General features: G+C 66.1%; 103 protein-coding genes and 1 pseudogene (1 of these 104 only partly in view). 47 read left to right on the forward strand and 57 right to left on the reverse strand.

The annotated features are described in order from the left end of the window. Both NMG10_RS06390 and NMG10_RS06395 read right to left on the reverse strand, forming a co-directional pair. Nucleotides 1-134, reverse strand: a pseudogene (locus NMG10_RS06390) (DUF3077 domain-containing protein); the annotation flags it as partial. Nucleotides 135-176: 42 nt separating this feature from the next. Beyond that, nucleotides 177-998 carry a shikimate 5-dehydrogenase gene (locus NMG10_RS06395; RefSeq protein ID WP_254464004.1) on the reverse strand — a complete coding sequence of 274 codons (822 nt, stop codon included), beginning with the start codon at nt 996-998 and terminating at the stop codon, nt 177-179. A 164-nt stretch (nt 999-1162) separates the two neighbouring features. Between NMG10_RS06395 and NMG10_RS06400 the strand changes: the two genes are divergently transcribed. Both NMG10_RS06400 and NMG10_RS06405 read left to right on the forward strand, forming a co-directional pair. Then, on the forward strand, nt 1163-1507 hold the full coding sequence (locus tag NMG10_RS06400) for a hypothetical protein (protein ID WP_186735574.1): 345 nt from the start codon (nt 1163-1165) through the stop codon (nt 1505-1507). 102 nt (nt 1508-1609) lie between these two features. Next, nucleotides 1610-1792 carry a hypothetical protein gene (locus NMG10_RS06405; RefSeq protein ID WP_203646739.1) on the forward strand — a complete coding sequence of 61 codons (183 nt, stop codon included), beginning with the start codon at nt 1610-1612 and terminating at the stop codon, nt 1790-1792. Nucleotides 1793-1860: 68 nt separating this feature from the next. Here the strand turns inward: NMG10_RS06405 and NMG10_RS06410 are convergent, their stop codons facing one another. The 11 genes from NMG10_RS06410 to NMG10_RS06460 all read right to left on the reverse strand — a co-directional run bounded on the left by NMG10_RS06410 (nt 1861) and on the right by NMG10_RS06460 (nt 13391). Continuing rightward, complete coding sequence (locus NMG10_RS06410) at nt 1861-2919, reverse strand: metal-dependent hydrolase (RefSeq protein ID WP_203646740.1); 1059 nt, start codon at nt 2917-2919, stop codon at nt 1861-1863. A gap of 75 nt (nt 2920-2994) precedes the next feature. Beyond that, complete coding sequence (locus NMG10_RS06415; RefSeq protein ID WP_254464005.1) at nt 2995-4245, reverse strand: OprD family porin; 1251 nt, start codon at nt 4243-4245, stop codon at nt 2995-2997. Nucleotides 4246-4436: 191 nt separating this feature from the next. Then, nucleotides 4437-5351 carry a catechol 1,2-dioxygenase gene (gene catA, locus NMG10_RS06420; RefSeq protein WP_254464006.1) on the reverse strand — a complete coding sequence of 305 codons (915 nt, stop codon included), beginning with the start codon at nt 5349-5351 and terminating at the stop codon, nt 4437-4439. A gap of 35 nt (nt 5352-5386) precedes the next feature. After that, a complete protein-coding gene (gene catC, locus NMG10_RS06425) occupies nt 5387-5677 on the reverse strand; it encodes a muconolactone Delta-isomerase (RefSeq protein ID WP_203646744.1) in 291 nt (96 codons plus the stop codon). 144 nt (nt 5678-5821) lie between these two features. Continuing rightward, nucleotides 5822-6943 (reverse strand): muconate cycloisomerase family protein, encoded by a 1122-nt coding sequence (locus NMG10_RS06430; protein WP_254464007.1) that lies wholly within the window; start codon nt 6941-6943, stop codon nt 5822-5824. Between the two features lie 29 nt (nt 6944-6972). Further along, nucleotides 6973-8307 (reverse strand): MFS transporter, encoded by a 1335-nt coding sequence (locus NMG10_RS06435; protein ID WP_254464008.1) that lies wholly within the window; start codon nt 8305-8307, stop codon nt 6973-6975. Between the two features lie 55 nt (nt 8308-8362). Beyond that, entirely contained in the window at nt 8363-9124 is a 762-nt protein-coding gene (locus tag NMG10_RS06440) for a 1,6-dihydroxycyclohexa-2,4-diene-1-carboxylate dehydrogenase (RefSeq protein ID WP_254464009.1), read from the reverse strand. Nucleotides 9125-9326: 202 nt separating this feature from the next. Continuing rightward, on the reverse strand, nt 9327-10337 hold the full coding sequence (gene benC, locus NMG10_RS06445; RefSeq protein WP_254464010.1) for a benzoate 1,2-dioxygenase electron transfer component BenC: 1011 nt from the start codon (nt 10335-10337) through the stop codon (nt 9327-9329). Nucleotides 10338-10403: 66 nt separating this feature from the next. After that, entirely contained in the window at nt 10404-10889 is a 486-nt protein-coding gene (benB, locus tag NMG10_RS06450) for a benzoate 1,2-dioxygenase small subunit (RefSeq protein WP_186714351.1), read from the reverse strand. After that, nucleotides 10886-12244, reverse strand: coding sequence for a benzoate 1,2-dioxygenase large subunit (gene benA, locus NMG10_RS06455; protein ID WP_203646751.1), 1359 nt, complete (start codon nt 12242-12244; stop codon nt 10886-10888). Before benA ends, benB begins: the two co-directional genes overlap by 4 nt. A gap of 127 nt (nt 12245-12371) precedes the next feature. Continuing rightward, complete coding sequence (locus NMG10_RS06460) at nt 12372-13391, reverse strand: LacI family DNA-binding transcriptional regulator (protein ID WP_203646752.1); 1020 nt, start codon at nt 13389-13391, stop codon at nt 12372-12374. 349 nt (nt 13392-13740) lie between these two features. Between NMG10_RS06460 and NMG10_RS06465 the strand changes: the two genes are divergently transcribed. The 3 genes from NMG10_RS06465 to NMG10_RS06475 all read left to right on the forward strand — a co-directional run bounded on the left by NMG10_RS06465 (nt 13741) and on the right by NMG10_RS06475 (nt 16152). Continuing rightward, entirely contained in the window at nt 13741-14280 is a 540-nt protein-coding gene (locus tag NMG10_RS06465) for a gluconokinase (protein ID WP_232855150.1), read from the forward strand. Between the two features lie 114 nt (nt 14281-14394). Continuing rightward, entirely contained in the window at nt 14395-15747 is a 1353-nt protein-coding gene (locus NMG10_RS06470) for a GntP family permease (protein ID WP_203646753.1), read from the forward strand. A 105-nt stretch (nt 15748-15852) separates the two neighbouring features. Further along, complete coding sequence (locus NMG10_RS06475) at nt 15853-16152, forward strand: hypothetical protein (protein ID WP_203646754.1); 300 nt, start codon at nt 15853-15855, stop codon at nt 16150-16152. A 156-nt stretch (nt 16153-16308) separates the two neighbouring features. Here the strand turns inward: NMG10_RS06475 and NMG10_RS06480 are convergent, their stop codons facing one another. From NMG10_RS06480 to NMG10_RS06495, 4 genes are all read right to left on the reverse strand, one after another. Further along, nucleotides 16309-17736 carry a sigma-54 dependent transcriptional regulator gene (locus tag NMG10_RS06480; RefSeq protein WP_254464011.1) on the reverse strand — a complete coding sequence of 476 codons (1428 nt, stop codon included), beginning with the start codon at nt 17734-17736 and terminating at the stop codon, nt 16309-16311. After that, entirely contained in the window at nt 17705-19198 is a 1494-nt protein-coding gene (locus NMG10_RS06485) for a sensor histidine kinase (RefSeq protein ID WP_203646756.1), read from the reverse strand. Before NMG10_RS06485 ends, NMG10_RS06480 begins: the two co-directional genes overlap by 32 nt. Before the next feature lie 290 nt (nt 19199-19488). Further along, complete coding sequence (locus tag NMG10_RS06490; RefSeq protein ID WP_254464012.1) at nt 19489-20934, reverse strand: ATP-binding protein; 1446 nt, start codon at nt 20932-20934, stop codon at nt 19489-19491. Nucleotides 20935-21361: 427 nt separating this feature from the next. Next, nucleotides 21362-21961 carry a lytic transglycosylase domain-containing protein gene (locus NMG10_RS06495; RefSeq protein ID WP_203646759.1) on the reverse strand — a complete coding sequence of 200 codons (600 nt, stop codon included), beginning with the start codon at nt 21959-21961 and terminating at the stop codon, nt 21362-21364. 185 nt (nt 21962-22146) lie between these two features. On the opposite strand from NMG10_RS06495, the gene gspG reads away from it, so the two are divergent. The 3 genes from gspG (at nt 22147) to NMG10_RS06510 (ending at nt 24985) form a co-directional block, all read left to right on the forward strand. Beyond that, nucleotides 22147-22572, forward strand: a complete 426-nt coding sequence (gene gspG / locus NMG10_RS06500) for a type II secretion system major pseudopilin GspG (protein ID WP_203646760.1) — start codon at nt 22147-22149, stop codon at nt 22570-22572. Between the two features lie 11 nt (nt 22573-22583). Next, nucleotides 22584-23762 (forward strand): type II secretion system F family protein, encoded by a 1179-nt coding sequence (locus NMG10_RS06505; protein WP_254464013.1) that lies wholly within the window; start codon nt 22584-22586, stop codon nt 23760-23762. 65 nt (nt 23763-23827) lie between these two features. Beyond that, a complete protein-coding gene (locus NMG10_RS06510) occupies nt 23828-24985 on the forward strand; it encodes a diguanylate cyclase (protein WP_254464014.1) in 1158 nt (385 codons plus the stop codon). A 15-nt stretch (nt 24986-25000) separates the two neighbouring features. Here NMG10_RS06510 and NMG10_RS06515 read toward each other — a convergent pair whose 3' ends face one another. Further along, nucleotides 25001-25915: a tyrosine recombinase XerC gene (locus tag NMG10_RS06515; RefSeq protein ID WP_203646763.1), complete on the reverse strand. Its 915-nt coding sequence runs from the start codon at nt 25913-25915 to the stop codon at nt 25001-25003. 215 nt (nt 25916-26130) lie between these two features. Here NMG10_RS06515 and NMG10_RS06520 point away from each other — a divergent pair, with 215 nt between their 5' ends. Next, nucleotides 26131-27312 (forward strand): NnrS family protein, encoded by a 1182-nt coding sequence (locus NMG10_RS06520; RefSeq protein ID WP_254464015.1) that lies wholly within the window; start codon nt 26131-26133, stop codon nt 27310-27312. Between the two features lie 208 nt (nt 27313-27520). Then, nucleotides 27521-28168, forward strand: coding sequence for a DUF1345 domain-containing protein (locus NMG10_RS06525; protein WP_254464016.1), 648 nt, complete (start codon nt 27521-27523; stop codon nt 28166-28168). Here NMG10_RS06525 and NMG10_RS06530 read toward each other — a convergent pair. Further along, complete coding sequence (locus NMG10_RS06530) at nt 28094-29323, reverse strand: pyridoxal phosphate-dependent aminotransferase (RefSeq protein WP_254464017.1); 1230 nt, start codon at nt 29321-29323, stop codon at nt 28094-28096. The two genes, NMG10_RS06525 and NMG10_RS06530, sit on opposite strands and share 75 nt — an antisense overlap. Before the next feature lie 296 nt (nt 29324-29619). Here NMG10_RS06530 and NMG10_RS06535 point away from each other — a divergent pair, with 296 nt between their 5' ends. Further along, nucleotides 29620-29883 carry a DUF1652 domain-containing protein gene (locus NMG10_RS06535; RefSeq protein WP_186714368.1) on the forward strand — a complete coding sequence of 88 codons (264 nt, stop codon included), beginning with the start codon at nt 29620-29622 and terminating at the stop codon, nt 29881-29883. Here NMG10_RS06535 and NMG10_RS06540 read toward each other — a convergent pair. Beyond that, nucleotides 29880-31967, reverse strand: coding sequence for a bifunctional diguanylate cyclase/phosphodiesterase (locus NMG10_RS06540; protein WP_254464018.1), 2088 nt, complete (start codon nt 31965-31967; stop codon nt 29880-29882). The two genes, NMG10_RS06535 and NMG10_RS06540, sit on opposite strands and share 4 nt — an antisense overlap. Before the next feature lie 364 nt (nt 31968-32331). Between NMG10_RS06540 and NMG10_RS06545 the strand changes: the two genes are divergently transcribed. Next, nucleotides 32332-32613, forward strand: coding sequence for a hypothetical protein (locus tag NMG10_RS06545; protein ID WP_232855168.1), 282 nt, complete (start codon nt 32332-32334; stop codon nt 32611-32613). Nucleotide 32614: 1 nt separating this feature from the next. On the opposite strand, the gene NMG10_RS06550 is transcribed toward NMG10_RS06545, so the two are convergent. From NMG10_RS06550 to NMG10_RS06565, 4 genes are all read right to left on the reverse strand, one after another. Then, a complete protein-coding gene (locus tag NMG10_RS06550; RefSeq protein WP_254464019.1) occupies nt 32615-33295 on the reverse strand; it encodes an alpha/beta hydrolase in 681 nt (226 codons plus the stop codon). A gap of 116 nt (nt 33296-33411) precedes the next feature. Further along, nucleotides 33412-34221: an ABC transporter substrate-binding protein gene (locus NMG10_RS06555; protein ID WP_254464020.1), complete on the reverse strand. Its 810-nt coding sequence runs from the start codon at nt 34219-34221 to the stop codon at nt 33412-33414. A 141-nt stretch (nt 34222-34362) separates the two neighbouring features. Beyond that, complete coding sequence (locus NMG10_RS06560; RefSeq protein ID WP_254464021.1) at nt 34363-34989, reverse strand: glutathione S-transferase family protein; 627 nt, start codon at nt 34987-34989, stop codon at nt 34363-34365. A 79-nt stretch (nt 34990-35068) separates the two neighbouring features. Beyond that, nucleotides 35069-35521, reverse strand: coding sequence for a hypothetical protein (locus tag NMG10_RS06565; RefSeq protein WP_254464022.1), 453 nt, complete (start codon nt 35519-35521; stop codon nt 35069-35071). 165 nt (nt 35522-35686) lie between these two features. Between NMG10_RS06565 and NMG10_RS06570 the strand changes: the two genes are divergently transcribed. Beyond that, nucleotides 35687-36004, forward strand: coding sequence for a DUF2388 domain-containing protein (locus NMG10_RS06570; protein ID WP_254464023.1), 318 nt, complete (start codon nt 35687-35689; stop codon nt 36002-36004). A gap of 40 nt (nt 36005-36044) precedes the next feature. On the opposite strand, the gene NMG10_RS06575 is transcribed toward NMG10_RS06570, so the two are convergent. The 4 genes from NMG10_RS06575 to NMG10_RS06590 form a co-directional block, all read right to left on the reverse strand. Further along, nucleotides 36045-36980 carry a 5'-nucleotidase gene (locus NMG10_RS06575; RefSeq protein ID WP_234561003.1) on the reverse strand — a complete coding sequence of 312 codons (936 nt, stop codon included), beginning with the start codon at nt 36978-36980 and terminating at the stop codon, nt 36045-36047. A 40-nt stretch (nt 36981-37020) separates the two neighbouring features. Next, a complete protein-coding gene (locus tag NMG10_RS06580; RefSeq protein WP_254464024.1) occupies nt 37021-37719 on the reverse strand; it encodes an MOSC domain-containing protein in 699 nt (232 codons plus the stop codon). Nucleotides 37720-38007: 288 nt separating this feature from the next. Continuing rightward, nucleotides 38008-38277, reverse strand: coding sequence for a hypothetical protein (locus NMG10_RS06585; protein ID WP_050705960.1), 270 nt, complete (start codon nt 38275-38277; stop codon nt 38008-38010). 66 nt (nt 38278-38343) lie between these two features. After that, on the reverse strand, nt 38344-39264 hold the full coding sequence (locus tag NMG10_RS06590) for a LysR family transcriptional regulator (protein WP_254464025.1): 921 nt from the start codon (nt 39262-39264) through the stop codon (nt 38344-38346). A 124-nt stretch (nt 39265-39388) separates the two neighbouring features. Between NMG10_RS06590 and NMG10_RS06595 the strand changes: the two genes are divergently transcribed. Continuing rightward, complete coding sequence (locus tag NMG10_RS06595; protein WP_254464026.1) at nt 39389-40123, forward strand: SDR family NAD(P)-dependent oxidoreductase; 735 nt, start codon at nt 39389-39391, stop codon at nt 40121-40123. A gap of 16 nt (nt 40124-40139) precedes the next feature. Continuing rightward, the gene (locus NMG10_RS06600; RefSeq protein WP_254464027.1) at nt 40140-40346 is read left to right on the forward strand and encodes a 4-oxalocrotonate tautomerase family protein; all 207 of its coding nucleotides are present in this window, start codon (nt 40140-40142) and stop codon (nt 40344-40346) included. A 40-nt stretch (nt 40347-40386) separates the two neighbouring features. On the opposite strand, the gene NMG10_RS06605 is transcribed toward NMG10_RS06600, so the two are convergent. Genes NMG10_RS06605 through NMG10_RS06625 form a run of 5 tightly spaced genes read right to left on the reverse strand, consistent with a single transcriptional unit; the run spans nt 40387 to nt 46894 of the window. Beyond that, complete coding sequence (locus NMG10_RS06605; protein ID WP_254464028.1) at nt 40387-40764, reverse strand: response regulator; 378 nt, start codon at nt 40762-40764, stop codon at nt 40387-40389. A 44-nt stretch (nt 40765-40808) separates the two neighbouring features. Continuing rightward, entirely contained in the window at nt 40809-42035 is a 1227-nt protein-coding gene (locus tag NMG10_RS06610) for a hybrid sensor histidine kinase/response regulator (protein ID WP_232855188.1), read from the reverse strand. Next, nucleotides 42029-42604, reverse strand: a complete 576-nt coding sequence (locus tag NMG10_RS06615) for a chemotaxis protein CheB (RefSeq protein WP_203646787.1) — start codon at nt 42602-42604, stop codon at nt 42029-42031. The genes NMG10_RS06610 and NMG10_RS06615 overlap by 7 nt, the downstream gene beginning before the upstream one ends. Continuing rightward, nucleotides 42601-43422: a protein-glutamate O-methyltransferase CheR gene (locus tag NMG10_RS06620; protein ID WP_050705979.1), complete on the reverse strand. Its 822-nt coding sequence runs from the start codon at nt 43420-43422 to the stop codon at nt 42601-42603. Before NMG10_RS06620 ends, NMG10_RS06615 begins: the two co-directional genes overlap by 4 nt. 4 nt (nt 43423-43426) lie before the next feature. Beyond that, on the reverse strand, nt 43427-46894 hold the full coding sequence (locus tag NMG10_RS06625; protein WP_254464029.1) for a response regulator: 3468 nt from the start codon (nt 46892-46894) through the stop codon (nt 43427-43429). A 256-nt stretch (nt 46895-47150) separates the two neighbouring features. On the opposite strand from NMG10_RS06625, the gene NMG10_RS06630 reads away from it, so the two are divergent. Continuing rightward, the gene (locus NMG10_RS06630) at nt 47151-47516 is read left to right on the forward strand and encodes a response regulator (RefSeq protein WP_203646789.1); all 366 of its coding nucleotides are present in this window, start codon (nt 47151-47153) and stop codon (nt 47514-47516) included. Between the two features lie 226 nt (nt 47517-47742). Then, nucleotides 47743-48030 (forward strand): hypothetical protein, encoded by a 288-nt coding sequence (locus tag NMG10_RS06635; RefSeq protein WP_186714385.1) that lies wholly within the window; start codon nt 47743-47745, stop codon nt 48028-48030. A 2-nt stretch (nt 48031-48032) separates the two neighbouring features. Here NMG10_RS06635 and NMG10_RS06640 read toward each other — a convergent pair whose 3' ends face one another. The 3 genes from NMG10_RS06640 to NMG10_RS06650 all read right to left on the reverse strand — a co-directional run bounded on the left by NMG10_RS06640 (nt 48033) and on the right by NMG10_RS06650 (nt 50095). Further along, the gene (locus NMG10_RS06640; RefSeq protein ID WP_203646791.1) at nt 48033-48293 is read right to left on the reverse strand and encodes a DUF1652 domain-containing protein; all 261 of its coding nucleotides are present in this window, start codon (nt 48291-48293) and stop codon (nt 48033-48035) included. Between the two features lie 207 nt (nt 48294-48500). After that, nucleotides 48501-49406, reverse strand: a complete 906-nt coding sequence (locus NMG10_RS06645; protein ID WP_203646793.1) for a LysR family transcriptional regulator — start codon at nt 49404-49406, stop codon at nt 48501-48503. A 146-nt stretch (nt 49407-49552) separates the two neighbouring features. Further along, nucleotides 49553-50095, reverse strand: a complete 543-nt coding sequence (locus tag NMG10_RS06650) for an Rrf2 family transcriptional regulator (protein WP_186714388.1) — start codon at nt 50093-50095, stop codon at nt 49553-49555. Nucleotides 50096-50356: 261 nt separating this feature from the next. On the opposite strand from NMG10_RS06650, the gene NMG10_RS06655 reads away from it, so the two are divergent. The 4 genes from NMG10_RS06655 to NMG10_RS06670 all read left to right on the forward strand — a co-directional run bounded on the left by NMG10_RS06655 (nt 50357) and on the right by NMG10_RS06670 (nt 57578). Then, complete coding sequence (locus NMG10_RS06655; protein ID WP_232855196.1) at nt 50357-51559, forward strand: NAD(P)/FAD-dependent oxidoreductase; 1203 nt, start codon at nt 50357-50359, stop codon at nt 51557-51559. A gap of 217 nt (nt 51560-51776) precedes the next feature. Next, nucleotides 51777-53402 (forward strand): methyl-accepting chemotaxis protein, encoded by a 1626-nt coding sequence (locus tag NMG10_RS06660; protein ID WP_254464030.1) that lies wholly within the window; start codon nt 51777-51779, stop codon nt 53400-53402. 189 nt (nt 53403-53591) lie between these two features. Then, nucleotides 53592-55214 carry a methyl-accepting chemotaxis protein gene (locus NMG10_RS06665; RefSeq protein WP_234561011.1) on the forward strand — a complete coding sequence of 541 codons (1623 nt, stop codon included), beginning with the start codon at nt 53592-53594 and terminating at the stop codon, nt 55212-55214. A gap of 180 nt (nt 55215-55394) precedes the next feature. Further along, entirely contained in the window at nt 55395-57578 is a 2184-nt protein-coding gene (locus tag NMG10_RS06670; protein ID WP_232855200.1) for a response regulator, read from the forward strand. 64 nt (nt 57579-57642) lie between these two features. Here NMG10_RS06670 and NMG10_RS06675 read toward each other — a convergent pair whose 3' ends face one another. Together NMG10_RS06675 and NMG10_RS06680 are read right to left on the reverse strand one after the other, a co-directional pair. Next, nucleotides 57643-59823 (reverse strand): ATP-binding protein, encoded by a 2181-nt coding sequence (locus NMG10_RS06675; protein WP_254464031.1) that lies wholly within the window; start codon nt 59821-59823, stop codon nt 57643-57645. 87 nt (nt 59824-59910) lie between these two features. Next, nucleotides 59911-60543 carry a LysE family translocator gene (locus NMG10_RS06680; protein WP_254464032.1) on the reverse strand — a complete coding sequence of 211 codons (633 nt, stop codon included), beginning with the start codon at nt 60541-60543 and terminating at the stop codon, nt 59911-59913. Nucleotides 60544-60662: 119 nt separating this feature from the next. On the opposite strand from NMG10_RS06680, the gene NMG10_RS06685 reads away from it, so the two are divergent. From NMG10_RS06685 to NMG10_RS06695, 3 genes are all read left to right on the forward strand, one after another. Further along, nucleotides 60663-61421, forward strand: coding sequence for an RHS repeat-associated core domain-containing protein (locus tag NMG10_RS06685; protein ID WP_232855204.1), 759 nt, complete (start codon nt 60663-60665; stop codon nt 61419-61421). A gap of 408 nt (nt 61422-61829) precedes the next feature. Beyond that, entirely contained in the window at nt 61830-62063 is a 234-nt protein-coding gene (locus tag NMG10_RS06690; RefSeq protein ID WP_028689390.1) for a hypothetical protein, read from the forward strand. Between the two features lie 388 nt (nt 62064-62451). Beyond that, nucleotides 62452-63453 (forward strand): FecR family protein, encoded by a 1002-nt coding sequence (locus NMG10_RS06695; RefSeq protein ID WP_203646808.1) that lies wholly within the window; start codon nt 62452-62454, stop codon nt 63451-63453. A gap of 166 nt (nt 63454-63619) precedes the next feature. Here NMG10_RS06695 and NMG10_RS06700 read toward each other — a convergent pair whose 3' ends face one another. Beyond that, nucleotides 63620-64939 carry a Na+/H+ antiporter family protein gene (locus NMG10_RS06700; protein ID WP_198745489.1) on the reverse strand — a complete coding sequence of 440 codons (1320 nt, stop codon included), beginning with the start codon at nt 64937-64939 and terminating at the stop codon, nt 63620-63622. Nucleotides 64940-65201: 262 nt separating this feature from the next. Here NMG10_RS06700 and NMG10_RS06705 point away from each other — a divergent pair, with 262 nt between their 5' ends. The 6 genes from NMG10_RS06705 to NMG10_RS06730 all read left to right on the forward strand — a co-directional run bounded on the left by NMG10_RS06705 (nt 65202) and on the right by NMG10_RS06730 (nt 72358). After that, nucleotides 65202-67349 carry a methyl-accepting chemotaxis protein gene (locus tag NMG10_RS06705; RefSeq protein ID WP_254464033.1) on the forward strand — a complete coding sequence of 716 codons (2148 nt, stop codon included), beginning with the start codon at nt 65202-65204 and terminating at the stop codon, nt 67347-67349. Nucleotides 67350-67526: 177 nt separating this feature from the next. Continuing rightward, nucleotides 67527-68543, forward strand: coding sequence for an ABC transporter substrate-binding protein (locus NMG10_RS06710; protein WP_254464034.1), 1017 nt, complete (start codon nt 67527-67529; stop codon nt 68541-68543). After that, nucleotides 68540-69388, forward strand: coding sequence for a proline/glycine betaine ABC transporter permease (locus NMG10_RS06715; RefSeq protein ID WP_198745492.1), 849 nt, complete (start codon nt 68540-68542; stop codon nt 69386-69388). Before NMG10_RS06710 ends, NMG10_RS06715 begins: the two co-directional genes overlap by 4 nt. A gap of 52 nt (nt 69389-69440) precedes the next feature. Then, complete coding sequence (locus tag NMG10_RS06720) at nt 69441-70052, forward strand: cell wall hydrolase (RefSeq protein ID WP_203646812.1); 612 nt, start codon at nt 69441-69443, stop codon at nt 70050-70052. Nucleotides 70053-70291: 239 nt separating this feature from the next. Next, nucleotides 70292-71155: a LysR family transcriptional regulator gene (locus NMG10_RS06725; RefSeq protein ID WP_203646814.1), complete on the forward strand. Its 864-nt coding sequence runs from the start codon at nt 70292-70294 to the stop codon at nt 71153-71155. A 285-nt stretch (nt 71156-71440) separates the two neighbouring features. Next, nucleotides 71441-72358 (forward strand): AEC family transporter, encoded by a 918-nt coding sequence (locus NMG10_RS06730; RefSeq protein WP_234561018.1) that lies wholly within the window; start codon nt 71441-71443, stop codon nt 72356-72358. 459 nt (nt 72359-72817) lie between these two features. On the opposite strand, the gene ureG is transcribed toward NMG10_RS06730, so the two are convergent. From ureG to NMG10_RS06770, 8 genes are all read right to left on the reverse strand, one after another. Continuing rightward, the gene (gene ureG, locus NMG10_RS06735) at nt 72818-73441 is read right to left on the reverse strand and encodes an urease accessory protein UreG (protein ID WP_203646818.1); all 624 of its coding nucleotides are present in this window, start codon (nt 73439-73441) and stop codon (nt 72818-72820) included. Nucleotides 73442-73452: 11 nt separating this feature from the next. Beyond that, the gene (locus NMG10_RS06740) at nt 73453-74127 is read right to left on the reverse strand and encodes an urease accessory protein UreF (RefSeq protein WP_203646820.1); all 675 of its coding nucleotides are present in this window, start codon (nt 74125-74127) and stop codon (nt 73453-73455) included. Next, nucleotides 74127-74672 carry a HupE/UreJ family protein gene (locus NMG10_RS06745; RefSeq protein WP_232855211.1) on the reverse strand — a complete coding sequence of 182 codons (546 nt, stop codon included), beginning with the start codon at nt 74670-74672 and terminating at the stop codon, nt 74127-74129. Before NMG10_RS06745 ends, NMG10_RS06740 begins: the two co-directional genes overlap by 1 nt. Before the next feature lie 19 nt (nt 74673-74691). Continuing rightward, nucleotides 74692-75177, reverse strand: a complete 486-nt coding sequence (ureE, locus tag NMG10_RS06750; RefSeq protein ID WP_254464035.1) for an urease accessory protein UreE — start codon at nt 75175-75177, stop codon at nt 74692-74694. Between the two features lie 146 nt (nt 75178-75323). Further along, nucleotides 75324-77027, reverse strand: coding sequence for an urease subunit alpha (gene ureC, locus NMG10_RS06755; protein WP_232855214.1), 1704 nt, complete (start codon nt 77025-77027; stop codon nt 75324-75326). Then, nucleotides 77024-77341, reverse strand: a complete 318-nt coding sequence (locus NMG10_RS06760; protein WP_232855380.1) for an urease subunit beta — start codon at nt 77339-77341, stop codon at nt 77024-77026. Before NMG10_RS06760 ends, ureC begins: the two co-directional genes overlap by 4 nt. 10 nt (nt 77342-77351) lie before the next feature. Beyond that, the gene (locus NMG10_RS06765; protein WP_038706005.1) at nt 77352-77654 is read right to left on the reverse strand and encodes an urease subunit gamma; all 303 of its coding nucleotides are present in this window, start codon (nt 77652-77654) and stop codon (nt 77352-77354) included. Between the two features lie 11 nt (nt 77655-77665). Continuing rightward, on the reverse strand, nt 77666-78499 hold the full coding sequence (locus NMG10_RS06770; RefSeq protein WP_254464036.1) for an urease accessory protein UreD: 834 nt from the start codon (nt 78497-78499) through the stop codon (nt 77666-77668). A gap of 283 nt (nt 78500-78782) precedes the next feature. Here NMG10_RS06770 and NMG10_RS06775 point away from each other — a divergent pair, with 283 nt between their 5' ends. The 6 genes from NMG10_RS06775 to NMG10_RS06800 all read left to right on the forward strand — a co-directional run bounded on the left by NMG10_RS06775 (nt 78783) and on the right by NMG10_RS06800 (nt 85468). After that, on the forward strand, nt 78783-79151 hold the full coding sequence (locus NMG10_RS06775) for a glyoxalase superfamily protein (RefSeq protein WP_050706017.1): 369 nt from the start codon (nt 78783-78785) through the stop codon (nt 79149-79151). Then, nucleotides 79148-79501: a hypothetical protein gene (locus NMG10_RS06780; protein ID WP_198745506.1), complete on the forward strand. Its 354-nt coding sequence runs from the start codon at nt 79148-79150 to the stop codon at nt 79499-79501. The genes NMG10_RS06775 and NMG10_RS06780 overlap by 4 nt, the downstream gene beginning before the upstream one ends. Before the next feature lie 347 nt (nt 79502-79848). Next, the gene (locus NMG10_RS06785) at nt 79849-81495 is read left to right on the forward strand and encodes an ATP-binding cassette domain-containing protein (protein ID WP_254464037.1); all 1647 of its coding nucleotides are present in this window, start codon (nt 79849-79851) and stop codon (nt 81493-81495) included. Between the two features lie 650 nt (nt 81496-82145). Next, on the forward strand, nt 82146-83165 hold the full coding sequence (locus NMG10_RS06790; RefSeq protein WP_203646838.1) for a branched-chain amino acid aminotransferase: 1020 nt from the start codon (nt 82146-82148) through the stop codon (nt 83163-83165). Nucleotides 83166-83427: 262 nt separating this feature from the next. Further along, on the forward strand, nt 83428-84108 hold the full coding sequence (locus NMG10_RS06795) for a response regulator transcription factor (protein ID WP_050706019.1): 681 nt from the start codon (nt 83428-83430) through the stop codon (nt 84106-84108). Then, entirely contained in the window at nt 84086-85468 is a 1383-nt protein-coding gene (locus tag NMG10_RS06800) for a HAMP domain-containing sensor histidine kinase (protein WP_254464038.1), read from the forward strand. The genes NMG10_RS06795 and NMG10_RS06800 overlap by 23 nt, the downstream gene beginning before the upstream one ends. 73 nt (nt 85469-85541) lie before the next feature. On the opposite strand, the gene cysS is transcribed toward NMG10_RS06800, so the two are convergent. Next, nucleotides 85542-86924 (reverse strand): cysteine--tRNA ligase, encoded by a 1383-nt coding sequence (gene cysS, locus NMG10_RS06805; protein ID WP_254464039.1) that lies wholly within the window; start codon nt 86922-86924, stop codon nt 85542-85544. A 9-nt stretch (nt 86925-86933) separates the two neighbouring features. Next, nucleotides 86934-88637: a glutamine--tRNA ligase/YqeY domain fusion protein gene (locus NMG10_RS06810; protein ID WP_254464040.1), complete on the reverse strand. Its 1704-nt coding sequence runs from the start codon at nt 88635-88637 to the stop codon at nt 86934-86936. Nucleotides 88638-88897: 260 nt separating this feature from the next. Between NMG10_RS06810 and NMG10_RS06815 the strand changes: the two genes are divergently transcribed. Then, nucleotides 88898-89401, forward strand: a complete 504-nt coding sequence (locus NMG10_RS06815; RefSeq protein WP_203646846.1) for a peptidylprolyl isomerase — start codon at nt 88898-88900, stop codon at nt 89399-89401. Next, nucleotides 89398-90120, forward strand: coding sequence for a UDP-2,3-diacylglucosamine diphosphatase (lpxH, locus tag NMG10_RS06820; protein ID WP_050706024.1), 723 nt, complete (start codon nt 89398-89400; stop codon nt 90118-90120). Before NMG10_RS06815 ends, lpxH begins: the two co-directional genes overlap by 4 nt. 149 nt (nt 90121-90269) lie before the next feature. Here the strand turns inward: lpxH and NMG10_RS06825 are convergent, their stop codons facing one another. Next, nucleotides 90270-92561: an acylase gene (locus tag NMG10_RS06825; protein WP_254464063.1), complete on the reverse strand. Its 2292-nt coding sequence runs from the start codon at nt 92559-92561 to the stop codon at nt 90270-90272. A gap of 214 nt (nt 92562-92775) precedes the next feature. Between NMG10_RS06825 and NMG10_RS06830 the strand changes: the two genes are divergently transcribed. Beyond that, on the forward strand, nt 92776-93138 hold the full coding sequence (locus NMG10_RS06830) for a fe2+ zn2+ uptake regulation protein (RefSeq protein ID WP_254464041.1): 363 nt from the start codon (nt 92776-92778) through the stop codon (nt 93136-93138). A 36-nt stretch (nt 93139-93174) separates the two neighbouring features. Here the strand turns inward: NMG10_RS06830 and NMG10_RS06835 are convergent, their stop codons facing one another. After that, entirely contained in the window at nt 93175-93363 is a 189-nt protein-coding gene (locus NMG10_RS06835; RefSeq protein WP_011533313.1) for a hypothetical protein, read from the reverse strand. 436 nt (nt 93364-93799) lie between these two features. Here NMG10_RS06835 and NMG10_RS06840 point away from each other — a divergent pair, with 436 nt between their 5' ends. Next, nucleotides 93800-94180, forward strand: coding sequence for a Mor transcription activator family protein (locus NMG10_RS06840; protein ID WP_254464042.1), 381 nt, complete (start codon nt 93800-93802; stop codon nt 94178-94180). An 18-nt stretch (nt 94181-94198) separates the two neighbouring features. Here NMG10_RS06840 and NMG10_RS06845 read toward each other — a convergent pair whose 3' ends face one another. From NMG10_RS06845 to NMG10_RS06855, 3 genes are read right to left on the reverse strand one after another with little or no spacing between them, the layout of a single operon-like run. Further along, complete coding sequence (locus tag NMG10_RS06845) at nt 94199-97870, reverse strand: translocation/assembly module TamB domain-containing protein (protein WP_254464043.1); 3672 nt, start codon at nt 97868-97870, stop codon at nt 94199-94201. Further along, a complete protein-coding gene (locus NMG10_RS06850; protein ID WP_232855223.1) occupies nt 97870-99612 on the reverse strand; it encodes an autotransporter assembly complex family protein in 1743 nt (580 codons plus the stop codon). Before NMG10_RS06850 ends, NMG10_RS06845 begins: the two co-directional genes overlap by 1 nt. Before the next feature lie 53 nt (nt 99613-99665). After that, nucleotides 99666-100316 carry an N-acetyltransferase gene (locus NMG10_RS06855; RefSeq protein ID WP_203646864.1) on the reverse strand — a complete coding sequence of 217 codons (651 nt, stop codon included), beginning with the start codon at nt 100314-100316 and terminating at the stop codon, nt 99666-99668. 163 nt (nt 100317-100479) lie between these two features. On the opposite strand from NMG10_RS06855, the gene xthA reads away from it, so the two are divergent. The 5 genes from xthA (at nt 100480) to NMG10_RS06880 (ending at nt 108199) form a co-directional block, all read left to right on the forward strand. Beyond that, nucleotides 100480-101292 carry an exodeoxyribonuclease III gene (gene xthA, locus NMG10_RS06860; RefSeq protein ID WP_254464044.1) on the forward strand — a complete coding sequence of 271 codons (813 nt, stop codon included), beginning with the start codon at nt 100480-100482 and terminating at the stop codon, nt 101290-101292. Between the two features lie 420 nt (nt 101293-101712). Beyond that, the gene (locus NMG10_RS06865; protein ID WP_203646865.1) at nt 101713-102591 is read left to right on the forward strand and encodes a formylglycine-generating enzyme family protein; all 879 of its coding nucleotides are present in this window, start codon (nt 101713-101715) and stop codon (nt 102589-102591) included. 130 nt (nt 102592-102721) lie between these two features. Beyond that, complete coding sequence (locus NMG10_RS06870) at nt 102722-104386, forward strand: cyclic peptide export ABC transporter (protein ID WP_254464045.1); 1665 nt, start codon at nt 102722-102724, stop codon at nt 104384-104386. Between the two features lie 230 nt (nt 104387-104616). Continuing rightward, nucleotides 104617-107061 (forward strand): TonB-dependent receptor, encoded by a 2445-nt coding sequence (locus tag NMG10_RS06875; RefSeq protein WP_050705626.1) that lies wholly within the window; start codon nt 104617-104619, stop codon nt 107059-107061. A gap of 130 nt (nt 107062-107191) precedes the next feature. Next, nucleotides 107192-108199: a GlxA family transcriptional regulator gene (locus NMG10_RS06880; protein ID WP_203646867.1), complete on the forward strand. Its 1008-nt coding sequence runs from the start codon at nt 107192-107194 to the stop codon at nt 108197-108199. 108 nt (nt 108200-108307) lie between these two features. Here the strand turns inward: NMG10_RS06880 and NMG10_RS06885 are convergent, their stop codons facing one another. Then, complete coding sequence (locus NMG10_RS06885; protein ID WP_254464046.1) at nt 108308-108853, reverse strand: thioredoxin family protein; 546 nt, start codon at nt 108851-108853, stop codon at nt 108308-108310. Beyond that, nucleotides 108843-109118: a DUF2790 domain-containing protein gene (locus NMG10_RS06890; RefSeq protein WP_203646871.1), complete on the reverse strand. Its 276-nt coding sequence runs from the start codon at nt 109116-109118 to the stop codon at nt 108843-108845. Before NMG10_RS06890 ends, NMG10_RS06885 begins: the two co-directional genes overlap by 11 nt. A gap of 219 nt (nt 109119-109337) precedes the next feature. Between NMG10_RS06890 and NMG10_RS06895 the strand changes: the two genes are divergently transcribed. Together NMG10_RS06895 and NMG10_RS06900 are read left to right on the forward strand one after the other, a co-directional pair. Continuing rightward, nucleotides 109338-110078 carry a response regulator gene (locus NMG10_RS06895; protein WP_050705623.1) on the forward strand — a complete coding sequence of 247 codons (741 nt, stop codon included), beginning with the start codon at nt 109338-109340 and terminating at the stop codon, nt 110076-110078. Further along, complete coding sequence (locus NMG10_RS06900; protein WP_254464047.1) at nt 110075-111361, forward strand: HAMP domain-containing sensor histidine kinase; 1287 nt, start codon at nt 110075-110077, stop codon at nt 111359-111361. The genes NMG10_RS06895 and NMG10_RS06900 overlap by 4 nt, the downstream gene beginning before the upstream one ends. Nucleotides 111362-111377: 16 nt before the next feature. Here NMG10_RS06900 and NMG10_RS06905 read toward each other — a convergent pair whose 3' ends face one another. Continuing rightward, nucleotides 111378-112863: the 3' portion of an error-prone DNA polymerase gene (locus NMG10_RS06905; protein WP_254464048.1), read on the reverse strand. 1589 nt of this gene lie beyond the right edge of the window; the window shows 1486 of its 3075 coding nt (coding positions 1590-3075); its start codon lies off the right edge, out of view — the gene reads right to left on this strand; it ends in the stop codon at nt 111378-111380.

The raw sequence follows: 112863 nt of genomic DNA on the forward strand, positions 1-112863 counted from the left end.
GCTGCAAGGCAGCCCCGGCGATTACAAGCCGGGCCCAGTTCGGCATCGTCCATCAACGCCTTGGCCAGGGCACTGAGATAGTGAGCGGCCCAGACCATGCGTGGGTCGCTCTCCACCACCCCGACCAGGGTCAGAAGAAAGCGATTAAGTCTGATGTTTCTGGGCAAGGTTTCAGGTCAGATCTCCCGGGCATGCGCCACTGCCGCCGCCACCTGCTCGGCCGTCGGCCGCACCCCGGTATACAGCACGAACTGCTCCAGCGCCTGCAACGCGATGACATCGAGCCCGGTGATCACCGGTTTGCCCAGCGCCTCGGCGGCGCGGATCAAGGGCGTGCGCACGGGCATGGCCACCACGTCGAATACCTGCTGCGCCACCGCGATGGCGGTTTCGCTGAACGCCAACTGCTCGGCTTCAGGCCCTCCTGCCATGCCGATCGGCGTGACATTGACCAGCATCGGCGGACACCGGTCGCCCAGGTCCGGCAACCAGCGGTACCCGCAGGTGTCCGCCAACTGCCGCCCGGCTTGCTCGTTGCGGGCGACGATGGTGCCCTCACGGAATCCTGCGTCCCGCAGCGCACTGGCCACCGCCTTGGCCATGCCGCCGCTGCCGCGCAGGGCGAACGCGGTGCTCGGATCGACCTCATGCCGGGTCAACAGTTGGCGCACCGCCAGGTAATCGGTGTTGTAGGCCTTGAGATGGCCATCGGTGTTGACCAGGGTGTTCACCGAGGCGATGGCCGCGGCGGACGGATCGAGCTCGTCCACCAGCGCCAGGCACGCCTCCTTGTACGGCATCGACACGCCGCAGCCACGGATGCCCAGGGCGCGGATGCCGGCCACGGCGGCGGGCAGGTCATGGGTGGTCATGGCCTTGTAGTAGTAATCCAGCCCGAGCTGGCGGTAGAGGTGGTTGTGAAAGCGCACGCCGAACGTCCCGGGGCGCCCTGCCAGGGAGATGCACAGCACCGTGTCCCGGCTCGGAGAATGGCTCATCGCGGTTCCTCTGTCATGTGGCTGAATCGATTTTTCCAGCGTACCAGACCCTGCCGCCGATCGCCCCTTACACAACCTTTACCCTTTGCCGGCACGCACTTTACCGTGGCTGCGGTCATAGTTATCAGGCCCCGTGCGTGGGGTTGTCTTGCGAGGTGTTCGCCATGAAGCGTTTCATCCCCGGAATCGCCCTGCTGGTCGGTGCGCTGGCCATCAGCGGGCAGGCATCGGCCCATGGTGGCGGCTGGTATGGCCCGGGGCCAGTGATCGGCGCGGCGGTAGTGGGCGCGGTGGTCGGGGCGGCGGTATCGGGCGGCCACGACCGTACCGTCTATGTCGAGCGCCAGCCGGCCTACTACCCGCCGCCACCGGTCTACGTGCAGGCGCCACCGCCGCCGGTCTACTACCAGCCCTACGTGGTCGAGCGCTATGTCCCCGCCCCGCCGCCACCGGTGTACCGTCGCTACTACGGCCCGCCACCGGTGTACTACGGTCCGCCACGCTGGTAAGGGGGCATAGTTGATAAAAGCAATGACCACTATCGAGGACATTGATTTCAAACCCTGAGGGCATCTGCGTAAGGTGGGGCCATGTTCGAGAGGAGATACACCATGGCCCCGATCCAGATCATGTCCGTTGTCGGCAGCGCGGTACCCAGCAGCCTGCGCCAACAAGGCCTGCTGGCCTGCTGGTACCTGTTGCGCAACGGTGAAACCATCAGCGGCCCATTGACCAGCCGCCGCTCGGCCGAGACCCTGGCCGACCGCCTGCTCGGCGAGACGTTCGCCGCCTGACCCCGAATTTGTTGTGCGTTGCTCCCTACGCCTCTTGTTGCCCGCCGTCATGGCGGGCTTTTTTTGCCTCACAAGTGCCCGGAGCCCGGCGTCGCCCATGCCGCCAAAGGCAGCGGCGGTTGCTGCTCGAGGATGCGACGCCAGATCAAGGCCAACCTGCCGCCATCGAACAGGGACGCGGCTCCGCCACCGATCCAGCCCCGGGGCTGGGAGACCGCCCATTGTCCGGCAGCGTCACGCCGGGCCATCTCGAAGCGGAAACTGTAGCTACCAGGCATGCCCATGCGCAGGTCGGTGACCACCAGCGAGTCGCCGATGATGTCGTAGCGCAACCAGTCATCGGTGAACCAGCGCAGCCGCTCGTGTAACGCGGCTCCCGCCAGTATCCCGGCCATCTCCAGGTTGCGCGACTGACGCAGCATCTCGGGCGGCTCGCGATCAAACCAGCTGCTCACGCCCTCGTAGTAGTCGCCCTCCGGGGTTTTCGCCAGCACTCGCCAGATCAGGCTGTTGAAGGCGATGGGCACCGCGCGGACCTCGCTGTTGCTGACGCCTTGCGCCTGCAGGGCCATGGCGAAACGTTGCTCGGCAGCCATCCGCCCAGCCAGGCCGAAGCCCAGGTATGCAGTGCTGAACGCCAGCGCCAGGGACAGCAACACGGTCGCCCTGCCCTTCAGGCCCTTGACCGCCGCATAGCCGACCGCCAGCAACAACGGCACGGTGTATACCGGGTCGATGATGAACACCGCGGCCCAGCTTTCCGGCGTCAGGTGCAAGGGCCAGAACAGCTGGGTACCGTAGACGGTGAACGCGTCGAGAATCGGGTGGGTGACCAGCGCCAGCCAGAAGGCCAGGAACAGCCGGGGCCGAGTGTAGCCCTTGTCCGGCCAGCGCCAGGCGACCAGCCAGGCCAGCAGCAAGGCCAGGCCGGTCAGGACGAAGATCGAATGGGAAAAGCCACGGTGGAAGGTCATCTGCGACACCGGATCGGCGTAGCGGATCACCACATCCAGATCGGGCACGGTGCCAAGGGCGGCGCCGTAGAGCAGCGCACGGCGCCCCTGGAGGCGGCCCAGCACGGTGCCCTGCAGGGCGGCGCCGAGTACGGCTTGGGTGAGTGAGTCCAAAGGGAACGGTTCCTGAGCGAGACCTGCGCAAGCTACCTGCTTCGCCAGTGAATATGCAAATAGCCATCGTGGCAGTCAGAACAGCTGCCAGGTGTACACCAGGATCAAGCGGTTCTCGTCGATGTCGCTGCGATAGTTCGAACGTGCCATGGCGTTGCGCACCCGGATCCCCAGCCCCTTAAACACCCCGCTCTGCACCGCGTAGCCCAGGTCGATGTCGCGCTCGCGATCCCGGCCTTCGAAGCCCTGCCCGGTGTCGACGTTGTCGCCAGTGATGTAGCGCACCGTCGCGGTCAACCCGGGGATGCCCAGGGCGGCGAAGTTGTAGTCGTAACGCAGCTGCCAGGAGCGCTCGTCGGTGTAGGCGAACTCGTAGGTCGGCACCTCGTTGCCCAGCGGCGAGATGTTGGCGAACACCCGGGGAAACGGGCTGTCGCCGTAGATGCCCTGGTAGCCGACATGAAAGCCGTGCCCGCCACGCCGGGCAGTCAGCAGCGAGAAGAACGCCTGGTTGTCGATCCGCCCCAGCCGCGCGTCGCCCGCCTCGCGGGCGCTGAAGTAGCCGAGGTTGGCGCTGAGCACCCAGTCGCCCACGGGCTTGCTGTGCTTGAGACCCACAAAGCCCTGCCGGTAGATGTCCTGCAGTTGCCCATACCACAGGCTGACACTGCTCTGCCCGGCATTGAACCCGTAGTCGCCGCCCGCATAGTCGAAGGCGTCGCTCTGTACCTGGCGCATGGGCACATGGCCGAGCATGGCGCTCATCCTGTCGTCGCCACCCTCGTTGCGCAGGTGCGTGCTGCCCAGGTGACCGGCCTGCACGGTCAGGCCCTCCAGTTCGGCGGAGCTGAGGCTGATGCCCTGGTAGGTCGGCGGCAGCAGGCGGATATCGCTGAAGGTGAGGACCGGCAGGTTGGGTTGCAGCTCGCCCAGGCGCAGTTCGCTCTTCGACCAGCGCGCCTTGAAGGTCGGCGCCAGGCGGCTGTACTCGGCCGCGGCGCGGCCATCGCCGTGCACCGGCAGCAGCCCGCTGTTGACCCGATCGGGGCTGCTGTCCAGGCGGATGCCCAACAGGCCCAGGGCGTCCACACCAAAACCGACGGTGCCGGGGGTATAGCCGGACTTGAAGTCGAGGATGAAGCCCTGGGCCCACTCCTCGGCCCGGGACTGCCGGTTTGCGCCGACGATGTCGCCGTAGTCGCGGCTGAAATAGTAGTTGCGCGCGCCGAGGCTGGCTTTGGCGTCTTCGAGGAAGCCGCCTTCGGCGGCCAGCAGGGTGGGGCTGAGCAGGGTCAGGCCCAGGACGACGCAAGGGGTGTGGTTCATTCCGAAGCTCTCTGATCTTGTTGTTATGTGATGAAGTGCTGGAACGGGGGTGAAACGCTGGTATGCCCTCCTCCTGGGCATGGCGAAGGCTGCGCCTTCGATCGCGGGGCAAGCCCGCTCCCACGCGGCCCTTGGCAAACCAAAGGCCACGGTTTGATCTGTGGGAGCGGGCTTGCCCCGCGATGAGGCCCTCAGTCCTGCTGCAAGGCCCGTGGTCTTGCGCTGCGTTGCTCGGCCTCGCTGTCCTGCGCCTGCTGCAGCTGGAAGTCGAAGGTCAGTTCGGCAACCCGCCCCTGCCCGTCGTCGCGCAACACCACCTCGCCCACCAGCCCTTCACGGGTGGCATAGGCGAAGTCGTCCCACAGGTAGCGGTCGCCGGCGAGGTTGATCTGGGTGGTCAGGTGGCGGTAGCCCGGTGCCGAGATGAAGAAGTGAATGTGCGCCGGGCGCTGGCCGTGGCGGCCGAGCAGGTCCAGGCACTCCTGGGTCGGCCCCTGCGGGTCGCAACCGTAGCCCGACGGCACGATCGAACGGGCGCGGTAGCGGCCCTGGGCGTCGGTAACGATGCGTCGACGCAGGTTGTAGGCGGACTGGCTCTGGTCGAAGAACGAGTAGGTGCCCCGGGTGTTGGCGTGCCACAGATCGACCGTGGCGCCGGCCAGTGGCTGGCCCTGCGGGCCGAACACCTGCCCCTCGAGGAACATCACCGTGGCCACGCCCTCCTCGCTGCCATCGTCCATGCGCGCCTCGCCCTCGGTGATCGGCGCGCCCGCCACATACAGCGGGCCTTCGATGGTGCGTGGGGTGCCGCCACCCAGGCCGACCTGGGCATCCTTGGCGTCCTGCAGCAGGTCGAGGAAGTGCTCCAGGCCCAACCCGGCCACCAGCAAACCGGCCTCGCCGCGTCCGCCGAGGCGGTTGAGGTAATCGACGGCGTGCCAGAACTCGTCCTCGCTGATCTCCAGGTCTTCGATCAGGCGCGCGGCGTCCTGCAGCACCCGCTGGACGATACGCTTGAGGCGCGGACTGCCGTTGTCAGTGTGCAGGCCCGCGGCCTCTTCGAAGAACTGCTGCACCTCAGGGGTATGGGAAATCTTCACGGTCATGATCAGGTACCTCGTGTTGTTCTTGTCGTGTGGGGTCAGCGGTCGTCGGCATGGATCGACGAGGGGTGGCGGCACAGGCCGGCGACCTCGATGTCCATGTAGGGGAACAGCGGCAGTTGCAGCAGGGTGTCGTGCAGCGCCTCGACGCTGGGCACGTCGAACACGCTGTAGTTGGCGTAGTGGCCGGCGATGCGCCACAGGTGGCGCCAGGTGCCCTCGCGCTGCAGGCGCTGGGCCAGTTCCTTTTCATCGGCCTTCAGTTGCGCGGCCTTGGCCGGGTCCATGTCGACCGGCAGTTTCACGGTCATCTTCACGTGGAACAGCATGGCGTCTCTCCTTACGTATGACGGAATCATTCAGGCAGGGACCCTGTGGGAGCGGCTTCAGCCGCGAACACCGGCGCAGCCGGTGCCATCCACCGTGTCGCCTGCTTCGCGGCTGAAGCCGCTCCTACAGGACTGGATGTTTCTTCAGCGGCGGACGAAGCGCGACAACCGCGCCTCGTCCAGGGTCAGGCCCAGGCCGGGGGTGGCCGGAACGTGCAGGTGGAAATCGCGGTAGACCGGCCCCTCGCAGACGACGTCCTCGGTCAGCAGCAACGGGCCGAACAGCTCGGTGCCCCAGGTCAGCTGGCGCAGGGTGAGGAAGGCATGGGCCGAGGCCAGGGTGCCCACCGCCCCTTCGAGCATGGTCCCGCCATACAGCGCGATGCCGGCGGCCTCGGCGATCTGCGCGGTGCGCAGCACGGCGCGGGGGCCGCCGTTCTTGGCGATCTTCAGGGCGAAGACGCTTGCCGCGCCCTCGGCGGCCAGGCTGAAGGCGTCCTCCACGCTTTCGATGGACTCGTCGGCCATGATCGGTGCCGGGCTGCGCTGGTTGAGGCGGACCTGGCCGCCACGGTTGATGCGCGAGATCGGCTGCTCGACCAGGTCGACGCCGTTGTCGCCCAGCACCTGGCAGGCGCGGATGGCCTGGGACTCATCCCAGTACTGGTTGACGTCGACCCGCACACTGGCGCGCTCACCCAGTTCGCGCTTGATCGCCAGCACGTGCCTGAGGTCCTGCTCCAGCGGGTTGGCGCCGATCTTCAGCTTGAACAGCCGGTGACGGCGGATCTCCAGCAGGTGCTCGGCCTCGGCGATATCCCGGGCGGTGTCACCGCTGGCCAGGGTCCAGGCCACCTCCAGGCTGTCGCGTACCCGCCCGCCGAGCAGCTCGCTGACCGGCAGCCCCAGGCGCTTGCCCTGGGCGTCGAGCAAGGCCGTCTCGATCGCCGACTTGGCGAAGGTGTTGCCCTTGGCCTGCGTGTCCAGCCTGAGCATGGCGGCGTTGATGTTGCCTGCGGGCAGGCCGATCAGTGCCGGCGCCAGGTGCGCGTCGATATTGGCCTTGATGCCCTCGGGGCTTTCGTAGCCATAGGCCAGGCCGCCGATGGTGGTGGCCTCGCCGATGCCCTCGACGCCGTCGCTGCAACGCAGGCGCAGGATCACCAGGGTCTGGCGCTGCATCGTGTGCATGGCCAGCTTGTGCGGGCGGATGGTCGGCAGGTCGACGATGAGCGTCTCCAGCCGGTCGATGGTCGGGCGTGTCATGCAGGCTCCAGTTCAGTCAGGGTGGGGGTTCAGGCCGCCGCGGCCAGGGCGTGCCGCCGGCCGCTGGCCAGGTGCACGGCCATGGCCAGCGCGGCGACGGCGCCGGGGATGGCGAAGGCGATGAAGTTCAGTTGCAGCGGCAGGTTGATGCCCATCAGCGCGCCGCCCAGCAACGGCCCGACGATGGCGCCGTTGCGGCCGATACCAGAGGCCCAGCCCAGGCCCGTGGAGCGCACCGCCAGGCCATACAGCTGGGCGGCACCGGCATACAGCAGGATCTGCGTGCCGATGGTGGTGGCGCCGGCGATGAAGATCAGCAGGTACAGCACCGGCATCGGGCTGTTCACCCCCAGCAGGCTGATCGACAGCGCGGCGGCGAGGAAGAACGCCACCTTGACCTTGACCAGGTTGTAGCGGTCGCCCAGCCAGCCGCCGAGAATCGCCCCGGCCATGCCGCCGAAGTTCAGCACCAGCAGGAACGACAAGCTCGAGCCGAGGCTGTAGCCGGCGCTGGCCATCAGCTTGGGCAGCCAGGAGCTGAGGGCGTAGACCATCAGCAGGCAGCAGAAGAACGCCAGCCACAGGGCCAGGGTGCGGATCGCCAGGCCGTTGCGGAACAGTTCGAGCACTGATGAGGCTTTACCGGCATCGCGGGGCAAGCCCGCCCCCACGACCAGGTCATCGTGCTCGGTGACACCGCAATCGGGGTCGAGGCGCTTGAGCAACTGGCGCGCTTCATCGACGCGGCCCTGGCGCACCAGGAAGCCGATGGACTCCGGCAGGTAGAACAGGATCACCGGCAGGAACAGCAGCGGTACGGCGGCAGCGAAGAACATCGACTCCCAACCGAAGCGCGGCAGCAGGAGGATGCCGATGCCCGCCGAGAGCATGCCGCCCAGCGAGTAGCCGCTGAACATGATCGCCACCAGGGTGCTGCGCAGGCGCTTGGGCGCGTACTCGTTCATCAGCGCCACGGCGTTGGGCATCAGCCCGCCACAGCCGAGGCCGGCAAAGAAACGATAGAGGCCGAACTCGCTGGGGCTGCTGGCGAAGCCGTTGAGGATGGTCGCCCCCGAGAACAGCGCGAAGCACAGGGCGATGCCCTTCTTGCGCCCGATGCGGTCGGCCAGGCTGCCGAACGCCAGGGCGCCGAACATCATGCCGAACAGCGCGTAGCTGCCCAGGGCGCCGGCCTGCAGCGGGGTCAGCGCCCACTCCTGCATGATCACCGGCAGCACCACGCCGTAGATGAACAGGTCGTAGCCGTCGAAGATCAGCAGCAGGCCGCACCAGGCCATGACCATCCAGTGGAAGGGGGTGAAGCGGGCATTGTCGATGATCGCGTGGATGTCGAGTGTTCGCATGGCATCTGTCTCCGTTGTTCTTGTTGTGTGCAGAGAAACCTTGCCGGGGCGGCCTTCAGCCGAGGTCGCCACCGCCCACCGGCAGGGTCACTCCGGTGATGTACGAGGCCTCGTCAGAAGCCAGAAAGAGGATCGCGCCGACCTGCTCGTCGAGGCTGCCGTAGCGCTTCATCAGGCTGCTGGACAGGGTCTGGTCGACGATCTGCTGGTACCAGGCCCGCTCCTGGGCGCTCTGCTCGGCCTCATTGCGGGGGATGCGTCGCGGTGGCGCCTCGGTGCCGCCGGGAGCAGTGGCGTTGACCCGGATGCCGCGCCCGGCGGTCTCGAAGGCCAGGCACGCGGTGAGCGCGTTGACGCCGCCCTTGGCCGCGCCGTAGGGCACGCGGTTGACGCCGCGGGTGGCGATGGACGAGACGTTGACGATGGCGCCGCTGCCGCGTTCGAGCATGAACGGCAGCGCGGCGTGGCAGCACCACAGGGTGGGGAACAGCGAGCGGCGTACCTCGGCCTCGATCTGCTCGACCTGGTAGTGCTCGAAGGGCTTGGCCCAGATCGTGCCGCCGACGTTGTTGACCAGGATGTCGAGGCGGCCGAAGGTCTCGACGGCGCGGGCCATGACCTGGGCGCAGTCGGCATGCCGTTCGAGGTCGGCGGTGAGGGTCAGCACGCCCTCGCCCGCCAGTTCGTGGACCAGTTCGGAGCGGTCCACCGCCACCACCTGCGCGCCCTCGGCCTTGAGCCGCCAGCACACGGCGCGGCCGATGCCCTGGGCAGCGCCGGTGACCAGGGCGACTTTGCCTTGGAATCGGTTGTTCATGTAGATCTCCTGCTTGATCCGGAAATGCCGGGAGGGCTCCGCCCTCCATCGCGGCACAAGGCCGCTCCTACAGAAAAGCGCGATCCCTTGTAGGAGCGGCCTTGTGCCGCGAAAGGGCCGCAACGCGGCCCCGGCGCTCTCGAAATTCATGGATAAAAAGAGGCCACCTCACCCGCACGATGCGGGCAGCCCCATAAAAGCTTCAGGCCGCCGCAGCGAACTTCTCGTAGTAGAAATTGGCCGGGGTGATGCCCTGCTCGCGGATGTACTGGCTGACCGCCTCGACCATCGGCGGCGGGCCGCACAGGTACACATCGACATCGCCGTCATTGAGGTGGCGTGGCTCGATGTGCTGGGTGACGTAGCCCTTTTGCGGATACTGGCTGTCGGGGTTGGCCACACAGGCGCTGAAGGTGAAGTTGGGAATGCGCGCGGCCAGGGCTTGCAGGCGATCCAGTTCGACCAGGTCGAAGTCGTTGGTCACCCCGTAGACAAGGTGCAGCGGATGCCCACTACCCTGCTCGGCGATCTTCTCCAGCATTGCGGTGAATGGCGCGAGGCCCGTGCCGCCGGCCAGCAGCAGCAAGGGGCGCTGGATCGGCCGTAGGTAGAAGCTGCCCAGCGGCCCGGCCAGGCTGAGGCTGTCGCCGGCCTTGGCCAGCTGGGTGAGAAAGCTGCTCATCAGCCCGCCCGGCACATTGCGAATCAGGAAGCTGACTTCGCCGTCCTTGGGCAGCGAACTGAACGAATAGGCGCGGCTCTGCTCGCTGCCCGGCACCTTGAGATTGACGTACTGCCCCGGCAGGAATGCCAGGCGACTGAGCGCCTCGCCCTTGATCGAAAGGGCGATGGTGCTGGCCGACAGCTGGCGCACGTCGCTGATGGCCGCTTCAAAGCTGGCCTGCTCGGTCTTGCACAGTTGCGACGAAGCCGGGATGCGCACCACGCAATCGCTGGCGGCGCGCATCTGGCAGGTCAGCACGTAGCCCTGGGCGATTTCCTCCTCGCTCAGGGCGTCCTCGATGAAGTTGTCGCCCAACTCGTATTGCCCGGACTCGGCCTTGCACTTGCAGGTGCCGCAGGCGCCGTCGCGGCAGTCCAGCGGGATGTTGATGCCCTGGCGGTAGGCGGCGTCGGCCACGGTCTCGTGGCCTGCGGCCTCGATGAAACGGGTGACCCCGTCCTCGAAATTCAGTGCGATCTGGTAGCTCATGGTGCACCTCGCAGGCGAGCCTGGGCGCGGCGCGCCATCAGGCACACCGACAGGCTCGGCGGTGAATCAGATGTGGTAGATGTCGATGACCTGACGCACGTAGTCGTTCTTCAAGACCACCTTCTTGGCCTTGATCAGCGGCTGTTCGCCGCGCAGGTCGAGGGTGTAGAAGCTGGTGCCGAAGTAACTGTCGGTGGTCTTGTAGCGAAAGCTCAGGGTGTGCCAGTTGAAACGCACCTGGCAGCTGCCCTCGTCCGCCGCGACGATCTCGATGTTGCTGAGATTGTGCGAGGTGCGGGTATCCGGGACCGTGGCGCTGGAGCGCTCGGTCTTGATGCGGAACACCCGGTCCTCGAGGCCGCCACGGTTGCCGTACCAGATCAGCGAGATCTCGCTTTGCGGGTCCTCGGTCAGGGTGTCGTCGTCATCCCAGGAGGGCATCCAGAAGGTCGCGTCGCAGGCGTACAGCTCCAGCCATTGGTCCCACTGGGCGTCGTCCAGGTAGCGCGCCTCGCGGTAGAGGAAATCGCGCACGGTGTCATGCAGGCTCATTGCACGGCCTCCACAGGGATCAGCTGTTGTTCGTCCTTCAGGGCCTGGACCATGGTGTCCTGCCAGTACTTGTGCTGCAGCACGAACAGGCCTTCGTCTTCGGTGCGCACGCCCGACAGCAACGGCTTGAGCGCGATCTCGCTGGCCGCCGCGTCGGCGCCTTCGATCCAGTGCCTTGCGCCCCGGGACATGTCGTTCCAGCCGGCACCTGCGCCGTAGCCGGTCTGGCAGGAGCGGAACTCTTCCAGATCGTCCGGGGTGGCCATGCCGCTGACGTTGAAGAAGTCCTCGTATTGGCGGATGCGCCGGGCGCGGGCCTCGGCGCTTTCACCCTTAGGCGCGATGCAGTAGATGGTGATCTCGGTCTTGTTCACCGAGATCGGCCGGGCCACGCGGATCTGCGAGCTGAACTGGTCCATCAGATAGACGTTCGGGTACAGGCACAGGTTGCGCGAGTTCTCGATCATCCAGTCGGCGCGGGCCTGGCCGAAGTCGGCGGCCAGTTGCTCGCGGCGCTCGTAGGCCGGGCGATCCTCGGGGTTGGCCCAGCGGGTCCAGAGCAGCAGGTGGCCGTGCTCGAAGGAGTAGAAGCCACCGCCCTGCTTGGCCCAGGCGCCGGCGCTCATGGTCTTGATCTCGTCGCCCGCCTCGCGCTGCTTGCGCTGGTTCTGGGTGGCGGCGTAGTTCCAGTGCACGGAGCTGACGTGGTAGCCGTCGGCGCCGTTCTCGGCGGTGAGCTTCCAGTTGCCTTCATAGATGTAGGAGCTTGCGCCGCGCAGCACTTCCAGACCCTCGGGCGACTGGTCGACGATCATGTCGATGATCTTCGCCGACTCGCCCAGGTGTTCGACCAGCGGCTTGACCTCGGCATTCAGGCTGCCGAACAGGAAGCCCCGGTACGACTCGAAACGGGCGACCTTGGTCAGGTCGTGGGAGCCGTCGCAGTTGAAGCTGTCGGGATAGCCGGCGTTGCCCGGGTCCTTGACCTTGAGCAGCTTGCCGCTGTTGTTGAAGGTCCAGCCGTGGAACGGGCAGGTGTAGCTGGAGCGGTTGCCGCGCTTGTGCCGGCAGAGCATGGCGCCGCGGTGGCTGCAGGCGTTGAGGAAGGCATTGAGTTCGCCGTCCTTGTTGCGCGCGATGAAGATCGGCTGGCGCCCCATGGTCAGGGTGAGGAAGTCGTTGTTGGCGGGAATCTGGCTTTCATGGGCCAGGTAGATCCAGTTGCCCTCGAAGATGTGCTTCATCTCCAGGTCGAACAGGCGCGGGTCGGTGAACATCTCCCGCTTGCAGCGATAGACGCCCTTCTCCCGGTCATCCTCGAGCAAGGCATTGAGATAGTCGAATCCCAGGGACATGGCCAGGGCCTCCGTTGTTATTGTTCAGGCCGGGTCAGGTTAGGTCCCTGGGTGGGACGGGGATATCCGGATTGTGCAGAGTGCTATCCGTTTTGTGCAGGCAGAATCATGCAGTGCCTGTAGCGGCTCAGGAGCTCTCCCGCACCATCAGCTCGAACCCCAGGTCCTGCTGCCCGGTGGCCACCCGCTTGCCGTCGAGCAGCGCCAGCAGCGCCTGGGCCGCGCCGCGGCCGACCGCCGCGCGCGGGGTGCGGATCGAGGTCAGGCGCGGGACCATGTGCGCCGAGGCCGGCAGGTCGTTGAAGCCGACCATCGCCACCCGCTGAGGCACCTCGACGTCCTCGCGCAGCGCCTGCAGCACCGCGCCCTGGGCCAGGTCGTCGTTGCAGAAGAAGATCCCGTCTACGTCCGGCGCCTTGGCCAGCAGGCGGCTGAACAGCGTGCCGCCCAGGCCGATGGACGACGGCTGCGGATCGAGCATTTCCAGCTCGGGCGCCTGCAGTCCGGCCTCGGCCAGGGCCTGGCGGAAGCCCTCGGCGCGCTGCATCACCCGCGGGTCGAGCTGCGCGGCGATGAAGCCCAGGCGCCGCCGGCCCCGCTCGATCAGGTGACGCGCCGCGGCGCGCCCGGCCTCGTGCTGGGAGAAGCCCACCGACAGGGCATCGGCCTCACCACCCAGCTCCATCATATGCACGCACGGCACCCGGCTGGCGGCGAGCATCTGCCGCGAGGCGTCGCTGCGTTCGAAGCCGGTGAGCAGCATGCCGCACGGCTGGTAGGCCAGGTAGTTGCGGATCAGGTTCTCTTCCTCGGCGATATCGTAGTGATAGTTGCCGATCAGCACCTCCAGGCCACGGGGGCGCATCACCTCGTGGATGGCCTCGAGGGTATCGATGAACAGCTGGTTGGACAGCGACGGGATCAACACCACCACCGACTGGCTGCGCGCCGAGGCCAGGGCACGCGCCGCCGGGTTGGCGACGTAGCCCAGGCTGGCCGCCGCGGCCATGACCTTCTGCGCCAGTTCCGGCGCGACCGTGCTGACGCCGCGCAGGGCGCGGGAGGCGGTGATGGGGGAAACCCCGGAAAGCCTGGCGACTTCCGCCAGGGTGGGACGACCGGTAGTGCGCGAGCCAGTGCGGGACATGAGTATTGTAATTTTACCGCTTGCAGGAATGGGGAACGGTCACTAAGGTAGCGCTGTCTCTGAATGCAGGCAATGCAATCTTGGTAGGGTCTGTACGAAATGTGTCTGCGCGAAGGCCAGACAAGGCGAAACGGGGGGAGCAAGCGCAGTGTACTGGAGTACATGAGCATTCCGAGCCCCGTTTCAACGCAGTATGGGCGAGTGCAGAGACATTTCGGACAGAGCCTGGCAGGCATGCGTTCAGCGTCCATACTGCCAAAGACAAGATCAATAACACCCGGGAGGGTGGCGCATGACCTTCGGCTCGTCCCGGCCAAGACAGCGCTATCTCACCCAGCAGGAGGTACAGATGAACCCTACCCTGTCCGCGATCGTGGTCATGGGCGTAGCCGGCTGTGGTAAAAGCAGCGTCGGCGCCGCCATCGCCACCCGCAGCGGCGGCCGCCTGATCGAAGGCGATGCCTTCCACCCCGCCGCGAACATCGCCAAGATGAGTGCCGGTATTCCCCTGGACGACGACGACCGCGCCGGCTGGCTGGTGCGTCTGGGCCAGGAGCTGCAAGACACCCTGGCCGCCGGCGAACGCCCAATCCTGACCTGCTCGGCCCTCAAGCGCCGCTACCGCGACACCCTGCGCCAGGCCGTGCCCGAACTGTGCTTCGTGTTCCTCGAACTGACCCCGCAGGAAGCGGAAAAGCGCGTGCTGGCCCGCCCCGGCCACTTCATGCCGGCCAGCCTGATCGACAGCCAGTTCGCCGCGCTGGAACCGCCGCACGCCGAGCCCCTGACCCTGGCCCTGGATGCCACCCGCCCGCTGATTACCCTGGCCGAGGACGTGCACCAATGGCTAAAGCCTTGCGGTGAGCAGGCGCTGGCGCGGACTGCCTGATCCGGCGGTTTTTCCGGCTCACCAAAGACAGCGCTGTCTCCATGCTTCTCAAGACGCAATGACGCAAGACACGCGACACCAAAACAACAACGAAAAGACCGAGGTTCACGAACCATGTTCGGACTGGCTACCGATACCTTCCTGTTGCTCGACGCACTGGTCACCATCGTCGGGCTCATCCTGCTGATCACCCATTTCAAAGTCCATCCCTTCGTCGCCCTCACCCTGGCCGCGGGCTTTCTCGGCCTGACCTCCGGCATGCCGGTGGCCAAGGTGATGAAGTCGTTCCAGGACGGCTTCGGCGGGGTGCTCGGCTTCGTCGGCATCGTCCTGGCGCTGGGCACCATGCTCGGCAAGCTGATGGCCGACTCCGGCGGCGCCGACCAGATCGCCCAGACCCTGATCCGCGCCTTCGGCAAGCAGAAGGTGCACTGGGCGATGATGTTCGCCGCCTTCCTGGTGGGCATCCCGCTGTTCTTCGAGATCGGCTTCGTGCTGCTGATCCCGCTGGTGTTCATCGTCGCCCGCCGCTCCGGCGTGTCGCTGGTGAAGATCGGCATCCCGCTGCTGGCGGGCCTTTCGGTGGTGCACGGCCTGGTGCCGCCGCACCCGGGGCCGCTGCTGGCGATCGGCATCTTCCACGCCGACATCGGCAAGACCATCTTCTACGGCCTGCTGGTGGCCCTGCCGACCGCAGTGATCGCCGGCCCGCTGTTCGGCAACTTCATCTCGCGCTACATCCCGGGCAACCCGTCCCAGGAACTGATGGACCAGATCGCCCGCGAGTCGAACCAGCAGAACCTGCCGAGCTTCAGCGTGACCCTGATCACCGTGCTGCTGCCGGTGGTGCTGATGCTGCTGAAAACCTTCGCCGACGTGGTACTGCCGGCCGAGCACATCGTGCGCCAGTGGATGGACCTGATCGGCCATCCGATCACCGCCCTGCTCGCCGCCCTGCTGCTGGCCTTCTACACCTTCGGCTCGGCCCGCGGCTTCAACCGCCAGCAGATCATGAAGATGCTCGACCAGAGCCTGGCGCCCACCGCCGCCATCGTGCTGATCGTCGGCGCCGGCGGCGGCTTCAAGCAGATGCTGGTGGACACCGGCGTCGGCAACGTGATCGGGCAGATGGCGGTACAGGCCGAGATCTCGCCGATCCTGCTGGCCTGGCTGGTGGCGGCGGTGATCCGCATCGCCACCGGCTCCGCCACCGTGGCCACCATCACCGGCGCCGGCATCGTCGCCCCGGTGATCGACCTGGTGCCGGGGGTCAACCGGGAGTTGCTGGTGCTGGCCACTGGCGCCGGTTCGTTGATCCTGTCCCACGTCAACGACGCCGGGTTCTGGCTGGTCAAGCAGTACTTCAACATGACCGTGGCCGAGACCTTCAAGACCTGGAGCATGATGGAGACCATCCTCTCGGTGGTCGGCATCATCTTCATCATGCTGCTGTCGCTGGTGGTGTGACCGTTGGTCGCCGTCATGGCACCTTGCTGACGGGCCACAGGCCCAAGTGAGACAGAGGTCCTGCGCTGGCAGGGCCGCTTTCTCCGTCGCAAAGGAGCCTGCCCCATGAAACACGCCTTCCTCCTGGCCGCCCTGCTCGCCTCGCCCCTGGCCTTCGCCGCCGGTACCGGCGCCACCTACCCAGACGACCCGCACAATCCGGCGCCACAGCCGGGGGTCGACAGCACCCTCAACCCGATCGAGAAGCCCATGCCACGGGATACCGATCCGCGGATCAAGGGCAATGACCCGGAAAGTCCGCCGGCCGAGCAGAACGATGATCGTGATCTGCCGGGGATGGGAGGTAGTGGATCGGAGGGGATGGGGCGTGACGGTGGTGGGTCAGGGACTGGCGGGAAACCTTGAGCTCACAACGCTACTCGGTCCCTGTAGGAGCGGCCTTGTGCCGCGAAAGGGCTGCAAGGCAGCCCCGGCGATATCGGCTTGATGCACGAATCCGGGGGGCGCTTCGCACCCCTTTCGCGGCACAAGGCCGCTCCTACAGGGATTGCGCTGGGCTGGTCACCACTGGCGCTTGTCTGGACGGGTCAGGCCGAGTTTTTCGATCTTGTAGCGCAGCATGTCCCGCGACAGCCCCAGCAGCCGTGCCGACTTGGTGACGTTCCAGTCGGTGCGATCAAGCGTGCGGCAGACCATGTCGCGCTCCATGTCCGGCAGGCTTGCGGTGCCCTGTGGTTCGTGGCGCGGTGCTTCGAACGCTAGCACCTGCGCGGGTTGCGCCGGCGGCTCGTCGACCAGGGTCAGGCACAGGTTCAGCTGATGGGCGCCAATCACCTCGCTGGGGGCCAGCAGCACCGTCTGCTCGAGCATGTTGCGCAGTTCGCGTACATTGCCCGGCCAACCGTAGCCCAGCATCAGCGCCTCGGCCTCGGCCGAGAAACGCAGGTTGGGCTTGCCGTAGCGCCGCCCGTGATGAGCCAGGAAATGCCGGGCCAGGCGCAGGATATCCTGCCCGCGCGCGTACAGGCGCGGTACCTTGAGCGCGATGATGCGCAGGCGGAAGAACAGGTCGCGGCGGAACTTGCCCTGCTGGACCATCTGCTCGAGGTTGCAGTTGGTGGCGCTGATTACCCGCAGGTCGACCTTGCGCTCCTTGACCGCGCCGATGCGGCGGATGGTGCGGTCCTCCAGCAGCTTGAGCAGCTTGGCCTGCAGCACCAGGTCCATCTCGCCAATCTCGTCGAGGAACAAAGTGCCGCCATCGGCCGCCTCGACCAGGCCCACGCGACGTTCCTTGGCATCGGTGAAGGCGCCCTTTTCATGGCCGAACAGCTCGGCCTCCAGCAGGTTGGCGGGAATCGAGGCGCAGTTGAACTCGATGAACGGACCCTTGGCCCGGCTGCCGTCGAAATGCAGGGCGCGGGCCACCAGCTCCTTGCCAGTGCCGGTCTCACCCTCCACCAGTACTGGCGGCAGGTCGCCGCTGGCCATGCGCTGCTCGGCGTCGAGCAGCTGGCGCAGGGTGTGCTTGAGCTCGAGCATGGCCGGCGACTCGCCGATCAGCGCCTGCAACCCGGACTTCTGCGCCTCGCGCTCCTGGTAGAACGACAGCGTGCGCTCCATGCGTTCGGCGGCCAGGGCCTTGTCCAGCATCAGCTTGAGCTCGGCCAGCACCACCGGCTTGGTCAGGTAGTGGAACGCCCCCTCCTTCATCGCCAGCACGGCGTCCTCGACGTTGCCGTAGCCGGTCATCATGATCACCTTGAGCTCCGGCGCCTGTGCCACCAGCGTGCGCAGCAGGTCGTGGCCGCTCATGCCGGGCAGCGAGTTGTCGGTCAGCACGGCGTCCGGCTGGGCGCGCTTGATCTGCTCCAGCGCCAGTTCCGCACTGTGGCACACCGTGACCTCGAAGCCTTTCAGGCCCAGGTAGGTGCGAATGTTATCTGCAAGGATTTCATCATCCTCTACCACCAGGATGCTGTGCTCCATGGTCCCCTCCCGCTGCAATGTTGAAAGTCAGGCTGACGCGGGTTCCTTCCTCTTCGCGGCTGGTCAGTTCGACCGCGCCGCCAAAGCGTTCCATGATCCGTTTGACCAGGGCCAGGCCGACACCCAGCCCGCCCTGCTTGGTGGTGAAGAACGGCTTGAACACCATGCGCCGCTGCTGCTCGCTCATGCCCTTGCCGGTGTCGCTGAGCTGCAGCTGGGCCTGCTGGCCCTCCAGCTGGCGCACCTCGGCGCGCAGCTCGCCACCCTGGGGCATGGCCTCCAGGGCGTTGGCGAACAGGCTGTTGAGGATCTGCGTCAGTTGCAGCGGCTGGCTGGCCACCCATTGCGCCGGCGGCCCGTCGAAGGCGAAACGTACGCCGTTGCGCTCGATCTGCGGGGCGAAGGCCTGGCGCGCATCCTCGATGGCCGCCACCAGGTCCACCGACTCGGCTTCGTCGCTGGTCGGGCGCAGCGACACCAGCAGGTCGCGGACCCAGCGCGACATACGGTCGACCTGGGTGATGATGTCGCCAATGTTCTTCTGCGCCGCCGGACTGGCGATGTCCTGCGCAAGTTCGGCGCTGGAGCGGATGTTGGCCAACGGGTTGCGCAGGCTGTGGGCCACCGCCGAGGACATCTCGCCCAGGGCCACGTAGGTCTCGCTGGCCACCAGGCGGTCCTGCTGGTGGTGCAGCAGGCTGGCGGCGCGGCGCACGATCCAGAACAGGCCGAAGTAGATCAGCGCCCCGCCGACCAGGGTCGAGGCCCAGATCAGCACATAGCCGCGCTGGATACGTCGCACCAGGTCCTGGGGTTCCTTGTAGATCTCGACCATGGCCAGCACCTGTTCACCCTGGCTGTCGAACAGCGGGATGTAGTTCTCGATGAACAGGTGCCGGGGCTCGCGCTGGAACTTCTGTTCCTCGCGGTCCTCGTCGGCCTTGTGGTAGCTGGCCGATACCGCCTTGCGCGAGTGGAAGGCATGCTCCAGGTCGTCGTCCTCGTCGATGCGCTTGCCGATCAGGTTGGGGTTGGTCGACCAGACCACCAGGCGGTCGCGGGCGTAGACATTGGCCAGCAGGGTGTCGGGCAGGTGTTCGACGTGGTCGAGAAACTCGACCCGGGTCGACTCCGCCAACTGCGGGGTGAACTGCAGGTGTTGCTGGTCCAGGCGCGGGTCAAGCAACTCGCCCATGGTGATGCCCGGCGGCAGTTGCGAGTGACGCACCTCGGCCTGGGCCATGGCCTGGATGAACTGGGCGGTGAGCATGGCGTCGCGCTCGACGCTGTCGCGTACCACGAAACGCGTCGAGACGTACCCCAGCCCGCCGGCGACCGAGGCGATGATCAGCAGGCTGACCAGCGAGAACCAGCGCAGCAGGTTGAACTCGCGCAGCGGCGCGGCCAACCCGCTGGCAGAGGCGCCGGGCTTGTCTGGGGCTTCGTTTTCGAGCGTCTGCATCGCGTCGCTCCCGCCTGGGGCCGATGAGGGCTATCGGCATGCCCTTGCTACCGGTGGTAGCAAAGTGACTCCATTGAGCCCGGACAGACGATGCCGCCTCAGGCCTGTATCAGGTCTAGCAAAAACTCAGCCAGTACATTCAATATTCTATTTTTTATTATAAATCATAGGCTTAAATAAATTTGTTAATGCTAAATGTTGAAAAAACCCCCACCTTTGGGGAATTGCTACCCACATCCAATAAATTCCTTATAAAACAATCCATTAAGAGACATTTCTACCGTTACACATCACACTGCTGCGACGCGAAAATTCAACAGCACCCGTGTCCCCATCCCCTCGCGACTGCTCAACCGCACCGAACCACCAAAGCACTCCATGATCCGCTTGACCAGCATCAGCCCTACCCCCACGCCACCCTGCTTGGTGGTGAAGAATGGCCGGAAGGCCATGCGCTGCTGCTGCTCGCTCATGCCCTTGCCGGTATCCGATAGACGCAGGCTGAGGGTGCGTCGGTCGTGGCGCACCACCTCCACGCGCAACTCTCCGCCCGCCTCCATCGATTCCAGGGCGTTGGCGATCAGGCTGTTGAAGATCTGCCCGAGCAAGGCCGGCTGGCCCAGCACCCGGACCGTCGGCAGGTCGGCCAGGACCAACCGTACACCACCCTGTTGCAGCGCCTGGCCATGGGCCTGGAGGCTGTCGCGCAGGGCCTGGGCCACATCCACCGGCACAGCCTCGTCGCCGAGCGGGCGCAGCGACTGCAGCAGCTCGCGCACCCACTGCGACATGCGATCGACCTGGTTGATGATGTCGCTGATGTTCTTCTGCGCCGGGCCTTCGTCGAACGCCTGGGCCAGTTCGGCGCTGGAGCGGATGCTCGCCAGCGGGTTGCGCAGGCTGTGCGCCACAGCCGACGACACTTCGCCCAGGGCGACGAAGGTTTCGTTGCCGATCAGCCGCTTCTGCTGCACCGCCATCAACCGGGCGGCGCGGCGCATGATGCCGTACAGGCCGACATAGACGAGGCCGACGCCCACGGCAATGGCCAGCCAGATCAGCAGCAGGCCGTGCTCGATGCGCACGATCAGGTCGTGGGGCTCCTTGTAGATCTCGACCATGGCCGTGACATGTTCGCCGTCGGCATCGAACAGGGGGATGTAGTTCTCGATGAACAGCTGCTCGGGCGGGGTGACGAACTTCTGCTCGCTGCGCGCCTGCTCGAAGTCGTGGTAGCTGGCCGACACCCGCATCTTGTACTCGAACGCCTGGTCGAGGTCGTCGTCCGACTCGATCAGCTTGCCGATCAGCGCCGGGTTGCTCGACCAGATCACCGTGCGGTCGGGGGCGTAGATGTTGGCCAGGAGCATGTCCGGCAGGTGGGCGATATGGTCGAGGAACTCGCCCCGGGCCCGGCGCCGGGCCTCGGGATCGACGTCCGAAAGGGCGTGGTCGGTGCGCGGATCGAGTAGCTCGCCCATGGTCCGCACGTTGGGGATCGACACATGGCGCACTTCGGCATCGGCGATGGAGGTGATGAACTGCGCGGTGAGCAAGGCGTCGCGCTCGACGCTCTCGTCGATGATGAAGCGGCTGGAGATCAGGCCCAGGCCGACACCCACCGAGAGGATGATGGCCAGGCTCACCCAGGCGTACCAGCGCAACATGTTGAACGGTTTGCGCGCCGGGCCGGTGTCGGCGGGCGGCAACGTGTCGGGACGTGGGGCGAGGTCCATGGCGGGCTCCGCGGCTGGGCACCTCTAGAGGTTATAGCCCAGAGTTGGGGGAAGCATGGGTGTCGGTGGGACTATTGATCGTGTGGGGGCTGCCAGGTGTCCGCCGAATGCCTTGCAGCGCCTATGAGATCGAGCGCCGCCCGCGCGGCGCATCGCGACGCAAGGCCGCTCCTACATTTGTTGCAACGTGCCGAACCTGTCAGGTCATGGTTGCCCGCCTTGGCGCATGTCTTGAAACAGGTGGCGCGGCAGTGATGCCCACGCTGAAACCGCGTCGTACCAACAAGGCGGATCAGGTAATGGCACAGGATTGACTGGCCCGAAACAGATGTAGGAGCGGCCTTGTGTCGCGATGCGCCGCGCGGGCGGCGCTCGATCTTGTAGGCGCTGCAAAACTTTCGGCGAACACCTAGAAACCCCACCCCGATCAAAGCGGCGCATCCTCAGCCAACCCCCGCAACAACCGATACTCACGCAACACCGCCGGCACATACCGCCGCGTCTCGGCAAACGGCGGCACCACCCGCCCCCGGCTGAGCACGGCATCGGGCCCGGCATTGTAGGCCGCCACCGCCAACGTGATGTCGTTGTCGAACAGCTTGAGCATGCGTTTGAGATAGCGCGCCCCACCCTGCACGTTGGAAGCCGGGTCCAGCACATCCGCCACGCCCATCTCCTTCGCCGTGTCCGGCATCAGCTGCATCAGCCCCGCCGCGCCCTTGGCCGAGCGGGCCTTGGGGTTGTAGCCGGACTCGGCCTTGATCAGCGCATGCAGCAGCGCCGGTGACACACCGTTGGCCAGGGCCGCGGCCGCCACCAGGTCGGCATAGGGCCTCCCGGTGACCAGCTGGGCGTTGACCGGCCCGCCAGCCACCCCGTTCTCCTGGATCACCCGCTCATAGTGCCGTCCTGGCCGATGCACGTTGGACAGCACGAAGCCGCCTTTGCCATCGCTGGAGATGTAGATGTCGGCCTGGGCGCCAAACGCCATCAGCCCCACCGCCAGTCCCAGGATCAGTCCACGCATGTCGGTCGCCTCCCGTCGCACAAGATCAAGAGTGGCCCCCGATGTGGGGGATATGCCCCGTCGATCCGGGCTTTTCAGCTATGACGCAAGCGCCGTGCCGCCCGCCATCACGCACGGCGCAAGGGCCCGACGCAGACGTGCACGGCTGTTGCATGGCAGGGGCAAACGCACTGGAGGGTTTCACCATGCAGCGCAACATCCATAACCAACGCGGCTTCACCCTGCTCGAACTGTTGGTGGTGCTGGTGGTGCTGGGCCTGCTGGCCGGCATCGTCGCGCCCAAGTATTTCAGCCAGCTGGGCCGCTCCGAGGCCAAGGTGGCGCGAGCGCAGATCGAAGGCCTGGGCAAGGCCCTGGACCTCTATCGCCTGGAAGTCGGCCACTACCCCAGCAGCGAACAGGGCCTGCAGGCCCTGGTGGTCGCACCCGGCGGCGAGGCGCGCTGGTCGGGGCCGTACCTGCAGAAAGCCGTTCCCCAGGACCCCTGGGGACGCCCCTACATCTACAAGCAGCCCGGCGAGAACGGCGGCGAGTATGACCTGCTGTCGATGGGCAAGGACGGCCAGCCCGGCGGTGACGGGGAAAACGCCGAGATCACCAGTTGGCAGTGAGGAGCCCGGCCATGCGCTATCAGCTCAAGGCCCTGGGCAGCCAGGGCGTGGTGCAATTGCAGGTGGAAGCCGAGGACAGCGACCAGGCCCGGCGCCAGGCCGAGGACCAGGGCCTGCGCGTGCTCAGCGTGCGCAGCCAGGGCCTGGCCCTGCGCCGGCGCCCGGCGGCGTTCGACCTGATGCTGTTCAGCCAGGAACTGGCCACCCTGCTCGGCGCCGGCCTGCCGCTGATCGACGCCCTCGAGAGCCTGGCCGAGAAAGCCCCGGGCGGCGCCATGCGCAAGACCCTGGAGCAACTGGTGCGCCAGCTGTACGAGGGGCGCTCGCTGTCCCAGGCCCTGGCCCTGCAGCCACGGGTGTTCCCCGCCCTGTACGTGGCCCTGGTGCAGTCCAGTGAACGCACCGGCGCCCTGGGCGACGCCCTGAACCGCTATATCGGTTATCGCCAGCGCCTGGACCTGGTGCGCCAGAAGCTGGTCGGCGCCTCGGTCTACCCGCTGCTGCTGTTGCTGGTGGGCGGCGGCGTGGTGCTGTTCCTGCTCGGCTATGTGGTGCCGCGCTTCAGCCTGGTATTCGAGGGCATGGGCACCGAGCTGCCCTGGCTGTCGCGGGTGCTGATGCGCATCGGCCTGTTCCTGCATGCCCAGCAACTGCCTCTGGGGCTGGGCACGCTCATCGGCATCGGCGCGCTGGTCGCCCTGCGTCGCCATCCGGCGCTGCGCCGTGGCGCCGGCCGCTTGCTGCGGCGGGTGCCGGCCCTGCACCAGCGCCTGGTGATGTACGAACTGGCGCGTTTCTATCGCTCGCTGGGGATTCTCCTGCAAGGCGGCATTCCCATCCTCACCGCCCTGGGCATGGCCCGGGGACTGCTGGGCAGCAGCGCGGCCGAAGGCCTGGAGCAGGCCAGCCGGCGGGTCGCCGAGGGCCTGCCGCTGTCCGATGCGCTGCAGGCCGGGCAACTGGTCACGCCGGTTTCGCTACGGCTGCTGCGCGCCGGCGAGCAGTCGGGCAACCTCGGCGAGATGCTCGAGCGCTGCGCGGACTTCCACGACCAGGAAATCGGCCGCTGGGTCGAATGGTTCGTCAAGCTGTTCGAGCCCTTGCTGATGACCTTCATCGGCCTGCTGATCGGGCTGATCGTGATCCTCATGTACATGCCGATCTTCGAGCTGGCGTCGAGCATTCACTGAGCAAGGTAGCAAATGGCCATGCGCATGGCTTAGCATCGCCGGTTTGCCCTTTGAGCCCTTGTATCGTGCCGCTTAGCCTGCCGACCCTGACCCTGGTCGCCGTTTTCATCCTGGCCCTGACGGGCATCCTGACCCTGCACGCCTGGCGGCGTTGCGCCAGCGATCCGAGCCTGGGCTACCTGGGCGCGATGCTGCTGCTCTCGGCCCTGGGGGTCAGCCTGAATGCCCTGCGTGGCATTGACATGGACTACCTGGCCCTGGTGCTGGGCAACATCGTCCTGTTGGTCGGCACCGGCCTGGGCTGGACGGCCATGCGCGTGCTCGGCGGGCGCAAACCGCACTGGCCGCTGCTGCTGGCCGGTGCCGTGTTCTGGGGGCTGTTCAGCCTGTGGCCGGGTTTTTACGGCGATCTCGGCCTGCGGGTGAAAGTGTATTCGCTGCTGACCCTGGGTTACACCTGCCTGAGCATCGGCGAGTTGCTGCGGCCACGGGTGCGCCTGCAGGTGTCCTATACCCCGGCGTTGATCCTGACCACCCTGCATGCAGCGCTCTACCTGATGCGCACGCTGCTCGAGGACGGTGTCGCCCTCGACCACGCCATCAACAGCGGCGGCGCCAGCCCGGGCTTCTTCGCCTTCATCCTGTTCGAGTCGATGCTTTTCGCCATCGGCATCTCTTATGTGACCCTGGCGATGGTCCGCGAGCGCGCCGAGATCCTGCTCCGCGCCGCAGCCTACAGCGACCCGCTGACCGGCATCGACAACCGTCGGGCGTTCATGGAGCGCGGCGCGCAGTTGCTGCATGACTGCGCGGCAGGCCAGGCACCGGTGGCGTTGCTGTTGTGCGACCTGGACCACTTCAAACGGATCAACGACCGCTTCGGCCACCCCGTCGGGGACGAGGTACTGCTGGCGTTCGCCCGGGAAACCGCCCGCCACCTGCGCCGGGACGACCTGTTTGCGCGCATCGGTGGTGAGGAGTTCGCCTGCCTGCTGCGCGGCGCCAGCGAAGCCGAGGCCGAACAGGTGGCGCAGCGGATCTGCGCCGGGTTTTCCGGGCTGGCGCTGCTGGAGCCGGGGCTGCTGGGCGTGAGCATCGGCATCGTCAGCCAGCCGGCCGCGCAAGGCGAGCTGTCGCGGCTGCTGTCGATGGGCGACCGGGCGCTGTATGCGGCCAAGCAACAGGGGCGTGGCCGGGTGTTGCGCTATGCCGAGGTGTCCTGACGCCCTCGATCCCTCTCAGTAGTCGAAGCGCTCCACCGCCCGCCGCCGCTCGTTGTCATCGCGCCGGTCATAGCTCGCCGTGGTCTGGATGTTGGCATGGTGCGCGAGCTTCTGCGCGATCGACAGGTCGTGCTCCTCGATCACCCGGGTGATGAACGCCCGGCGAAAATCATGGGGCATGATCTTGGCCCCCACCTGCGCTCCGCGCTGGCGGGCGATGTAGTAGATCGCGTGTTTGGTGATGCGCGCACGGGTGATATGGCTGCCGCGGCGGATGCGGTTGAACAGGAAGCTGTCGTCGCGCTCGCCGGCGGGCAGGTGCTGGCGGCGCAGGTCGAGCCAGGCCTGCAGCTTGTCGAAGGCCCAGGCCGGGGCGTACTTGACCAGCTGGCGGTTACCCTTGGCCAGCACCTGCACGCTGCGCTCCTGGAAGTCCACCTGGTCCAGGTCGACGTCCACCGATTCCGACTTGCGCATGCCGGTGCCGTAGAGCAGCGCCAGGATCGCCGCGTCGCGCACGCCCTGGGGGCGCGGGTCGGCGGCGCACACGTCCATCAGCTCACGGATCAGGTTGCGTCGCAGATTGCGCCCCGGCGGCAGGCGGCTGCCGCCGGCCGGCTTGACCTCGCGGATCATCAGCAACTGCTCATGGTCGATCAGCCCCTGGCGCCAGGCCTCGTTCATCACCCCGCGCACCGCATTGACGTACAGCGACGAGGTATTGGGCGCATAGCCATCGGCGCGCAACGCCGCGACCAGGGCAATCACATGGCCGGGTTCGAGTCGGTGCCAGGGCACCTCGGCGATATCGACATCGGCGAAGCCCAGGCGGTCGGCGGCATCCTGCAGGATGTAGCGCATGGTCAGCTGGCTGGACGGGGCCAGGCGGGCAAGGTACTGCAGCAGCGGATTGCGCAGGAGATCGGTCACAGCGGGGATCCTGTAGCAAAGCCGAATGCGCGGCGGGCGCAAGACGGCGCAAAGCGAGTCATTTCAACCCTGATCAAGGTCAAAAAGACTACAAACAAAAAGAGTCATAATGACTTCGCGCAGTGCCATCACCTTGATATTCAAGGCCTTTGAACGCTGGCATGCTTCGTGATGGTACCCCATTCAACCGCTCCGATCGAACCAAGGTCCTCGCCATGCTCGTCCAGCCGATCACCGCTCGCCCACGCCGGGCCCTCTGGGCCCTGGGTTTTCGTCCGTTCTTCCTCGGCGGCAGCCTGTTCGCCCTGCTCGCCCTGCTGCTGTGGGCCGGCGTGCTGGCCGGCGCGTTCGAACTCAACCCGGCGGGCGGCATGCTCGCCTGGCACCGCCATGAGATGCTGTTCGGCTTCGCGGTGGCCATCGTCGCCGGCTTCCTGCTCACGGCCGTACAGAACTGGAGCGGCATCCCGGGCCTGAGCGGCCGACCGCTGCAGGGCCTGTTCATGCTCTGGCTGCTGGGCCGGGTCAGTTGGTTCCTGCCCTTGCCGGCCTGGCTGCTGGTCCTGATCGAGGGCGCCTTCCTGCCCCTGGTGGCGCTGGCCCTGGCACGACCGATCATCCAGCGACGGCTGCGCAACAACTACCCCATCGTGGTCCTGGTGCTGCTGATCGCCGCCTGCCAGTGGCTGACCCTGGCCGGGGAGCTGCAGGGCAACGAGGTGTGGCAACGGCGCGGCGTGCTGGCCGGGCTGTGGCTGGTGGCGGCGATGATGAGCGTGATCGGCGGCCGGGTGATCCCGTTCTTCACCCGTCGCGGCCTGGGCAACATGAGCCCGGCGCCGGCCCGCCCCTGGCTGGACCGTACCTGCCTGCTGGGCAGCGTGGCGCTGCCACTCACCTACGTACTGGGCTTCAACGATGCGCCGCAGCCACTGATGGCCGCGCTGTTCGCCGCCCTGGCAGCCCTGCACGGCGTGCGCCTGGCGCTGTGGCATGACCGTGGCCTGTGGCGGGTGCCGCTGCTGTGGTCACTGCACCTGGCCTACGCATGGCTGATCCCGGCTTGCCTGGGCCTGGCGCTGTGGCATGCGGGGTTGTCGATCAATCCGAGCCTGGCCGCCCATGCCCTGACGGTCGGCGCCATGACCGGACTGATCGTGGCGATGATGGCCCGGGTCAGCCTGGGGCATACCGGACGGCCGCTGGCGGTGCCGCGCAGCATCGGTTGGGCGTTCGCACTGATCCAGCTGGCGGCGCTGGCCCGGGTCGTGGTGGTGCCGTTCACACCGCTGGGGCTCGGGTTGTCGGTGCTGTTCGGCAGCGCCGCGCTGCTGCTGTTCCTTTGGCACTACCTGCCGATCCTGCTGCGAGCGCGAGTGGATGGCATGCCGGGCTGAACGACATTCGGGCCACCAGGGTGCCCGCCGCAACCCTTGCAGCGGCGGTGAGACCGAGCGCCGCCCGCGCGGCGCTCGATCTCATAGGCGCTGCAACTCTCACGTCGAACACCTTGAAAGGCCCTGGGTTGAAAACGCGCAGGCTTGCCCCGCGATAGGGGCGCATCTGGTCTACAGTTCAACCCACGCCCATCCGCCAAGGGACCGCATGGCCTTCCACCACCTCACCCGCACCCACCCCCGTCTCAGTATCGCCACCCTGGCCGGCCTGCTCGGCGGCTGGCTGATCCCCGCCGGCGACACCGTGCAGCATATCCTCGTCGGCTGGAACCTCGGCGTCTGGTTGTACCTGGCCATGGTCCTGTGGCTGAGCCTGCGGGCCAATGCCGAGCGGGTGCGCAAGGTCGCCCGTATCGAAGATGAAAACGCCGGCCTGGTGCTGATCACCGTCTGCGTCTCGGCCATCGCCAGCCTGGCCGCCGTCACCCTGCAACTGGTGTCCAGCCGCGGCCTGGACGGCGGCGCCCTGGCCCTGCACTACCTGTACACCGGGCTGACCGTGGCCGGCTCATGGCTGCTGATCGGCTGCATCTTCAGCCTGCACTACGCCCGGCTGTTCTACACCGGCGACCGCCATGAACCGCCCCTGCGCTTTGCCGACGGCGAGCGCAACCCGGACTACTGGGACTTCCACTACTTCTCGTTCACCATCAATGTCGCCGTGCAGACCTCGGACATCGGCGTCGCCGGCCGGGCCATGCGCCGGGTGGTGCTGGCCCACTCACTGGTAGGTTTCGTGTTCAACACGGCGATCCTCGGCTTCACCATCAACATCGCCGCCGGACTGCTCGGCTAGCACCCGCAGCGCGCAGGCAGCGATACGCCGGCACACCTGCTCCAGCACATCGGCTTCCAGCACCAGCCCCAGGCGCAGGTGCCCCGCGGCACTCGGTCCGAAACCATCCCCCGGCAGCAACGCCACGCCCTCCTCGTCCAGCAGGCGCTGGGCGAACGCCTGGGCGCCGAGCCCGCTGCCGCGGATATCGAGCATCACGAACATGCCACCGGCCGGCCGATGGGCATGAATGCCAGGACAGCCCTCCAGCACCGCGCATACCCGGTCACGCCGCTGCCGGTAGATCTCGCGCATCCGCCGCACGTCATCCCCTGCCTGATCCAGGGCCACGCAGGCAGCATGCATGACGAACTCCGGCAGGCCGAACAGCATGCTCATGACCAGGGTACCGAGGTGCCTGGCGAACAGCGGCGGCCCGATCACCCAGCCGACCCGCCAGCCACTCATGGCATGGGACTTGGACAGGCTGCCGATCGACACGCAGCGCTCGGCCATGCCCGGGAGGCTCAACGGACTGGGCGCCTCACCGTCGTACAGCAATGACTGGTAGACATCGTCGCAGACCAACCACAGATCATGCTCCCGGCATAACTGCGCCAGGCGCTCCAGGTCGGCCTGGTCGATCACCGCGCCCGTCGGATTGTGCGGACTGTTGAGCAGCAGGCCCCGGGTGCGCGGGGTGATCGCCCTGGCCACCGCCGCAGGATCCAGGCGAAACCCCTGTTCCGGCCGCACCGCGACCTGCACGGCCCGTGCACCGCAGGCACCGAACACGCCATGATAGGTCACGTACATGGGTTCGGCGACGATCACCTCGTCGCCGGGTTCGAACAGGCACTGGAAGGTCGCAAACAGACCGCACTGTGCCCCTGCGGTCACCACCACCTGCACCGGATCGAGGGGCAGTTGGCTATGGCGCACCACCGCCTCACGCAGGGCGAGGCTGCCGCGCACATCGCTGTAATGGGTGTCGCCGCGGCGCAGGCTGGCCACGGCGGCCTCGACCACCGGGGCCGGAGTGTCGAAATCGGGGTCGCCCACCGACAGCAGCATAATCTCGCGCCCCTGTCGGCGCTGCTCCAGGGCCTGGTAGTGAATGTCCCAGGCGGCGACTGCATGGCCGGCAATACGTTGGGTGAGCGTGGAATAACGCATGACTGTCTCCCTGTCTGCCGGCCGGCACCGTTGGTCCGAAAAGCGCTGCAGATAAACATAGCAGAGCAACCCTCGCTGCCAGCCGTCCACCCACGGGGAAAACGTTTGCCCAGCCAACGAGCACCCACCGTTCATCGTGACAGGACTGTGACCGCCGTCATGCATTAGTACATCTGCCATATTTTCCGGCGAACACTGCCATGGCAGGTGCTATGGTTAGAGTCCCGACGGCCAGGACGGCCACAGTATTACCGCTACGCAATCACCGCGTTCAGGATACGAACAAGGAGGCTGGCATGAACAAGATGACGTTCCCCAACGCCTGCCAGGTGATGCGCTGGCATTTCCATCCGCTGGGTTTCGAGGCCAGCATGGATGCCCCGCGCAGCATGGTCGCCCGGCTGTTCGACCGAGCCACTGGCGAAACCCTTCTGGCGATCGCCGGCATTCCCTGCGCCACCATCATGCCCGCCGCCGATGTCGAGCGGATCATCGAGGCGGTGGAGGCCGAGATGGAAACCTTCGACCTGCTGGCCGGCCCCATGCGCAGCGCTGTCTAAATTGCCTGTTCCTGACGCGCTTTCAACGCCTGCAACCCCTTCATGAACTGCTCGGGCGGCACCGGCTGGCCAAGCAGGTAGCCCTGCAGCGAGTCGCAACCCAGGCGGGTCAGGAAGTCCTGTTGGCGGTCGGTCTCCACGCCTTCGGCGACAATCCGCAAGCCCAGTGCCTGGCCCAGGGCGACGATGGCCGAGACGATCGCCGCATCGTCGCTGTCCTGCTCCAGGTCACGCACGAAGCCGCGGTCGATCTTCAGCTCGTTGGCCGGCAGGCGCTTGAGGTACATCAGGCTGGAGTAGCCGGTGCCGAAATCGTCGATGGACAAATCCACGCCCATGTCCGACAGGCGCTGCAGCACATGCAGGCTGGCGTCGGCATCGCGCATGGCGGTGGTTTCGGTGATTTCCAGGGTCAGGCGGTTGGCCGGCAGGCCATTATCACTCAACGCCTGGGCCACGTTGTCGACCAGTCCGGCATGGCAGAACTGAATGGCCGACAGGTTGACCGCGATACGCCAGTCGTCGTTGCCCTCATCCAGCCACTGGCGCATCTGCCGACAGGCTTCGCCCAGTACCCACTCGCCGATCGGAATGATCAACCCGGTCTTCTCGGCCAGGCCGATGAAACGGTCCGGCAGCATCAGGCCATGTAGCGGGTGCTCCCAGCGCAGCAGGGCCTCGGCGCCGATGGGCTGGCGCTGCACGGCGTCGAACTTGGGCTGGTAGTGCAGGCGGAACTGCTGGTGCTCCAGGGCCGTGCGCAGATCCTGCAGCAATTGCAGTTGCTGGCGCGCGTTGCTGTTCATCGAGGCGTCGAAGAAGCTGTAGCCGTTCTTGCCGGCGCTCTTGGCGTGGTACATGGCCGCGTCGGCGTTGCGCAGCAGCTCGTGCTGGTCCAGGCCGTTGCCCGGGTACAACACGATGCCCAGGCTTGCCGACAGTTGCAGGTCGTGCTCGGCCACGCGGAACGGCCTGGCCATCAGGTTGACCTGCTTGACTGCGACGTTCATGGCGTCGTCCGGCTCTTCCAGCTCCACCAGCAGCACGAACTCGTCGCCGCCGATCCGCGCCAGGGTGTCCTGGCTGTGCAGATGGCCGCGCAGGCGCGCCGCCACGGCCTTGAGCAGCAGGTCGCCGACATGGTGGCCGAAGGCGTCGTTGACCGGTTTGAAACCGTCCAGGTCGATGAACATCAGGGCGAAGCAGCCGCCCTGCTCCGCCACCCGGCCCATGGCCTGGTCGATACGGTCGGCCAGCAGCGTGCGGTTGGGCAACCCGGTCAGGGTGTCGTGCAGGGCCAGTTGGGTCAGCTCCTGGTTGGCCAGGGTCAGCGAGCGTGCCAGCTCCGCCGTGCGCGCTTCCAGGCGGGCGTCCAGCACCGAGGTGAGCAGGGCCACCGCCAGCACCGCCAGGGTGGTGATCAATACCAGGTAGTCCAGGCCGTCGCCGGCCAGGCCCGTGGCCAACGCGCCACAGAAGCTGCCCGCCGGGAAGTTGGCCGCGGCCATGCCGGTGTAGTGCATGCCGACGATGGCGATGCCCATCACCACTGCCGCGACGCCGCGGATCTGGCGCACATAGGGCGTGTGCTGGCGCAGGCGGAAGGCAATCCACAGCGCCGCCGCCGACGCCCCCACCGCGATGGCCAGCGACGCGCCGAACAGCGTCGGGTCGTAGTCGATACCCGGCTGCATGCGCAGCGCGGCCATGCCCATGTAGTGCATGCAGGCGATGCCGGTGCCCATGATCAAGGCGCCGAACGCCAGCTGCAACCACGGCAGCTTCGGCTGGCTCACCAGCCACAGGGCAAAGCCCGAGGAGGCCACCGCGATCAGCAGCGACAAGGCCGTCAGGGCGGTGTCATAGCCCAGCTCGATCGGCAGGCTGAACGCCAGCATGCCGATGAAATGCATCGACCAGATGCCGATGCCCATGGCGAACGCCCCGCCACCCATCCACAGGTACACCGCCCGCCCCTTGGCCGTGGCGATGCGCCCGGTAAGGTCCAGGGCCGTATAGGAGGCAAGGATGGCCACGCACAGCGAAATCAACACCAGCGAGGAGGAGTAACTACCGATCAGCATTCGCACTTCCAGGAACAGGCCGAAGGACGGCCCGGGAAAAGCCGATAATTGTACTCAAGCTTTGGCGAAACGCACGGGGTTTTCGCGGGTCTGAGTGGATCCAATGATTGACCGGAGGCGCCGCAGGGACTGGGCTAGAGCGCATTGCCCAGTAATTGAAGGCATATTGCCATTGGTCGTCTCGGACCTCATCGCGGGGCAAGCCCGCTCCCACGCTGTGAAACATGCCTGAATGACCTGGAAGATGGCGTGGGAGCGGGCTTGCCCCGCGATAGCGTCATGACGAAACCCAAGCCAGGCGAAGCGACTCCAGCTAATCTGAACAGGCCAACACCCTGAAACCACGCCGCCCCAGGAGCTCGCCATGGCCACCCGCCCCAGGCAGGCAGTGCTGCTCGCCCTGCTTGCCCTCGCACTGTCGCTGACTGCCGGCTGTTCTAGCAAACACACCACCACCCGCTACGCAGCACAAGGCTCCGCTTGCTATGCCAAGGCCCTGCCCAGCAGCGGCGAGGGTGGCCTGGCCTTCGGCCCTACCCTCGCCATGGCCAGCAAGAAGTCGCTGGCCAGCTGCGTGCGCTACGCCGGCAGGTCGGGCGGCACGCCGCACACCTGCCAGGTCGTCGTGGCCAAGTGCAAGGGCTGAGCTAGCCCAGCGCCTCCTCGATCAGCGCGGCGACTTCCTTGGCCCGCGAGGCCAGCGATGCATGACTGGCATCCAGGGTGATGACCTTGCGCGCCTTCAACCGCGCCGACATCATCTGCTGGTTGGCCGGCGCGATCATGTGATCCTGGCTGGAGACCTGGTACCACGACGGTTTGTGCTTCCACGCCGGATCAACGATGGTGTCGCCAAAGGTGCTCGCCAGCGGCGCCTTCTGCGTCACTGCCATGACCAGCGCCTCATCCGCCGACAGGTCCTGGCAGAAACTCTCGTGGAATTTGTCGGGTTTGATCCACAGGTAGCCGTCGCTGTCCGGCGCCAGGTTCGCTGCCGCCAGCGGTGGATGCTGCTGGGTCAATCCGCCCGGGCTTTCACCCGCATCGGGTGCGAAGGCCGCAATGTAGACCAGCCCCGTTACATTGGCCTGGTTGCCCGCCTGGGTAATCACCGCTCCGCCATAGGAGTGGCCGACCAGCAGCACCGGCCCGTCCACCTGCGCCACCATCTTGCGCGTGCGCTCGGCGTCATCCGCCAGTGAGGTCAGCGGCAGCTCCACGGCGCGGACTTGCGTGATGCCCTTGCGCGCCAGCTCGACGATCACCTTGCCCCAATGGGCGGCACCGCCCCAGAAACCGTGTACCAATACGACCGTTGGCTTGCTCATGGATGAACACCTTCGCTAGGGAAACAGGGATGTGATTCGCCGCAACAGCATAGGCCATAGGCTGGCGCGCCTTAGATCAAAGGCACTGGACGGCACTCGCGCAAATGACGCAAAACCTATTGGCCGGTCTGCTGGCGTTGCCAGCGTTGCAGGTTTTCTGCCACCAGTTGCTCGGGCAACGGGCCTGCAACCAGCGCCTTCATCTTGCGCGCCAACTGCTCGCGCAGCGCCGGCTTGTTGCAGCCGGACTTGTGCGACAACGCCAGGTACAACCCTTCGCTGGAGACTGGCGGTTCGAGCACCTCAAGCGCCTGCTCCTTGCCCAGCGTGCGAGCCAGGGCCAGCCCGGGATAGTGCTCGAAGATCACATAGTCGCTGCGCTTGAGCAGCAGCTTCTGGAAGGCCTGAGTGACACTGGGCACGGCCTCGAGGTTGAGTTGCGCCCTTGCGTAGTCGTCGAAGGCCTGGCCGTGGCTGTTGTTGACCAGCGTCCCGCCGCGCCGGCCCTTGAGGTCGGACCAGTCGCTGTAGGCGAAGCCCTCGCCCTTGCGCACCCAGACCACACTGGAGTTGAACAGGAATGGCGGATTGACGAAATCCACCAGCAGTTCCCGCGCCTGGGTGTGGAAATACCCGGCAAGCATGTCGACGCGCCCGCTGCTCACCTCTTCCTGGGCCCTCGACCAGGGCCCGACATACACCACGTCCACCACCAGACCGAGCTCCTTGGCCACCTGCTTGAGCAGGTCGGCATTGGCGCCGATCAGGCGCTCGGGGTCCTGCGGGTCCCGCCAGAGGTAAGGGGGATACTCCGGATTGCCGGTGGCGGTGAGGTGCTGGCAGGCGTCAGCGGCGACGCTGATCTTGGGCACCATCGCCAGGGCGAACGACAACATCACAGACACGCCCAGACAACGTCCGTTCATTGCGTTCCTCGTACTATGGATTACGCCACTGACAACGTGGCCTTACACAGTGTGCACGAGAAATGGCCGAACGCCACGTGCGCTGTCGCGATCCGTGCTGCGGTACGTCGTCACGCCAGGTGCTGAACGTGCCGGGCTGTCTCAGCCGGCCGCTCGCGGCATCAGGTCGTAGGGGTGCTTCCAGCCCGGAATTGCCTGGATACGCGCCTTCCAGGCTTCGATATGGCGGAACTCCTCCAGCGCCAACCCCGTGTCTTCAGGCATGTACACATATCCCGCCAGGGACAGGTCGGCAATGGTCAGCCGCCCACCCACCATGAACGGCGTGTTTGCCAGGTGCGCATCGACGATCTGGTAGGCCGCCTTGGCCCGCTCGCGCAAGAAGCGGGTGACATCCGACTCGCCCATGCTCTTCAGGCAATAGATGAAACGCAAGGCCGCGTAGTAGCTGGTGAACTTGTGGTTGTCGAACAGCATCCAGCGCCAGATCTCGCGCTTCTCATGATCGTCACGCGGGCCGAAGCGGCCGGTGCGCTCGGCCAGGTAGTCGAGGATCAGCGCCGACTGGGTGAGCTTCTCCCCGGCGTGCTCCAGCACGGGCACCTCGCCCTGTTCATTGACCGCATCACGCCAGTCCTGGCCACGGGTCTGGCCGTGGAAGAAATCGACGAACTCCGGCGCCCAGTCCTGGCCGGTGAGTTCCAGCATCAATGCGACCTTGTAGGCGTTGCCGGATTCGGCAAAGCAGTGGAGCGTGTATTCGGCCATGGGCATTCGGTTCCGTTGATTGAGTATCGCTAGCGAGTCATCACCAGCACTTGCCCTTCGAATCGTAGTGACAGATTTCCTAACCACCAGAATTTTTGGATCGGCTGCTTGAGCGGCTGCCCCCGCGGAAGGTGGTGTCCTGGCCGCCGAGGGCGTTGGGCCTGCTCCTGGAACTGCGGCCATCGTTGTAGGTGGTGTCCTGGCCGCCAATGTTATTGGGCCGGCTTCTGGAACTAAGGCCATTATTGTAGGTGGTGTTTTGGCCGCCAATGTTATTGGGCCTGCTCCTGGAACTAAGGCCGTCGCTGTAGGTGGTGTCCTGGCCGCCAATGTTATTGGGCCTGCTCCTGGAGCTGCGGCCATCGCTGTAGGTGACATCCTCACCGCCAATGTTATTGGGCCGGCTTCTGGAGGTGGTGCCGTCACTGTAACGGCAATTCTGACCGCCAATGTTATTGGGCTGGCATGTGTCGGCCAGGGCCAGCGGTGAAACAAAAATCAAAGTGGCCAACAGCGCAAACTTGAACTTCATGAATCTTCCTTGAACCGATCTACCGAGAAGGTGCCTGAACAATACAATGGCCGCATGCCATTAGCGAGTGCGCCATTCGACCGCCTGTGGAACTCCCTGCGCCCCTTCACGCTCTTAACATCATGCAGTAACTCCCTTGGGCATTACCTTTCCGGAGGACTCGCCATGCGCCATTTACTGCTCGTTCCCTCACTGCTGCTCCTGCTCCCCGCCAGTGCCGCCCTGGCCCGCGTCGATGCCGGGGATGTCGCCACCTCGGCGGGGATCTCCGCATCGCTGTACTCGACCTTCAAGGACGACAAACGGATCATTCCGGCCCGTGACGAACTGTCGGCCTTCGTCGCCAGTGGTGGTGCCATTCGCGGGGCTTACCTGGAGTCGGCGCTGGCCCATGTACGCCAGGCCAATCCCGGGCTGCAGGCCAGTGACGAGGAACTGGCCCGGGCGCTACTGTCGCAGGATGACGGCTTGGCGGATCACTGAGCGCAAGAAACCCGGGGCCGCCCATGCGGCCCCTGCCTGCTCAACGCGCCCGGTTGGTAACCCCGAACGGGATGTGCACTGACGGCGCCACGGTGCTGGTGCTCTTCAAGTGCCCCGACTGGTCGTCGAAGAAGATGTGCGGCTTGAGCACCTGAAGCACCCGTCGCTTCTCGATACCGCCGAGGAAGAACGCATCGTTGGCCATCACCCCCCAGCTTTTCAGGGTGTTGAGCGCTCGTTCATGGGAGGGCGCGTTGCGCGCCGTGACAATCGATACCCGCAGGCGGTTCTCGTAGCCCGGATGGGTCAGCTTGTGCTGTTCCTCGGCCGCCTGGATGCGGGCGATGCGCACGAAGAACTCCTTGAGCGGGCCAGGGTTGTGCGGCTGGGTGACGTTGATCACCTCATGGGCGTGAAAGCTGTCCAGCCCGCCTGACTGCATCACCGCCTCCGACTCGTCCCCGGCCAGCACGCCGTCGAAGTCAAAGGCGATGCGCAGGTTGTCGTCGCTTTCGTCGTCATCGAACTTCGAATCCAGCACCTGCCCTGCCGGATAACCGGCCTTGATCGCGGCATCGACGTGCTGCTTGTCAGCGGAGAGGAACAGGGCGATGTTCAGCGCCGGGATGTACTCGTACGGCGAGCGGCCCTGGGTGAAGATCGCCCGGGTCATGTTCAGGCCGTAATGGCCGATGGTCTTCATCACCCGCATGCCGGTGTCCGGGTCGTTCTGCGACAACAGCACCACCTCCACCAGCGGGTCCTCGGGATCGCCGCGCAGGTCGTTGAGGGCCAGCAGGCGCTTGATGAAGGGATAGGCAATGCCTTTTCCCAACGGCACGTCCAGGTGCTGCTCCTGGTATTTGCGGTACTGTGCCTCGCCCTCTCGACGGAACACCGCGTCCGATTCACTGAGGTCAAACACCGCACTGGAGGCGACACCGATGACCAGCCGATCATCCAGTTCGAAGGCCATGGGGCTTTCCTTGTATTGATAACGTTATGCGTGACGCCGCTCAGCCTTCGCTGCGGCCCTGCAGGCGCGAGGTCCAGTCTTCGACCTGATGTTGCTCCAGGCGCTTCTCCAGGGTCCGGCGCCAGTTCGGCACCAGCGGCAGCGCCAGGCACTCGCGCAACAGGTCGGGCTCCAGCCGCTTGTCGAACAGCACCGCCGAAAGCCGCGCCACCGACCATTCACCGTGCGGGCGCTCGACCAGTTGCAGGGCATCGCCGGCCTCGATCACGCCCTCCTCCAGCACCCGGTAGTACCAACCGGTTCGCCCGCTCTGTTGCACCCGCAACGCCATCTGCGCCACGTCGAAGCGGTCGTTGAGCTTCCAGCACGGCATGCGCCCCTGGGAGATTTCCAGTAACGCCGTGCCGACGCGGACCCGGTCGCCCAGGCAGACATCGCCCTCGCGCCAGCCGGTGCTGCTGAAGTTTTCGCCGAAGGCGCCGGGCCGGTCCAGCAAGGGATGCTCGCCCAGTTCGGCAGTCCAGTCGGGATAGTGATCGCGGGGGTAATGGTGGATGGCTTTCTCGACACCACCGTGTACGCGCAGATCGCCCTGTTCATCGCCGGCGATACCGATGAAGGTCACTGCCAGAGGCCCTTGGCGAGGCTGCTTGTCGATGGCACTGTGCGAACCCGGGCGGGTGAACGGCCGGGCGCAGCCGGTGAGCAGGCTGTCGAGGCGCGGGCTGGGCAAGTTCATGCGGCGGTCTCGTGGAAAGGTCCGCAGAGCTTACACCAGAGCGCCTGAGGGCCCAACCGCATTACCTGTGGGAGAAACTGTCTTGCTGAGTTTTTTCAGCTGCCGCGATCTCTGTAGGAGCGGCCTTGTGCCGCGAAAGGGCTGCGAAGCAGCCCCAGGATTTCAGCGTTCTTGCAAAGATCGCCGGGGCCGCTTTGCGGCCCTTTCCGGCCGGTCCGGCGCCCCGGCAAGGCCGCTCCTACAGGTTGGAGTAGCACCTGTGGGAGCTGGCCGCGCAATCATAGACCGTTACTTGCCCCGCGCCTTGTTGTAGATGGTCTTGGCGCGGTCGGCCGAGGCTTGGCACTTGGCCATGTCGCCTTTGTCCCGTGCGTCCTTGGCCTGCTTGAGCAGCTCGTGATAGTCATGGGCCATGCCGCCGTGCAAGGCCTGGCCATCGGTCTTGCTGATGCTCTCCAGATCATTGATCTTGGCATCGCAATTGGTCGCCGGACCATCCTCGGCGTAGGCGGCGAAACTCAGTACACAGGTGATCGCTAGCAGTGTCATGGATTTCATGGCGTGTTCTCCTGGGAAATCGACGCAGCTCAGAGCTTAGTCCGCCAGTGCCTGCCCGACGGGACTTCAGCCCAACGGTCGTGCAACCTCGCCGACCAGGAAGTCGATGAACACCCGCACCTTCAACGGCATGTGCCGGGCCTGCGGATACACCAGCATGAACGGCCGCGACGTCCCGCCATGTTCGGCCAGCACTTCCACCAGCTCGCCGCTGTCCAGCGCCTCCTGCACGGTGAAGCGGTACGCCTGCATCAGGCCGCCCCCATGGCGCACCAGGGTCGTGGTGGCGAGGAAATCGCCCAGGCAAGTCAGCGCACCCTGGGTCTCGAGCTCGACCAGCAGCCCGTCACGGCAAAAGCTCCAGGGCGGACGCCTGCCGCTGCTGGGCAGCTCGAACTGGATGCACTCATGCCCGGCCAGGTCCTCCAGGGCCTGTGGCGTACCAGCCCGGGCCAGGTAGCCGGGGGTGGCGACCACCACCAGCTCGGCGTCCTCCAGGCGCCGGGCCACCAACCGCGAATCGGCGGGCGCGCGGCCACGGATCGCCAGGTCGAAGTGCTCCTCGGCGAAATCGACGTTGCGGTTGCTGACATGCACATCCACCTGTACCCCTGGATAGCGCTGGCGAAAACGCGGCAGCAGTGGCAACAGGCGGTGATGGGCATAGGGCGTAGGTGCGCTGATGCGCAGGCGGCCAGCGGGCTCGAGCTGGCCACCGGTGACTTGGCGCTCGGCCTCGACCAACTGCCCCAGTGCCTGGCGGCAGTGCAGGTAATAGGCCTGGCCGGCCTCGCTCAGGCGCATCTGCCGGGTGGTGCGCACGAACAGGCGCACGCCCAGACGCTCCTCCAGGCGCGCCACCGAGCGGCTCACCGCCGCGGGGGTGACCCCTGCCAGGGTGGCCGCCTCGGTAAAGCTGCCGGCATCGGCGGCAAGGCAGAACAACTCCAGGCTGCCCAGTTGCAGGTCATCGAAATGGCGGGTCATGGCGGGCTCTATTAATTACATGATGTATCGATTGAAATGCCCTGCGCCTCATTTTTCAAGCCGAGATTGCAACTTAAAGTGGCTCCACACCCGAGCAACGGCTCGCATCACCGGAGAGTTTCCCATGAGCAACGCAAGAACCGTCATCATCACCGGCGCCTCCAGCGGCCTGGGCTTCGCCCTGGCCCAGGCCTACCTCAAGCGTGGCGATAACGTGGTCGGCAACGCCCGCACCCAGGCTCGCCTGGACGAAGCCGCAGCGCGCCTGGGAAATCCGGCCGCCTTTATCGGCGTGGCGGGCGACATCGCCGAAAAAGCCACCGCCGAGCGGCTATTCGCCGCCGCCCAGGAAGCATTTGGCCGGGTTGATATCCTGGTCAACAACGCCGGCATCTTCATTCCAAAGCCCGTGACCGACTACACCGAGGCCGACGTCGATGCGCTGGTCGGCACCAACCTCAAAGGTTTCTTCTACCCCGCCCAGGCAGCAGCCCGGGTCATGAAGGCCCAGGGCCACGGTCATATCGTCGCCATCACCGCCTCGGTGGCCCTGCAACCGGACACCCGCGTCCCGGCGCTGCTGCCGGTGCTGGTCAAGGGCGGGCTGAACCAGGCGGTCAAGGGCCTGGCCCTGGAGCTGGCAGCAAGCGGCGTGCAGGTCAACGCCGTGGCCCCAGGCATCATCGACACGCCGCTGCACAGCGGCCATGCCGAAGGGCTCGGCGCGCTGTCGCCAAGCGGTCGCACCGGCAAGCCCGAGGATGTGGTGGACGCCGTGCTGTACCTGACCGATGCCCGTTTCGTCAGCGGCGTCATCCTCCCCGTCGACGGTGGCAGCACCGCCGGCACCTGGCACTGAACCTGGAGCGACGCACATGCCTTATGTCCATATCCGCGTGACCGATGAAGGCGTCACGGCCGAACACAAGCGTCAACTGATCGAAGGCACCACCCGCCTGCTGGAAAAGGTCCTGAACAAGCCGCCGGCGAGCACTTTCGTGGTGATCGAGGAAGTGCCCACCGACAACTGGGGCGTCGGTGGCGAGACAGTGAGCACATTGAGAGCACGCGAACGGCGGTAAAATCACCACGGTCGTGAAAAACGGGGCGGTTCACATGCGCCTAGCGCAACAACGCCTGGATCTGCTGGTGGAGCGTGTCGAGGTCGAACGGCTTGGCCAGGATCGGCGCCTTGCGCGCGATCGGGCTGCCCGACTCGACGATCTCGGCCGGGTAGCCACTGATGAAGATCACCTTCAGGTCCGGGCGCAGCTTCACAGCAGGCTCGGCGATTTCCACCCCGGAAATCCCGCCTGGCAGGCGGAAATCGGTGACCATCAGGTCCAGGTGCGGCTTGCTCGCCAGGATCGCGAACGCCTCCTCGCCGTCCTCGGCCACCAGCACGTGGTAGCCCTCGCCGGCCAGGTAATCGCGCAGGATCATGCGGATCGCCGGTTCATCCTCGACCACCAGTACCACGTCTTGTGCATCTTCACTCATGACAACGCCTTCGCATTCAACAGGTTGGCCATCAGACCCCAGCACTACGCAGAGGTTGCGCGGGCCGGGTCACAATGTTGCGACTGTGCCGACAGCGGCAGATACACGGTGAAGGTCGAGCCGATGCCGGCCTGGCTGTCGACCTGGATCCGCCCGCCATGGGCCAGGACGATCTGCTCGGAGATGTACAGGCCCAGGCCCAGCCCGCCCGTGGCCTGCTGCGCGGCGACGCGCTCGAATTGCTGGAAGATCCGCTGCAGGTGCTGCGCATCGATACCGATGCCATGGTCCTGCACCTGCACGCAGGCCATCTCGCCCGCTTCGAACACCCGCACCTGGACCGGTTTGCGCTCACCATAGCGCAAGGCATTGGACAACAGGTTGGCCACCACTTGTTCAATGCGGAACTCGTCCCAGTCGCCCTGCAAGGGGTCGCAGCGCTGCAGTTCGAGCGGCGTGTCCACGGCGCCGGCCTGGGTGGCGAAGTTCTCCACCAGGCCCCGCACCAGTTGCCCAAGGTCGAAGGTCCGCGGGCGGATCGACAGCTTGCCGGTACGGATCCGCGATACATCGAGCATGTCCTCGACCAGGCGGATCAGGCTGTTGATCTGGCGCTCGTCGCGCTCGACCATGGCCTTGAGCTTGTCCTCGCTGAACGCCGCCAGGTTGCCGCGGGACAGGTGCAGGCGGCGCAGCTGGGTTTCCAGGATCAGCCCGTTGAGCGGCGTGCGCACCTCATGGGAGACAATCGACATGAAGTCGTCACGCATGCGCACCGCGTGCTCCAGCTCGCCCCGCGCCACCTGCAACTGGGCCAGCAGCAGCTCTTGCTCCTGGCGGCTCTGCTCCAGGGCCTGCAACTGTCGGTCGAGGGCCTTGCGCTGGCGGAACAGATCGACGAACACCGACACCTTGCTCTTCACCGCCAGGGTTTCCAGCGGCTTGTGCAGGAAGTCCACGGCGCCGCTCTCGTAGCCCTTGAAGGCGTAGTTCATCTCGCGCCCGGCGGCGCTGACAAAGACGATGGGGATGCTGCGGGTCTTTTCCGTGCCGCGCATCAGCTCGGCCAGCTCGAAGCCGTTCATGCCCGGCATCTGTACATCGAGAATGGCCAGGGCGAACTCGTGCTCGAGCAGCAGCGACAACGCCTGCTCGGCGGACTGCGCCTGGTGCACCTCGCGGTCCTCGCCCTGGATCAGGGCGTCGAGGGCCAGCAGGTTTTCCGGCAGGTCGTCGACGATCAGCAGTTTCGCGGTAATGTGGCTTAGCATGCGCTGGGTTCCAGGGTAGCGAGCAACTGCCCGATACCGCCAAGGGAAAGAATATGGTCAGGGTCGTGCAGGGCCAGGGCGGCCTCCGGCATCAACGCCACCTGTGCGTCGCGGGGGTCCTGGACAACCGTCCGGCCACCGCTTTGTCTGATGCGCAACAGCCCCCGGGCGCCGTCTTCGTTGGCGCCGGTGAGCAGCACGCCGAGCAGGCCCGGGCCATAGGCATCGGCGGCCGACTCGAAGAGAAAATCGATTGCCGGGCGCGAGAAATGCACCGGCGCTTCCTGGCTGAGCGAGAAGCTGAGGTCGCGCTCGACCGACAAGTGATAGCCCGGCCCCGCCACGTAGATCAGCCCAGGCTCGATCCGCGCCTTGTCGAAGGCTTCGCGCACCGGCCGGCGCAGGCGCCGCTGCAGCACCTCGGCGAGCTGGCTGTGGCGGTCGTCCGGCAGGTGCAGCAGGCACAACACCGGGATGGCGAAGTCCGCCGGTAGCGCGCCAAGCACGCTGAACAGCGCCGTGACGCCGCCCGCCGAGGCGCCGATGACGATCGCGCGCACGCCGTTCATGTCTTGCGGTAGATCCGCTCGGGCCGCACCAGCGGCTCGAAGCCTTCGCTGTAGGCCGAGAAGTCCACCGACTCCTTGCTGCCCAGCACCAGAAAGCCACGGTGGCACAGCGACTCGTGGAACAGGCCCAGGGCGCGGTCCTGCAGGTCCTTGTTGAAGTAGATCAGCACGTTGCGGCACGACACCAGCTGGGTCTCGGAAAACACGCTGTCGGTGGCCAGGCTGTGGTCGGCGAAGGTCACGTTGTCGCGCAGGCTTGAGTCCATGATGGCGTTACCGTAGGCGGCGGTGTAGTACTCGGAGAAATCCCGCCGGCCACCGGCCTTGCGGTAGTTCTCCTCGTACTCGCGCATGCTCTGCATCGAGTAGATGCCCTGCTTGGCGCGCTCCAGCGAATGCGGGTTGATGTCGGTGGCGTAGAGGATGGTGCGCTCCAGCAGGCCTTCCTCGCGCAGCAGGATGGCCATGGAGTATACCTCCTCGCCGGTGCTGCAGCCGGCGATCCAGAGCTTCAGCGACGGCCAGGTGCGCAGCAGCGGCACCACTTCGTTGCGCAGCGCGAGGAAATGCCCGGGGTCGCGGAACATCTCGCTGACCGGGATCGTCAGGTACTGCAGCAGCTCGAGGAACATGCCCGGGTCGTGCAGCACCCGCTCCTGCAGCGCCGACACCGTGCGGCAGTCGAACTGGCGCACGGCGTGGAGGATCCGGCGCTTGATCGAGGCGCCGGAGTAATCGCGAAAATCGTAGCTGTACTTGAGGTAGATCGCCTCGATCAGCAGCCGGATCTCGATATCGGTGTTGCGTTCACTGGTCAAGATTTCAGATTCGCTCCAATTGCGGCAGCCAGACCCGGATCAGCGAGAACAGGCGGTCCAGGTCGATCGGTTTGGCCAGGTAGTCGTTGGCCCCGGCCTGCAGGCAGCGCTGCTGGTCATCTTTCATCGCCTTGGCGGTCACGGCGATGATCGGCAGCTTGCGCCAGCGCGGCTGCTGACGGATCAGGCGGGTGGCCTCGTAGCCGTCCATCTCCGGCATCATCACGTCCATCAGCACCAGGTCGATGTCATCGTTGGCCTCCAGGCACTCGATGGCTTCGCGCCCGTTGCGGCCGATCTCGACGATGGCGCCCTTGTGCTCCAGGGCGCTGGTCAGGGCAAAGATGTTGCGCACATCGTCGTCCACCAGCAGGACCTTGCGCCCCTCGAACACCTTGTCGCGGCTGCGCGCGGTCTTGAGCATGCGCTGGCGTTCGTTGGACAGCTGCGACTCGACCTTGTGCAGGAACAGCGTGACTTCGTCGAGCAGGCGCTCGGGCGAACGCGCGCCCTTGATGATGATCGAGCGCGAATACTTGAGCAGGTCGGCCTCTTCCTCGCGGGTGAGGTTGCGCCCGGTGTAGACGATCACTGGCGGGAAGCTGCGGATGTCCTCGGCGGTCATGCGCTTGAGCAGCTCGTTGCCGAGCATGTCGGGCAGCTTGAGGTCGATGATCATGCAGTCGTAGATGTTCTCGCGCAGCAGCGCCAGGGCGTCCTGGGCCATGGCCACGGCGGTGATCTGGATATCGTCGTCACCGATCAGGCGGGCGATGCTCTCGCGCTGCAGGTCATCGTCCTCCACCAGCAGGATGTGCTTGAGCTTCTGCGTGAGCTTGGCCTCCAGGCGGCCGAACACCGCCTTGAGCTCCTCGCGGCTGGTGGGTTTGACCGCGTAGCCCACCGCGCCCATGTGCATGGCCGCCTCGACGCGATCTTCCACCGAAATGATGTGCACCGGGATGTGCCGGGTGCCGGCCTGCTCTTTCAGGCGCTGCAGCACGGTGAGCCCGGAATGGTCGGGCAGGCGCATGTCCAGCAGGATGGCGTCGGGCAGGTACTGGGCGGCCAGCTCGAAGCCTTCGTCGGCGGCATGGGCGACCAGGCAGCTGTAGCCCAGCTCGTGGGCCAGGTCGAAGAGGATGCGGGCGAAGTTCGGCTCGTCCTCGATCACCAGGATGCAGCGGTTGGCGAACGGCGCCTGGGCGCGGTCGTCGGCAAAGGCCGGGGCCGGGCGCTCGGTGCGCACCGGCGCCGGTACCGGCGGCGCCGGCGGCAGTTCGTCGACCGCCGGGCGCAGGCTGTGCACCTCTACCTGCTGCGCCGACGGCTCGAAGTGCTCGGGCAGGATCAGGCTGAACACGCTACCCTGCCCCGGGCTGCTGTCAACATTGATCTGCCCGCCCAGCAGGTGCGCCAGGTCGCGGGAAATCGACAGGCCCAGACCGGTGCCGCCGTAGCGGCGGTTACTGGTGCCGTCGACCTGGTGGAAGGCGCCGAAGATCGCCTGCTGCTGGTCGGCGGCAATGCCGATACCGGTGTCGCGCACGGCAAAGACGATGCCCAGGCCGGCCTGGTGGCTGATGCCCAGGCTGACCTGGCCGCGCTCGGTGAACTTGATGGCGTTGGACAGCAGGTTCTTGAGGATCTGCTCCAGGCGCTGGCGGTCGGTGAACAGGCTCGCCGGCAACGGCTGCTCGAGTTTCACCTCGAAGGCCAGGCCCTTGTCCTGGGCCAGCGGCTGGAACATGCCCCGCAGCCCTTCGACCAGGCGCTCCAGCGGCGTGCTCTCGGCGCGCACCTCCAGCTTGCCGGCCTCGACCTTGGCGATGTCGAGGATATCGTTGATCAGGTTCAGCAGGTCGTTGCCGGCCGAGTAGATCGACTCGGCGAACTTGACCTGCTCCTCGCTGAGGTTGCCTTCGGCGTTCTCGGACAAGAGCTTGGCCAGGATCAGCGAGCTGTTGAGCGGCGTGCGCAGCTCATGGGACATGTTGGCGAGGAACTCGGACTTGTACTTGCTCGAACGCTGCAGGTCGTCGGCGCGGGCCTGCAGTTCGACCTGGGCCTGGTTCAGCTCGCTGTTCTTGCGATCCAGGGCCTCGGTGCGCTCGGCCAGCTGTTCGTTGGTCTGCTCCAGTTCCGCCTGCTGGGTCTCCAGGTGGGCCTGGGACTCCTTGAGCACCCGCGATTGCTCCTCGAGCTCTTCGTTGGCGGTCTTGAGCTCTTCCTGCTGCACCTGCAGCTCTTCGTTGAGCTGCTGGGTCTCGGCCAGTACTTCCTGCAGGCGCTGGCGGTAGCGTGCGCTCTCGATGGAGATGCCCAGGTTCTCGGTGATCCGATCCAGCAGTTCGACGTCGCGCTCCTGCAGCGTGCGCAGGAAGCCCAGCTCCAGTACGCCGTTGACCCGCCCGTCGTCCTGGGACGGCACCAGCACGCCGCTGCGTGGCAGGCCGCGCCCCAGGCCAGAGCTCAGGCGGTAGTAATCCTCGGGCAGTTCGTCCAGGCGCAGCAGGCGCCTCTGGATCACCGCTTCGCCCAACAGGCCGGCATGATCGCCCAGACGCGGCTCGCTGCCCTGCTGCTCGGCGTCCAGCCCATAGGTGGCGACCCGCACCAGCTGGCCATGCTCGTCGCGCACGTACAACGCGCCGACCACGCTGCCCAGATAGCCGGCGAAGAAACGCAGGATATTGTCGCCGAGCATGGGCAAGGTCAGCTGCCCCAGCACCTGCTCGGCCAGCTGGGTCTGCCCGGCCCGCAGCCAGGCCTGTTGCTCCAGGCGCTCGGCGGCGCGCTGCTGGGCCTCCAGGTTCGACACATAGCTGGCCGATAGCGCCAGCAGGTCGCGGCGCCCCAGGTAGGCAAGCAAGGCACTCAGGGCGACGATGAACAGCACAAAGGCCGAGATCGCGGTCATGGTGACCGTGCTGACCGTCTCGTTGCGGGTCGTACGCAGTTGCTGCTCGGTGTTGATGAAGGTGTCGAACTCCTTGCGGATCTCGTCGGTCAGGCGCTTGCCGCGGCCACGGCCGATCGACGCCTGCACGTCGCCCTGGCTGCGGTGCTGGCTGATCATCTCGCTGCCGAAGGTATTCCACTCGCGCTGCAAGGCCGCGATGCGGTCAATGCGGTCGACCTGCTGGGGGTTGTCCGCGACCATTTCCTTCAAACTGTCCAGGCTGCCGAAAATACGCGGCTTGGCGACCTCATAGGGGTCGAGGAAACGCTCCTCGCCAGTCAGCAGGTAGCCGCGCATGCCGGTTTCCATGTCGATCGACAGCTTGATCGTCTCGTTGGCATTGCCGATCACCCGGTCGGTGTGCTCGACCCACTGCATGGCCGAGAGCAGGTAGTTGATCACCGCGACAAACGCCACGGCGCCCAGGAGCCCTACGCCCAGGGGCAGGCCGACGTTGCGGCTCAGCAGTTTGCGAAAGCTGCGTTGGTCCATCGAGGCTGCTTGAATCATCTGAAAGTGCCCGAGTGAAAAAAGTCCATTGAACAGACTGGCGTCTACATCGTGTAAGGGTTGCCCTGCGCCAGACCGACCGGGGGAATACAGCGAGTCTAACCAGCTTTGGCGGATCTGGCAGGGCATTTAGCCAGTATTTGAAGCCTGTCTGCGGCAATCGTTCCATCTATTTGCCGGTGCCGTTAAGCTTGGGAACTTCTGCCACCGCCTTGCGCACAGAGTAGAGACAATCCACCGAAACAGGATCCGCACAATGCACCTTCTGGTAGTCGAAGACGACGACATCGTACGCATGCTGATAGTCGAAGTGCTCGGCGAACTGGGCTACACCACTATCGAGGCCGACAGCGCCGGCGCGGCCCTGAAGATCATCGAGGATCCCGAGCAGTCCCTGGCACTGTTGATGACCGACGTCGGCCTGCCCGACCTGCGCGGCGAGGAACTGGCCGCCAAGGCCCGCGAGGCCCGGCCACTGCTGCCGGTGCTGTTCGCCAGCGGCTATGCCGAGAGTTTCACCGTGCCCGAGGGCATGCACCTGATCGGCAAGCCGTTCAGCATTGATCAACTGCGCGATAAGGTGCTGGAGATTCTCGGCGCGCCGTCCATGCCTGGCCTGTAGGAGCGGCCTTGTGCCGCGAAAGGGCTGCGAAGCAGCCCCGGCAATTGATGCATCAACGCTTGGACCCAGGAGCCGCTCCGCGCCCCGTTCCGGCCGGTCCGACGCCTCGGTAAGGCCGCTCCTACAGGCAGGCGCCTGGCAACAGGCACAGGCTGAAATAATTTGAACGTCTTGCGCTTTTAAGCTTCCAACGTTCGAGGTATGCCTCTTTCGCCGGAAAGCCACCATGAAGATGCCCTGCCGCGCCCCCTGCGTCCTTCTGGAACTGGACTTCGTCCGCGACACCCTGTTCGGCCGGGTGGCCCAGCGCGCCGAGTGCCAGGTGCAGTTGGCGGCCCTCAGCCTGCAAGGCCGCCCGGCACTGCGCCTGCATATCGAGCCGCCGCTGCCGGGCAAGGTCGAGAAAGCCCACAGCGTCGCCTTCGCCTGGGAAGGACGCAACTATCGCGGCGTGGTCCGCGAGCATGTCAAATGCGGTGACGGTGGCATCAACCTGCTGCTCGAGCTTCTATGACCTCAGGCGCTGACCTTGCGCACGGTGGCCGGGGCCTTGCGCTGCGCCTTGACCCTTGCCACCAGGCCCAGCAGGTCATGACAGCTGTTGAGCTCGGCGATCGGCACGCCGGTCACGGTCAGGCAGTCGTCCAGGCTCTGTCCCTGGCCCAGGCGAATGGTAAGGTGTTCGCCGTCCGGGCAGCTCACCTCGCAGCGGTCAGGCAGGCAGGCCTGTTCGATCATCTGCCGCATCTCAAGCATTGAAACGCCAATCAACGACATGGTACGACCCTCTCTGTACTGGATGGCCTGTTGGGTGTGGTACGCCCTCGACTGGCAGGCTGCCAATTGATATTGCCCATGCCCGGGTGCAGGTCCATTCGCCCAGGCAATGACAACGTCGAAGTGCCTCTAGCACCTTAGTGGAAGAAACCGCTGGCATGGCAACGTTCGCTCGCCAGCGCCATGTTGGCGACGGATGGTCAACGCCTACAGGCGTGCCAGTTCCTCGCGACAGAACTCGACGAACAATTGCGCCGGCTTGGTCAACTGCACGCGCTTGAGGTGCGCCGCCGCCAGGCCCGACAGCGCCACCGGCTCGGTGATGTCGAGGGTCACCAGGCGCTGTCCGTCGTAGGTGAATTCGGAGTGCGGCCGGGTCACCAGCAGCGAGAAACCGAAACCCTGGCCCACCATGCCCCGGACCATCTCTATCGACGGCGAGCTGAAGACGATGTTCGGCGTCAGCCCCAGCTCGTTGAACAGGCTGACGAAGTAGGTGCGGCTAGGCGCCACGTCAAGCAGGATCATCGGTTCCGGGCACAGGTCGCGCAGCGACACCTGGGTTTGGCCGGCGAAACGGTGCTTTTCCGGCAGCAGCACATAGGGTTTCTGCGCCGGCATCAACGGCTCGGTCTCTATGGTGCCGTCCAGGTCATGGTCGTAGAGGAACGCCAGGTCGAAGGTGCCCGCCGTCAGGCCCTGGATCAGGTCCTGCTGTTCGCCGTCGCGAAGGCGGATGTCCACCCCAGGATAACGCTGGCGAAAACCGGCGATCAGTCGCGGCAGGTACAAAGGCGCCACGGTCTCGAAACAACCGATGTCGATCTGCCCGGCCACCGTGTCGTTGTCGGCCAGGGCGTTCTGCTCGAACTCATGGGCCATCTGCAGCAGGGCCCGGGTCTTGGCATAGAAGCGCTTGCCGCTGGGCGTCAGCGACACGCCCTGGGCGTGATGGCGGATGAACAGCTGCACACCGAAGCTCTCTTCCAGGCTCTTGATCGCGGTGGAGATAGACGGCTGGGCGATATACAGCTGGCGCGAGGCCTCGGCGACGCTGCCGGCCTCCACCGTGGTGACGAAGTACTTGAGTTGGCGCAAGGTGTAGGAAGCCACGCTGACCTCTCTGGCGCCGGGAGCGGCGCACGGAATTTTTCTGTCAGCTTACCTCGGCTTGGCACCTGTGGGCCGATCGCACAGGCAAGGATTTACCTTGGGGTTGAGCACAATTTTCCGTTGCGCCGCCCAACCGACCCAGCTCGTCAGACGGCCTGCAGCGGAATGTCCCCACCGGCGCCCTTGCCGTCGCGCCGCTCGCTCATCCAGTCATTGACCTTCTGCCCGAACTCGGCCGGTGCCTTGCGCCCGAAGCGCCGCGCCAGGTCGAGGATGGTTTGCTGGGCCAGCGCCTCCTCCATGCGTTTCTGCGCCCCCAGCATCACCGCATGGATCGCGCAGGTGCCTTCGGTGGCCCAGGCCGGCGCGGCGCCCTCGAACACCGCGCAACGCTCGCGGATCTCCCGGCAGTCGAAGAGCTTCTTCGGCCCGTCGATGGCCGTGACGATATCCAGCACGGTGATCTCGTCGGACGGCCGCGCCAGACGGAATCCGCCGCGCACGCCTTCGGTCGCCGCCACCAATCCAGCGCGGGCCAACTTGGTGAAGACCTTGGCCAGGTATTCCTGGGGCACGCCCTGCAACTCGGCCAGGTCGCGCACGCTGGATTCGCGGCTGTCGCCGCGCTCGTCCACCAGGAACAGCAGGCAATGGATGCCGTATTCGACGCCGGCGCTGTAAAGGGACATATCAATCTCCGACTAATTCTGTCGCAAATAGTACGCCCATAATCGGTGGCAGGCAAAGCCGGTCGTCGCCGTGCAAGCATATCAACATCCCAGCAGAAGCCAATAAACACGCTGGATACAGCCGATACACCTGCGTTTGCGAAAGGACGACCCGAAAAATAACACTTGCCGATTTAAACTACGATCAATACAGTCGTAGTTATTCGGCGGGCCGTGAACGCCTCATCGAAGACCTTTTTCCTGTCCTTGCGGAGCATCCACATGACCTCTCGTATCCTGATCATCGGTGCCGGCTTTGCCGGTGTCTGGAGCGCCCTGAGCGCCGCCCGCCTGCTCGACCAGGCACAACGCGGCGACGTGCGCATCAGCGTGCTGGCCCCGCAGCCGCAACTGCGCATCCGTCCACGCTTCTACGAGGCCGACGTCCACACGCTGCAGGCACCGCTGGAGGCGCTGTTCGACGTGGTGGGCGTGGAGTTCATCCCTGGCACCGCCGACAGCATCGACAGCGCCGCCCGCCAGGTCGGCTACCGCGATGCCGATGGCCTGCCGCAGCAGCTCGCCTACGACCGCCTGATCCTCGCCGCCGGCAGCCAGGTGGCCCGCCCTGCCGTACCGGGCCTGGCCGAGCACAGCTTCGATGTCGACCAGATGGAGTCGGCCGTGCGCCTGGAACAGCACCTGCACGGCCTGGCCAGCCTGCCCGCCTCGCCGGCGCGCAACACCGTGGTGGTCTGCGGCGGCGGCTTCACCGGCATCGAGACCGCCACCGAGATGCCGCCGCGCCTGCGCGCCATCCTCGGTGAAGGCCATGCCCGCGTGGTGCTGATCGATCGTGGCGCCAGCGTCGGTGCCGCCCTCGGCGCCGGGATCACCCCGGCCATCGTCGCCGCCAGCGAGCAGGCGGGCGTCGAATGGCTGACCGGCACCTCGGTGGTGGCGGTGGATGCCGGTGGCGTGACCCTGGACAACGGCGAGTACATCGCCAGCAAGACCGTGATCTGGACCGCCGGCGTCAAGGCCAGCCCGTTGACCGCGCAGGTCGCCGGCGAGCGTGACGGCTTCGGTCGCCTGCGGGTCGACGACCACCTCAAGGTGATCGGCCAATCGCACATTTATGCCACCGGCGATGTGGCCTGGGCCGCGGTGGACGAGCTGGGCAACCACGCCCTGATGACCTGCCAGCACGCCATCCCCATGGGTCGCCACAGCGGCAACAACGCCATGGCCGACCTGCTGGGCCAGGCGCCGATAGCGTACCGCCAGCCCAAGTACGTCACCTGCCTGGACCTGGGCGACTGGGGCGCCGCGTACAGCGAAGGCTGGACCCGCGAACTGAAGCTGCAGGGCCAGGAAGGCAAGGACCTCAAGCGCCAGATCAACTCGGTCTGGATCTACCCGCCGGCCGCCGACCGCGCCCAGGCCCTGGCGGCGGCCGACCCGCTGATTCCGATCGTCGAGTGAACGAAAACAACAGGCCCGTCCCGGAAGTGACGGGCCTGTTTGTATGCGTCATTACATTGAACGACTGGTCAATAATAGTGGCGTTATGTCATCATTCAGAAAAAACAACATGAACCGTGAGGATATAACCCCCTTCGCAGTGCATCGAGAGCCTTTTCAGCCGAGCCCGGTCAGTCCGCGCTCTTGACGCCTGCCAGCCACCGTCAAGGAGCGTCGCATGCAGTTACGGAACATGAAGATCGGTATTCGGGCAGCAGGAATGTTCACCCTGCTCGGGATCCTGGTCCTGGCCCTGGGCCTGGTCGCCCTCTACGAAACCCGGCGGATGGACAGCGCCACCGACGAAATCCGTCTCACCTGGATGCCCGCCGTGCTCGCCCTGGGCGAGGTCAGCAGCAACCTGGGCCGGGCCCGCGCCCTGACCCTGCGCAGTGTCCTTGAGGACAGCAGCAGCGCCCGCCATGCCACGCTGGACAAGATCGTCCTGGTCAACCAGCAGCTCGAAAACGACCTCAAGGCCTACGAGCGCACCATCTTCGCCGCGGACGACCGCGCCCTGTTCGACGCCTTCATGGGCCTGAGCGAACGCTATCACGCACTGCAGCAAGCCATTCGCAGCGCCGCCGGCGATGACCGACTGGACGAGGCCCGACGTCTGGTCAACGGCCCGCTGGCCGAGTACGCCGACAGCATGATGAAGGCCCTGGCCGAACTGATCGACTACAACACCAAGGGCGCCGAGCAAGCCTCGCTGCGCAGCAGCGCGGCCTCCGACGAAGCCTTCAGCCTGATCATCGCCGCCATTGCCGTGATCACCCTGGCGCTGATCGGCATCGCCACCCTCCTCACCCGCAGTATCGTCGTGCCCCTGGCCGATGCCGTTGCCGTGGCCGAGCGGGTCGCCACCGGCGACCTGACCCGCGAAATCGTCGTGCTCGGCCGCGACGAACCGGCCTTGCTGCTGGCCGCTCTGAGCCGCATGCAGCATAGCCTGCGCGACACCCTGCGCAGGATTGCCGCGTCTTCCGACCAGCTGGCCTCGGCCTCCGAGGAGCTGCACACCGTCACCGAGGACACCAGCCGCGGCCTGCACCAGCAGAGCGCCGAGATCGACCAGGCCGCCACGGCGGTCAACCAGATGACCGCCGCCGTCGAAGAGGTAGCGAGCAACGCCGTGAGCACCGCCGACGCCTCCCAGGGCGCCGACCGCACTACCCGCGACGGTCGCGACCAGGTCAACCAGGCGCTGGCCTCGATCCAGCACCTGGTCGATGACGTGACCGGCACCTCCGGGGAAATCGAGCAGCTGGCCAGCCACGCCAACGAGATCAGCCAGGTCCTCGACGTGATCGGCGCCATCGCCGGGCAGACCAACCTGCTGGCCCTCAACGCCGCCATCGAGGCCGCCCGCGCCGGTGAGGCCGGCCGCGGTTTCGCCGTGGTCGCCGACGAGGTCCGCGCCCTGGCCCACCGCACCCAGCAGTCCACCGCGGAGATCGAACAGATGATCGGCGGCATCCAGACCGGCACCGAGCGTGCGGTCAGCGCCATGCACAGCAGCCAGGGCCGTGCCAACGGCACCCTGGCCGTGGCGCAGTCGGCCGGCCAGGCCCTGGAGCTGATTGCCGAGGCGATCGCCACCATCAACCAGCGCAATCTGGTAATCGCCACCGCCTCCGAACAGCAGGCCCAGGTGGCCCGGGAGGTGGACCGCAACCTGGTGAACATCCGCGACCTGGCGATGCAGACCTCGGCCGGCGCCAACCAGACCAGCGCGGCGGCCCAGGACCTGTCGCGCCTGGCGGTGGAGCTGAACGGGATGGTGGCGCAGTTCAAAGTCTGAGCAAGCGCATTACATTGCCGCTCAACCGGGCTACCAGCGGATGACGCCGTCCGCTGGGAGCCCGCCTACGCCGGGACAGGTACCGGCAAATAGGAAAATCCGCCGCAATACGTGCGACCTGGCGACTATCTCCCCGCAGCCCCCGGAATCATGCTCCTGACGTTTGCATTCTGACGTCAAGGAACATCCATGCTGTTGAGAAACATGAAGATCGGTAAACGGGCGACCAGCCTGTTCACGCTGCTGGCCGGCCTGGTCCTGGCCATGGGCCTGGTGGCCCTGTACGAAACCCGGCAGATGAACGATGCCACCAACGAGATCCGCCGCAACTGGCTGCCGGCCGTGATCGCCCTCAACGAGATCGGCGGCACCCTGGCCCAGGAACGCGCCGCCACGCTGCGCGCGGCGCTGGAGGAAGACACCGACGAAAACGCCAGCGTCAACCTGCTCAACAGTATCGAGGAAGCGATCCAGCAGGACCTCAAGGATTACGAGAAGACCATCTCCGACCCCCAGGACCGCGGCCTGTTCAATGCCTTCCTGGTGGCGCGCCAGCAATACACCCAGCAACAGCAACAGGTGCTGGCGAACATCGGCGCCGGGCGCATGGCCGAAGCCAGACGCCTGATCAATGGCCCGCTGATCCAGCGCGCCGACCGTATGATGGACGCCATGGCAACACTGGTGGCCTTCAACTACAAAGGCGCGGAAACGGCCTCGCACCGCAGCGACACGGTCAGCGACCAGGCGTATGCGGTGATCATCACGGCACTGGTGCTGATCGTCCTGGCACTGATCGCCATCGCCACCCTGTTCACCCGCAGCGTCGTCGCGCCGCTGGCCGACGCCGTCATGGTGGCCGAGCGCATCGCCACCGGCGACCTGACCCGCGAGATCACGGTAGTCGGCCACGACGAGCCGGCATTGCTGCTGCACGCCCTGCGCCGCATGCAGCAGAGCCTGCGCGACACCATCGGCAAGATCGCCGCGTCCTCCGACCGCCTGGCCTCGGCCTCCGAAGAGCTGCACAGCGTCACCGAGGACACCAGCCGCGGCCTGCAGCAACAAAGCACCGAGATCGACCAGGCCGCCACTGCGGTCAACCAGATGACCAGCGCCGTCGAGGAAGTGGCGAGCAACGCGGTGAGCACCGCCGAGGCCTCCCAAGGCGCGGACCAGACCACCCGGGACGGCCGTGACCAGGTCAACCAGGCGCTGGCTTCGATCCAGCATCTGGTCGACGATGTCACCGGTACCGCCGGGGAGATCGAACAGCTGGCCAGCAGCGCCAACGAGATTACCCGGGTGCTGGATGTGATCGGCTCGATCGCCGGGCAGACCAACCTGCTGGCCCTCAACGCCGCCATCGAGGCCGCCCGTGCCGGCGAAGCCGGGCGTGGCTTCGCCGTGGTCGCCGACGAGGTGCGGGCGCTGGCCCATCGCACCCAGCAGTCCACCGCCGAGATCGAACAGATGATCGGCGGCATCCAGGTCGGCACCGAGCGCGCGGTCAGCGCCATGCACAGCAGCCAGGGCCGTGCCAGCGGCACCCTGGAGGTGGCGCAATCGGCCGGCCAGGCCCTGGAACTGATTGCCCGGACCATCGCCTCGATCAACCAGCGCAACCTGGTGATCGCCAGCGCTTCGGAACAACAGGCCCAGGTGGCGCGGGAAGTGGACCGCAACCTGATGAACATCCGCGACTTGTCGATGCAGACCACGACCGGGGCCAACCAGACCAGCGCATCGGCCCAGGACCTGTCGCACCTGGCGCTGGAACTCAATGGGCTGGTGGCGCAGTTCAAGGTCTGATTCGGGTCGCCCTGCGCTCCGTTGCCGGCAAGCCCGCTCCCACGCGATTCTTCCAGAGATGCATACCGTGGGCGCGGGCTTGCCCCGCGATGGCGCCCCCCCAGACGACACAAAACCCCTCGCCAAGCGCCGCGTCTCGGTGCACCCTGATGCTCTCACGCACAAGGACCCGCAAAGCACATGGCGAAATGGCTCGACGGCGGCGGCCTCATGGCCGAACGCATCCGCAACCACGACTGGTCGTCGACCACCCTGGGCCCCCTTGCCAGCTGGCCCGATGTGCTCAAGACCACGGTTGCCCTGTGCCTGGCCTCGCGCTTTCCCCAGGCCGTGCTGTGGGGCGACGCGCTGATCACCCTGCACAACGACGCCTTCAGCGAAATCCTCGGCAACAAACCCTCTGCCCTGGGCCGCCCCTTCAGCGCGGTCTGGCAGGAAGCCTGGAGCGATATCCGCCACCTGGCCCAGCGCGCCCTCGACGGCGAAGCCGTATACATCGAAGATTTCCCGCTGATGATCGAGCGCCACGGCAGCCCGGAGCGCGCCTACTTCACCTTCTGCTACAGCCCCATCCGCGACCACGACGGGCAGGTGGTGGGGATGATCGACACGGTTACCGAGACCACCGCCAGCGTGGTGGCCAACCAGCGCCTGAACTTTCTCGACAGTTTGAGCCGGGCGGCGGCCAACGCCATCGATCCTGAACGGGTCATGGCCACCACCACGCGCCTGCTGGGCGAGCACCTGCACCTGTCGAGCTGCGCCTATGCGGTCATGGACCCTGACGAGGACGGTTTCACCATCTGCGGCGACTGGGTCGCGCCAGGTTCGCCGCGCCTGCTTGGCCAGTACCGCCTTGCCGACTTCGGCGATCTGGCCGTCAGCCGCCTGCGCGCCGGACTGGCGCTGGTGATCGAGGACAACCTTGCGCAACTGTCACCCCATGAATCGGCGACCTTCCAGGCCATCGGCATTACCGCCACCATCTGCATGCCCTTGATCAAGGAAGGCCGCCTGACGGCGCTGATGGCCATCCATGACAAGGCGCCCAGGACGTGGACCCGCTACGAGAGGGCCTTGATCGGTGAGGCCACGGAGCGCTGCTGGGCACATATCCAGCGGGTCCAGGCCAATGCCGAGGTGCGCGAGGCGTTGACGGCGCTGGAGGCCCTCAACGCCACCCTCGAGCAACGCGTGGAGGAGCGCACCAGCCAGCTGCTGCACACCGAGGCCGTGCTGCGCCAGGCGCAGAAGCTCGAGGCCATCGGCCAATTGACCGGCGGCGTGGCACACGATTTCAACAACCTGCTGACCATCATCCGCTCCTCCATCCACTTCCTGCAGCGGGCGGACCTCGACGAGACTCGGCGCAGCCGCTACTTCAAGACCGTCTCCGACACCGTCGACCGCGGCGCCAAGCTCACCGGACAACTGCTCGCCTTCGCTCGGCGCCAGGCCCTCAGCCCGCAGGTGTTCGAGGCCGGTCCCAGGCTCGAAGCCATGGCCGAGATGCTCGACACCGCCACCGGCGCCCGCATCCAGGTCGGCCTGGAACTGCCCGACACGCCCTGCCACGTGCACGCCGACCTCGGCCAGCTGGAAACCGCGGTGATCAACCTGATGATCAATGGCCGTGACGCCATGGACGGCATCGCGGGCACGCTGCGTCTGCGCCTGGAGGCCAATCAGCGACTGCCGGCGTTGCGTGGACAGGCGGCGCAGGACGGGCCGTTCGCGGCGATCTCGGTCATCGACAGTGGCGTTGGCATCGCCCCGCACCTGCTGGAGCGCATCTTCGATCCGTTCTTCACCACCAAGGCCGCCGGCCAGGGTACCGGGCTTGGCCTGTCGCAGGTGTTCGGCTTCGTCAAGCAATCCGGTGGCGATGTGCAGGTGCTCAGCGTGCCAGGCCAGGGCACCACCTTCACCCTGTATCTGCCCCAGGTGCCGCAGGCCGATGGCGAAACACCTGACGTGACGGTGCCGCTGGTCCTGCCCGGCGAGCGCAAGCGCATCCTGGTGGTGGAGGACAATCCGGATGTCGGCAGCTTCACCGCGCAGATCCTGCGTGACCATGGCTACCAGATCAGCTGGGCGACCTCGGCCGAGGATGCCCTGGCCCAGATCGCGGCGGCCCGCGGCGGATTCGACGCAGTGTTCTCCGATGTGGTGATGCCGGGCATGGGCGGTCTCGCCCTGGCCAGGGAACTGCGGCGCAGCCAACCGCAACTGCCGGTGATTCTCACCTCCGGCTACAGCGAAGCGATCGCCGAAGGTGGCCACCAGGGCTTCGCGTTCCTGGCCAAGCCCTATTCGGCCGAACAGGTGTGCCAGATGCTGGGGGATGTACTGGCTAGTCGGTGAGTCGTATCAACTCACCATGGCATGGGAGCGGGCTGCATGCTGTTCGAGGTTTCCTCCACAGCGTTCACTTTCGCCTCGCCAATAGCCGCGCCAGACTCTGCCCCAGCTCGTCCTGGCGAAACGGTTTGCGCAGTACCTCGAAGCCATGCAACTCACGCGGCGTCAGGTTGGTGTAACCGGTAATGATCAGCACCGGCAATTGCACCAGCTGCTCGCGCACCTGCTGGGCGAAGCGCACGCCGGTAGTCTCGGCCATGACATGATCGGTCAGCAGCACATCGGGCAGCAGGCCCTTGTCCAGCAACGCCAACGCCTGGGCCGGTCCCTCGGCCTCGGTCACCTCGTAGCCGAGGGCGCGCAGTTGCAGGAGCGTGGCCTGACGCACCAGTGGCTCGTCGTCCACCAGCAGCACGCGGATCTGGCCTTGCGCCCGGGGAACCTCGACCGGCTTGGCCGCTTCATCAACCACCTCCTGCTCGCTGGCCGGGAGCCACAAGGTCGCTTCGGTGCCCTCACCCACGCGCGAACGAATGCCGAAGCCGCCGCCGGACTGCAGCGCCAGGCCCTGCACCATCGGCAAGCCAAGCCCGGTGCTGCGACCCACGCCCTTGGTCGAGTAGAACGGCTCGACGCAATGCGCCAGCACCTCCTCGCTCATGCCACAGCCATTGTCGGTGACCCGCAGCCACACCTGTGGCCCTGTCTGCAGACCGGGCGGACCAGGCGTACCGTCGCCGCCAAGACCGGCGCGTATGGTCAACTTCCCGCCCTCGCCCATGGCATCGCGGGCATTGACCACCAGGTTCAGCAAAGCCAGTTCGAGCTGGTGCGGGTCCACCAGCACCCCCGGCAGTGCCGTCTCGACACTGACCTCCATGGCAACGGTCGGGCCCAGCGAGCGAGCGATCAGCTCGCGCATGTCCCCCACCAGTGCCGCCAGCGACACCGTCGTCGGCTTGAGGGTCTGCCGCCGCGCGAAGCTGAGCAGGCGCCCGACCAGATTGCGCGCGCGCTCGGCCGCCTGCAGGCCGCCATCGATGAGGCGCTCGGCGCGCTCCGGTTGTGGATGGCGGCGCAGCAGTTCCAGGGAAGCGATGATCGGCGTCAGCATGTTGTTGAGGTCGTGGGCAATGCCGCCGCTAAGCTGGCCGATCATCTCCATCTTGCGTGCTTCATGCAGTTGCACCAGTGCGGCCTCGCGCTGGGCAAGCATGTTGGCCACCCGCTCCTCCAGGTTTTCGTTGAGCATGTGCAGGGCGCGCTCGGCACGGGCGTGAGTGACCGCCGCCCAGACCTGCCGGGCGGCCTCTCCCACCAGCAGGCATTCGCTCTCGCCCCAGGCATGGGGTGTATGAAAATGCACCGCGAGCATCGCCTCCAGATGCTCGGCGCGCAACACCGGGATGTGCAGCGTGGCGCACAGGCCCTTGAACCGGGCCGGCGCGCCCTTGCTCGGTTCATAGTTGCGCTGCACGGCCTGGCCGGCCAGCAAGGCCTCACGCAGGGCCGGGTCCAAGGCCGAGTACTGGTTGAAGCCGACCATCGACGGTACTTCGGCGGCCCACTCCTGAGCAACTCGATAGCGTCGGCCATCGCCCAGGTCCTCGCCGAAGCAGACCCGCGCCGCGCCCAGTTCCTCCCCCAGGCGGCGCACCGCATGGGCCTCTATGCGCTCGGCCTCGCCCAGGCCCGGCAAGGCCTGGCGCAACTCCTGGAGAAACGCCTGGCGTTGCTGGAAACGCACCCGCTCGGTGGTGTCGGTGACGATGCACAGCACGCCGCCCACCCCACCGTCGGCCTCGCGCACGGCAGAGTAGGAGACATCGAAATAGGCGGTTTCGCCCGGTCCATGTCGCTCGATATAGAACGGCCGATCCCGGGCCGAGAAGGTCACCCCGGTTTCACGCACTCCGCGCAGCAGCGGCTCGAGGTCGTTCCACAACTCGCTCCAGTGCTCCTGTCCGGGCCGGCCCAGGGCCGCGGGGTGCTTGCTGCCGATGGTCGGCCAGTAGGCATCGTTGTACAACGCGATGTACTGCGGCCCCCAGAACAGCACGATCTGCGCCTGCGCCGGCAGGAGCATGGCCACCACCGACTGCAGCACTGGCGACCAGCCATCCGGCACTCCGAGCGGAGACTGTCGCCAGTCCATCGCCTGCAACAGGCAGCTGACTTCGCCACCGCCGCCCAGGAAACTCGGCAGTGCTTGCAGGTTAACCGTCTTGCTCTCCTGGCGCGCTTTCATGTCTCGGTTTTCCCGGGCACGTTTTCTTTCCTCTGAGGGTAAGAAGTCGCCCGGTGGCAAAACGTTCCATCGGATCGACGCCGACGATCAACGGCGTCCTTCGGCCAGCATGCGCAGCGCCAGCGCCGCCAGCACCGTGCCCATCAGCCAGCGCTGGACTTGCTGCCACACCGGCCTGCCGGCCAGGAACACGGCGATGGAACCGGCCATCAGCGCGATCAGCGCGTTGACCGTGACGCTGATGGCGATCTGCGTGCTGCCCAGCACCAGCGACTGCGCCAGCACGCTGCCGTGGCCGGGCTCGATGAACTGCGGCATCAGCGACAGGTACATGACCGCGATCTTGGGGTTCAGCAGGTTGGTCAGAAACCCCATCATGAACAGCCGCCGCGGGCTGTCGGCCGGCAGGTCGCGGACCTGGAACGGCGAACGCCCACCTGGGCGCAGCGCCTGCCAGGCCAGGTACAGCAGGTACAACGCGCCACCGATGCGCAGGGCGTCGTAGGCGAAAGGCACGGCCATGACCAGCGCGGTGATGCCCAGCGCGGCGCAGAGCATGTAGAAGACGAAGCCCAGCGCCACGCCACCCAGCGAGATCAAGCCGGCGCCACGCCCCTGGCAGATGGAGCGGGAGATCAGGTAGATCATGTTGGGGCCGGGGGTCAGCACCATGCCCAGGCTGATCAGGGCGAAGGCCAGCAGGTTGGAGGGTTCGGGCATTGCAAGTCCTCTTTGTCGGTAGTGCCATACCTGGCATTTTTGCCAGTTTCACTGGCCAGGGGCGCACGTTAACGTGGATTGGTCATTTCTGAACAGTGGGGACGCCAATGAGCAGTCCAGTGACCAGGCTGTTGGCGAGCGACCTGGCACGCTCGGTGTTGCGAGGGGCAAGCCATGGGTTTGCCTATTCGGCCTATGGATACGATCCGGTTCGCGAGTCGCCTTGTTTACGCCTTGGCTTCAATGGTGTGATGCGTGATCCACAGGCAGCGGTCTACCTACTGGGCAACGGGCATCGTGCCTATAATCCGGTGCTGATGAGGTTTTGCTCACCGGACAAGTTGAGTCCTTTCGTTGATGGGGGCGTCAATTCATACGGATACTGTGCCGGAGACCCTATAAATCATGCAGATCCCAGAGGAGCCTTCAAGCAGGCACTCCAACGCCGTTCTGTCGACTTAGGCCAACTTAGTGACCTGCCCAAGAGCACTCAAGTCGACCGTGTAAGCTCCATTCATCACACTGAAATGGACACACTGCAACTGCGCTACCCAGGTCATTCGGACCTTATCAATCAGGTCACCACGCAGAACGCTCTTTCCAGCGCCCATACTCTGCCCAATTCTGATCGCATCGACGGTACCGTGGCCGGTTTCACCCTACCAAATGTTGGTATTACCTCCGATGATCGGGACCTCTTGGAGGATGTAGTTCGCCAGCTCCACAGAGCAGTAGAGGCGAGCCGTAACTATGTTGCTGCTCCCAACGCAACCAACCAAGCGACGATGCGAGAGCAAATCAACGATTACTCCAAAGGCAAGAAGGTACTGATTGATTATCTGGTGCGCAAAATGGAGCCGGTTCGGGAGATCAGCTGACCCATTTAAAACGTTTGTCATTCGATTACTTGCTTACACTTCAATCCTTGAATCGATCGCTCCGCCCCGGTAACCTTCGCTCGCTGCTGTAAATCCAGCAACCGGGTTTGGTCACCCGCGAACATCAAGGCGCACAAGCGCCCGCTCTGCGATTCAGTTGGCGCTTTTTTTTGTGCCCGGCTGTCTCGTTCTATGGCGGCTGTGCGTGGGGCGCCTCCGTGCGCGCCGGTTTCCTTGATTCCCGGTTGACCAACCCGCGTACAGTCGCCACCCATTCGTTTGGTCACGTCGAGTGGCGGCTCCATTGAATCAAGGAGCGACACAATGACAAAAGGCTTACCTGATCCTCCGTCCCGCGCCACCACGGCGCACTCCAGCTTCGGCAACTGCGAATGCAGCCACCCTTCCCTGTTCGCCGTGCGCGAAGGCGTGGACTTCGAGGATGCGCTGGTGCACCTGTCCACCCTGCTCAAGGGCGCATTCGCCACCAACCTCAAGGCCATGGAGCTGGCGACCGGCACCTGTCACGACCTGCTGCTGGGCAACGACCACGGGCTGGACGCGGCCAAGGCGGTAGTCGAGGCGTTGCTCGATGGCGTGGAAATGCAGCAGGTGGAAAAGGCGCGCCTGCGTACCGTCTGAAGGGCCCCATCGCGGGGCAAGCCCGCTCCCACGCAGGCAACCACCCCTGTGGGAGCGGGTTTACCCGCGAACACCGGCGCAGCCGGTGCCATAAAACGCATTGCCTTCTTCGCGGGTAAACCCGCTCCCACAGGGTATCCGATGCGCGCTCGAGTATTGTTTCCTGCATCGCATCGCGGTCCCTGTGGGAGCGGGCTTGCCCGCGAACACCGGCGCAGCCGGTGCCATGCGCCAGGGGATCGCCCACGCAAACCGGCAAATCACCCTGTCGCAGATGAAACCCAACCTCAGATACGACGAAAAACTGCACAATTGATAGTCATTCGCCATTAACTCGTTCTCGGAAGCACCCGCCCGGGGGTAGAATGCCGCAAAACCGGGAGCCGCGATGAACCAGGACCGCCACATTCCAAGCGACGAAGATGCCATTACCGATGCCGCCGCGCATTGGTGCATGCGCCTGCACGCCGACGACTGCACGGCGGGCGAGCGCGAGGCGTTCGGCCAATGGTTGGCGAGCGACCCGCGGCACGCCGAGGAATACCAGGCGATGCTGGAAATCTGGGACACCGCCGACCTGCTCCCACGTAGCGCCCAGGTGATCCCACTGCCCACCCGGCAAGCGACGCCGACGCGTCACTGGCGCCCGTTCGCCTCGGCTGCCGCCATCGCCCTGCTCGCGTTGCCCCTGGCCGGTTGGGTCGGCTGGGAGCAAGGTTGGCTGCCCAACGGCTACCAGCACTTCGAAGCCACCGACCAGTTGCGCCACGTGCGCCTGAGCGACGGCAGCAGCGTCGAGCTGAACCTGCATAGCGAATTGCGCTTCCTCAACTACAAGGACGAGCGCAAGGTCACCCTGGTCAAGGGCGAGGCATTCTTCAAGGTCACCCACGACAGCAACCACCCGTTCATCGTCCACGCCGCCAACGGCCAGACCCGGGTTACCGGGACCCAGTTCAACGTGTGGAAGTATCAGGACCAGGTCAAGGTGACGCTGGTGGAAGGCTCGGTGCTGGTGAGCGCCGGCGGCAACACTGGCGGCTACCGTCTTGGCCCGGGCATGCAGGCCAGCTACCACAAGGGCGATTTCGAACCCGAACTGAACCAGAGCGACGATTACGCCAACAGCCTGGCCTGGCGCAGCGGCAAGCTGGTGCTGGACAACCTCAGCCTCGGCCAGGCCCTGCCGGTGATCAACCGCTACCTGGACAAGCCGCTCATGGTGGCCGACGACAGCACCGCCAGCATTCGCATCAGCGGTGTCTACAGCACAAGCGAGGTTGCACGCCTGGTCGACACCCTGCCCAAGGTGCTGCCGGTGTACCTGACCCGCAGCAAGGACGGCAGCACCGTCCTCAACCGCATCGTCCCCGCGCCGACCCGCGGCTGAGCTGAAGCTGCGCCCTCTGCCCCTGTAGGAGCGGCCTTGTGCCGCGAAAGGGCTGCGCAGCGGCCCCAGGATTTCAGCGTTTACACAAAATCGCCGGGGCCGCTACGCGGCCCTTTCGCGGCACAAGGCCGCTCCTACAGAGACAGCGTGCGGCTGTGACAGCAGATCAGAGCGTCATCGCCGCCAACCAGCCAAACGCCAGCAGCGGCAGATTGTAGTGGATGAACGTCGGCACCACGGTATCCCAGATGTGATGGTGCTGTCCGTCCACGTTCAGCCCCGAGGTCGGCCCCAGGGTCGAGTCCGACGCCGGCGATCCGGCATCACCCAGTGCGCCGGCGGTACCGACGATGCACACGGTGGCCAGCGGGTCGAAGCCCAGCTGCACGCACAGCGGCACGAAGATCGCCGCCAGGATCGGCACGGTGGAGAACGACGAGCCGATGCCCATGGTCACCAGCAGCCCCACCAGCAGCATCAGCAGCGCGCCGACGCCCTTGCTGTGGTCGATCCACTGGGCCGAGGCTTCCACCAGGCTCTTCACCTCGCCGGTGGCCTTCATCACTTCGGCAAAGCCGGAGGCGGCGATCATGATGAAGCCGATCATCGCCATCATCTTCATGCCTTCGGTGAACAGGCTGTCGGTGTCCTTCCAGCGCACGATGCCCGACAGCGAGAAGATCAGGAAGCCGACCATCGCACCGATGATCATCGAATCCAGCCACAGCTGGATGATGAACGCGGCGCCGATCGCCACCCCGGCCACCAGCAGGGTCACCGGGTTGTACTGCACGCTGACCTGCTCGACCTGTTCGATGCGTTCCAGGTCGTAGTCACGCTTCTTGCGGTAGCTGAAGAACACCGCCAGCAACAGGCCGGCGAGCATGCCCGCCGCCGGGATGGCCATGGCGTGGGTCACATTGACGCCGCTGACGTCCACCCCGGCGCGGCTGACATTGGCCAGCAGGATCTCGTTGAGGAAGATGTTGCCGAAGCCCACCGGCAGGAACATGTACGGGGTGATCAGGCCGAAGGTGATCACGCAGGCGATCAGCCGGCGGTCGATGCGCAGGCGGGTCAGCACGTACAGCAGCGGCGGCACCAGCAAGGGAATGAAGGCGATGTGGATCGGCAGGATGTTCTGCGACGACACCGCCACCACCAGCATCAGGCCGACCAGCAGCCACTTGACCTTGCCACCGTCGGCATGGCCCTGGCGATCGATCATCGCCAGCGCCCGGTCGGCCAGGGCATGGGCCAGTCCGGACTTGGCGATGGCCACCGCGAAGGCGCCGAGCAAGGCATAGGACAGGGCCACCGTGGCCCCGCCACCCAGGCCTCCATTAAAGGCCTTGAGCGTACCCTCGATACCCAAGCCACCGACCAGGCCTCCGGCCAGGGCGCCGATGATCAGGGCGATGACCACATGCACGCGGGACAGGCTCAGGATCAGCATGAGCCCGACCGCGGCAATCACTGCATTCATGGTGTGCGAACCTCGTTACGACAGACAAAAAGCGGGCATTCCGGCGACAGACTGCGCGCAGGCAGTGGCCGGACCAGGGGATGTTGTTATGAAGGGCGCACACTCTGAAGCACAGGCCGGCAGAAGTCAAAAGCGTCTGCGCCGCAACATCGCGTAGGGAATAGACGAAAGTCGCAGGGTTTAATTGAACGTTTGAATAAAGAAAAATCCGAGCAGGCCGACACAGTCGGCAGCATCAAACCTATTACAAGGGATTTTCCCCATGCCTTTGCTGCGACAATTCTCCATCCAATGGAAGATCACCCTGCTGGCGGGCCTGTGCCTGGCGGCCATCGTCACCCTGCTCGTCGGCCTTTCGCTGTACCGCATGGACCACAGTTCGGACCTGGTGAAAGCCAGCAGCATGCGCATGCTCTCCGACTCGGCCCAGTCGCGCATCGAATCCCAGGGTGAGGTCCAGGCCCTGAACATCCGCCGCCAGTTCATGGACGCCTACCAGTACGGCGCCGGTTTCGCCCGCCAGGTGCTGTTCCTGCGCGAACAGGCCGAGAAACGCTTCCTCGACGCCTACGACCTGCGCCAGGACATGACCGCCCAGGTGCGTGCCGCGTTGCAGGCCAACCCCGACCTGCTCGGCCTGTCGCTGGTATTCGAGCCGGGCGCGCTGGATGGCAAGGACAAGTTGTTCGCCGGCCAGAGCGAACTGGGCAGCAACGAGACCGGGCGCTTCGCCCTGTACTGGTCGCAGCCGCGGGTCGGCCAGCTGACCTCGATGGCCCTGCCCGAGCACGACATGGCCAACACCGAGATCGGCCCCAGCGGCCAGCCGGCCAACACCTGGTGGGTGTGCCCGCGCAGCACCGGCACGGTGTGCGTGGTCGAGCCGTACTTCTATGACATCGACGGCCAGCGCGTGCTGATGACCAGCATCGTGTTCCCGCTCAAGGCGGGCGACAAGGTCATCGCCACCCTGTCCATCGACATCAACCTCAACAGCCTGCAGGCCCTGAGCCAGACCGCCAGCCGCAGCCTCTACGACGGCCAGACCACCGTCGGCATCCTCAGCCCCGTGGGCCTGCTGGCCGGCTACAGCGCCGACGCCGGCAAGCTGGCCCAGCGCTTCGACCAGGTCGACCGCACCCAGGGCGCGGAGCTTGTGCGCAAGCTCGCCGACGGCAAGCTGCAGATCCTTCACGACCAGCAACGCCTGAAAGTGCTGGCCGCTTTCGAGCCGATCCCTGGCGGCAAGCCATGGGGCGTGCTGCTGGACGTGCCGGAAAGCGCCCTGACCGGTCCGGCCGAGGCCCTCAAGGTTGAACTCGACGCCCTCAACACCAGCGGTACCCTGCTCGAACTGGGCCTGGGCCTGGCCGCCGCCATCGCCGGCCTGCTGCTGGTGTGGCTGATGGCCCGCGGCGTGACCCGGCCGATCCTCGGCGTGGCCGCCATGCTCAAGGACATCGCCAGCGGCGAAGGCGACCTGACCCGCCGCCTGCAGTACGACAAGCAGGATGAGCTGGGCGAGCTGGCCGGCTGGTTCAACCGCTTCCTCGACAAGCTGCAGCCGACCATCGCCGAGGTGAAACGCTCGGTGCAGGCCGCTCGCGGCACCGCCGACCAGTCCGCGGCGATTGCCGCCGAGACCAGCGCCGGCATGGAGCAGCAATACCGCCAGGTCGACCAGGTGGCCACCGCCTCCCACGAGATGAGCGCCACTGCCCAGGACGTTGCCCGCAGCGCGGCCCAGGCCGCCCAGGCCGCGCGCGAAGCCGACCAGGCGACCCGCGAAGGCCTGGCGGTGATCGACCGCACCACCACCAGCATCGACACCCTGGCCGCCGACATGAGCGGCGCCATGGCCCAGGTCGAGGGGCTGGCGCGCAACAGCGAGAAGATCGGCTCGGTGCTCGAGGTGATCCGCTCTATCGCCGAGCAGACCAACCTGCTGGCGCTCAACGCCGCCATCGAGGCCGCTCGCGCCGGTGAGGCCGGCCGTGGCTTCGCCGTGGTCGCCGACGAGGTGCGCAACCTGGCCCGCCGCACCCAGGAGTCGGTGGAGGAAACCCGCCAGGTAATCGAAGCCCTGCAGGCCGGTACCCAGGAAGTGGTCGGCGCCATGGACAGCAGCCACCGCCAGGCCCAGGGCGGCGTCGAGCAGGTCGGCCAGGCCGTCACCGCGCTGCAGCGCATCGGCCAGGCGGTGACCGTGATCACCGACATGAACCTGCAGATCGCCAGCGCCGCCGAGGAGCAGAGCGCGGTGGCCGAGGAGATCAACAGCAACGTCGCCACCATCCGTGACGTGACCGAGTCGCTGAGCGGCCAGGCCAACGAATCGGCGCGGGTCAGCCAGTCGCTCAACAGCCTGGCCAACCAGCAGCAGGGGCTGATGGATCAGTTCCGCGTTTGATTCCACCCCGTCGGGGCCGCTTTGCGGCCCTTTCGCGGCACAAGGCCGCTCCTACAGATGCTGACGCGCCCCCTGTAGGAGCGGCCTTGTGCCGCGAAAGGGCTGCGCAGCAGCCCCGGCAACTTCGTCGTCTACACTTCTGCCCGAACCCAAGGACCGGCAACCGACGAGGCCCCGATGAAGAAAGTCCCCACCCTTCTGGCCAGCCTGCTCCTCGCCTTCGGCCTGGCCAGCACCGATTCTGCCGCTGCTGCGGACCAACCCGCCCCCATCCACTTCGGCGCCATCGGCTGGGAAAGCGGTGCCCTGACCACAGAGATCCTGCGCCTGATCGTCGAACACGGTTACGGCTACCCCACCGACACCCTCCCCGGCAGTACCGTCAGCATGGAAGTGGCCCTGGCGCGCAACGACCTGCAGGTAATCGCCGAGGAATGGGCCGGACGCAGCCCCGCCTGGGTCAAGGCCGAACAGGCCGGCCAGGTGTTCGCCCTGGGCGACACGGTGAAGAACGCCGAGGAAGGCTGGTGGGTGCCGGCCTACGTGATCAAGGGCGACCCTGCACGCGACCTGAAACCCTTGGCCCCGGACCTGCGCAGCGTCTACGACCTCAAAGACTACCCCCAAGTGTTCAAGGACCCCGAGGTACCCGGCAAAGGCCGCTTCCTCAACAGCCCCAGCGGCTGGACCTCCGAGACCGTCAACAGCCAGAAGCTCAAGGCCTACGGCCTGGACGGGCTGTACAACAACTTCCGCAGCGGCTCCGGCGCCGCCCTCGACGCCGAGATCGGCTCGGCGATCCGCCGAGGTCAGCCTGTACTGTTCTACTACTGGAGCCCGACCCCGTTGATGGGCCGCTACGACCTGGTTCGCCTGGAGGAACCGCCTTTCGATGCCACCGCCTGGGCCACCCTGACCGATGCCGCCAACCCCAACCCTAAAGGCAGCCGCTCATTGCCGGCCAAGCTCTCGATCGGCGTGTCGAAAGCATTCCGTGACGCCCACCCCGAGCTGGTCGCGGTGTTCGAAAAGGTCGACCTGCCCATCATCACCCTGAACACCGCCCTGGCACGCATGAGCGAAACCCGCCAGCCGCCCCGCGAGGCCGCCCTCGCCTTCCTGCGCGACAACCCCGCTGTGTGGAAGGCCTGGATGCCCGCCGAAAACGCCGCCAAGGTCGAGGCCGGCCTGTGAGCGGCGGCTTCCCCGAAGCCCTGCAATTCTCCTTCGCCGCCTGGGTCAACCGCCTGGTCGACTGGCTGGTGCTGCACTATGGCGATCACCTGCGCAGCATCTCCGACCAACTGCTGCAACTGCTGGTGGGCCTGGAGAACCTGCTCCGGTTACTGCCCTGGTGGCTGCTGTTGCTGCTGGTCGGGCTGCTGGCCTGGCACGCCAGCCGCAGCCTGGCACGGGCGTTGGTGTTGCCGCTGCTGCTGGCGCTGATCGGCATGCTCGGGCTGTGGGACAAGCTGCTGCAGACACTCGCCCTGGTGCTGGTCAGCACCGGCCTGTGCGTGCTGGTCGGCGTGCCGCTGGGCATCCTGCTGGCCACTCGCCCCCTGGCCCGGCGCCTGATTCTGCCGGTGCTCGACGTGATGCAGACGCTGCCGGCCTTCGTCTACCTGATCCCGGTGCTGATGCTGTTCGGTCTGGGCAAGGTGCCAGCGGTGTTCGCCACCCTCATCTATGCCCTGCCGCCGCTGGTTCGCCTGACCGATCTGGGCCTGGCGCAGATCGACCCGTCGCTGCTGCAGGCCGCCCACGGCCTGGGCGCCAGCCGCTGGCAGCGCTTGCGCCGCATCGCCCTGCCGCTGGCCTTGCCGAGCATCATGGCCGGGCTCAACCAGTCGGTGATGATGGCATTGTCGATGGTGGTGGTGGCGTCGATGATCGGCGCCCGCGGGCTGGGCGAAGACGTGCTAGCCGGGATCCAGACCCTGAACGTCGGCCAGGGCGTCGAGGCGGGGCTGGCGATCGTCGCCCTGGCGATGGTCATCGACCGCATCAGCCAGGCTTATGGACGACCTGGGCGCTGAGTTGAAGCCGTGCAGCTAGACTGTAGACAGCCCACCCTCAGGAATATCGACCATGCGCCTACCGTGGATGCTGTTCGGCCTGTCCCTCGCCCTGTTCGCAGGCCTCCTCCCCGCCGCTGACAGCCAGAAAGCCGCGGTCGCCGAAGACAAGGCTCAGGTACTGGAAGAAAAGGTGGCCGAGGATGCACCACCGCCGAAAAAGCAGGAGACCCTGACCCCTGGAGAAGTCCAGGCGGTCGACCCGGCGGGCCAGTCGCCGATGGATGACAGCATCACCTGCCTGGCGCGCACCATCTACTGGGAGGCCAAGGGTGCCAATGCCCAGGACATGGGTGCGGTAGCCAGCGTGGTGCTCAATCGCCTGGGGCACGAGGGCTTTCCCGACAGCGTCTGCGCGGTGGTCAAGCAAGGTGTAGAGAGCAAGAGCTGCCAGTTTTCCTGGTGGTGCGATGGACGCCCCGATCAGGTGGAAGAAGAGGAACGCTATGCAGTGGCCAAGGAAATTGCCCGCAAGGCCCTCAACCAGCAGTTGAAGGACCCCACCGGCGGCGCGCTGTATTTTCACGACCGCAACGTCAACCCGGATTGGGCCAAGGCCTACCGCAAGACGGCCGAGACCACGCACTTCCTGTTCTACAAACCGAACCAAGCGCTAGCCCGATGATGACCGGCGGCAGTCCGACATTGATCCGTGGGCGCCTCGTACGACAATGAAATCGGTCCATCTGAGCCAAGACTTCGCCCATCAGTGTTCCCACAATCTTGTCCTCCAGCATCCTTCGCGTGATCAGACCTCAGGCCAACGCTCGCCTTCAGCGTGGAACCATGTTTTCGCGTATCGTACCCGCCTCCCCCCTCCTGCACGGCCCAACCTGCCAAGCCACGAACCGGAGCCTGCCCCGCGTGTCCCTCAAAGCCTTGCGCACCCTGGTCACCATCGCTCGCCACGGCACCTTCGCCCGCGCCGCCGACCTGCTGAGCCTGACCCCCTCGGCGGTGAGTCTGCATATCAAGACCCTGGAGGTCGAACTGCAGGTCTCCCTGTTCGACCGCAGCCGCCGCCAGGTCATGCTGACCGAGGCTGGCCAACTCGCAGTGGTCCGTGCCGAAGGCATCCTGGCCGCCTACGACGAGCTGGCAGACACCCTGGCCAGCGGCCCAAGCTTGCGTGGGCGTCTGCGCATCGGCGCAATTCATACCGTGCTTGCCCGGCGCCTGCCCAAGGCGCTGGTGTGGATCAAGGCGCACCACCCCGAACTGCATGTCAGTGTGGTTTCGGGCATGTCGGCAGAGCTCGCCCGACGGGTCGAGGATGGGGAGCTGGACGCGGCGATCACCACCGAGCCGGTCAGCCCCTACCCGCAGAGTCTTCAGTACACGCCGCTGTTCGAGGACCGCTTCTGGGCCATCGCCAGCCCGGAACTGGCCGGCCAGAACCTGCCGACGCTGCTCGCCGAGCAGCCGTTCCTGCGCTTCGACAAACGCGCCTGGGCCGGTCGGCAGATCGAGCAGGAGCTGCGTCGTCAGCGGCTGCAGGTGAACGAGCAGATGGAACTGGACAGCCAGGAGGCCTTGGCGCGTATGGCGGCCATGGGGCTGGGGGTGGCGGTGATTCCCATGAGCGACGACGACCTCGAGCGGCTGCCAGCAGCCACCGTGCTGCCCTTCGGCGAACCGCAGCTGATCCGGCGTATGGTGCTGCTGGAGCATGAGAAGAGTCAGCGCCGGCATTTGAGTGCAGTGTTGAGGACCGCGTTGGAGGCCTGATCACAGTGTCGCGCCGCGAACCATGATTGCGCGGTCAGCGCGCACCCTGTGGGAGCGGCTTCAGCCGCGAAGCAAGCGACGCAGTGGATGGCACCGGCTTCGCCGGTGTTCGCGGCTAAAGCCGCTCCCACAGGATAAAATTAAATCAATGAGTCACGCATTGGTCATGGAGCGCGGATTTTCAGTTCGTGCAGTTTTTCTCAATAGTCGCTCAAGAAAACACCGTTTTTTCTGCTCACTCCACTCCGCTAGTCTGTGACGGTACCCGACCACGGACCCGCCCCCATGCTTCATCTGCTGCTCACCACCCTCGTCCCGATCATCCTGCTCATCACCCTCGGTACCTGGCTGCGAGTGCGTGGCTTTCTCGCCGAAACCTTCTGGCCCGGCGCCGAGCGCCTGAGCTACTACGTGCTGCTGCCGTCGCTGTTCCTCCACGGCCTGGCCACCGCCAACCTCGACGGCGTGCCGGTGCTGGGCATGGTGGGCGTGTTAATGCTCTCGACGCTGCTTGGCGCCCTGTTATTGGTGCTCTACCAGGGTGTTGCCAATTATGACGGTGCCGATTTCACCTCGGTATTCCAAGGTGGCGTGCGCTTCAACAACTACATTGGCGCGACCCTGGCCGCCGGTATCTACGGCACGGCCGGCATCGCCCTGGCGGCTGTGGCCAACGCCGCCATCGTGCCGCTGGTCAACCTGCTCTGTGTGCTGGTCTTCGCTCGCTTCAGCGCACGCCACAGCTCGCCGGCCGTGGTACTCCAGGCGATCTTTGCCAACCCGCTGATCATCGGCTGTGCCGGGGGGCTATTGCTGCGATTGACGGGCGTGGGCCTGCCAGCAGGCCTGGAGCCCACGGTCAAAGCCCTGGGCCAGGCGGCGTTACCTTTAGGACTGCTTTGCGTTGGCGCAGCACTGGGTGGCGCGCGGATCGGCCAGCAGGCCAAGCCCTTGGTAGTCTCGGCACTGTTCAAGTTCCTGGTCATGCCAGTGACCACCTGGGCATTGTGCCGGCTGCTCGGGCTGGGCGGCCAGGCGGCTGTGGTGGCCGTGCTGTTCCAGGCCCTGCCCACCGCCTCGTCATCCTACGTGATGGCCCGACAGATGGGTGGTAACGCGCCGCTGATGGCGACCATCATCGCCCTGCAGACCATCATCGCCGCCGTGACGCTGCCAATGGTGCTGACATTGGCGCTGAGTTGAAACAATACGCTTTGAGGTTGGGCAGCCCACGCTCAGGAGAAAGGCCAGCAAGCAAAAAAAGCGCCGCTGAGCATGACTGCCCAGCGGCGCGGGTATCGCATTGAAACAGCTGACTTGACTTAGTCGAAGTCGAAATCAGGCTGGCAGGATCCCATTGCCGTCGGGTAGTAACCCTCTGGGCATTCGATCGGCATCGGCAACCAGGACGATTGAGCCTGAGCTAAGCCAGCAGTGGCCAACAGAGCGACAAATGCGAACATTTTCATAACAGTTTCCTTCAGTAAATAATGTGGTTTAACCGCGACAAGTGAAACTTCTCATTCCGCCCTGTCATCAGTCCGACACACAATATCCCTTGTCGCAGGAAACGGCTTTCACCAAAGGCCCATCCATAACCCGGAAATCAACGCCTAAACCGTAGGAAATATGTCGAAAATGCCGAGTTAGACACCAATTTCATCACTTATCCTTCTCCAACATCCCCCGCTCGACAATGAAGTCGATCACCGCCTGCAACCCCTCGCCCTTCTTCAGGTTGCTGAACGTCCATGGCCGCTCCGGGCGCATGCGCCGGGTATCACGCTCCATCACTTCCAGCGAAGCACCGACATAAGGCGCCAGGTCGGTCTTGTTGATCACCAGGAAGTCCGACTTGGTGATCCCCGGCCCACCCTTGCGCGGGATCTTCTCGCCCTCGGCGACGTCGATCACGTAGATGGTCAGGTCGGCCAGTTCCGGGCTGAAGGTGGCGCTGAGGTTGTCGCCGCCACTCTCGACGAAGATCACTTCGAGGTTGCCGAACCTGCGCGCCAGATCTTCGACGGCGGCCAGGTTCATCGAGGCGTCCTCGCGGATCGCGGTGTGCGGGCAGCCGCCGGTCTCGACGCCGACGATGCGCTCGGGCGCCAGGGCCCCGGCCTCGGTGAGGATGCGCTGGTCTTCCTTGGTATAGATGTCGTTGGTCACCACGGCGATCTGGTAGTGGTCGCGCATGGCCTTGCACAGGCACTCGAGCAGCGCGGTCTTGCCGGAACCGACCGGGCCGCCGACACCGACGCGCAGGGGTTGCTGGTAGTTTTCCATCTAGGCAGTCCTCAGGAACGGAACAATCGGGTGTATTGGGTTTCGTGACGCGATGAGGCGATGGCCAGCAGCGGCAGGCCGCCGCCGAGCTGGTCGTCATCGAGGGCCAGGGCATGGTCGAGCACGGCGGGCAGCGCCTCGCCCAGGTCGCGCAGCAAGGTCTGGGCGGCCTGCTGGCCGAACGGCACCAGCTTCACCCCTGCCATCACCGCGCCTTCCAGCCAGGCGAAGCCATGGCCCAGGGCGAGCTGGCGCAACGGGATCGACCAATGCGCGCCGAGCCAGGCCATGCCGCCCAGCTGGCTGAGTTCGAGGCTGGCGCGCCAGGCCGGAGCCTGCGCCAGCTGCCAGCCATCGAGCAGGCGCGCCAGGGCGCTGCCGCGCTGGCGCTCCTCGAGGCGCAACTCGGCGGTCTCGCGGTTGGCCAGCAGGAACAGGCTCCAGTGGGCGAAGGCCTCGGCATCGTCCGCCTGGCAGGCCCGGTAGAGGCGCGCCAGCAGCGGCCAATCGAGATGGCCGAGGGTGTCGTGCAACTGCTCGCGCTGCCAGGCGGCAAAGCCCTTGGCATCCTTCACCCAGCCAGCTTCCACGGCCCACTCCAGGCCTTGCGAATAGGTGAAGCCACCCACGGGCAGCCCGGGGCTGGCCAGCTGCAGCAGGCGCAGCAGCGCCAGGTCGCTGGTCATCAACCGGCCAGCACCAGCGCGGCACCGGCCAGCAGGCCGCCGCCAAAGGCTTTCTGCAGGCCGGCATGGCGGCGCAGCAGGCAGCCGACACCGAAGCCTACAGCCAGCAGCAAGCCGCTGACCGTGACGAAGCCGACGCTGAACTGCCAGAACGCGCTGGGCGTGGCTTCCACGCCATGGGCCCAGCCGTGGAACAGGGCGAACACCGGCATGATCAGCGACAGCAGCAACTGGCGGCTCGGCAGCAGCATGGCGGCAGCGGCCACCAGCAGCGAGCCGAGGATCATCTGCTCCATGCCGACCACGTCGCCGAACAGATGGCCGCACACCGCGCCGCCGAACATCGCCGCCAGGGTCGCCAGCGGCAAGGTCAGGTTGCGCCGGGTCAGGGCGGCGAGCACGCCGGTGCCGAGCAGCATCAGCAGGTGATCGAGCCCGGTCAGCGGATGCAGCAGGCCGTCCTGCAGCGGGTTGGCGTCGTGGCCGGGGTGGGCGAAGGCCGGCAGGGCCACCATCAGCAGTACCAGGGCGAAAGTCTTTTTCATTGTGGGCTCCAGGGTGAGGTCAGGAATGGGCTGGCAGGCGTACGAACGGATGGGCGTGGCCATGGGAATGACCATGGGGCGCGCTCTGGTAGGCACCGGCCTCGGGCTCGAACGGCGCCTGTTCGGCGACCACCTCCAGTCCCAGGCCGCGCAGCATGTCGTCGAGCACATGGTCGTGCTGGTAGCGCAACAGGCCCGGTTCGATCTGCAGCGGCACATGGCGGTTGCCCAGGTGGTAGGCGGCGCGGGCCAGCAGGTGCGGGTCGGTGCAGCGCACCGTGGACACCGCCTCCGGCGCGGCCAGTACCTGGATCACTTGAGTGCCTTCGGCGTCGCCCAGCAATTCGCCGCCACGCAGCAGATGGCCGCGCTCGAGCATCAACCCGGCCTCGCGGCCATCGTCGAGGATCACGCGCAGGCGGCTCTTGATGCGGCTGTCGACAGTCAGCGTGACGCTGCCAGTCACCGGGGCGGCTTCAGTAAGCCGGCGGGTCAGTACGATCATGTTCACTCCTTACAAACAAAACCAGGTTTGCAACGATAGGCACCGTGGGAGCGGGCTTGCCCCGCGATCAATGGCACCGGCGCTGCCGGTGATCCGGGCGGTGCGGCGTTACGACAAGCCCGCTCCCACGCCCCACTTTCAAGCCGTCAAAACAGGAAATAGCGCTGCGCCAGCGGCAGCTCGTGGGCCGGCTCGCACACCAGCAGCTCGCCGTCAGCGCGCACCTGGTAGGTCTGGGCATCGACCTCGATCAGCGGTTGCAAGGTGTTGTGGACCATGTCGGCCTTGCGCACCCGCCGGCAGCCATGGGCCACGCCGATCAGGCTCTGCAGCTTCAGCTCGTGGGGCAGGCCACGGTCCACGGCGGCCTGGGGCAGGAAGGTCATGCGCGTGGCATGCCGCGCCGCGCCCAGGGCGCCGAACATCGGCCGGTAGTGCACCGGTTGCGGGGTCGGGATCGAGCCGTTGATATCGCCCATCGGCGCCGTGGCGATCATCCCGCCCTTGAGCACCAGGGCCGGCTTGACCGCAAAGAACGCCGGCGCCCACAGCACCAGGTCGGCCAGCTTGCCCACCTCCACCGAACCGACTTCGTGGGCGATGCCGTGGGTCAATGCCGGGTTGATGGTGTACTTGGCGATGTAGCGCTTGACCCGGAAGTTGTCGCTGTAGGCGCCGTCCGGCGCCAGCGGGCCGCGGCGCAGCTTCATCTGGTGCGCCACCTGCCAGGTGCGCAGCACCACCTCGCCGACCCGGCCCATGGCCTGGGAATCGGAGGAGGTCATGGCGAAGGCGCCCATGTCGTGAAGGATATCCTCGGCAGCGATGGTCTCGCGGCGGATGCGCGACTCGGCGAAGGCCACGTCCTCGGCAATGCTCGGGTCCAGGTGGTGGCAGACCATGAGCATGTCCAGGTGCTCGTCCACTGTGTTCACGGTGTAGGGCAGCGTCGGGTTGGTCGAGGACGGCAGCACGTTGGCCTGGCCCGCCGCGCGGATGATGTCCGGCGCGTGGCCGCCGCCCGCCCCTTCGGTGTGGAAGGTATGGATGGTGCGCTCGCCGATGGCGGCCAGGGTGTCCTCGATGCAGCCCGACTCGTTGAGGGTGTCGGTGTGGATCGCCACCTGGATGTCCATCTCCTCGGCCACCCCCAGGCAGCAGTCGATGGCGGCGGGCGTCGAGCCCCAGTCCTCGTGCAGCTTGAGGCCCACGGCGCCGGCGGCGATCTGCTCGCGCAGGGCCTCGGGCCGCGAGGCGTTACCCTTGCCCAGCAGGCCGATGTTGATCGGCAGGCAGTCGGCGGCCTGAAGCATGCGCGCCAGGTACCAGGGGCCGGGGGTGCAGGTAGTGGCGTTGGTGCCGGTGGCGGGGCCGGTGCCGCCGCCGATGAACGTGGTCACGCCGCTGGTCAGCGCCTCTTCCACCTGCTGCGGGCAGATGAAGTGGATATGCGAGTCGATGCCGCCGGCGGTGACGATCTTGCCTTCGGCGGCGATCACCTCGGTACCCGGCCCTACAGGCACCGTGACACCAGGCTGCACATCGGGGTTGCCGGCTTTGCCGATGGCGGCAATACGCCCGTGCTTGACACCGATATCGGCCTTGACGATGCCCCAGTGGTCGATGATCAGTGCGTTGGTCAACACCAGGTCCATGGCCTCGGCCGCGAGCATCTGGCCCTGGCCCATGCCGTCGCGGATCACCTTGCCGCCACCGAACTTGACCTCCTCGCCATAGATCGTGAAGTCCTTCTCCACCTCCACCCACAGCGCAGTGTCAGCAAGGCGCACCCGGTCGCCGACGGTGGGCCCGAACATGTCGGCGTAGGCCTGGCGGGAAATGCGGCTCATGCCCTGCCCTCCAGCGCGCCCATCACCTTGCCCTGGAAGCCGTACACCTCGCGCTTGCCGGCATAGGCCACCAGTTGCACGGTGCGCGCCTGCCCCGGCTCGAAGCGCACCGCGGTGCCGGCCGGTATGTCCAGGCGATAGCCACGGGTCGGCTCGCGCTCGAATACCAGGGCGTCGTTGACTTCATAGAAGTGGTAGTGCGAGCCCACCTGCACCGGGCGGTCGCCATGGTTGGCCACGCTGACGCTGACAGTCTGGCGGCCGAGATTGAGCTCGATGTCGCCCGCGGCGACCTGGACTTCTCCGGGGATCATGCCGGCTTCCTCAAACGATGGGTTCATGCACGGTCACCAGCTTGGTGCCGTCGGGAAAGGTCGCCTCGACCTGGACGTCGTGCAGCATCTCCGGCACACCGGCCATCACCTGTTCGCGCACCAGCACCTCGCGCCCCAGGCTCATCAGCTCGGCTACCGTGCGGCCATCGCGGGCGCCTTCGAGTACCGCGGCGCTGATCAGCGCCACCGCTTCCGGGTAGTTGAGTTTCAGGCCACGGGCCAGGCGCCGCTCGGCCAGCAAGGCAGCGGTGAACAGCAGCAGTTTGTCTTTCTCTCGCGGGGTCAGCTCCATGGCGGCTCTCTTCAGGTGGCCCAGATGCGCGGCGGGCACGGCGCCAGGCCGAGCACGGCCGGGCGCAGCAGGTGCCAGAGGCGCTGCAGGTTACGTTGCAGGTGTTGGTTGTCATGATCGAGCAGGCGGATCACCAGCAGCGGGCCGAGCAGGGTCGCGCCGGCGGGCGTGGCCAGTTCGTCGAGGGCCTGGCGCACCTGGTCGAGCAGCGCCTGGTCGGCCGGCGCGGCGCAGAACGTGGCGATCAGCGGGTGCCCGGCCAGCTTGTCCAGGTGCCCGCCTTGGATGCGCAGGCGCTCCTGCAGGCCGGGCTCACCGGGCAGTTCGATGCGCAATCGGCTGTCCAGGGCGCCCTGCTCGAAGCGCTCGCTCATCACCGGGCGACCCAGGCACAGCGTCTCCCAGGCCAGCAGGCGGGCACCGGGCTCGAGGGTGAAGCGGCTGTCCAGGCAGGCCCGCGCACCGTTGAAGAAGATGCTGTCCTGGGGCAGCCACTCCAGGGTGCTGCCGGCGGCGAGGTGAAAGCGCTGGGCCAGGCGCGCGGTGGGGCCAATGCTGCGGTAGAACTTGCTGGCGCCGGGCATGGTCAGCAAGGCGTGGCTGCCGGTCTCCAGGTGGATGTCCAGCTCCAGGCGGTCACCAGCAACGATCCCGCCGGGCGGGTGCAGCACATAGACATGGCACGGCGCGCCCTCCGGGTAGAATGGTCGCTGCACCAAAAGAGGTCCGACATGACGGCGCGCACCAAGGCGGGTCACGCCCTCGCGCTGGACGAAGCGCAACTGCAGATGGGCGCTCCAGCCCGGGTCAGCCTGCGGTGGGTCGATCTGTTGCGCCAACGACATCCTGGAACCCCTGAAATCCGTGGCCTGGCGGCCGGATTGAGGGTCAAGCGCGGGGGCTTGCGGGCACGCCGGGCTGACCACTCGATCAATATTCGCTGATGGGATATAGCAGGGAGCGGGCCAACTGCGCAGATGAACGATGATGAAACTTTCGAACCGTCAGTCATGCCACAAGGCTGCGGCCCAGAGCGCCTGCGCCCCGGCGCGCAATTCGGGTGCCTGCCTCGATGGCGAAGTGCGCTAAAGTGACCACCCTGCCCTTTTTCGAGCCAAGGACGCCCCCATGCAATTCGCCCCCGCCATTCCGATCCTTCGGATCTTTTCGGTCGACAAGGCCCGGGAGTTCTACCTCGACTTCCTCGGTTTCCAGCTCGACTGGGAACACCGCTTCGCCCCGGACCTGCCGCTGTACATGCAGGTCCACCGCGACGGTCTGATCCTGCACCTGTCCGAGCACCACGGCGACGCCACGCCGGGCGCGGCAGTGTTCGCCCGGGTCGAGGACCTCAAGGCCCTGGAGCGTGAACTGCTGGCCAAACAATACGGCTATGCGCGACCGCACGCCGAGGCAGTCGATTGGGGCCTGGAGATGCAGGTCGCCGACCCGTTCGGCAACCGCCTGCGCTTCTGCCAGCAGATCGACAACGTCTGATGGCCGGCGGCAAGCGTGCCCTGGCGCGCCTGGAGCGGGAGATGGTCGCCTGCCTGACCGAGGCCTGCGCCACCGCCCAGGGCGAGATCGTCGGTTTCGCCTGGCTCACCCATCAGGTGGACCTCGACGACTTCCCCGCCAGCCTGCGCATCACCTGGGTGTTCACCGACGACACCGACAAGGCCCGGGCCCTGGCCGGCACGGACAAGGCGCGGATGATCGCGTTGACCGCCCAGGCGCTGAGCGACGCGGGGATCGAGCTGGACCATGTGGCCTGGCATGTGCGCTTCGACAGCGAAGAGGCATGCTGGCGCGATCATGGCGGCGACTGGAACCGGCGTTTGCGCTGAGCCCTTCAAGCCCTGCGCGGTCCCTGTAGGAGCGGCCTCGTGCCGCGAAGGGGGCGCGTAGCGGCCCCAGGTTTTCAGCGTTGACGCATCAATCGCCGGGGCTGCTACGCAGCCCTTTCCGGCCGGTCCGACGCCTCGGCAAGGCCGCTCCTACAGGGGATTGCGCATGTGCTGACGACGCGCATAGGCGAAAACGTTGCCTTCCAACGCGTTGCTGGACTAGTCTTGCACCCACTCCATACCACGAGGTATTCGTCCAATGCGCCATTGATGCCGCCGTCAGCCTGACGGCCAGTCTTCAGCCTCCGGTTCACACCGGGGATGTCGCGGCATGAGTGGAGTTGTGCATGACGAACTCGTCGATCCTGACGCTGGACAGCGTCACCCTGGTCCTGCCCGATGGCAGGCCACTTTTCACTGACCTCAACGAATCCTTCGACCTGCGCCACACCGGCCTGGTCGGACGCAACGGCGTGGGCAAGAGCTTGCTCGGGCAACTGCTGGCCGGCCTGCGCGAGCCCAGCCAGGGCCACTGCCTGCGCCATGGCCGGGTGCATCATCTCGACCAGCAGGTACTCGCCAACAGCGCCACTCTCGCTGACCTGGCCCGGATCGGTGGCACCCTGCGCGCCCTCGAACGGATCGAACGCGGCAGCATCGACCCGGCGGACTTCGACGCAGTCGGCGATCGCTGGGACATCCGCTCGCGATTGCAGGCTCAGTTGCAACGCCATGGCCTGGGTCATCTCGACCCGCACTGCCCGGCCAATCGCCTGAGCGGCGGCCAGGCCATGCGCGTCGCCCTGCTCGGCGCCTGGCTGAGCGAGGCCGACTACCTGATCCTCGACGAGCCAAGCAACCACCTGGACAGCAGTGCCAGGGCCATGCTGCTGGACATGCTCCAGGGCTGGGACAAGGGCCTGCTGGTGATCAGTCACGATCGGGCACTGCTCGGGCACATGGCACGCATCGTCGAACTGTCGCCCCTTGGCTTGCGCGCCTATGGCGGCGATTTCGCCTTCTACCGGCAGCAGAGCACCGCGCAGGCCGAACTGGCCGCGCAGGAATTGCTGCGCCTCAAGCAGCAACGTCAACGCCAGGCCCTGGCATTGCAACGTCAGCGCGAGAATCTCGAGCGTCACCAGGCCAGCGCCGGGCGCCAGGCCAGGCAGGCGAACCAGGCGCAGATTCTGCTCGACCGCCAGCAACAGCGCAGCCAGGCCACCGCCGGGCGCCAGCGCCGCGAGCTGCGGGATGCCAAGGCGACCCTGGACGAACAAGTGCGCGAGGCGGCACGTCAGGTCGAACGCGAGGTGCCGATCGTGCTGCACGCCCCCACGCCGCAACGACATGCCGGACGCGAGGTGCTGGCCCTGGAAGGGTTGTACCTGCCACGGGGCACGACCACGGCGCTGGACCTGCGCCTGTGCCTGGGCCAGCGACTGGGGGTGGTGGGCGACAACGGCAGCGGCAAGTCCACCCTGCTGCGGGTGCTGGCCGGTGAACTGGCGCCGCGCGCGGGCAGCCTGCGGCTGACTGGCGAAGTGGCCCTGCTCGACCAGCACGGCAGCCGCTTGGAACCGCAACATAGCGCACTGGAACACCTGCGCGCCGCCAATCCTCGCCTGCAGCGCGACGAACTGCATCGTCGGCTGGCGCAACTGGGCATCGATGCGGCACGCATCGCACTGCCCGGTGCCCTGCTAAGTGGCGGCGAACGGCTCAAGGTCGCGTTGGCTGCCGTGCTGTACCGGGAACAGCCATTGGACCTGCTGCTGCTCGACGAGCCGAACAACCACCTCGATCTGCCGTCGCTCGAGGCGCTGGAGCAGTTGTTGCGACAGTTCAAGGGGGCGCTGCTGGTGGTCTCGCATGACCACGTTTTTCTGGAAAACCTGATTCTGAAGGACTATCTGCGTTTAGGCTCATCCCTTTCAAGGTCTTTTGGCGCGAGGGCTATTGACCGCATCAGGGCTACCAGGTGTTCGCCTTAACGCTTGCAGCGCCTATCAGATCGAGCGCCGCCCGCGCGGCGCATCGCGACGCAAGGCCGCTCCTACATTTGTTGCAACGTGCCAAACCTGTCAGGCCATGGTTGCCCGCCTTGGTGCATGTCGTGAGACAGGTGGGGCGCCAGTGGTGCCCACGCTGAAACCGCGTCGTACCAACAAGGCGTACCAGGTAATGTCACAGGATTGACTGGCCCGAAACAGATGTAGGAGCGGCCTTGCGTCGCGATGCGCCGCGCGGGCGGCGCTCGATCTGACAGGCGCTGCAAGAGTTACGGCGAACACCTTGAAAGGCCTGGCGTTTAGGCTGAATACACAAAGACATGTCTGACTAACATCCGACAACCTTCAGAATCCTCCTACACATCATTCGGAAGTCGGGGTCTTTAGCAACATCCCCCTGCACGGCAATGTTCCTGGCCAAGGTAAATTCCAAGGAAGGTGGATGTGCAGTTCTGCACAGGCTCAGGCCTGTTCGTTCATCGTAATCGCCATCGCGACAGCGACTGACCCGAGCGTACACGCCCGGCGGATTGTGTGACTGGCCGTTCCCGATCCGCGCCGGATGTATTATGGTGGCGGGGTGCGCATATAAAAGCAGCCCGCCGTGTTCGGGCAAGAGCAATGAGGGTGTCATGAGTAACGAAAGCATTAACTGGGACAAGCTGGGTTTCGACTACATCAAGACCGACAAACGTTACCTGTCCGTATGGCGTAACGGCGAGTGGGACAAGGGCACCCTGACCGAAGACAATGTGCTGCACATCAGTGAAGGCTCCACCGCCCTGCACTATGGCCAGCAGTGCTTCGAAGGCCTGAAGGCCTACCGCTGCAAGGACGGTTCGATCAACCTGTTCCGCCCGGACCAGAACGCCGCGCGCATGCAGCGCAGCTGCGACCGCCTGCTGATGCCACGGGTCTCGACCGAACAGTTCATCGAAGCCTGCAAGCAGGTGGTCAAGGCCAACGAAAAATTCGTGCCGCCGCACGGCAAGGGCGCGCTATACCTGCGTCCGTTCGTGATCGGCACCGGTGACAACATCGGCGTGCGCACCGCTCCCGAGTTCATCTTCTCGGTCTTCGCCATCCCGGTCGGTTCGTACTTCAAGGGCGGCATGACCCCGCACAAGTTCCTGATCTCCGACTACGACCGCGCAGCCCCGCAAGGCACCGGCGCAGCCAAGGTCGGCGGCAACTACGCGGCCAGCCTGCAACCAGGCTACGAGGCCAAGAAAGCCGGCTTCGCCGACTGCATCTACCTCGATCCGCTGACCCACAAGAAGATCGAGGAAGTCGGCTCGGCCAACTTCTTCGGCATCACCGCCAACGACGAATTCGTCACGCCGAAGTCGATCTCGGTATTGCCGGGCATCACCCGCCTGTCGCTGATGGAACTGGCCGAATCGCGCCTGGGCCTGAAAGTGATCGAAGGCGACGTGGAAATCGACAAGCTCGACCGTTTCATCGAAGCCGGCGCCTGCGGCACCGCCGCGGTGATCACGCCGATCGGCGGTATCCAGTACAACGGCAAGCTGCACGTGTTCCACAGCGAAACCGAAGTCGGCCCGGTCACCCAGAAGCTCTACGCCGAGCTGACCGGTATCCAGAGCGGTGACGTCGAAGCCCCGGCGGGCTGGATCGTCAAGGTCGCCTGAAGCATCCGCCTGAAGTGACGATGGGGCATGCCAGCGATGGCATGCCCCATTTTTCTTGGAACCTCCACGCCCCCCTGTAGGAGCGGGCTTGCCCCGCGAAACAGGCACCGCGTTGCATGGCACCGGCTTCGCCGGTCTTCGCGGGACAAGCCCGCTCCTACAGGGGAATGCGTCTCCCATACAGCCAGATGAATTTTTCTTAAATCGCCGGTTGTCTATTCTTTGGCACAATCAGGTCTCCACTCGCCGCCCAGGAACCAGCATGCCTCGCGTACTGACCATCGAAGACGACGCCGTCACCGCCCAGGAAATCGTCGCCGAACTGTCCAGCCACGGTCTGGAAGTCGACTGGGCCGACAATGGCCGTGAAGGCCTGGCCAAGGCCATCGCCGGCGGCTACGACCTGATCACCCTCGACCGCATGCTGCCCGAGGTCGATGGCCTGACCATCGTCACCACCCTGCGCAACCTGAAAATCACCACGCCGATCCTGATGATCAGCGCCCTGTCGGACGTCGACGAGCGCGTGCGCGGCCTGCGCGCCGGCGGCGACGACTACCTGACCAAGCCGTTCGCCTCCGACGAGATGGCCGCCCGGGTCGAGGTGCTGCTGCGCCGCAACAGCGTGCCGATGACCCAGACCCGCCTGCAGGTCGCCGACCTCGAGCTGGACCTGATCAGCCACGAGGCGCGCCGCGGCGAACAGGCGCTGAACCTGCTGCCCACCGAGTACAAGCTGCTCGAGTACCTGATGCGCCACTCCGGCCAGGTGATCACCCGGATGATGATCTTCGAGGAAGTCTGGGGCTATCACTTCGACCCGGGCACCAACCTGATCGACGTGCACATCGGCCGTCTGCGCAAGAAGATCGACTCGCCCGGGCAGAACCCGCTGATCCGTACCGTGCGGGGCTCCGGCTATGCCATTGCCGAACCCGTCTAAGGGCTGGAGTTCCTCCACCAGCCGCCTGCTGGCGCTGTACAGCTTCCTGTTCGTGGCCTGGAGCAGCATCCTCATGGGGGTGCTGTACTTCGAGGTCACCAGCTACCTGAACAAGCTCACCCGCCATTCCATGCTGCAACGCCAGCACCTGTTCGCCCATATGAGCGGCAAGCAGCTGGACGACGCGCTGATCGCAAGCCAGGCCTTCGAGGAGCGCAGCTTCGACGCCTACGGCCTGTTCGACCCCCAGTTCAACCCGATTGGCGGGCGCATCCGCAGCATCCCGCCGGAGCTGGGCCTGGACGGCAAGGTGCATGAGCTCAAGCGCTGCCTGGACGCCGACGATCCGCACCTGCCCCGCGACAGCTGCGACGCGGTGGCGATCAAGGTCCAGGACGGTCGCTGGCTGGTGCTGGTGCGCGACAACGGCTCGCTGTTCGTGGTCACCCGGATCATTCTCGACGCGCTGCTTTGGGGTATTTCCCTGACCCTGATTCCAGGCTTCGCCGGCTGGTACCTGCTGCGCCGCCGACCGCTCAAACGCATCCGGGCGATCCAGGCCCAGGCCGAACTTATCGTCGCCGGTGACCTGACCCACCGCCTGCCGGTGTCGGTGCGCCGCGATGAACTGGACATGCTGGCCGCCATCGTCAACGCGATGCTCGACCGCATCGAAAGGCTGATGCATGAGGTCAAGGGCGTCTGTGACAACATCGCCCACGACCTGCGCACGCCCCTGACCCGCCTGCGCGCGCAGCTCTATCGCATTCGCCAGCAGAGCGGCGCCGATTCCGCCGAAGGCGCGGCGCTGGACCAGGCGATCGGCGAGACCGACACGCTGATGGCGCGCTTCCGTGGCCTGCTGCGCATCAGCGAGCTGGAAGACCGCCAACGCCGCGCCGGCTTCGTCCAGCTCGACCCGCAGGCCTTGCTGGTGGAGCTGCACGACTTCTACCTGCCTCTGGCCGAGGATGGCGGCATCCGTCTGCAGCTGGAGCAGCCCGCGCAACTGGCGGCCCTGCATGGTGATCGGGAATTGCTGTTTGAAGCCCTGGCCAACCTGGTAGGCAATGCGATCAAGTTCACCCCGCAAGGCGGCCAGGTGCGCATGGTCGCAAGCGAAGACGATCAAGGCGTGCATATCGCCGTCGAGGACAGCGGGCCGGGGATTCCGGCGGATGAGCGCGAGGCGGTGTTGAAGCGCTTCTACCGCAGTGAGGAAGGCCATCGCCACGCGGGGTTCGGGCTGGGGTTGTCGATCGTCGCGGCGATCGTCGACCTGCATGGCTTTGGATTGGAGGTGGGGGCCAGCGAGTTGGGTGGGGCGAGATTGGTTCTGCACTGCACCAGAGCGCCCTGAAAAGCATCGCGGGGCAAGCCCGCTCCCACGATAGCGTGGGAGCGGGCTTGCCCCGCGATAGGGCTTCAGCCAATCAGTCAGCCAGGCGCCAGGTGGTGGTGCCCTTGCTGTCTTCCAGGACCACGCCCATGGCGGCCAGCTGGTCGCGGATGCGGTCGGATTCGGCCCAGTTCTTGTCGGTGCGTGCCTGCAGACGCGCCTGGATCAGCGCCTCCACTTCGGCGGCATCGACCTTGCCCTCGGCGCCGGCACGCAGGAAGTCATCGGCCTCCAGCTGCAGCACGCCCAGCACATCCCCCAGCTCGCGCAGGCGACCGGCCAGGCCGGCGGCGGCCTCGGGGTCGCTGTCGCGCAGGCGGTTGATCTCGCGCACCAGGTCGAACAGCACGGCGCAGGCTTCAGGCGTGCCGAAGTCGTCGTTCATCGCCACGGTGAAACGCTCGACGAATGCCTCGCCACCCTTGGCCGCGACCCGCGGCAAGCCGCGCAGCGCGTGGTAGAAGCGCTCGAGCGCGCCCTTGGCGTCGCGCAGGCTGTCCTCGGAGTAGTTGATCGCGCTGCGGTAGTGGCTGGCCACCAGCAGGTAGCGCACCACTTCCGGGTGGTACTTGTCGAGCACGTCGCGGATGGTGAAGAAGTTGTTCAACGACTTGGACATCTTCTCGCCATTGATGCGGATCATGCCGCAGTGCATCCAGGCGTTGGCGTACTGCTTGCCGGTGGCCGCCTCGCTCTGGGCGATCTCGTTCTCGTGGTGCGGGAACTCCAGGTCGCTGCCGCCGCCGTGGATGTCGAAGCTCTCGCCCAGGCAGCAGGTGGACATCACCGAGCACTCGATGTGCCAGCCCGGACGGCCCGGGCCCCACGGCGAATCCCAGTAAGGCTCGCCGGGCTTGACACCCTTCCACAGGACGAAGTCCAGCGGGTCCTGCTTGGCCTCGTCGACCTCGATGCGGGCGCCGATGCGCAGGTCTTCGATCTTCTTGCGCGACAGCTTGCCGTAGCCGACGAACTTGCCGACCCGGTAGTACACGTCGCCGTTGCCCGGCGCGTAGGCATAGCCCTTGTCGATCAGGGTCTGGATCATCGCGTGCATGCCGGGGATATGGTCGGTGGCACGCGGTTCCAGGTCCGGCGGCAGGATGCTCAGGCGCCGCTCGTCCTCGTGCATCGCATCGATCATGCGGGCAGTCAGCGCGTCGAACGACTCGCCGTTCTCGTTCGCCCGGTTGATGATCTTGTCGTCGATGTCGGTGATGTTGCGCACATAGGTCAGCTCATAGCCGCTCTTGCGCAGCCAGCGGGTGACCAGGTCGAAGGCCACCATGCTGCGGCCGTGGCCCAGGTGGCAGTAGTCGTACACGGTCATGCCGCACACGTACATGCGCACCTTGTTGCCGTCCAGCGGCTTGAAAACTTCCTTGGTCTTGCTCAGCGTGTTGTAGATGGTAAGCACGAAGGTTCCTCAGCTGCCCCACGAATCGCGCAGGGTCACGGTCCGGTTGAATACCGGGCGACCCGGCTGGGAGTCTTTCAGGTCGGCGCAGAAGTAGCCTTCGCGCTCGAACTGGAAGCGGTCTTCTGGCTGGGCCTGGCCCAGGGAAGGTTCCGCGCGACAACCGCTGAGTACCTGCAGCGAATCGGGGTTGATGTTGTCGAGGAAGCTGCCGCCGTCTTCGGTCTTCTCCGGGTTGGCGGAGCGGAACAGGCGGTCGTACAGACGCACTTCGCACTCGACGCTGCCTTGCGCCGGCACCCAGTGGATCACGCCCTTGACCTTGCGGCCTTCGGGGTTCTTGCCCAGGGTGTCCGGATCGTACGAGCAGCGCAGTTCGACGATGTTGCCGCCTTCGTCCTTGATCGCCTCGTCGGCGCGGATCACGTAGCTGCCGCGCAGACGCACTTCACCGGCCGGCTCCAGGCGCTTGTAGCCCTTGGGCGGCTCTTCCATGAAGTCGTCGCGGTCGATGTACAGCTCGCGGGCGAACGGCAACACGCGCACGCCCATGTCTTCCTTCGGGTGGCGCGGCAGTTCGAGCTGCTCGACCTGGCCCTCGGGGTAGTTGGTGATCACCACCTTCAGCGGGCGCAGCACGCACATCGCGCGTGGCGCGGTGCGATCGAGGTCGTCGCGGATGCTGAACTCGAGCATCGCCATGTCGACCACGCCGTCGGAACGGTTGGTGCCGATCATCTCGCAGAAGTTGCGGATCGAGGCCGGGGTGTAGCCGCGACGGCGATAGCCCGACAGGGTCGACATGCGCGGATCGTCCCAGGCCTCGACGTGGCCTTCGTCCACCAGCTGCTTGAGCTTGCGCTTGGAAGTGATGGTGTAGTTCAGGTTCAGGCGGCTGAACTCGTACTGGCGCGGGTGCGCCGGCACCGGCAGCTTGTCGAGGAACCAGTCGTACAGCGGACGGTGGCTTTCGAACTCCAGGGTGCAGATCGAGTGGGTGATGCCTTCGATGGCGTCCGACTGACCGTGGGTGAAGTCGTAGTTGGGGTAGATGCACCACTTGTCACCGGTCTGGTGGTGGTGGGCATGACGGATGCGGTACAGGATCGGGTCGCGCAGGTTCATGTTCGGCGAGGCCATGTCGATCTTGGCGCGCAGCACGCGCTCGCCGTCCTTGAACTCGCCGGCCTTCATGCGCGCGAACAGGTCGAGGTTGTCCTCGACGCTGCGCTCGCGGAACGGGCTGTTCTTGCCAGCCTCGGTCAGGCTGCCGCGGTATTCCTTGGCCTGCTCGGGGGTCAGGTCGCAGACATAGGCGTTGCCCGACTTGATCAGCTCCACGGCCCAGGCGTGCAGCTGCTCGAAGTAGTCCGAGGCATAGCGCACCGGGCCTGCCCACTCGAAGCCCAGCCATTTGACGTCACGCTGGATGGAGTCGATGTACTCCTGGTCTTCCTTGGCCGGGTTGGTGTCGTCGAAACGCAGGTGGCAGGCACCGCCGAATTCCTTGGCCAGGCCGAAGTTGACGCAGATCGACTTGGCGTGACCGATATGCAGGTAACCGTTGGGCTCCGGCGGGAAACGGGTGACGATGCTCTGGTGCTTGCCCGAGTCCAGGTCGGCCTGGACGATCGGCCGCAGGAAGTTCACAGGGACGGCGGGTGCGCCTTTGGCAGCGGCGTTTGGCGCGTTGTCGGCAGTGGGCTTGCTCATAGTGTCCTTGAATGCAGGTAGCCGGCCCGGGTAGGCCGATTGAATCAAAGCGCCTATCATAGCCGAAGCAGTCAAGCTGCTGACAGCCGAAGTGCCCACAAAAGTGCCTTCAAAGTGGCACGTTTTGTCGGCGCGAGGCGGCGCAATCCGGCACAATGGCGGCCCAGCGGCCTGTGTCGCGGTGGCCTGATCCTGCGTCAGGTACTCCGAGCGCCCTGCGCACACTCATTTCCGAATGCCTTGAAAGAGCGATTTTCAGCATGTCCAAAGTCAAACTGAGCACCAACCACGGCGATATCGTCATCGAACTGAATGCCGAGAAGGCCCCTCTGACCGTTGCCAACTTCCTGGCATACGTTGAAGCAGGCCACTACAGCAACACCGTGTTCCATCGCGTGATCAAAGGCTTCATGATCCAGGGCGGCGGCTTCGAGCCAGGCATGAACGAGAAGCGCGACAAGCGTGCCAGCATCCAGAACGAAGCCGACAACGGCCTGAAGAACGACAAGTACACCATCGCCATGGCCCGTACCATGGAGCCGCACTCGGCGTCGGCGCAGTTCTTCATCAACGCCTCGAACAACGACTTCCTCAACCACAGCGGCAAGAATGTCCAGGGCTGGGGCTACGCCGTCTTTGGCAAGGTGACCGAAGGCCAGGACGTCGTCGACAAGATCGAAGGCGTTTCCACCGGCTCCAAGTCTGGCCACCAGGACGTGCCGAAAGACGACGTGATCATCGAGAAAGCCGAGATCATTGAGTGATACTGCTGATCTCCGATCTGCACCTGCAAGAAGAACGCCCGGATATCACCCGGGCGTTTCTTGATCTGCTCGACGGCCGCGCCCGCCACGCCAAGGCGCTGTACATCCTCGGCGACTTCTTCGAGGCCTGGATCGGCGACGATGCGATGACGCCGTTCCAGCAGTCGATCTGCCAGGCCCTGCGCCGGCTGAGCGACAGCGGCACGGCGATCTACCTGATGCACGGCAACCGCGACTTCCTCATCGGCCAGGCGTTCTGCGACGCCGCCGGCTGCACCCTGCTGGCCGACCCCAGCGTGGTCGAGCTGGGTGGCGAGGCGGTGCTGCTGATGCACGGCGACACCCTGTGCACTCGCGATGTGGCCTACATGAAGCTGCGCCGCTACCTGCGCAACCCGCTGACCCTGTGGATCCTGCGGCACCTGCCGCTGGGCACGCGGCACAAGCTGGCGCGCAAGCTGCGCAGCGAAAGCCGCTCGCAGACGCGCATGAAGAGCACCGAGATCGTCGACGTCACCCCCGAGGAAGTGCCCAAGGTCATGGCCGCCCACGGCGTGCGCACCCTGGTTCATGGCCACACCCACCGGCCGGCGCTGCACAAGCTGGTGGTCGATGGCCAGCCGGCGCGGCGTATCGTGCTGGGGGACTGGGACCGGCGGGGCTGGGCGTTGCAGGTGGACGAACAGGGCTTCCAGCTGGCGCCGTTCGAGTTTTCCTGAACGACAAACGCACAGCCCCCTGTAGGAGCGGCCTCGTGCCGCGAAAGGGCCGCAAAGCGGCCCCCCGATATCAGCGATTATGCAAAGATCGCCGGGGCTGCTTTGCAGCCCTTTCGCGGCATGAGGCCGCTCCTACAGAGGACGCCTGATTACCGGGCGATGACCACGCGCCCCTTATCCCGCTCACTGATCACATACCGCCGATACTGCGGATCAGCCTTGATCTGCGCGTCGGTAAACGGGATCGGCGCCAGTTGCTTGGCCGCGAAGGCCCGCGTCTGGTCGGCGGCATGCGCCGACGCCTTTTCGCTCGACAGCGAGAACGCCAGCAATCCCTGGGCCTTTGGCCCCTGCTCGGTGAAGCTGACCACCTGCAGATAGCTCGAACCACTGACCACCAGGCGCTTGCCCGGCCCCACCGGCACACTGACCATCGCGTTGTAGACTCCCAGGGCCTGCGGACCACCGGGCACCGGCGTGCCATCGGCAGCCTGCTGGATTTCCCCCCAACGCTGATCGGCGGCGATGCCCGCCTTGCCCACCTGCTCCAGCGACGCCAGCGCCGCCTCGCGCAGCAGCTTGCCTACCGCGCCCTGCTCCACCGCCAGGCCACGAGGCGTGTGCTGCGGGTCGGCCGGATCGAACGGCACGCGCCAGCTTTGCGGGTGCTCGGCCAACGCACCAGCGATATTCATGAAATGGACCAGGCCAACGCCGCTGTCCAGGTCGGCCTTGCCATTCCAGTCCCGCAGGCTGACGCACACTGACTCAAGATCCGCCCCCGCGCCCTTGCACCACTGCAGCAGGTCCGGCAGCAGCAGGCTGGCCTGGTACACCTCGTCGTCGAACACCATGCGCTGCAGCTCGGCGACACCCAGCTTGTCCCTGCCCTGCAGGCGCTGCAGGGCAAAACGGCTGCGCATGCCCAGGGGCTGGTCGGCACGGCTGACCAGCGGCGAGAAACCGGTCAGCGGCTGGGCCGGGTTGGCCATCCACGCCGAGTCGTTGGCGTGCTGCACATAGTCACGGCGCTCCAGGCTCGGCAGCAGGTTCGCCGGGAAGATCCCCGGCTGGGCCGCCTGCGCATCGACCTTCCACTGGCAGGCGCTGCGCGAGCCATCGAGCACCACCAGCGGGCCGGACGCCGCCGGATTGCTGCACTGCGCCAGCAGCGCCTGGTCGACATAGGGCACCACCGACTGGTTCAGGTACAGGGCCTGGCCGGCGGCATCCACCGCCAGGGTGTTGACCCAGGGGATACCCTGCAACTGCCCCACCGAGGCCTTGAGCGCCTCCAGGCTATCGGCGCGGTTGATCCGGTACCACTGCTGCAGCACCCGGGTATTGTCCAGGTTGGCGTCGCGCAGGCTGTAGGCCACCTGGCTGTCCCAGTCCAGCCGCCCTGGCCACTGCACCACCGGGCCGAACTTCGACAGGTGGATGGTGCGTTCCACCTCGCTCAGCGTGCCGTCCTCGCCCTTGACCGTGACCTTGAGCGGCTTGCGCTCGAGCGGCAGCGACTGGCCGTCATACAGGTAACGGGTCGCGTCCTTGGGATCCAGTTGCAGGCGGTAGAGGGTGAAATGCTTCGAGGTGTCGACGGTATGGGTCCAGGCCAGATGGCGGTTGAAGCCGATGTTGACCACCGGCAGGCCCGGCAGGGCCGCGCCCATCACATCCAGCTGCCCGGGGATGGTCAGCTGCATCTGGTAGAAGCGCATCCCGCCGATCCAGGGGAAATGCGGGTTGGCCAACAATAGCCCGCGCCCATTGGCCGAACGCTCGCTGCCCACCGCCACGGCGTTGCTGCCACGCTCGGCGGCGAACTGCGCCTGGCGCGCGAGGGCCACACTGTAGTCAACCGCCGGGCGTTGCGCCGCCAGCTTCGGCGGGGTCGCGGCTACCACCGCTTCGACGAATTGACCGACACCGCCTTCGGCCAGCAGGCGCCGGGTCAGCTTGACCAGGTCGCGGCTGCTGATCGGCCGCACCCAGTCCCCTGCCCCGCACTCGGCCGGCAGGCCCTGGGCGCGCCGCTCGCCCAGGGCACGGTTATAGCCGCTGGCGTAGCCGTCGAGCAGGTCACGCACCGCCACCGGTTGCGCCTGCAGGAAGGCGTCCACTGCCGCCGATTCGTTCAGCCAGGTGAAGAACAGGTCGCTGGACAGGTTGTCGCGCTGCTCGACCGTCTTGGCGTCGCCACCGAAATAGCGCGAGCGCTCGCCATTGACCGTCAGCACCTCGTTGGCCAGCAGGCACAGGTTGTCCTGGGCGTAGGCATAGCCGATGCCGTAGCCCAGGCCGCGTTCGTCCTTGGCCAGGATATGCGGCACGCCGAAGCTGGTGCGACGGATCTGCGCAGAGGCCTCGTCGGCAACCTCCCGTGCCTGGACAGCCAGGCTGGAGGCAACCAGGGCAGCGGCAAGGCCCAGGCGGAACAGGGGAAGAGGGATCACAGGCACTCCTCGTGCTATCGGGGTCATCCCGAACAGACGTATGGCCGGATGAAAATTTTACTTTCGACGCGAGGCTGCAACGTTCTCAACAGAACGTGTCAGATTTTTTTCACCGAAGGTTGCAGTTTTGTCGATCTCATTCGTCTTTAGATGTGAGGCACCCATGATTTCGGGACAGTCCACGAAAAGGAGCATTCACATGTACAACCCGCAACAATCGCTATCGGCGCCGTCCGCCCCAGGCCAGGCCGCCGCCCCCCAGGAGGAACGCGTGGGCAACGAACAGATCCGCGAGCTGCTGCGCGCCTATGGCCTGCGCACCAGCCTGATCCGCCTGAAGGTCATCGACGCGCTGCACACCGCCGGGCGCAGTGGCCGCAGCATTGGCGTGCGCGGCGTGCATGCGCAACTCGAGCAACTGGATATTCCGCTGTCGTTCCTGAGTGTGCGCGAGGTGCTCAAGCGCCTGTGCAGCGAAGGCGTCATCAGCCTGGGTAGCGACAAGTGCTACAGCCTGAACCCCCAGGCCCGGGCCGTGCTCGAGCAACCCGTCTCGCGTTGAGCGCCTGGCCGGCAAGGATATGCCGGCCCGCCCGTCTCAGGGCTTGACCTTGCGCCGCAGGATCCCGTTGATCACCACCACGACCACCGCGATGGCGATGGCGATGTACTGGAACGTCTGCTCGCTGATAGTGCCCTGCTTCTGCAGGTAGCTTAGGCCGAGCATGATCCCCAGGACCACCAGGATGATCAGGATCGAGTATTTGAGGCGCTGCACGTGGGTCATCGGAAATTCCTTGCGACATCGGGGACATGAGGCTCCAGCGGAGCCGACGCCATGATACCTCGCCCGCTTTTCCCCCGCTGAAGTTCCTGCCCGCCCCCCTTTCCCTGCACAGACCTCCTCACCCCAGGACACCCGGGCGTGTCTGCGCGCGAAGGCCTGGGTCACACACCCAAACCGCCATCATGGAACCCCTTCACTAGACGATTTGGGGCCTGTAGCTAAAGGGTGAAGGCGTTTCCTACTTCACGCGATCAGGCTGCCCGCAAACAACAGGCAGTTGCGGCTACAAGCTCCGGTCCGCTTCGCGCCTAGCGACCCTTTCCGCTGCTGTTCGAAAATCGGACCACGCCACTCGGACCGCCACCCGTGGCCGACCACGCCGCAGCCATTCGGGCCTCGGCGTCTGCCAAACCTACATGACGGAAGGAACCATTTCGTGGAAAAGCCAGACCTGAGCAGTATCGACATCACCCAACTGCCTCAATCGCTGCAGGCGCTGATCGAGTGCATCGGCCTGGACAGCGCCTATCGCCTGACCTGTGCCTTCGGCGGACGCCCCAAGTACATCCCCAAGCACCGTGACCGCAGCAAGTTGGCCGACGTGCTGCCATCCGAGGCGCTCGACGCGCTGATCGAGCGCTACGCCGGCCTGGCCCTGGAAATCCCCAAGCCCGATCACTTCCAGCGCCAGTTGCGCAACCAGCAGATCCAGAAGGAAAGCGCCAGCGGGCTGTCGCGCAGCCTGCTGGCCAACAAGTACGGTCTGAGTCTGCGGCAGATCGGCAACATTCGTCGCCAAGAGTGCCATGCCCGATGAGCAGGCACTCCACCGGGCTCAGAAATCTCGCTTGTAGAAGATATCCAAGGAACTGGCCAGGCCGCTGGCGGCCTCGAGGTAGACCTTCTTGCTGAGCTTGTAGCGCAAGGCGATGGTGTTGGCCGGCTCGAATACGCCGACGCCATAACGCAGGCTAAGCCGCTCGGTGAGATTGCCGCTGGCCACTACGCTGGTCTTGTTGCCCGTGCCCTGGGTGTCGAGCTGGAAGTCGTCGATGCCCAGGTTCGAGGCCAGGCCGCCGGTGAGGCCGGCGCTGCCCATCAGGCCCAGGCCCAGCGCCGCCTCGGCCAACATGTTGTTGTCCTCGCCAGAGCTGTTCAGCGGCCGGCCCAGCACCAGGTAGGACAATGCCTGCTCCTGGCTCATTGCCGGCTCCGAGAACACCTTGGTGGTCGGCTGTTCGGCGCTGCCGCTCAGGCGGATGCCGGCAATTACGTCATCGACCTTGCGGATGGCCTCGATATCCAGGTACGGCTGGTCGATGGGCCCGGCGAACAACAGGCGCGCGCGGCGGATGGTCAGATTCTGCCCATACTGCCGATAGCGCCCGTCGGCCAGGCTCAGTTCGCCGCGGGTATCGAGGTTGTCGCCGATATGCACATGCCCCAGCAGGTTGGCGGTAAGGCCGAAGCCCTTGAACGACAGTTTTTCGCTGCCGACCTCGACATCGATGTCCATGGCCACCGCCATCGGCGGCTTGCCCTGCTCGGTCTGGTGGCCGACGATCACCGTGTCATCGGAGACCTTGACCGTCGACGGCGGCAACTCGCGCACGGTGATCTTGCCCTTGGGCACCAGCACCTTGCCGGTCACCGCCAGGCGGTCGTCCAGCAGGCGGATGGTCAGGTCGGGCGCCACTTCCAGCGCCGCGTACGGTTCGATGCTGACCGGCAGTTGCTGGCCCTGCAGGCGCAGGTCCATGCCCAGCGCCTGCCCCCAGGTCAGGTGACCGGCCAGTTGCCCACGGCCGGCGGCGCCGCTGCGCCAGTTGCCGTTCAACTGCACCTGCTCGCCGGCGATCAGTGCCTGCAGCGACAGGTCCTCGAGGCTGACCGGCAGTTCAGCGCCGCTGACTTCGCCGCCGCTCAAGGCCAGGTTGCCATTGACCTGGGGCGCCAGCAGGCTGCCCGACAGGCGTCCGCTGCCGTTGAGCTGGCCGGCCAGGCGCTCGACCATCGGCAGGAACGGGCGGATGACCGACAGATCGAGCCCGGCCAGGCGGAAGTCGCCGGAAAGCGGCTTGTTGCGGCCCAGCGGGTCTATGCGGGCATTCAGGTTCAGCTCGCCCAGGCGCTCGCCGCGAAAATCCACGCGGGTGTCGACCCGGCGCGGCGCCAGGGTGCTGTCCAGGCGCAACACCTGGTAAGGGAAGTCGATCCAGCGGTCCTTGTCGCGCACCCGCAGGGTACCGCCGCCGGCATCGATGCGGATGCTGCCCTTGGGGCCACTGGACGGGATGTCGAGGTTGATGTCGGCGTTGAGCAGGCCGTGCCAGGCGAAGTCCTTGGGTAGCCACTGCGCCAGGCTGTCCAGCGGGAACTGCTTGAGGTGGTAGCGCAGGCGCGGCTCTGGCGCCAGGCGCTGGTCCTCGCCGCACAGGCTGGCCTGGCCGGAACGCCAGCAATGGGCACCGAAGTCGAGCTGGCCGCTGGCCAGGCGTTGCAGGCGCGCCGGTGCCTGCAACTGCCAATCCTGGCCGCCGGCCTGGATGCGCCCGTTGGCCAGGCGGCCACGCCAGTCGCCCTTGCTCAAGGCGCCATCCAGCGCCAGGTCGAGCTTGAGTTGCGGGCCGTCGAGGGCCAGCGTCGCGGCCTGCTGGCGGATATCGCCCTTGCCTTGCACATCGAGGCTGCCCAGGGCGGTGTCCCCCAGGCGGATCCCGCCGGCCTTGAGCGTCAGCTGGCCGCGCTGGGCGCTGTCCAGTCGCGCGTCGAGGTCCAGGCGCTGCACGCGGTTGTCGGCCTGGCCCAGTTGCTGGCCCTGCAGGGCCAGGGTGCCCTGGGGCGCGGCCAGGGTACCGGCCAGGTCCATGCGGCCCTTGGCCTGCCCTTGCAGTTGCGGCCAGAGCTGGCCCAGGCGCGGCAGGTCGAGGTCGATACGCCCGGCCAGGCGCTGCTGCAGGCTGGCGCTGCCGCTGATGCGGTTGTCACCCAGCTGCACCGCCAGGCTGCCCAGGGTCCAGCGCTCGCCAGCGCCCTCGGCGTCGACCTTGACCAGCGCCGACTGGCCGCGCAGGCGACCCTTGAGGTCCAGCTGCGCCTTGAGCGCCAACTGCTCGTGCTTGAGCTCGCCCTGGCTGCGCAGCGGCCCGGCCAGGGTGCCCGGCAGCTCCGCCAGCCAATAGGCCGGGTCCAGCGCCGACAATTGCAGGTCGACATCCCAGGCCAGGGTGTCGGCAAAACGCAAGGCGACACTGCCCGCGGCCTTGCCCTGCCCCGCGCTGAGCAGCAGCTGTGGCAGGCGTACCTGGCCCAGGTCGCCCTCGAACGGGCTGGCCAGGCTGAAAGCGCCCGCCGGGCCGTCCAGGTCGCCGTTGAACGCGCCCTTGTAGTTGCCGTCGCGGTACTGCACCTGGGCGTTGAAGCGCTTGAGGGTGACCTGGGGCGCCTGCTCCAGCGGATACAGGCGCAACCAGGGGAAGTCCAGCCAGTCGAGGCTGGCGTCGGCGCTCAGGCCCTGCTGCCAGTCGGCGCTGGCCTGCAGCTTGAGCCGCTGCGTGTCGCTGGCGTTGAGGTCCAGGGCATCGATCCGGGCTCCCTTGGCGTCCACCTTGCCGGCCAGCACCAGGCCCACCGGCCCTTGCTCGGCGGGCAAGGTGGCCGAACCTGAGAGTTGGTAACCCTTGAGCAGGTCGCCCTGGGCATCGAGCTTGAGCTGGTTCAACTGCAGGGTGTCGGGCAACTCGCCGGCGGGCTTGAAGGCCTCCGAGCGGATGCTCAGGCGGGCCGGCAGGTGCTCGGCCAGGGCCTGCAATTCACCGTTCAACCGGGCATCCAGGTAACCGCTGCTGGTGGCCTCGATGACGAGGGTCTGCTGCAGCTCGCCCTTGGCGTTCAATGCCAACTGCCACGGCTTGCCATCCACTGTCGGCAGTTGCAGCGTGCCCTGCAGCTGCAGCGGCCAGTCACCCTGGGGCGTCAGGTCGCCTTGGACATCCAGGTGCAGATCGTCTCGGCGCAGTCGCAGGCTGTCCACCCGCAGCCCGCTGGCGGTCCAGTGCGCGGCCAGGCTCAGGTCGCCCAGCAGTTCGCTGCCATCCAGGCGCAACTGGCCCACCTTGACCTCGCCCAGTTCGATGGCCAGCGGCAGGTTCAGCGCCGGCAATTGCAGCGGGCCGCTGTTGGGGTTGTCCTCTCCCGGCGCGAAGGCCATGTCGATGCGCTCGGCCTGCAGGCGCTCGATGCACAGGGTGGCACGCAGCAGGCAGGCCGGCGACCAGGCCAATTGTGGCGTCAGCAGCTCGACCCGATCGTCGCCGGCGGACCAGCGCAGCAGGCTGGCCTGCCAGCTGCCGCCAAGGCGCCCGGTAAAATCGCTGACCTCGAGCCCCGGCACCCGCGCCAGCGCCCAGCGGCTGCCCGCCTGGGTGCCGAGCACCAGCCCCAGCGCCAGGACGATCAGCACCAGCAGGCCCGCCAGCACCAGCAGGATCGGTTTGAACACACGCATCACAGCTCGGGCCCCATGGAGAAGTGCAAGCGAAAACCACCGTCATCATCCAGCGCGCGGGCCAGGTCAAGGCGCAGCGGCCCGACCGGCGACACCCAGCGCACACCGATGCCGACACCGGTCTTGAGGCTGGGGAACTCCAGCGAATTGAACGAGTTGCCCTGGTCGACGAAGGTCGCCAGGCGCCATTTTTCCGCGATCGAGTACTGGTACTCGGCGCTGCCGGCCACCAGGTAGCGGCCGCCGATGCGGTCGCCCTGGTTGTTCTTTGGCGACAGCGACTGGTAGTCGTAGCCGCGCACGCTCTGGTCGCCACCGGCGAAGAAGCGCAGCGACGGCGGGATGTTCTGCTGGTAGCCGTTGGTGGCGCTGCCGCCGAACTGCACGCGAGCGAGGAAGCGATGGTTCTGGCCCAGGGTGGTCAGGCCCTTGAGCAGCACGTTGCCGTGGATCAGGTTGGTGTCCGAGCCCAGGCCTTCCTTGGCCGCCTGCAGGTCGAACTGCAGGCGGTAGCCGTTATGCGGGTCGATGCGGTTGTCGCTGCGCAGGTACGAAAAGCTGACGCCCGGCATCAGCAGGTTGCTCAGCCCCGAGTCGTCACCCAGCCGATATTCCTCGCGCTGGTACTTGAGCGAGATCACCCGTTGCCAGCCGCTGGGCAGCTTGCTGTGCCACTCGGGGCCAACGGTGAGCAGCTTGCTCAGGGTGTCGGTGCCGGAGATCTCCTCGTTCTGGTAGCCGCCGGCGAAGCGCAGCTTGTCGGTGAGCGGCGGGTCCAGCGGGATGTCGTACCACAGCCCGACGTTCTGCCGGGGCGCCGACAATTCGGTTTCCCACCCATAGCTGTGCCCTTGCGGGTTGACCCAGTGGCGGGTCCAGTTGGCCTTGCCGCGCGGCCCGACGTCGGTGGAAAAGCCCAGGCCCAGGCCCAGGGTGCGCGGCTTGCGGGTATCGAGGCGCACATCCACCGGGATGTCCTCGCCCACTGCGGCGGTGGGCGCGGCGTCCACCCGCACGCTGTCGAAGTAGCCGCTCGATTGCAGGTCGTTGTTGAGTTCGGCGATCAGTTCAGAGTCGTAGGGGGTGCCGGGCTTGAACGACACCATGCGCTGCAGCAGGTCATTGTCCAGCGGCGCGTCGCCGCCGAAGGTCACCGCGCCCAGGCGGTAGCGCGGGCCGCTCAGGTAGATCAGCTCGATGTCGGCCACGCCGGCCTGCGGGTCCACCGCCAGGCGCTGGCGCTCGAAACGGCCGGCGAAGAAGCCGTAGCGCGACGCCTGGTTCTGGATCAGCCGCTTGGCATCCTCGTAGGTGCCGTGGTTGAGCTGCTCGCCCGGGCGCAGCGCCTTGCTGTCGGGGATGCGGAAGGCCTTGAGCTCGCTGGCCGGCCCGTCGATGCGCACGGTCACGTTGCGCAGGCGCACCGGCTCGCCGGGCTCGACCCGGATGATCAGTTGCGCGGGTTTGTCGTTGTCCCCCGGTGCCTTGACCTCGGTCTCGACCCGCGCCTGGTAGTAGCCCAGGGCCTGGGCCGCCTTGCGCGTCTGCTCCTCGGCGCCCCGGCTGAAGCGCAGCAGGGCTTCTTCGTCGCGATCGCCCAGGCTGCCGATATACCCTTCGATATTGGACTTGAGCGCCTTGTTGGCGGGTTTGACCCGCACCAGCAATTCGCTCTGCGCCCATGCCATGGAGCTGGCGGCCAGCAACAGCAGGCCCCAGCCAAGTCTTCCTGAATACGTCATGCGCGGCATGCTACCAGAGCAAAGGGGTCAAGAGGGCTGTCGGCAAACGCCTGTCACAGGTTCGCCACCCTGGATGAACGGGGATTGGGGTGGAAGAACACCCGCTCCCTGATCGGTCCCACCGCGATCTCGCCGATTTCTTCATAACCCTGGCGTTGGTAGAACGCCAGGTAGTGCGCATTGCCGGTATCCAGCACCACGCCCTCGGTGTTGGCGTCCTCCGCGCACCAGTCGTGCACGGCCTGCAGCAGTTGCTCCCCATAGTGCTGGCCCTGGAACTGCGGGTGCACGCCCAGCAGCGGCAGGACGTGGACATTGTCGCCCGGCAGGCAGCCGGCCAGCGCGGCCTGGTAGTCCAGGTAGCGCCGGGTACAGCGCAGGCCGGTGCCGAGGATCATGCGCAGGCGCCAGGCCCAGCTGTCGGCCACGCCCAGGCGCCGCTGCGGCGGCACGATCAGCGCCAGGCCGACCAGGCGGTCCTCCAGCAGCAGGCCGATCGCCGGCAACTGCAGATAGAAGTGCTGGCGCACCCATTCGCGCACCATCACCCGCAGGCGACGCTCGTAGCCGGGGCGCTGGCCCTCGAACAGCCAGGCGAAGGTCGGCTCGTGGCGATAGGCATGGTAAAGCAGCGAACGCGCCTCACGGGCGTAGCCGGCGTCGAGCAGACAGGTGCGGGCCGGGGCGGCGATGACGTCGGGCATTGCGGGCAGTCCTCCTGGAATGGGCTTACAGTGCCTTGGAGCCAGATTCCGGCGCTGGGTTCACCTCCTCCAGCACGTTAGCAGTGCCCGCCGCGCGGCGCCATGCTGGCCGTGGCCGGCGATGTCGGCTAGCATCCGTGGCTTTTACCAGGATCATCTTTCCATGAAGATCGTCTCGTTCAACATCAATGGCCTGCGCGCCCGTCCGCACCAGCTGGCGGCGCTGATCGACAAACACCAGCCGGACGTGATCGGCCTGCAGGAAACCAAGGTCAGCGACGATCAGTTCCCGTTGGCCGACGTCGAGGCGCTCGGCTACCACGTGCACTACCACGGCCAGAAGGGCCACTACGGGGTCGCCCTGCTCTCGCGCCAGGCGCCGCTGTCGTTGTTCAAAGGCTTTGCCAGCGATGAAGAGAACGCCCAGCGTCGTTTCATCTGGGGCACCTTCGCCGATGCCGACGGCACGCCGATCACCGTGATGAACGGTTACTTCCCCCAGGGGGAGAGCCGCGACCACCCCACCAAGTTCCCGGCCAAGCAGCGCTTCTACAGCGACCTGCAGGCCCTGCTCGAAGGGCAGTTCAAGAATGACCAGCCCGTCGTGGTGATGGGTGACCTGAACATCTCGCCCCAGGACTGCGACATCGGCATCGGCGCGGACAACGCCAAGCGCTGGCTGAAGACCGGCAAGTGCAGCTTCCTGCCCGAGGAGCGCGAGTGGATGGAGCGGCTCAAGGGCTGGGGCCTGGTCGACAGCTTCCGTCACCTGCACCCGGAGGTGGCCGACCGCTTCAGCTGGTTCGACTACCGCAGCCGCGGCTTCGAGGACGAGCCCAAGCGCGGCCTGCGCATCGACCTGATCATGGCCTCCCAGGGCTTGCTGCCACGGGTCAAGGCCGCCGGGGTCGACTATGAGCTGCGGGGGATGGAGAAGCCTTCGGACCATGCGCCGATCTGGCTTGAGTTGGGTTGAGTTGAGGCGCTAGCGCTTGACTGTAGCCTTGCAGCGCTCTCGAGATCGAGCGCCGCCCGCGCGGCGCATCGCGGCGCAAGGCCGCTCCTACATCTGTTTCGGGCCAGTCAATCCTGTGCCATTACCTGGTCCGCCTTGTTGGTCCGACGCGGTTCCAGCGTGGGCACCGCTGCCGCTTCACCTGCCTCAAGGCATGCACCAAGGCGGGCGCCGCCTCACTCTCAGGCATAACTGGCCCGAAACAGATGTAGGAGCGGCCTTGCGCCGCGATGCGCCGCGCGGGCGGCGCTCGATCTGATAGGCGCCACACCTCTCCCGCCAAACACTTGTTACAACCCACCCTTAAACATCGCCTCGTTCATTTCGTTCATCAGCACGAACTCCCGCTGTCTGCCCAGCAACCCTGAACAAGGCTTCCCCATGACCGCACCCCTGAACCGCCTCACCCTGGCCGCCCTGCTGGTCGCCTGCAGCCTGCCGGCCCTGGCCGCGGCGCCCGCGCACAAACCCGGCACGGTGTTCCGCGACTGCGCCAAGACCTGCCCGGAAATGGTGGTGCTGCCCGCTGGCAGCTTCATGATGGGTACCCCGAATGACGAGAAAGGCCGCCAGGACGACGAAGGCCCGCTGCACCAGGTGACCTTCAAGAAGGCCTTTGCCGTCAGCCAATACCAGATCACCAACGGCGAATGGAAAGCCTACCTCAAGGCCAGCGGTTACAAGGTCCCCAACGGCGACACCCGCCCGGGCCGCGAATGCATCGCGGGCGTGCCGCGCTACCAGCAGGGTGACCGCCAACCCGCCGTGTGCCTGAACTTCCACGAGGCCGAGGCCTACGCCTCGTGGCTATCGAAGAAGACCGGCAAGGTCTACAAGGTGCTCAGCGAATCCCAGCGCGAATACGCCGTGCGCGGCGGCAGCACCGGGCCGTTCCCCTTCCCCCTCGATGACAACGACGAGCAGAAGTACCAGATCTCCAAGCACGCCAACACCTACGGCCCCACGGACGGCTTCTCCTTCACCTCGCCCGTCGGCAGCTTCCCACCCAACGCCTTCGGCGTCTACGACGGCCACGGCAACGTCTACGAGTGGACCCGCGACTGCTACGTCGACAGCTACGCCACCGCCCCCACCGATGGCAGCCCGCAGACCAACAGCAGCGAATGCGAGGACCGCCGGGTGATCCGCGGCAACGACTACACCGAGGCGCCGATCTTCTCCCGCTCGGGCAACCGCAACGAACGCAGCTCCACCCTGCGCGGCGACTGGATCGGCTTCCGTGTCGCCCGCGAGCTCTAAGCCCTCCCCACTTCCGGCGCCCCTGGCGCCGGATCCGCCTCGCCACTAAATCCGCGCAAAACCCTCTCGTCTACCAAGATCAGGGCCTGGTCCGCCGCCCTGCGCCAACGAATACTCACGAGATGACTCCATGACGTCCAAGACCCCCAGCCTCGCCCAGGAAACCCTGCGGATACTCAAGCCGTTCTGGATGCTGGTCGCGCTTTCGGCGGCCCTCGGCGTGGTCAGCGGCCTGAGCGTCACCGCCCTGCTGGCCACCATCAACAGCGCGATGAACGCCGTGGGCGGGCCGGACACCCGCACCGCCCTGCTGTTCGGTGGCCTGTGCCTGCTGACCCTGGCCTGCTCCACCGGCTCGAACCTGCTGACCAACTACGTCGGGCAGAAGGTGGTGGCGCGCCTGCGCCGCGAACTGGCCGCCAAGGTGCTGGTGGCGCCGATCGCACAACTGGAGCGCTACCGCGCCCACCGCCTGATCCCGGTGCTGCTCAATGACGTCAGCACCATCAGCGCCTTCGCCCTGTCAGTGGCGCCGATGGTCATCGCCTTCACCGTCACCCTCGGCTGCCTGTCCTACCTGGCGCTGCTGTCCTGGCAGATCCTGCTGGTCACCGTGCTGACCGTGGTGGTCGGCACCGGCGCGCAGTTCCTCGCCCATCGCCACGGCATGAAGAACATCCTTACCGCGCGCAACAACGAGGACGAGCTGCAGAAGCACTACCAGGCCCTTTCCGGCGGCGCCAAGGAGCTGCGCATCCAGCGCCAGCGCCGCCAGCATATGCACGACCAGCTGATCCACGGCGCCACCGAACGCATCTGCAAGGCCAACATCCGCGCGGCGAACATCTTCGTCAGCGCCGAGACCTTCGGCTCGATGCTGTTCTTCGCGGTGATCGGCATCGCCATCGCCTTCCAGGCCCTGTGGCCGAGCACCGACAAGACCGTGCTGGGTGGTTTCGTGCTGGTGATGCTGTACATGAAGGGGCCGCTGGAACAGCTGATCACCAACCTGCCGAGCATCAGCCGGGCACAGATCGCCCTGCGCCGGATCGCCGAACTGTCCCAGCGCTTCTCCTCGCCCGAACCGCACCTGCTGGTCAGCGACCGCGCGCCACAGGTGACAGAGGTCGCCTCCATCGAACTGCGCCAGCTGCGCTATGACTACCCTCAGGTCGAAGGCAGCCAGCCGTTCCACCTGGGCCCGGTGGACCTGACCATCCGCCAGGGCGATATCGTCTTCATCGTCGGCGAGAACGGTTGCGGCAAGACCACCCTGATCAAGCTGCTGCTGGGCCTGTATACCCCGCAACAGGGCGAGGTCCGCCTCAACGGCGAGGCGGTCACACCGCAGCGCCTGGACGACTACCGCCAGCTGTTCACCACCATCTTCGCCGACTACTACCTGTTCGACGAACCGCTGCCGGGCCTCGCCGAGCTGCCGCCGGAGGCCGCCAAGTACCTCGAACGCCTGGACATCGCCCACAAGGTCGGGATCCGCGACGGCAGCTTCACCACCACCGACCTGTCCACCGGCCAGCGCAAGCGCCTGGCGCTGATCAACGCCTGGCTCGACCAGCGTCCGGTGCTGGTGTTCGACGAGTGGGCCGCCGACCAGGACCCGGCCTTCCGCCGGGTGTTCTACACCGAGCTGCTGCCGGAGCTGAAGCAGCAGGGCAAGACCATCATCGTCATCTCCCACGACGACCGCTACTTCCCGGTGGCCGACCAGCTGGTGCGCATGCACAGCGGCAAGATCCTGGTCGAACGCAACCAAGAACCGGCCCTGCCCGCCTGACCCCTCCCCCACGGGCGGTGGCCCTGTCACCGCCCGCGCCGCTTAAATTCCCCGCCGCACCGCTCGTTCCCCTATTGCCGCACGCTGAATCAACCCTGCCTACAGGGAAGTCGCAGGTCACGCCTCTACCAACCGCAATAATTATTTTTCCGGTTTTGGCATTCGCATGCGTCCTACTCGCAACGGAATAATTTTCATTTACTTTGCGTACCTTGAGCCAGAGCATAAAAATGCCAATACCAGCCAACACCCTGACCCCTTTGAGCAAAGCGCTGATGCTGCGCCGGATGCTGCGCTCCTCGCCGGCCATGGCAACCCTCGGCCTCGCCCTGTCCCTGCCGCTGGCCGCCCAGGTGCAGGCCCAGGAGCAGGACTTCGACATCCCGGCCCAGTCGCTGGCCAGCGCCCTGCAAGAGCTGGGTCGCCAGGGCAACCTGCAGGTGCTGTTCAGCCCGGAAACCGTCCAGGGCCTGCGCAGCAGCCCAGTCAAGGGCCGCTTCTCGCCAACCCAGGCAGCTGGGGAGCTGCTCAGGAACAGCGGGATTCGCTACAGCGTGCAGGACAACACCCTGATCATCAGCGGCGCGGCGGAGTCCGGCTCGGCCATGACCCTGGACGCCACCACCATCAACGGCCAGGTGCTCGGCGCCACCACCGAGGGCAGCAACTCCTACACCACCGGTGCGGTGACCATCGGCAAGACCGCGCAATCGCTGCGTGAAACCCCGCAGTCGGTGACCGTGGTCACCCGCAAGCTGATGGACGACAAGAACCTGGTCTCGCTGGACCAGGTGATGGCCCAGACCACCGGTATCACCCGCGCCAACCGCGGCTACGGCAACCACCACTTCAGCTCCCGTGGCTTCGACCTCACCGACGAAAGCTACATGGTCGACGGCGTGCCCGGGCAGGCCTACGCCTACACCGGCTGGATGACCCCGGACATGGCGATCTTCGACCGCGTCGAAGTGCTGCGCGGTGCTTCCGGCCTGCTGGTCGGCGCCGGCAACCCGGGCGGCGCGGTGAACCTGGTGCGCAAGCGCCCGACCGCCGACCCGCGCTTCACCGTGATCACCCGCGCCGGTTCCTGGGACAACTATCGCCTGGACCTGGATGCCAGTGGCCGCCTCAACCCCCAGGGCACCCTGCGCGGGCGCATGGTCGCCTCCTATGAGGACCGCGGCTACTTCACCGACGTCACCAAGTCCAAGCGGCCACTGCTGTACGGGATCGTCGAGGCCGACCTGAACGACGCCACCACCGTCGCCCTGGGCCTGCGCCGCCAGACCTCGCGCATCGACGGCTACAGCGTGCTGGGCATCCCCAACAACCCCGATGGCAGCAACCCGCACCTGAAGCGCTCGACCTACCTGGGCCAGGACTGGACCAAGCTGCAGACCGACATGGACGAGGTGTTTGCCGACCTCACCCACCGTTTCAACGACAACTGGACCGCCAAGCTGGCGCTGTCCCATTCCGAGGGTGGCTACAACCGCAGCGCCATCGAGTGGGGCGCGCGGGAAACCCTGGAGTACAACGCTCCCGGCGGTCCGACGGTCAACACCGTCAGCTATCACAAGTTCGATGTGACCTCCAATGCCGTCGACGGCCACCTGGACGGCACCTTCGAGGCCTTCGGCCTGACCCACCAGTTGACCCTCGGCGCCAACTGGTCCAAGCGCAAGATGAACGACAAGGACAACACCATCGCGCTACCGAGCCCTATCCCGCTCAATGTGTTTGATCCCGACCACAGCAATATCCCCGAGCTGCAGCGTAACGGCTGGAAGTCCATGGACGACACCATCGACACCCGCTACGGCACTTACCTGAGCGCCCGCCTGCACGCGACCGAAGACCTGAGTTTCGTCCTCGGTGGCCGCCTGAGCTGGTACAAGAACGAAGCCTGGAACGGCCCAAAGGTGACGACCAGTCGCCAGGATGAAGAGTTCACGCCCTTCGTCGGTGCGATCTACGACCTGAACGACCAGTGGTCGTGGTACGCCAGCTACGCCGACATCTTCCTGCCGCAGTCCAACTACCGTACCGTCAGCGGCAGCGTGCTGGATCCATCCGTCGGCTCGAACTACGAGACCGGTATCAAGGGTGAGCTGTTCGACAAGCGCCTGAACGTGTCCTTCGCCGTGTTCTACATCGAGCAGGAAGACGTAGCCCTGCAGGATACGGCCAACCGCGGCAAGTGCCCGACCGACCCGGCCGGCCGCTGCTGGACCAACGGCGATGGCATCAACCGCAGCAAGGGCTTCGAAGCCGAGGCCACCGGCGAACTGCTGCCGGGCCTGCAGGTCGCGGCCGGCTATACCTACAACACCACCAGTTCGTCCGAGGGCGGCCCGATCTCGGCGCAGACCCCGAAACACATGGTGCGCGTGAACACCAACTACACCTTCCCGGGTGAATGGAACCGCCTGAGCGTCGGCGGTGGCGTCTCGGCGCAGAACTCCTACGTCGATGCCTACAACGAGGCGTACAACAGCGGCCGTGCGATCTTCGACGCCCGCGCCGCCTACAAGCTCGACGAGCACTGGACCGTCGGCGTCGACGTCGAGAACCTGTTCGACCGCAAGTACTTCGACTCCATGGGCTACTGGACCCGCGGCACCACCTACGGCACCCCGCGCAGCTACATGTTCACCCTGCGCGGCGACTTCTAAGTCCCGCGTTGCATGACCGGCGCCCCCTCTCGAGGGGGCGCTGTGCTTTCAGCGCCAGCGAGCGCCGCTGTTGTCTTTCCCCGCGTCCCGCCGCACACTCGTGCGCGCCAGCCAGGAAGCGGAGTCCGCAGTGCCCACGCCACGCCAGTTCAGCAAGAAGACCAGCACCAGCAACATGCTGCGGCTCAAGTCCGGCGATGCCGGCAACCAGCGCCCCTACCGCGTCGACTTCGTCCTGCTCGAGCATTTCTCCATGGCCAGTTTCACCGTGGCGATGGACGTGCTGGTCACCGCCAACCTGCTGCGCACCGACAGCTTCACCTCCACCCCGCTGTCCCTGGCGGGCGATCGCGTGCTCAGCGACCTGGGCCTGGAACTGGTGGCCAGTCCGCTGGCGCCGCGCAGCCTGCAGGACCTCGACCTGCTGGTGATCTGCGGCGGCCTGCGCACACCCTTGAAATACCCCGACCTCGACCGCCTGCTGGGCGATTGCGCCAGCCACGGCATGACCCTCGGCGGGCTGTGGAACGGCGCCTGGTTCCTCGGCCGCGCCGGGGTGCTCGACGACTATGGTTGCAGCGTGCACCCCGAGCAGCGCGCCAGCCTGGCCGAGATCAGCCCGCAGACACGCATCACCCCGGCCAGCTTCACCCTCGACCGCGACCGCCTGAGCGCCGCCAGCCCCAACGGCGCCATGGAGCTGATGCTCGGGCTGGTGCGGCGGCTGTACGGCGATGCCCTGGCCGAAGGCGTCGAGGAGATCCTGTCGTTCTCGGGGGCGCGGTATCGCCAGGTCGGACCGGGGGCGAAGAAGTCCATGAGCCTGCACCTGCGCACCATCGTCGAGCTGATGGAGAACAACCTCGAGGAGACCCTGAGCCTCGACCAGCTGGCCACCTACTCCGGGCGTTCCCGGCGGCAGATCGACCGCCTGTTCCAGGCCCAGCTGGGCACCTCGCCCCGGCGCTACTACATGGAACTGCGCATCACCAAGAGCCGGCGCCTGCTGCAGTATTCGGATCTGTCGGTGATGGAGGTGGCGGTGGCCTGCGGGTTCGTCTCGGTCTCGCACTTCAGCAAGTGCTATGCGGCGTATTTCGGCTATCCGCCGTCACGGGAGCAGCGGCTCGGGGAATGATGTTGCCTGGGCCGGCCCTATCGCGGGGCAAGCCCGCTCCCACGCTATCACTGCACGGACGGCGTGGGAGCGGGCTTGCCCCGCGATAGGGCCGAAACGGACAACAGATCAACCCGGCTCATTCAACAACGCCTGAATCACCCCCTCCTGCCCCGCATAATCCCCCTCGCCAAAGTGCACATGGCGCACCTGCCCCTTGCGATCGACAAAGTAATGCGCCGGCCAGAACTGGTTGCCCCAGGCGTTCCAGATCCGGTAGCCATTGTCCACCGCCACCGGGTAGGCGATGCCCAGTTGCTGCACCTGGGCCCGGACATTGTCCAGGTCGTGCTCGTAGTCGTACTCCGGCGTATGCACCCCGACCACCACCAGCCCCTGCTCGCCGTAGCGCCGCGCCCAATCATTGACATGGGGCAGGCTGCGCCGACAGTTGATGCAGTCGTAGGTCCAGAAGTCCACCAGCACCACCTTGCCCTTGAGCGCGGTGCCATCCAGCGGCGGCGAGTTGAGCCACTGCTCGGCCCCCGCCAGCGACGGCATGGGGCCGTAGCTGTCCCTGGCCAGCAGGTGGCCGGCCAGGCCCAGCCCGAGCAGGGCCAGGGCCACGCCGCCGGCCTTGAGCAGGCAGCGCTTGCCGCGCGCCTCAGTTGTCATGGCAGCCACTGGTGGCGTATGAGCGGTACTCGACACTCTGCGGCTTGCCCTGGGAGTCGAGGTAGTCCATGCGAGTCTTCACCGGCCCGCAGGTGGTGCCTGGCTCATCCTTCACCGACAGCACTTTCTTCACATCCAGCCGGTCGCCGTAGCGGTATTGCATCACGCTGGCGTCGTTCAGCGAGCTGCTGCTGGCCTGGGCCGTCAGGGCGCCGAGGCCGAGGACGGCAAACAGGGCGGCGCTGGCGAGGGTCTTGAGGTTCATGGCGTGTCTCCTTATGCGGATTCTGGTTTGGGAAGGCTTTACTCCCCGGTCGAGAGCCATTTCACGCCTGCCAGGTATCGCGCATGTGTCCGGCCAGGGGCCGCCGTGCTTCTTCCTGTATCTGTGTCGCCAGCAGATACACTGCAATACAAACCCGGGCAGGCAAGCCCGGATCCACTCGGTACACTGCGCCCATTCCCCACGTACAAGGACACCCCGATGGAACACGCCGATCACATCCTGATCGTCGACGACGACCGCGAGATCCGCGAACTGGTCGGCAACTACCTGAAGAAGAACGGCCTGCGCACCAGCATCGTCGCCGATGGCCGGCAGATGCGCGCCTTCCTGGAAAACAACGCCGTCGACCTGATCGTCCTCGACATCATGATGCCCGGCGACGACGGTCTGCTGCTGTGCCGCGAACTGCGCGCCGGCAAGCACCGCAACACGCCGGTGCTGATGCTCACCGCGCGCAACGACGAGACCGACCGCATCATCGGCCTGGAGATGGGCGCCGACGACTACCTGACCAAGCCGTTCTCCGCCCGCGAGCTGCTGGCGCGGATCAACGCCGTGCTGCGCCGCACGCGCATGCTGCCGCCGAACCTGACCATCAGCGAGAGCAGCCGGCTGATCGCCTTCGGCCCATGGCGGCTGGACACCACCGCCCGCCACCTGCTCGACAACGAAGGTACCCTGGTGGCGCTGTCGGGGGCCGAGTACCGCCTGCTGCGGGTGTTCCTCGACCATCCGCAGCGGGTGCTCAGCCGCGAGCAACTGCTTAACCTCACCCAGGGCCGCGAGGCGGACATCTTCGACCGCTCCATCGACCTGCTGGTCAGCCGCCTGCGCCAGCGCCTGGGCGACGACGCCCGCGAGCCGACCTGTATCAAGACCGTGCGCAGCGAAGGCTACGTGTTCTCGCTACCGGTGCAGTTGCTGGAGTCGCCGGCATGAAATGGCCGCGCACCCTGGCCTCGCGCCTGGCCCTGATCTTCTTCACCGGGCTGGTGCTGGCCTATGGCCTGTCGTTCAGCCTGCAGGCCTACGAACGGTACGTCAGCAGCCGCTCGATGATGCTCAGCAACCTGGAGCTGGATGTCTCGACCTCGGTGGCCATCCTCGACCGCCTGCCCGCCGCCGAGCGCCCGGCCTGGCTGTCACGCCTGGAGCGGCGTACCTACCGCTACCGGCTGGACGGCGGCCTGCCCGGCGAAGCCATGCCCAGCGCCGACCCGCCGATGGCCGCCGAGTCCATCGTCAAGGCCATTGGTGACCGCTACGCCCTGACCTTCCAGGAAATCCCCGGCCCCAACGCGCACTTCCAGGCTCACCTGCGCCTGGCCGACGGCGCGCCGCTGACCATCGATGTCACCCCCGCCGCCGTGCCGGTGGCCACCTGGCTGCCGGTGGTGCTGCTGATCCAGCTGGCGGTGCTGCTGGCCTGCACCTGGCTGGCCGTGCGCCTGGCCATCGGCCCGCTGACCCGCCTGGTCCAGGCGGTGGACAACCTCGACCCGAACAGCCCTGGCCCGCAGCTCGACGAGAGCGGCCCGCGCGAGGTGCGCTACGCCGCCGTGGCCTTCAATGCGCTGCAGGCGCGCATCGGCGCCTACCTCAAGGAGCGCATGCAGCTGCTCGCCGCCATTTCCCACGACCTGCAGACGCCGATCACGCGCATGAAGCTGCGGGTCGAGCAGATGGACGACGGCCAGGAGAAGGACAAGCTGGCGCACGACCTGGACGCCATGGAGCACCTGGTGCGCGAAGGCGTGGCCTATGCCCGCAGCATGGACAGCGGCACCGAGGCGCCATGCCGGGTCAACCTCGACGCCTTCCTCGACTCCCTGGTATTCGACTACCAGGACAGCGGCGCCCGGGTGGACCGCCACGGCAGCGCCCAGGCGACCCTGCAAACCCGTCCCCATGCCTTGCGCCGGGTGCTGGTGAACCTGGTGGACAATGCCCTCAAGTTCTCCGGCGCCGCGCAGCTGGAGGTGGGCTGCGAGAACGGCGTGACCCTGATCCGCGTGCTCGACGATGGCCCGGGCATCCCCGAGGCGGAACTCGACGACGTGCTCAAGCCGTTCTACCGGGTCGAGGGTTCGCGCAACCGCAGCACCGGCGGTACCGGGCTGGGGCTGGCGATCGCCCAGCAACTGACCCAGGCCATGGGCGGCAGCCTGACCCTGCGCAACCGTGCCGAAGGGGGACTGTGCGCGCAGGTCGAGCTACGCTGAGGTCCAGCATTACCTGTTAGTGAAAATCTCGACTGCGTACATCCAGCCCCTGCAACAAGGGGCTGATGTCCTCCAGTCGTCGGGCGATCAGGTGGCGCACCCCGCTCTCCTGCTCCAGGCGCCCGCTCACCTTGAGCAATTTCGAGCCCACCAGCGCCCGCCGCTGGCGCTCGGCCAGGTCGCGCCAGACCACCACGTTGACCATGCCGTGCTCATCCTCGAGAGTGACGAAGGTCACGCCACTGGCGGTCTGCGGACGCTGCCGGCCGACCACGATGCCGGCCACGGCAATCGTGTCGCCATGCTCGACCCCCGCCAGTTCCGTCGAGCTGCGACAACCCAGCGCCCGCAAGCGAGAACGCAGCAGGGTCAACGGATGCGGACCGAGGGTGGTGCCCAGGCTGTCGTAGTCGGCGGCCAGGTCCTCGGCGACACTCGGCAGCGGCAACGACACCGCCTGCTCGAACACAGGTTCGACCTCGGCAAACAGCGGCAACTGCGCCTGCACCGCCGCCACCTGCCAGCGCGCCTGGTGGCGGTCACCGGCCAGCCCGCGCAAGGCCCCGGCATCCGCCAGGCGCGCACGGGCCCGAGCATCGAGCCCGGCACGCAGGCACAGGTCCTCGACATCGCGCCACGAACGCTGTGCCCGCGCCTGCGCCAGGCGGCGGGCATCGTCTTCAGCGAAGCCACGGATCTGGCGCAGCCCCAGGCGGATGGCCAGCGCGCCCTCGCCCACGGCTTCCAGGGTGCAGTCCCAGTCGCTATGGAACACATCCACCGGGCGCACGTCGATCCCTTGGCGGCGGGCCTCCTGCAGCAGCTGGTCGGGGCTGTAGAAGCCCATCGGCCAGCTGTTGACCAGCGCGCAGGTGAAGATCGCCGGCTCATGGCACTTGAGCCAGCTGCTGGCATAGCACAGCAGGGCGAAACTGGCGGCGTGGGACTCGGGGAAGCCGTAGCTGCCGAAACCCTTGATCTGCTCGAAGATGCGCTCGGCGAAGGCCAGTTCGTAGCCATTGCGCAGCATGCCCGCGACCAGCCGCTCGCGGTGCGGCTCCAGCCCGCCATGGCGCTTCCAGGCGGCCATGCTGCGGCGCAACTGGTCGGCCTCGCCCGGGCTGTAGTCGGCGGCGACCATGGCCAGCTCCATCACCTGCTCCTGGAACAGCGGCACGCCCAGGGTGCGCTCGAAGACCGCCTTGAGCTTTTCCGAAGGATAGGTGACCGGCTCCTGCTCGAGCCGGCGGCGCAGGTACGGGTGGACCATGTCGCCCTGGATCGGCCCGGGACGGACGATGGCCACCTCGATCACCAGGTCGTAGAACTTCACCGGCTTGAGCCGGGGCAGCATGGCCATCTGTGCCCGCGACTCGATCTGGAACACGCCCATGGTCTCGGCGCGGCCGATCATGGCGTAGGTGGCCGGGTCCTCCTTGGGCAGGGTCGCCAGCGTGTACTCGCGTCCCCGGTGCCGGGCGATCAGGTCGAAACAGCGGCGC

Source organism: Pseudomonas sp. DVZ6 (assembly GCF_024259445.1).
Classification (GTDB): Bacteria; Pseudomonadota; Gammaproteobacteria; order Pseudomonadales; family Pseudomonadaceae; genus Aquipseudomonas; species Aquipseudomonas peradeniyensis.

Excerpts from the sequence above, each read along its gene's own strand:
- catC (WP_203646744.1), bottom strand. The coding sequence starts at position 5,677 with ATGCTGTTCCACGTGAAGATGACCGTGAAACTGCCGGTCGACATGGAC.
- NMG10_RS06600 (WP_254464027.1), top strand. The coding sequence starts at position 40,140 with ATGCCTTATGTCCATATCCGCGTGACCGATGAAGGCGTCACGGCCGAA.
- NMG10_RS06835 (WP_011533313.1), bottom strand. The coding sequence starts at position 93,363 with ATGACCCACGTGCAGCGCCTCAAATACTCGATCCTGATCATCCTGGTG.
- NMG10_RS06800 (WP_254464038.1), top strand. The coding sequence starts at position 84,086 with ATGCCATTGCCGAACCCGTCTAAGGGCTGGAGTTCCTCCACCAGCCGC.
- NMG10_RS06545 (WP_232855168.1), top strand. The coding sequence starts at position 32,332 with ATGGCCACCCGCCCCAGGCAGGCAGTGCTGCTCGCCCTGCTTGCCCTC.
- NMG10_RS06790 (WP_203646838.1), top strand. The coding sequence starts at position 82,146 with ATGAGTAACGAAAGCATTAACTGGGACAAGCTGGGTTTCGACTACATC.
- NMG10_RS06845 (WP_254464043.1), bottom strand. The coding sequence starts at position 97,870 with ATGCGTGTGTTCAAACCGATCCTGCTGGTGCTGGCGGGCCTGCTGGTG.
- NMG10_RS06870 (WP_254464045.1), top strand. The coding sequence starts at position 102,722 with ATGACGTCCAAGACCCCCAGCCTCGCCCAGGAAACCCTGCGGATACTC.
- NMG10_RS06540 (WP_254464018.1), bottom strand. The coding sequence starts at position 31,967 with ATGCTGATCGGTAGTTACTCCTCCTCGCTGGTGTTGATTTCGCTGTGC.
- NMG10_RS06710 (WP_254464034.1), top strand. The coding sequence starts at position 67,527 with ATGAAGAAAGTCCCCACCCTTCTGGCCAGCCTGCTCCTCGCCTTCGGC.
- NMG10_RS06505 (WP_254464013.1), top strand. The coding sequence starts at position 22,584 with ATGCGCTATCAGCTCAAGGCCCTGGGCAGCCAGGGCGTGGTGCAATTG.
- NMG10_RS06405 (WP_203646739.1), top strand. The coding sequence starts at position 1,610 with ATGGCCCCGATCCAGATCATGTCCGTTGTCGGCAGCGCGGTACCCAGC.
- NMG10_RS06660 (WP_254464030.1), top strand. The coding sequence starts at position 51,777 with ATGCAGTTACGGAACATGAAGATCGGTATTCGGGCAGCAGGAATGTTC.
- NMG10_RS06570 (WP_254464023.1), top strand. The coding sequence starts at position 35,687 with ATGCGCCATTTACTGCTCGTTCCCTCACTGCTGCTCCTGCTCCCCGCC.
- NMG10_RS06400 (WP_186735574.1), top strand. The coding sequence starts at position 1,163 with ATGAAGCGTTTCATCCCCGGAATCGCCCTGCTGGTCGGTGCGCTGGCC.
- gspG (WP_203646760.1), top strand. The coding sequence starts at position 22,147 with ATGCAGCGCAACATCCATAACCAACGCGGCTTCACCCTGCTCGAACTG.
- catA (WP_254464006.1), bottom strand. The coding sequence starts at position 5,351 with ATGACCGTGAAGATTTCCCATACCCCTGAGGTGCAGCAGTTCTTCGAA.
- benA (WP_203646751.1), bottom strand. The coding sequence starts at position 12,244 with ATGTCCCTGGGATTCGACTATCTCAATGCCTTGCTCGAGGATGACCGG.
- ureC (WP_232855214.1), bottom strand. The coding sequence starts at position 77,027 with ATGAGCCGCATTTCCCGCCAGGCCTACGCCGACATGTTCGGGCCCACC.
- NMG10_RS06465 (WP_232855150.1), top strand. The coding sequence starts at position 13,741 with ATGAACCCTACCCTGTCCGCGATCGTGGTCATGGGCGTAGCCGGCTGT.
- NMG10_RS06475 (WP_203646754.1), top strand. The coding sequence starts at position 15,853 with ATGAAACACGCCTTCCTCCTGGCCGCCCTGCTCGCCTCGCCCCTGGCC.
- NMG10_RS06680 (WP_254464032.1), bottom strand. The coding sequence starts at position 60,543 with ATGCCCGAACCCTCCAACCTGCTGGCCTTCGCCCTGATCAGCCTGGGC.
- NMG10_RS06430 (WP_254464007.1), bottom strand. The coding sequence starts at position 6,943 with ATGACACGCCCGACCATCGACCGGCTGGAGACGCTCATCGTCGACCTG.
- NMG10_RS06885 (WP_254464046.1), bottom strand. The coding sequence starts at position 108,853 with ATGACAACTGAGGCGCGCGGCAAGCGCTGCCTGCTCAAGGCCGGCGGC.
- NMG10_RS06480 (WP_254464011.1), bottom strand. The coding sequence starts at position 17,736 with ATGGAGCACAGCATCCTGGTGGTAGAGGATGATGAAATCCTTGCAGAT.
- NMG10_RS06435 (WP_254464008.1), bottom strand. The coding sequence starts at position 8,307 with ATGCGAACACTCGACATCCACGCGATCATCGACAATGCCCGCTTCACC.
- NMG10_RS06395 (WP_254464004.1), bottom strand. The coding sequence starts at position 998 with ATGAGCCATTCTCCGAGCCGGGACACGGTGCTGTGCATCTCCCTGGCA.
- NMG10_RS06770 (WP_254464036.1), bottom strand. The coding sequence starts at position 78,499 with ATGTCGTTGGCGCAACAGATCGACCCACCGCAGGCTGACCCGGGCTGG.
- NMG10_RS06555 (WP_254464020.1), bottom strand. The coding sequence starts at position 34,221 with ATGAACGGACGTTGTCTGGGCGTGTCTGTGATGTTGTCGTTCGCCCTG.
- ureG (WP_203646818.1), bottom strand. The coding sequence starts at position 73,441 with ATGGAAAACTACCAGCAACCCCTGCGCGTCGGTGTCGGCGGCCCGGTC.
- NMG10_RS06485 (WP_203646756.1), bottom strand. The coding sequence starts at position 19,198 with ATGCAGACGCTCGAAAACGAAGCCCCAGACAAGCCCGGCGCCTCTGCC.
- NMG10_RS06670 (WP_232855200.1), top strand. The coding sequence starts at position 55,395 with ATGGCGAAATGGCTCGACGGCGGCGGCCTCATGGCCGAACGCATCCGC.
- benC (WP_254464010.1), bottom strand. The coding sequence starts at position 10,337 with ATGAGCTACCAGATCGCACTGAATTTCGAGGACGGGGTCACCCGTTTC.
- NMG10_RS06745 (WP_232855211.1), bottom strand. The coding sequence starts at position 74,672 with ATGAAAAAGACTTTCGCCCTGGTACTGCTGATGGTGGCCCTGCCGGCC.
- NMG10_RS06775 (WP_050706017.1), top strand. The coding sequence starts at position 78,783 with ATGCAATTCGCCCCCGCCATTCCGATCCTTCGGATCTTTTCGGTCGAC.
- NMG10_RS06700 (WP_198745489.1), bottom strand. The coding sequence starts at position 64,939 with ATGAATGCAGTGATTGCCGCGGTCGGGCTCATGCTGATCCTGAGCCTG.
- NMG10_RS06875 (WP_050705626.1), top strand. The coding sequence starts at position 104,617 with ATGCCAATACCAGCCAACACCCTGACCCCTTTGAGCAAAGCGCTGATG.
- NMG10_RS06550 (WP_254464019.1), bottom strand. The coding sequence starts at position 33,295 with ATGAGCAAGCCAACGGTCGTATTGGTACACGGTTTCTGGGGCGGTGCC.
- NMG10_RS06795 (WP_050706019.1), top strand. The coding sequence starts at position 83,428 with ATGCCTCGCGTACTGACCATCGAAGACGACGCCGTCACCGCCCAGGAA.
- NMG10_RS06665 (WP_234561011.1), top strand. The coding sequence starts at position 53,592 with ATGCTGTTGAGAAACATGAAGATCGGTAAACGGGCGACCAGCCTGTTC.
- NMG10_RS06895 (WP_050705623.1), top strand. The coding sequence starts at position 109,338 with ATGGAACACGCCGATCACATCCTGATCGTCGACGACGACCGCGAGATC.
- NMG10_RS06650 (WP_186714388.1), bottom strand. The coding sequence starts at position 50,095 with ATGTCCCTTTACAGCGCCGGCGTCGAATACGGCATCCATTGCCTGCTG.
- NMG10_RS06695 (WP_203646808.1), top strand. The coding sequence starts at position 62,452 with ATGAACCAGGACCGCCACATTCCAAGCGACGAAGATGCCATTACCGAT.
- xthA (WP_254464044.1), top strand. The coding sequence starts at position 100,480 with ATGAAGATCGTCTCGTTCAACATCAATGGCCTGCGCGCCCGTCCGCAC.
- NMG10_RS06740 (WP_203646820.1), bottom strand. The coding sequence starts at position 74,127 with ATGACCAGCGACCTGGCGCTGCTGCGCCTGCTGCAGCTGGCCAGCCCC.
- NMG10_RS06785 (WP_254464037.1), top strand. The coding sequence starts at position 79,849 with ATGACGAACTCGTCGATCCTGACGCTGGACAGCGTCACCCTGGTCCTG.
- NMG10_RS06535 (WP_186714368.1), top strand. The coding sequence starts at position 29,620 with ATGAACAAGATGACGTTCCCCAACGCCTGCCAGGTGATGCGCTGGCAT.
- NMG10_RS06470 (WP_203646753.1), top strand. The coding sequence starts at position 14,395 with ATGTTCGGACTGGCTACCGATACCTTCCTGTTGCTCGACGCACTGGTC.
- NMG10_RS06760 (WP_232855380.1), bottom strand. The coding sequence starts at position 77,341 with ATGATCCCCGGAGAAGTCCAGGTCGCCGCGGGCGACATCGAGCTCAAT.
- benB (WP_186714351.1), bottom strand. The coding sequence starts at position 10,889 with ATGAGCCTGCATGACACCGTGCGCGATTTCCTCTACCGCGAGGCGCGC.
- NMG10_RS06565 (WP_254464022.1), bottom strand. The coding sequence starts at position 35,521 with ATGAAGTTCAAGTTTGCGCTGTTGGCCACTTTGATTTTTGTTTCACCG.
- NMG10_RS06635 (WP_186714385.1), top strand. The coding sequence starts at position 47,743 with ATGAAGATGCCCTGCCGCGCCCCCTGCGTCCTTCTGGAACTGGACTTC.
- NMG10_RS06675 (WP_254464031.1), bottom strand. The coding sequence starts at position 59,823 with ATGAAAGCGCGCCAGGAGAGCAAGACGGTTAACCTGCAAGCACTGCCG.
- NMG10_RS06705 (WP_254464033.1), top strand. The coding sequence starts at position 65,202 with ATGCCTTTGCTGCGACAATTCTCCATCCAATGGAAGATCACCCTGCTG.
- NMG10_RS06585 (WP_050705960.1), bottom strand. The coding sequence starts at position 38,277 with ATGAAATCCATGACACTGCTAGCGATCACCTGTGTACTGAGTTTCGCC.
- NMG10_RS06730 (WP_234561018.1), top strand. The coding sequence starts at position 71,441 with ATGCTTCATCTGCTGCTCACCACCCTCGTCCCGATCATCCTGCTCATC.
- NMG10_RS06520 (WP_254464015.1), top strand. The coding sequence starts at position 26,131 with ATGCTCGTCCAGCCGATCACCGCTCGCCCACGCCGGGCCCTCTGGGCC.
- NMG10_RS06640 (WP_203646791.1), bottom strand. The coding sequence starts at position 48,293 with ATGTCGTTGATTGGCGTTTCAATGCTTGAGATGCGGCAGATGATCGAA.
- NMG10_RS06525 (WP_254464016.1), top strand. The coding sequence starts at position 27,521 with ATGGCCTTCCACCACCTCACCCGCACCCACCCCCGTCTCAGTATCGCC.
- NMG10_RS06720 (WP_203646812.1), top strand. The coding sequence starts at position 69,441 with ATGCGCCTACCGTGGATGCTGTTCGGCCTGTCCCTCGCCCTGTTCGCA.
- NMG10_RS06855 (WP_203646864.1), bottom strand. The coding sequence starts at position 100,316 with ATGCCCGACGTCATCGCCGCCCCGGCCCGCACCTGTCTGCTCGACGCC.
- NMG10_RS06630 (WP_203646789.1), top strand. The coding sequence starts at position 47,151 with ATGCACCTTCTGGTAGTCGAAGACGACGACATCGTACGCATGCTGATA.
- NMG10_RS06850 (WP_232855223.1), bottom strand. The coding sequence starts at position 99,612 with ATGACGTATTCAGGAAGACTTGGCTGGGGCCTGCTGTTGCTGGCCGCC.
- NMG10_RS06865 (WP_203646865.1), top strand. The coding sequence starts at position 101,713 with ATGACCGCACCCCTGAACCGCCTCACCCTGGCCGCCCTGCTGGTCGCC.
- NMG10_RS06765 (WP_038706005.1), bottom strand. The coding sequence starts at position 77,654 with ATGGAGCTGACCCCGCGAGAGAAAGACAAACTGCTGCTGTTCACCGCT.
- NMG10_RS06810 (WP_254464040.1), bottom strand. The coding sequence starts at position 88,637 with ATGAGCAAGCCCACTGCCGACAACGCGCCAAACGCCGCTGCCAAAGGC.
- NMG10_RS06890 (WP_203646871.1), bottom strand. The coding sequence starts at position 109,118 with ATGAACCTCAAGACCCTCGCCAGCGCCGCCCTGTTTGCCGTCCTCGGC.
- NMG10_RS06655 (WP_232855196.1), top strand. The coding sequence starts at position 50,357 with ATGACCTCTCGTATCCTGATCATCGGTGCCGGCTTTGCCGGTGTCTGG.
- NMG10_RS06610 (WP_232855188.1), bottom strand. The coding sequence starts at position 42,035 with ATGCTAAGCCACATTACCGCGAAACTGCTGATCGTCGACGACCTGCCG.
- ureE (WP_254464035.1), bottom strand. The coding sequence starts at position 75,177 with ATGATCGTACTGACCCGCCGGCTTACTGAAGCCGCCCCGGTGACTGGC.
- NMG10_RS06460 (WP_203646752.1), bottom strand. The coding sequence starts at position 13,391 with ATGTCCCGCACTGGCTCGCGCACTACCGGTCGTCCCACCCTGGCGGAA.
- NMG10_RS06580 (WP_254464024.1), bottom strand. The coding sequence starts at position 37,719 with ATGAACTTGCCCAGCCCGCGCCTCGACAGCCTGCTCACCGGCTGCGCC.
- NMG10_RS06590 (WP_254464025.1), bottom strand. The coding sequence starts at position 39,264 with ATGACCCGCCATTTCGATGACCTGCAACTGGGCAGCCTGGAGTTGTTC.
- NMG10_RS06490 (WP_254464012.1), bottom strand. The coding sequence starts at position 20,934 with ATGGACCTCGCCCCACGTCCCGACACGTTGCCGCCCGCCGACACCGGC.
- NMG10_RS06415 (WP_254464005.1), bottom strand. The coding sequence starts at position 4,245 with ATGAACCACACCCCTTGCGTCGTCCTGGGCCTGACCCTGCTCAGCCCC.
- NMG10_RS06560 (WP_254464021.1), bottom strand. The coding sequence starts at position 34,989 with ATGGCCGAATACACGCTCCACTGCTTTGCCGAATCCGGCAACGCCTAC.
- NMG10_RS06440 (WP_254464009.1), bottom strand. The coding sequence starts at position 9,124 with ATGAACAACCGATTCCAAGGCAAAGTCGCCCTGGTCACCGGCGCTGCC.
- NMG10_RS06615 (WP_203646787.1), bottom strand. The coding sequence starts at position 42,604 with ATGAACGGCGTGCGCGCGATCGTCATCGGCGCCTCGGCGGGCGGCGTC.
- NMG10_RS06605 (WP_254464028.1), bottom strand. The coding sequence starts at position 40,764 with ATGAGTGAAGATGCACAAGACGTGGTACTGGTGGTCGAGGATGAACCG.
- NMG10_RS06530 (WP_254464017.1), bottom strand. The coding sequence starts at position 29,323 with ATGCGTTATTCCACGCTCACCCAACGTATTGCCGGCCATGCAGTCGCC.
- NMG10_RS06495 (WP_203646759.1), bottom strand. The coding sequence starts at position 21,961 with ATGCGTGGACTGATCCTGGGACTGGCGGTGGGGCTGATGGCGTTTGGC.
- NMG10_RS06595 (WP_254464026.1), top strand. The coding sequence starts at position 39,389 with ATGAGCAACGCAAGAACCGTCATCATCACCGGCGCCTCCAGCGGCCTG.
- NMG10_RS06900 (WP_254464047.1), top strand. The coding sequence starts at position 110,075 with ATGAAATGGCCGCGCACCCTGGCCTCGCGCCTGGCCCTGATCTTCTTC.
- NMG10_RS06830 (WP_254464041.1), top strand. The coding sequence starts at position 92,776 with ATGTACAACCCGCAACAATCGCTATCGGCGCCGTCCGCCCCAGGCCAG.
- NMG10_RS06575 (WP_234561003.1), bottom strand. The coding sequence starts at position 36,980 with ATGGCCTTCGAACTGGATGATCGGCTGGTCATCGGTGTCGCCTCCAGT.
- NMG10_RS06625 (WP_254464029.1), bottom strand. The coding sequence starts at position 46,894 with ATGATTCAAGCAGCCTCGATGGACCAACGCAGCTTTCGCAAACTGCTG.
- NMG10_RS06815 (WP_203646846.1), top strand. The coding sequence starts at position 88,898 with ATGTCCAAAGTCAAACTGAGCACCAACCACGGCGATATCGTCATCGAA.